The organism is Kitasatospora sp. NPDC051853, from assembly GCF_044452665.1.
GTDB lineage: Bacteria > Actinomycetota > Actinomycetes > Streptomycetales > Streptomycetaceae > Kitasatospora.
This window is the reverse complement of the sequence record NZ_JBITBY010000001.1, coordinates 1-112,738: the sequence shown is the minus strand read 5'-3', so window position 1 is coordinate 112,738 and position 112,738 is coordinate 1. Positions and strand designations below refer to the sequence as shown.

The window sequence follows — 112,738 nt, the reverse complement described above, 5'->3', positions numbered from 1 at the left end:
GGTCGGGCGGGCACGAGGGGTTGTCGCGGTGTCAGGAGTCGAGCGCGAGCTGGGGGCCGCCCAGCGGGAGCACTGGGAGCGGACCTACGGCGAGCACCCCGGTATGTACGGGCAGGAGCCGTCGGAGCCGGCCGTGCACGCGGCCGCGGTCTTCCGGGCGGCCGGGGCCGAGGTGGTGCTGGAGCTGGGTGCGGGGCACGGGCGTGACGCGCTGTACCTCGCCCGTGAGGGTTTCACCGTGCGGGCCACCGACTTCAGCCCCGTCGGGCTGACGCAGCTTCAGCAGGCGGCCGCCGCCCAGGGGACGGCGGAGCGGGTGAGCACGGCGGTGCAGGACGTCCGGGAGCCGCTGGCGTTCGCGGACGCCTCGGTGGACGCGGTGTTCGCCCACATGCTGCTGTGCATGGCGCTGTCCACCGAGGAGATCGGCGCCCTGGTGGCGGAGGTGCGCCGGGTGCTGCGGCCCGGCGGGGTCCTGGTCTACACCGTCCGGCACACCGGTGACGCCCACTACGGTGCGGGCATCGGGCACGGTGACGACATCTGGGAGCACGGCGGCTTCGCGGTCCACTACTTCTCCCGCGCCCTGGTCGACGCCCTCGCCGAGGGCTGGCACCTGGACGAGGTGCACGCCTTCGAGGAGGGCGGCCTGCCGCGGCGGCTGTGGCGCGTCACCCAGAGCCGGCCCCGGTGAGCGCCACCGAAGCGGCGGACATGGCGGTCAACGGCACCGGACTGCTGTGCGTGACCTTGCTGCTGAAGCTGCGCAACCGGATCGCTGGCCTCCCGGCGGGCACGCTGGTGCACGTCATCGCCACCGACCCGGCCGCGCCGCTGGACCTGCCCGCCTGGTGCCGCATGGTCGGCCACGAGTACCTCGGCCCGGTCCCTGGCGGGGCCGCACCCGTGTACGCGATCCGCCTCACCGCCGACGCGCGGCCCACCCGGCCGGGCGCCCCCTGGCACCCGGCCGACGACGGCTGATGCGCCGTCAGGCCGGTGTGCGCGAGCCGAGTGGGGCTGCCCGGGTCAGGGCAGCAGGAACTTCAGGCGGTCGTCGGCCATGCCGGGGGTGATCTCGATGATCTCAGCACTGACGACGTCCTCGGCGACGAACGGGTCGGCGGCCACCAGCTCCTCCAGGGCCTCCTTCGAGAGGCCGTGAGCGAGGACCGCGCCGCCCAGACCCGGCTGGATGCTGCCGACCAGCAGGAAGACACCCTCGTCCAGACCGCGCTTGATCCACTCCTGATGGCCGGTCAGGTACCGGGTGGCCTCGGCCTTGTTGGCGGAGAACCGGAGCAGGACCACGAACATGGTTTCTCTCTCATCTCTCGTAGGTGCGCAGCCACTCGCGCATCCGGTCGACCTCCCGCTGGATGAACTCCTCGTCGCGGAAGGCGTTGGCCAGCACGGCGACGCCCTGGCTGAAGGCGAGCACGTGCATGGCGAGTTGGTCGGCCTGCTCCGCGGGGGCGATGAGCGCGAACTGCTCGCGCAGCCACTCGCGGAACAGGGTGAACAGGCGCCCGGCCTGGCCGAGCATGGAGTGCTCCAGCTTGGCCAGCTCCGTGGTCAGGGTGCCCACCGGGCAGCCGTAGTCCTGGATGTCGGTGCGGTTGTCCAGCACGATCTCCACGTAGCGCAGGATGCGCCCCGCCGGGGTCGGCGCCTCGGACTCCCACTGCTCCAGCATCCGGCGGGTCTTGGCCAGGCGGGCGTCGATCACCGCGTCGAGGATCGCGTCCTTGGACTTGAAGTGGTAGTAGAAGTTGCCCCGTGACAGCCCCACTTCGCCGGCGATGTCGGTGAACGAGGTGTGCTCGAAGCCGTGGTGGTAGAAGAGCCTGTCGGCCGCCGCCACGATCTGCTCACGCGTCGCCCCAGCAGCCACCACGCACTCCCTCACCTCGTAGGACAGTCGACCTAGAGTCACAACCTAGGTCAGGTGTCCTACGTCGTCAAGGCGTTGACACCGCAGTCGGGGCGGACCTAGCGTGACGGCCCTCTAGGACACTCGTCCTACGATCCTGAAGCAGCCACGCTGGAGCCCCCGCATGTTCGTTGACCTGTTCGCGCCCTTCGACCTGGCCGGTCTGGCCCTCACCAACCGGATGGTGATGGCGCCGATGACCCGCAACCGCGCCGCCGAAGACGGGAGCGTGCCGCCGTTGATGGCCGAGCACTACCGCCAGCGGGCCACCGCGGGCCTGATCGTCGCCGAGTCCACCACCGTCTCACCCGAGGCCGTCGGCTACCCGTTCACCCCCGGCCTGCACGGCGAGGCCCACGTGCCCGGCTGGCGGCGCCTGACGGACGCGGTCCACGCCGAGGGCGGGCGGATCTTCGTCCAGCTGCAGCACTGCGGCCGCATCTCCCACCCGAGCCTGCTGGACGGGGAAACTCCCGTCGCCCCCTCGGCACTTCGGCCAGCGGGCCAGGCCGTCACCTACACCGGCCCGCAGGACTTCGTCACCCCCAGGGCCCTCGACAGCGGCGAACTTCCGGGCATCGTCGCGCAGTTCGCCGACGCCGCCGCGCTGGCGAAGGCGGCGGGCTTCGACGGCATCGAGGTCCACGCCGGCAACGGCTACCTGATCGACCAGTTCCTGCGCGACGGCACCAACCACCGCCACGACGCCTACGGCGGCAGCGTTGCCGACCGCATGCGCCTGCTGAACGAGGCCCTCGACGCCGTCACCGCCCACTGGCCCGCCTCGCGGGTGGGCGTGCGCCTGACGCCGGAGAACGGCTTCAACTCCATGGCCGACTCCGACCCGCAGACCCACTTCACCTACGTCCTCGGCCAGTTGAGCCACCGCGGCCTGGCCTACGCCCACGTCCTGGAAGGCGATATGACGGGCGGAAGCACCACCGTCGACTACCGCGCCCTGCGCGACGCCTACACCGGTACCTACATCGCCAACAACGGCTACGACCTCGCCCGCGCCCAGGAGGCACTGCGCACCGGGCACGCCGACCTGGTCGCGTTCGGCGCCCCGTTCATCGCCAACCCCGACCTGGTCCGCCGCTACCGCGACGACCTGCCGCTGGCCCAGGCCGATCCCGCCACCTTCTACGGTGGCGGCGCCACCGGCTACACCGACCACCCCTTCCACCCGGGCGACGACGACGCGGCCCCCGAGCGGACCGCACCGGCCGTGCCGTCAGCCCTCTGACCCATCCCGCGGGGGTCCACCGCACGGCGACCGGAGCCGGGAACGCCGCAGCCCGCGCACCGAGGGGAGCGGTGCGCGGGCGTCGGGCAAGTCCTCCGTGGGCGGGCGGGGATCCCGCCGGTGTGGTGCCGGGGTCAGCTGTCGGCGCGCACCACCGGCCAGTCGATGGCCACGTCGCCGGCCTTGTTGAGGTAGTTGGTGAAGACGTTCAGCGCGACGTGGGCGATCACCTCGGCGACCTCACCATCCGACAGGCCCGCCTCCTTGGCGGCCTTGACGTCGGCGTCCTCCACCCCGCCCTTGGTGCGCAGGACTGCGGCGGCGAAGGTGAGTGCGGCCTGGGCCTTGGTGTCGCCGGAGCGCCCGGCGCGGGCCTCGGTGGCCTCGTCGCCGTCGATCTTGGCGATGTTGGTGGCGATGTAGGTGTGGGCGGACAGGCAGTAGTCGCAGCCGTTCTCCTGGGCGGTGAGCAGGGCGATCCGCTCACCGATCGCCGCACCGAGGGAGCCGCTGCCCAGGGCGCCGGAGAAGCCGAGGTAGGCCTTGAGGACGGCGGGGCTGTTGACCATGGCCTTGGTCATGTTCGGGGTGACGCCGAGCGCCTTCTGGACGCCGGCCAGCAGCTCGGCGGCCTCGCCGGTGGCGGTCTCGGGCTGGATCAGGGGCAGACGGGACATGGCAGTGCCTTCCTGGGTTGTGGTGTGCTGGTGGGTGGTTGGCGTGGTGGCCGGCTTCCGGAAGCGGAAGAGGGACCGCAGGGTGGTGGTGCCGCCGCTGCTCACAGGTGGGGCTCCAGTTCGCCGAGCAGGGCCTGGGCGGGCATGGCGCCGAGCAGCTCGTGGACGACCTCGCCGCCCTTGAAGAGCTTCATCGCGGGGATGGCCCGGATGTCGAACTGCTTGGCGAGGTCGGGGTTCTCGTCCACGTTGACCTTGACCACCCGCAGGCGGTCGCCGTTCTCGGTGGCGATGCGGTCCAGGATCGGGCTGACCTGGCGGCAGGGCCCGCACCACTGGGCCCAGAAGTCCACCAGGACCGGCTTGTCGCTGCCCAGGACCTGCTCGGCGAAGGTGTCGCCGGTGACGTCGATGGCCATCTGGAGCTCCTCTCACACTCGGTTCTAACGCTTACGGGACCCATCAACCGTTAGGTGTCCGAGGGTGATTCCCGGTCCGCGAGAATTTCTCCAAGGTTTTTCCGGAGCAGTCCACTCCGCTTCTTCGGTGGAATGAACCGCCCCCGACCCGCGTTTGCGACCCACGGCCGGCACAGGCCGGCCACGGAACCCCAGGAGGGATTCGCATGAAGGTTCGCAATTCGCTGCGATCGTTGAAGAACAAGCCCGGCGCCCAGATCGTGCGCCGCCGGGGCAAGGTCTACGTCATCAACCGCAAGGACCCTCGTTTCAAGGGCCGCCAGGGCTGAGCCGCATCCGACGATTGACGACCGTACAGGCGCTCCGAGGGGCAGCAACGGGACGCCCGGGAAATGTGTCAGGTCATTCCCGGGCGCCCCGTTCGGCGCATTGACGTCAGAATTCTGTAATGACTCCGGGGCTGGTGGAAAGCGCGCCAGAGGTGTTGAGTCGTGTCCGTTCACCTGTTTTCTCATTCCCGGAGCACGTGATGCGAGGACGCATTCCCAAGCCGATCCTGGCCGTCCTGTCGCTCGCGCTCCTAGCCGTACTCGCAGGCGGCCTGATCACCTTCCAGCCGTGGAAGGCCTTCACCGACACCACCGTCGACGAGGCCCTTCCCACCGCACCGGCGGCACCCACCACCACCACTCCCGCCGCCACGCCCCCGGCCGGCCGCACCACGAACCCCTCGCCTCCGGCGTCCAGCGCCGCGTCGACGGACCTCGGGCGCGGGAGCTTCGTCTCGGGCGAGCACACCACCACTGGCCGAGCCCGGCTCATCCGCCTCGCCGACGGCAGCGCCGTCCTGCGCCTGGAGGACCTCGCCACCTCCGAGGGCCCCGACGTCAGGGTCTACCTCTCCACCCGCCCCGCCGCCGAGTCCAAGCTCGACAACCTCGGCCCCGACGCCGTCGAACTGAGCCGCCTCAAGGGCAACCTGGGCAACCAGAACTACGCCGTCCCCGCCGGCACCGACCTCACCCGCTTCCACAGCGCCGTCATCTGGTGCAAGCGGTTCTCCGTCGGCTTTGGCGCCGCCGACCTCACCACCACCGCCACTCAGGCGGACCTGGTGGGTATCGGACCCGCCATCGCAGTCGGCAGTGGGTACTGACGCGGAGCTGGTCATCGGCAGTTCCCGCACCACTGGGGTGCGCGACCTCAGGTGGTTCGACGGTGTCGCCCGGGCTTCTTCGGCACCGGTGCGACGGTCCCCCTCATCACGCCGTCGCCCTCGATCCTGTTGAGGATGCGCTGTGCGGTCGGGTAGTCGGGGGCTACCGCTTCGGGCAGCCACTGGTATCCGTCCCAGCCCAGGATCAGGCGGGGCTCGTCCGGGCTAAGGTGTGCGCCTCCTGCGCTCCCGTCCACGCGGACCACCTTCAGCTCCCCGGCCGGGCGGCGCTTGGCCGCCCACCTCGCGGCCCACTGCTCCAGCGGTTCGTCCTCGTGCACGTCGGCTGCCCTTCCGCTCTCCGGCCGCCTAGGCGGTGGCCAGCAGGTTGCCGGCCTCGATCGCGTCGGCCAGGAGGTGCTTGATCTGGGGCGGCAGCAGGTTGAGCGTCTTGATGGCGTCGGTGGTGAGCGGGACTTCTTCGAGGTGGTACTCGCCGCGGTCGTCGCGGTCGAACTCGGGGCCGGTGCGGGCGGCGAAGTTCCACTCGGTGACGCTGACGAGGTAGAAGTGCTCTGTCTCACCCTTGTCGTTGGTCAGCTCGGCGAACGGGCGGATGACCTCGCCGGTGCCGGCGATCTCCTCGCGGATCTCGCGCAGGAGCCCGTCTTCGAGGGTGGTGTCGGTGTCCTCGATGCCGCCGCCGATCAGGACCCAGTACGGGTCGGTGCCGGGGCGGACGCGCTTCATCACCAGGGTGGTGCCGGTCGGGGTAAGGAGGACGGCGCGCACGCGCTGCTTCATGGTGGTCTCCATCGTGGCTGGTGGGGCGGTCAGTTGGGCAGCCAGCCGCCGTCGATGTGCAACGACTGGGCGGTGGTGAAGGATGCGCTGGGGCTGGCGAAGTAGACGACCGCGGCGGCGACGTCCTCCGGCTGGCCCCGGCGGGGGACGCACTGCCGGGCGATCTGGTCCTGCGGCCGGGCGCGGTGGTGCACCGGGAGGTCGTTCTCGGCGTCGACCTGGATAGCTCCCGGTACGACAGTGTTCACCGTGATGCCGTGCGGGCCAAGTTCCCTGGCCAGCGAGGGGGTCAGGCCGAGCAGTCCGGCTTTGGCGGTGCTGTAGGCGGTCAGGCCGGGGCGGCCGATGCGGGCGTTGACGGAGGAGATGTTGATGATCCGGCCCCACTGGCGTTCGATCATCGCGGGGGTGACGGCCCGGCAGGTCCGCACGTGCGCGCTCAGGTTGATGTCGAGGATGCGAGCCCAGGCGTCCTCGTCGGTGTCCTGCCAGGCGATCCTGGGGTAGGCGCCGGCGTTGTTGACGAGGATGTCGACCGGGCCGACCTCGGAGGCGGCCTGGCTGACCAGCAGGGTGACGGCGGCGGGGTCGGTGAGGTCGGCGCTGACCTCGATGCCGTCGGATCCGGCGCGGCGCACGGCCTCCAGGACGGTGCGGGCCTGGTCGATCTGGGCGTGGTGGGCGATGACGACGGTGGCCCCGGCGGCGGCGAGGGCCCGGGTGGTGGCCGCGCCGATGCCGGTGGCCGCGCCGGTCACCAGGGCGGTTCGGCCTTGTAGCGGGCGGTGGGCGAGCGGGAGTTCGGGCAGGGTGAGGGTCACGGTCGCTCCACGGGGGTGAGGGCGGACAGCGGGTCGGTGTGGGTGAACTGGGCTTGGGCTGCTTGGAGTTCGGCGAGCTTGGCCAGCAGGAGGAGGAGTTCGGTGTCGCCGAGCAGGCTCGGCGGGATGACGCCGAGGAGCCGGGCGGTGAGGAAGGGCGTCAGCGTCTCCAGTTCGCGGCCGGGCGGCAGGCCGGCGGCGGAGCCGAGGTCGGTGCGCAGCCGGGCCAGGAGGCGGTGGAGGGCGGCCCGTCGGCCGGGGCCGGTGGGCCAGGTGTAGTGGAGGTCGAGGTGGCGGTGGCGGGTGGAGACTTCGGCGTGTTCGACGGTGGGGTGCGCGGCTGGGGGCAGGTGCAGGCGCAAGGTGCGGATGTAGGTGGTGCGTTGGTGGAGGGGGACGAGCCAGCCGCCGAGGGCGTGCAGGTACCAGAGGAGGGTGGCGATCTCGCCCGGGAGGGTGTTGCGGCCGGCGTGCTCGAAGTCCAGCCACACCGCGCCGGGCCCGGTCGCGGCGGTGGTGATGTTGGGTTCGGTGGGGTCGCCTTGGGTGAGGGCGGTGGTCCAGCGGCTGGCCGGGGCGAGGGAGGTGCGGGTGGTGCGGATCGCGGCGGGCACGTCCAGCGGCAGGCGGGTGCCGTTGGCGGTGATGGTCCAGTCGGTGAGCTCGCGCACCGGCGGGAGGGTGTCGGAGCCGGGGCTGAGGGTGAGGGTGGGGTCGAGCCACCAGGTGTCGATGCGGCCTGCGGGGCGGATGCGGTCCGCGTAGAGGCCGGGCACGCACTCGGCGAGGGCGGCGGTGCGCCCGCTGCCGGCCACGGCGGCGATCAGGTCGTCGCAGACCGCGTCGATCAGGGCGGTGACCGCGTCGACGGCGGCCGGGTCCTCGTCGACGAGGGTGATCAGGTCGCCCAGAAGGTGTCCGGCCCGGCCGGGGGCGAACACGTCCTCGTAGGCGAGGACATGGTGAGCCTTGTCGACGGGGGTGCGGCCGTAGAAGTGCGGGATCTGGAGGCGTCCGGCGAGCTGGCGCCACCCGAACTCCTCCGCCACGGCAGCTGCTTGGGGCATCCGCTTGCGGAACACCGGCCGCACGTCGGCGTTCACGCGGCCACCGCCGTGGCGGGCGGGAGGGTGGCCGTCCACTGGGCCAGCACCAGGGCGGCCAGCTCGCGCGCGGCGGCCTGGTCGTCGCGGGCCGCCGCGACCAGCTCGGGCCGGGCGCCGACGCGGGCCACCAGGTCCGACAGCGCCTCCTCGTCCCCGGCCCGCTCCACGCCGTCGAAGCGGGCCAGGATCTTGGCCAGCAGTGCGGTGATCTTGTAGAGGGCGCGCAGGTCCGGCGCGGGCTTGAGGAGCTGGCGGCGGATCTCGACCGCTGCCTGGACAGCGGCCTTGACGCTGGCGGTGACATCGTCGGCGAGCGGCGGCGCCGGGATGACCAGCCCGGCGCGCACCCACTGCGGCAGCAGGGCGCCCGAGCCGAGCAGGGTGAGAACGTGCAGCAGGCGGGAGGTGACCGTGCCCGCGAAGCACTCGGCCCTGCTGAGCACCGTGATGCCCAACTTCACCGCGCCGAGGGTCTGCTGAACCTCCGCCAGCGCGGCCCGCAGGTCCTGCGTGCGGTCGGGTTCGGCGATGACGAAGACGTCCAGGTCGGACCAGCCCTGCTGGTACTTGCCGCGGGCTCCGGAGCCGGTGACGGCGAGCAGGTCGATGACCGGCCTGGCGCCGCCGGTGGTGCGCTCCAGCAGGGCGGTGAGGAAGACCTCCAGCGCGAGCGGCAGGCCGAGGGTGTTCACCGGAGCGGTGGCCGGGGCGACGGCCGGCCAGGCGGCATCGAGGGCGAGCCGGTCCAACTGCCGCTCCAGCGCGAGCCTGGTCCCGTTGTTGGACACGATCAGGTCGGCGATCTCCCCGATCCGCCCGGCGCCCCGGGACTGCTTCACCTCGTCGCGGACCTCCACGTCGGCCGCCCCGGCGGTGCCGCGCCGCTTGCGCACCCCGGCGGTGGCCTCGACGTAGGCGACGGTCAGCTGGCCGCCGAGCATCCGGCGCAGCTCGGCGGTCACGTCGTACTCGTGGAGGGATTCGATGGTGAGGCGGGTGAGGTAGTGGTGGGCGGCGGCGTAGCGGTCGAGTCCGTCCAGGAGCAGTTCGGCGCGCACCACCGGGGGCAGGGCGTAGGGGTCGGTGATGCCAGCGTGGGCGGCGGCCTGCTCGATCAGGTAGCCGATCTTGAGGCGGTCGTGGCCGTGGCGGGTTCGCAGGTACTCCCCCATGGTGCTCTTGCCGCTCTCGGACAGGCCGCCGAGCGCGACGACGCCGAGGCCGGGCAGGCAGCCGGTGGGGATGGCCGGGGCGTGGGGGTGGAGGCGGCGGCGCAGTTCGTCCTGGACGGCGACGACCGGCCGCCCGGCGACGACGATCACCTCGGCGAAGCGGCCCGCGTCGGCGAGGCGGTGGATCTGGTGGTGCAGGTGCCGCTGGTAAGCGGCGTAGGTGTCGGTGATACTCGCTTCGTGGGACAGGCTCAGGCGGGTGCCGACCTCGGGGTCTTCGTCGTGCAGCAGCAGGACGCCCCGCTCCCCGGCTTCGGCCGCCTCCAGCTCTGCCGCGAACGGGGTGAGCAGCTGGCGGGCCCGGTGGGCCGCCCTGTTCGGGTCGAGCTGCTCGCGCACCGCGACCGTCGCCGCGAGCGACGCCTCCAGCATCGGCAGACCACGGTCCACCAGGCGCACGCCGGGCAGGGTGGCGGCGTGGCGGGAGCGGGCGAGGTAGGAGGAGGCGAGGACATCGGCGACCTCCTGCACCGGCGCGTCGTGCCACCACCAGGTGCCCATCCCCTGCGTCTTGATCCGCTCCCAGCGGTCGTCGTGCGCGTCCAGCGGACCCGCGTGGACTGCCAGCGCACCGAGGCGGCGGGCCAGGATGCCCAGCTGCTTGGTCTTGCCGGTGTTGTCCGCGCCGCTCACCGCGACGGTCACCACGTCGTCCACCACAACCTCCGCGCAGTCGTTCGATCACGCGGGCCGATCGGCCCGGAGGTGCGAGTACAACCGAACCTCCGTGCGGTGCAACAGGGTTCAGCCGTCATGGAGGGGTAATGGAACCCGCTCGTTTCGACCCGCCCGTCGCCCGGCTGGTGCTGAGATGGGGTCCGTGGACGCGCAGAGTTTCCAACACCCGATCACCGTCGCCCGGGCCTTGCGGGGCATGTCGATGACCGACCTGGCGGTGGCGATGAGAGCTGCCGCGCGCCGCCGCGACCGCCGGGCCGGCACCACCAAGCAGCAGGTCTACGCCTGGGAGCGGCCCACCGCCCGCCCCCCGAGCGAGTGGTCTCAGCTCTTGATGGCCGAAGCCCTCGGCGTCGACCCCGAACACGTCACCGCCCTGGGCTGGCCGTACTGGCTGCCCGGAACCGAGGCGCCGCTCCCCCTGGGCACAGGGGCCACGGTCGCCGCCCTCAGAGAGGCCCAACGCCGCGCCATGCTCAACCGCCGCACCCTGCTGGGCCTCGCGCCCGCCGCCCTGATCACCCTCTCCCAGCAGTGGGCCACCCTCGACCCCGCCCTCGCCGCCACGGCCACCGACGGACGCACCGTCGACCCGGAGTTCGCCGGCTGGCTGGAGACCAGCGTCCACCAGCTCACCTCCCTGGCCACCGCCGACCGCCAGCACACCGCTCCCCTGCTGGACTCCTACTACGACACCGTCGTGGGCCTGTTGGAGAGCGCCTCCTACAGCGAACAGACCGGCGTACGGCTCCAGTTGCTGGCCTCCTCCCTCGCGCAGACCATCGGCTGGCACAAGTTCGACCACGAGCACCACTCCGCTGCCGCCCGCTACTGGACCGCAGCCCTCCACGCCGCCCACCACGCCGGCGACACCGACCGCGGCGCAGGCATCCTCTCCGACCTCGCCTACCAGAGCATGTGGCTGGGCCACGGCGCACCCGCCATCCAAGTCCTCGACCACGCCCTGACCCGCACCGAGGACCCCACCGCCCGCTCCCTGCTGAACCTGCGCCGCGCCCGCGCCCTCGCCATGACCGGCGAGGCCCGAGCCTGCCGACGCGCCCTCGACGCCGCCGAACACGCCCTGAACGTAGCGACCACCGCGCCGCCCGCGTGGTGCTCGTGGATGAGCCCCGCAGACCTCGCCGTCGACTCCGGCCGCTGCCTGATCGACCTCAGCGAACCTGGCCCCGCCCACCGGCAGATCACCGAAGGCGTCACCCTGCTGCCCACCGCCCGCGACAAAACCCGGGCGGTGTTCCTCACCTACGAGGCCGAAAGCCTCCTTCGCCAAGGCGAGGTCGACCAAGGCGCGGCCACAGCACATCAGGCCCTGCTCCTCGCCCAGCACACCGGATCCACCCGCTGCATCCGCCAGATCAGCGATCTCGCGCCCGCGCTGAGCGGGCACCAGCACGTCGAAGGTGTTGGCCAGTTTCTTGACGCCGTGCGATCGGCGGCGTGATCCGGCACTCAGAGGCGGCGCGCATCGGCTATGTAGCTGATCGTCGGACGGCTTGATCGGCGAGGCGCATGTTGTGCGCCATCAGGTCCAGTCCAGCCGCGACATCCGCCCTGGTGACCTGCCACCAGCCGGCCCGGTCGTAGATCCACCAACTCGACTGGTACCAGGCGAAGTCGCTGATCGTCTCGCTGAGGTGGTGGGCCGTACCGTCAGCGAGGACCGCGTCCATCTCGGCGTGGCTGAGGTCGGCCTGCACCCCTACTTCGGAATTGATCATTACCTCCCCCTCACGGCCGGATGTTCGACTGGACAGCGGGGGCCTGTTGTACCGGGGGCGGTTGCAGAAGCGGAGCGGGCTGCACCTGCGGAGCCGGTGCGTTCACCCTAACTTCCGGGCTCGGCGCGGGATCGGTGCTGGGGCCGCGGGTGGTCACGTCGATGCCGGCGAAGTCACTCGCGAGCTTCGCCCGGATGTCCTCGGCCATGATCTCTCTGCCGAGTTCGACGGCCGCGCCGACGACGACGGCCGTGGCGGCGAGCCTGGCCAGGTAGTCGGGTCGTTCCTCCACCGTCACCTCGACCTTGACCTCGTAGCGCTCCGGGTCCTGCCGGTGCACCTCCCACTCGATCGTCAGCTGGTCGACCGGATCGCCGCGCTCGGCGACGACGACGATCGCCTCGTACACCTCTCTGCGCGGCCCCGCCTCGAACGCCTCGGCGTAGAGCCAGGTGCTCACCTCACGGACGTGTTCGGGGTGTTGGAGAAGGTCCGCGAGCACGGCGTCCTGGCGCTCAAGCCGAAGGTCGACCCGGACCTCGTGGCTGTGGGTCGGCTGGGTTCGCGGCTGGTACGGCTCGGGGGCGGGTTCGCTGAACTTGGCGCCCGGCTGGGGCTGTTCGAGCCGCTGAGCAAGCCGGTCGAGCGACGGTTGGGGTCCGCGCTCGCCCGCGGTGGTGCGGAGCCGGTCGAGGTGGAGCGCGAGGTCCCGCCGGACGGCCGCCTCTTGAACGAGTCGGGCGTAGCTCGCGATATTCCGGGGCTGCGGTGCCGCGTCGGCGAGCCGGCGGAGGTAGTCGGCGCCGACACCGCGGACGGCCGCCTTCTGGGCGATGAGGTCCGGCATCCGGGCGGCGGGCGTGGCAGGGTTGCTGGTCCGCGACTCGACCAGGGCAGCCAACAGGGCGCGGTTGGTGGGGTGGGCCATCCGATCCGGGGTCAAGTAGGCGATCTGGTCGAGCCGTTGGGGCTCACGCAGCGCCGCGCCGATGACGGCCTGCTCGGCTCGCAGCGCGAGGTCGGGGTTGGTCATCGGTTCGTCCTCGGCGTCGATCCGGTGGTGGCTTCTCGGTAGCGGCGGGCGGCGTCGTCGGCGGCGGCCATCCGGGCGGCAGCCTCATCAAGCCGTTCCAGCAGTTCCTCGTTGACGATGCGCAGCCAGTCGCCGCTCAACTCGATCGCCCACCAGGTGTCGGCGAATCGCACGTACTCGGGGATGCCGGGGCTGATCGGCGAGGCGAGACCGCGAGCGAGCGCATCGTCCATCTGGGGGGCGGTGAGGCGGTCGGGGCTGCCGGCTTCGGCGGTGTCCGCGTGGGTGGCGAGCAACCGGGCCGGGATTCCGGCCCAGGCGTCGGCTTCGGCCCAGCGCTTCTGGAGGTCAGGGGACTCTGCGGCCCGGATGTCGGGGCCGCGGTGCCCGGTTCGGCAGGCTGTGGCGTAGACGCCGGTCGCGTTGGCCACCACGGCGCGCAGCTCAGCATGCCAATAGCGCGATGCCTGGCCGACTTGATGGTCCGGGGCGGCTCCGTAGATCTCCTCCCGCCAGACCTTGAGCGCCCACAGCTCCTCGATCAACCCGGGGTGCTCGGCCCAGCACTGCGGGAGCCGCGATTCAACCGCCAGCTCGTAGCGGTCGTGGAGCCAGGTCACCCAGGCGCAGAGCCCGGCCCACGCTTCGACTCGCTCTGGCCCGGTCATGGTGTGCCACTCGACCAGGCGTGTGGGTGCGCCTGCCACGACGGCTGCGGAGCTGGCGCTCTTGACGGGGGCGTTGTCGGCGCGGCGGCGGCGGATCGGGCGTACCCGGGCATGCGGGCGGTGCTTGACCCGGCCGATCGGCGTGATCTCGTGGTCGGTCATGTCTGGTCCTGGAGCAGAGCGATCAGGGAGCGGGTGCGCTCGGGGTGGTCCAGCCGCCGGATCGGAGAGGTCGCCTTCCAGTCGGCCATCACCAGGCTCACAGCGGCGTCGAGCGCCTCGACCGATGTGCTCGGGGTGAGCAGCAGTCGACGAAGGTAGGCGGAGTGGTCCATCGTGTCGGCAACCAGCTGCGCCAGGCGCGGCGACAGCGCCTCGGTGCTTCTCTGGATGCGCTCCTCAATGGCCTCCGGCACGGCCGGCTCGGCGTCGGCGTGCAGTGTCAGCATTGCCTCGTAGATGCCGTACCGAACGTGGGCGGTGAACGTGTCCACCGGCACCCAGCCGCCGAGGTCGGCGAGTTCACGCGGGCGCTGGACCAGGTACGCGAGCACTAGGTCCTCCTGGTCGGCCCGAGTGGGGCGCCAGGTGCTCAGCGGGTGGAGGCGCCCGTCGGTCAGGGCCCGGTGGGCAGCCCAATCGTCGGTCGGCCACAGTGCGGGGACGGTCTCCTGGGAGCCGGGGCTGAACACCGACACCACGGGGGCACCGGTGTGGTCTTCTCCGGCGTGGTAGTACGCGCCGTCGATGCCGCGCACCGGTCCGCTCCAGCGGAGGGTGGAGTCAATCGAGGCTTCGGCTCGGCGGAGCAACCCCCGGTGGTGCCGCCAGTCAAATCGGGATTTCCAGCGGTGGTCGGCGTCTGCGCTCGGCTCGTGGTGACCTGTGCTCCAGGGGGGTCGGATCATCATGCGGCCACCTCGGTCGGGTCGAGTTCGCCGGCACGGTAGCGGCGTGCCCACTCGATGCTCTCCTCGTACGCCTTGCGGTCGGGGCCCTCGTAGTGGCGCTGCTGACGGACCTTGGCGACGGGGGTGGTGGCGTGGAGCACCAGGGCCTCGCGCTTCTCCTCGTCCAGAGTGCGGATCTCGTCCGGGGTGACGGCTTTCCGGTCCTGGAGGGTGGTCTGCATCGTGGTGCCGTGGCTGCCGCTCTGGTAGGTGGTCAGCGACTCCCGGAAGTCCCCTGCGAGCTTGCTGAACTCGTGGAGCTCGTCGCCGCCGAGACCACCGAGGGCAACCTTGACGGTGGAGCTGCCCCACAGCATCTCCGCTCCATCTCGCCCCCAAATCGACCTGGCCTGGGCCATGTTCTGGAGCACCGCGAGAACGTAGATCCCTGAACCGCCCGCGAAACTCATCAGATCGGGGAGGTTCGGCAACGGGGTCACGTTGGCGACCTCGTCCAGCAGCGCTCCCAACGGCGGGTCCAGTCGGCCGCCGGGTGAGCGGTCGGCGATCCGCTTGGCGGTGCTGAAGACCTCAGCGACGAACGCAGCGATCAGCGGCGCGAGCGCCTTCGAGTCCTCCTTGTCCACCAGCAGGTAGATCGTGCCGTTGGACCGCAGCCAGTCCTCGATGTTGATGCTGTTACCGGCCCTAGGAACGAAGGTGCGGCGCGCCAAGGGCGAGAACAACGGGGTGAGTGCGGTCTGGGCCGTGCTGAAGAGGTTCGCGCGGGTCTCACCGGGCTGCCGGTAGAGGGCATCGAGCATCTCTGCCACGCCGGGCTCGGCACGGGTGGACTCAGCGAGAAGGCGGATGGGCTCCTCGATGCTGGGGTTGAAGGCCCAGCGGAGGACATCGTCCATGCTGCGGCCGGTGATCTCCGCAGCGTGCAGCCAGGCGGCCAGCAGGCTCGTCGCGGTGGCACCGAAGAAGCCGGCCCCGGAGCTGTCGCTGGTCTCGCTCTTGCCGATCCGGACCATCAGGTCCGCCCGCTGCATGGCCTTCCCGAAGTCCTCGCAGCCCGAGGAGGGCGACCACTGCACCTGGTCCGGCCACTCGACCATGCCCGTCGGGGTCATCGCCAGCGCTGGGCCGAGGCGGCGGCGGATCAGCGCGGTCGCGTCGAGCACGTCGCCGCGGACGCTGGTGATCAGCAGCGGGCCTTGCCACGCCTTGATCCACGGGATGATCACCTGGCTCGTCTTGCCCTGCCGCGGAGCCGCGAGCATCAGCACGGACGACTCGACGCAGAGCCACAGCAGCATCCCGGCTGCGGTGCGGCCGATTTGCACGGCGACATCGGCCGGCTTGATCCGGCGTCCCCGGAGGGCGGGGCGGACGATCGGCCCGCGCTTGACGACCGCTGCGGCGGACATGGTCTTCGCCAGCTGCGCGGGGGAAGCGAAGCCGCGAACCTGGCGGGTCCGTCGGAGCCTGCGCAGGACGACCACACCCGCGGTGAGCATCGCGCAGGCGACGATGCCGGCCGCGACGGCGAAGCCGAGCGGGCCGGGCAGGTCGGGGCGGGCCTGCTCGGGCCAGGCGGCCTTCGGGTTGTCCAAGTGGTGCGGCACATGCTGGGCGATGGCGAAGGCGTCGCCGAACTCCGCGTCGGGCCAGGCGAGGTGCGTGATCAGCCCGGCGACCTGGCCGGTGGTCCATGTCCCGACAGTGACGGTGACCACCACGATGATCAGCAGGACGATCAGGTAGTCCGCCGGGCCGTCCAGGACTGGCCGCCGGGCGACGGTGGAGTTCGACGCGGTGGCCATCAGACGGCCATCTTCTCGTTTGTATAGTACAACTGACGCTCGATCGGGCTGAGGATGGTCTGCACCACGTGACTGGAGGTCCGGCCGATCTTCCAGATGGCACGGCCGATCTGCTCCCCGGACCAGCTGCCGATGTGTGCGCACTCCGTGTCGGTAAGGCCGATCGCGTCGCGCGTCATGGCGAGGGGTGCGGTGTCCTGCCTCAGGCAGATCCGCACGTCACAGGAGGCGATCAGGTTGCGCGCGATGCTGACCTCTTCGCTGCCCTGCGCGCCGACGGCCTCGAAGTCCGCCAACCGGTGTGTGCTGAGGACCTGGATGGTTCCCTGGGCACGGGAGAGCCGCAGGTCAGAGTCCAATTTGCGGATCATCGCGGGGACGCGCATCGCGCGCCACAGCTCGTCGCGGACGACCAGGCGGACGGGCCCGCCGGGCTCGTCGATCGCGGCCTGGCCCCAACTCGACACGCAGGCAAGGGTCATGGCCACGGTCTCGTCGCCGCGGCCGTCGATCCGGGAGAGGTCGACGGTCTGGATCGGCGCGTCGAAGTCGGGCCTCACGGTGGTGGGCCCGTCGAACAGACCGCTGAGGCTGCCGCGGACCATGTTGCCGAGCGCGTCGGCGGCCGGCCGGATCATCTCCCGCAGCTCGCTTACGTCAGCGCCACGGACCCGGAGTTCGTCCGCCATCTCGGGCAGCGGATCGCGTAGCAGGGCCCAGACCTGAGGGATCGTCGGATCCTGGAGGTGGCTGGCACCTGCGGCCTGGCCGGAGGAGTGCTGGATCGCCAGGGAGAGCGCGGCCTCCTCGGTAGGAGTCAGGTTGCGACCGAGCCGCATGACCAGCAGGGAGGAGAGAAGGGTGATCCGCCGACGGTGGACTTCGTCCAGGCGCTCTCGGAGCTCCTCCAGGTCGGAGGGCAGGTTGCTGCCGAGCGGACCGGCGTCCAGCGGGTTCAATCGGTTGCGCAGTCCCGGACCGAGTTCGACGGGTTCGACACCGAACGCCCTGGCCAAGGGGGCGTATTCGTTCTTGATGTCGCCCAGCACGAAGGTGCGCACGCCGTAGGCGGCGAGCCGTGTCGACAACACCTTGACGGTCGCGGACTTGCCTGCGCCCGGCACCCCGGTCACCAGCAGATTCGGGTTGGTGATCAGCCCGCGGTGCAGCCACTCGATCGGGTGGCAGGAGAAAGCGCCACCGGCCAGGCAGTCGACACCGATGTAGGCACCGGCCGGGGGCATCGACTGCCCGTACAGCCAGGGGTAGAGGCCCTGGACCTGGCCCGTACTGCCTCGGTAGACGGGGATGGAGGGCATCCGGGGGGCTCGGCCGGCGAAGGGGCGGGCCCACCCGCGCCGGGGGGCGACAGGCTCGCGGCGCGGCCTGGGCGTCTTCGCCTTCGGGGGCGTCGGCGCGGCCGGGGTGGGGCGGCCGAGCACGTCGGCCAGGTCGAGGACAGGGAGGTCTGCCTGCTGCTGCCGTCGGCGGATCATCAGGCCACTCGCTTCTTGGGCAGGCCCATGCCGACCGGGAGGGCACCGAGGGCGAAGCCAAGGTCCTGGGCCATCCACATCCGCTGAAGCTCGATCCGGCCGCTGTTGGCGTCGGCCTCCAGCGCGGCGCAGGCGTCTTCCAGATCGGCGTGGTTGGTCACGGTGACGGTGCAGTAGGCGGTGTAGCGGACCAGCCCGTGGCCGGCTGCGCGCTCGGCGTCCTGTGCCTCGGCCTGGCGGAGCGCCTGGCGCTCGTGCTCCGGCACGATCTGTCCGGTCTTGTGCCTCATGCTCACGGCGACCGAGCGCGCCGTCCGCTCCTGCATCACCTCGCGCTCGGCGGCCCTGGGGCTCCGAGGCTCGATGTGCATGTTGAAGCTCCGTCGGTACTGGCCTTCGCCCAGCAGCGGGGCGAGCGCGGTGGAGTAGATCTTGTTCTTGGGCCAGCTGCGGACGGCGTAGGTGACGCTCAGCGCGCCGTCGTGCTCGTAGCGGCCACGCCAGCTCTCGGCTGCGGAGGGGCCGGCCGCGATCGGGTCGACACCGGGTTCGACGGGCGCTTCGAGCCCGCGGACCATGGCGGCGGTCGCTGCGGCGCGGCGGTCGGCGAGCATGCGGCTGCTGTGTGGGTCGAACGCCACTCGCAGGACCTCCGCGAGCTCGCGCGGGCCCAGCCACGCCTCTACCTGGAGGTCAGCGGAGGCGATGCCGGACGTCAGGGCTCGCAGCTGGCGGACCAGGACGGTGGCGGCACCGCTGGTCCCGCCACCGGCGGCCTTGATGGGACCGGCGGCGCGGGCGGCGTCCATCGTGATCGCCAGATACGCCTCGCGCTGGCTGGTCGCCAGGGTGGCGGTGGACAGCAACGACCTGGTGATGTCCACCGCGACGTCGGGGGCCTGGTCCGAGACGTGGTCTTGGTGCCAGCGCTGGAGTGCGGCCCCGGACTCGGGGAGGAGCCGCTGGAGTGCCTGGATGCGGATGATGGGGCTGCCCTCGGTGCACAGGCTGTTGAGCAGCTCGCCCCAGCCGGCCACGCGCTGGTCGCGCCGGTGGGAGTCGATCAGGCCGATACCGGGGACACGGATCCGGGCCACGGCGGTGAAGCTGCGGTCGAGCTGGTGGTGGATGACCGCGATCGGGTCGCCGCTGCCCCCGTCAGCTTCGAGGATCGACAGCGGCGCGAGGATGCCCGGCAGGTCCATCGTCGGCTCGTCCGTGACCGCCGAGCGAGGCGAGAACGCCCCGCCGAGGAAACGGTTCTGCCCACGGAACTTGAGAATCTCGAAGGACACGGCAGAGACCGCCCATTCATCGACAGTCCGGCCGGCGATCCGGACGAACGCAAGCAGGAGAAGGACAAAGGCGACAGGCCAGGTCACGAGGCCCACGCGGACGTGCGAGATGGCGAACGGCCAGATACCGGCCAGCACGGCAGCGCCAAGCATGGCCGCTCGCTGGGTGCTCAGGCCGAACAGGAACGCCACGCGTTCCTCCTGCCAGCCGAAGTAGGTTCTCGCCGGGGCTTGTTGGGTGCTCACGACGCGTTGCCTCCTTCGGGCTGGTCTGCCGGGCCGGTTGACGGCTCACTGGCTGGTGCGGGGTCGGCCGGTTGTACGGCCGGGGGCCTGGACTGCTCCGGCCTGGGTTGCGGGGCAGGGGCCGGGGCCGGCTGCGGGGTGGCGGCCGGTGCCTGTGGTGCCGGGGGGCTGGTGTTGGCGGTCGGCCCGCTCACCGGCAGCGGGGCCGATGTGGCGCTGGTCGGCTTCGGCGCGGGGGCCGGGGCCTGCGCCGGGGCGGAGGCCGCGGGCTGGGGTGCGCCGGCCTGGGAGGTGCTGCTCCAGGAGGCCGCCGCGGGTCCGCTGAACGGTGATGTCGGCGGAGGCGCTGCCGGTGCTCCGGGGGTTGCTCCGCTCGGTGCCGGGCCTGCGGGCAACGGTGCGAACTCGATCGTGGGCGGGTCGCTGCGGCCGGACGCGACCGGCAGCTCGGGGGTGGCCTCGTGGAGGGCGTGCTGGTGGTCGGCCTGCTGAGCGGAGGGGGCTTCCGGCTCGGCCAGCGCAGTCCCCTGGTCGGTCTCCGAGACCGGCTGATCCTGGCGAGGGCCTGCCCCGGACTGGGCAGACGGGTACCGGTGGACGTACCCGGCGGGCTGGGCGGCGAAGGCGTTGGCGCCCGAGGCACCGGCGTGCCCGGCCATCTTCTCCATGCCTTGCGCGAGCGAGTTGACGGCCTGCTGAGCGAGCCGGACACCGGCACCGACAGCGCCGAGCTTCCCGGCGGCACCGCCGACAGCACCCGCTCCGCCGGCCCCTGCACCGGGCACACCGCCGCGGCTCTCGACCCCCGCCATCGTCCGGCTCGCCGTCTCCTGTCCGAAGGTGTCAGGAGTCGGCCCGCTGGCCGCACCACCTGCGGTGGCGAGTTGGCCTCCGGCGAATCCGAGCAGCGCGGCAAGCCCTGCTCCACCTCCGACCTGGACGCTGGCGAAGGTGAAGAACCTTGCGACCGCGGGCCAGGCAAGCGCGGCGAGCAGAAGGACCAGCATGCCGGACAGGGTGGTGGTGAGGTCCTGGCTGTCCCCCGCGAGGTTGAAGCCGAGAGAGAAGACCATCGCGATAACGACCTTCAGGAAGATCAGCTGGATGGTCATCCCGACCAGCTGCGACCACCAGCGCTTGGTGGAGTCGGAGATCTGGCCGACGGCGGCGATGGGCGAGGTGGCAATCAGGGCCATGATGGCGGCGCCGCGCAGCAGCATCTCGAACCACAGAACGATCGTCAGCAGGATGCCCAGCACCGCGAGGATGAGCAGCAGAGACGCACTCTGCCCGGGGTTCCAGGCGACGAGTTTGGAGAGCTTGTCGGAGAGCTGCTGTTGGCCGCCGATGGTGTTGTCAACGATGTAGCGGGTCATCTCGTCGGAGGCCAGCAGCGCGGTGGAGGCCAGCACGAGGGTCAGCAGGAAAGCCATAACCGCCTTGCCCAGTCCCACGGCTGCGGCTGCCAGGGGGCGGCCGTCGTGGGTGAAGACGGTGCGGATGACCTGGCCGATGACCAGGAGGCAGGCCACAGAGGCAGCGATGCCGAGCGAGATGGCGTAGACGGAGCGCACTCCGTTGGACGCAAGGTCGGGGCCAGGCATCGAGGCGAACGCGGCGGCGAAAGCTTTGAGCAGCTCGGTCATGGCGTCGGCGAAGCTTTTGCAGATCGACTCCCATGCGCCTACGGCGAGCTTGCTGACCGCCTCGCCGCCGACGCTGCCGATGACGCCGTCGGTGACACAGCCGACGGGGTCGGTCAGGCCGCAGGGCATGCCGGCCTCCTTGTGGTGTTCGTGCTGAGCATCGCTATCGCTCGCTCTATCGCTTGAATTCGTTCCAGCCCTTCGCCGATGCCTGGGGGCTGCCCGGCTCGGCGACGAGGGTGGTGTAGTCGGTGGTGGAGGTTCCGGTAGGGGCCGGGATGCGCCAGTCGCCGTCGGACCAGACCAGGTCAAGCGGGTAGACACCCATGCGGGTCTGCATCCCCGCCCCCGGGACCGCGGTGGAGTACGTCGCCAGGAGGAGAACCTGAATGCTGTCGGCCTTGACCGAGCGGACCTGGTACTCGACCGGGTTCAGGACGACGGAGGCGTTCGGGTCGATCTGGCCGGACTCCGCGAACCCCAGTGCCTTCCGGGTGGCGACCGGCCCCTTGGCGAAGGTGCCCGGCGCGTCAGCCCAGCTGTCGACGGCGACGACTCGCGCGATGGCAGCGGCCCGGTCAGGCTCAAGGGTCGAGCCCAGTTGCCTCCAGTACTCGACCGCCGCACTCACCGCGCCTACGCTGGAGTGGGGGTAGCCGATCGACACTCCGTTGACCAGCCGGGCTCCGCGAACCAGCTGGAGAGGCCCGTTTAGGGCCGGCTCACCGGACTGGTCGGAGGGCTCGACCGTGGTGACCGATCCCGGTGCCGGGATGGCGGCCGGAGGTGTGTACACCCGGGGTTCCTGGGGACCGTTGCCGGACTGGATCGCCACGCCAACAGCGAGGGCAGCCAGGAAGACCAAAACACCGACGATCAGGAGCGGCAGAACCCGGCGACGGCGCGGGCGGTCGAGGAACTGGTTCATCAGGCCGCGGCTCCGAAGACGGTGTTCACCACGGGGATCGCGCAGGCGGTCACGATTACGCCGCCGAGGCTCCAGACCAAGCTGCGCTTGCCCTTCTCCGCCGAGTCGGGCCGGTTGCTCAGGTGGCCGATGCCCATGAGCCCGCCGGACACGACGGCCGCCACGGCGCAGGCGATGAGGGCGCCCCACTTGGCGTAGGACAGAAGGAGGTCGGCGCCCTTGCTGCCGTTCGTCGGGTCGGCGGGCGCAGGGTTGCGGATGTCGGCCAGCATCTGAACGACGTGCACGGTGGTGGACATGGAGGCTCCCAAGAAGTGCGCGGACGTGCCAGCCGCGACGGCGCGCTGGCCACGAGAAGCCGCCCCGGAGCGGGGTGGCAGGAAGCCCGCCGGGTTCAGCACGAGCGTGCAAACCACCCTGGCTAATGGGCTGTAGGCAAACCATAAACGGAGGTCAACACGCCACGTCAACCATCTCTCCTGTGAGGAGTCACACGTCGACCACGCTCCGTATGACCTGGCGCAGATATGTCACGGTGCGCAACGATGATGGTCAATCCGAGAGGGAGTGCCACGGCCATGCCAGCGAAGAAGCGTCCGACGAAGGCGACACCGATCCCCCTTGAGAAAGAGCAAGGGCCCGGCAAGGGTCAGCTGGCCGAGCGGCTGGACCGGCTGTTCGCAACCGTCCACCCGGCCGGCGCGCGACCGTTCAGCAACCCGCAGGCGGCGGAAGGGATCAACGCGCGGGCCGGCCGCTCGGTCCTCAGCTCGGTCTACCTATGGCAGCTGCGCAGTGGCGAGCGGACGAACCCCAGCACGGAGGTCCTGGAAGCCATCGCGGACTGGTTCGGAGTGGACGCCGCGTATTTCAGCGACCCGGAGACCGCCGCTCGCACTGACGCCCAACTTCGGATCGCGGCAAGCCTCTCAAGTCCGGCCGTCCAAGAGCTCGTACTCGCGGCCTACGGCCTGTCCGACCGGGCCATCCGCGGGATCACGGAGATCACCAGGTCAGCCCGGGAGCTGGAGGGACTGCCGGTGGATCCCGCCATCGAATGACGCCCTGCCCACCGAATCATCACAATTACACACCATGCACACACGGGCGATGATGGTTCGCATACGCTGTTGCGGAGTCGGGGGGTGACCACATGACGACGCACCAGAATCAGTGCCTCCCCAGCCAGGGAGGCATTTTCATGAGCGCAGGCCACTGCGGAGGCCGGTTTGCCGTACATGCCACGGCGCGCCCTTGGCCGCTGACCGCCCCGGAGAAGGGTGCGCCGCCTGCGCCCGCCCCCCGGCAAGCGGGCGCGGCGCGAGTCCTCGCGACTGCCCTACCTGACCTGAGGCCGGCGGCGCTGGACCACCTCCTCGACTGGAAGTGACCCGGGGCGGCCGCCTCAGCGCGGTCTTCGCGTAGCGCTGGGTGGCGCTCCTCACGTTCACCAGAGCGGCTGATCAGTTTATGGTTCTTCGGAACTCCATTAACTGACAGCAGCAGGTCGTGACCTCCGCGGTCCGGCGGCGGTGAGGTGTGACCGTGAAGAAGCCCGTGACCGCGGCAGTAGCCGTACTGGTAGCGCCACTCGGCCTGGTGCTCGGCGTTGCGCTCGCCGGCGGAGCGGCATCGGCGACCACCCCAGCGCTCATGCCAGGCGGCGCCGGTGGCACCGGCGGGGGCCTGTGCTTCAAACCCGCCGCACCGGGCGAGGTCCTCGCCGACGGGGTGAAGCTGACCACTGAGCAGATCAACAACGCGAGCCTCATCCACCAGGTCGCGGTGCAGCTCCAACTCCCCGCCCAGGCTTCGGTGATCGCCATCGCGACAGCCATGCAAGAGAGCACGCTGGTCAACATCACGTTCGGGGACCGCGACTCACTCGGGCTGTTCCAGCAGCGTCCGAGCCAGGGGTGGGGGACGCCCGCTCAGATCATGGACCCGGTCTACTCCAGCAAGAAGTTCTACTCGGTACTCGTGACCGTCCCCTTGTGGGAGGCCCTGCCGGTGACGGTGGCAGCACAGCGGGTTCAGCGGAGCGGCTTCCCGGACGCCTACGCGAGGTGGGAGGCGATGGCCCGCCAACTCGTCACCGGTTTCGGCGGCAACGCAGCCAACTGCTCGACGGGTGACGGGAACGGCGGCGACGACGGAGCGACGACGGAGGGGCCCACCGACATGAACGGTTTCACTCTCCCGCCCGGCACTCCCGTCGCTGTGGTCAAGGCCATCCGGTTCGGACTTTCGAAGGTAGGCATGCCCTACCAATGGGGAGGCACCGGCAACCCCTCCTACGACTGCTCTGGCCTGATGCTCCGCGCCTACGAGGCAGGCGGGGTCAAGATCGACAGAACCACCTACGAGCAGGTTCTCAACGGGCGGCCGATCTACAACGCCTCCGACCTCAGGCCGGGCGACCTCATCTTCCTCAAAGGGACCGGCACCGTAGCCGCACCGGGTCACGTCGGCATGTACCTGGGCTCCGACCTGGTCCTGGACGCGCCCCGCACCGGCAAGAACCTCCAGGTCACCCGGTTCACCGGCGGTTACTGGGACTTGAAGGCCACGTCATTCCGCCGCATCGTCAGCTGACTGTCCCTGCTCCCTTCTACCCTTGTCGTCTCGGCTTCAGGCCGGGCCCGCCACTCTGAAGGAAGCCGATGGAACACCGACCCAGCTGGACCACAACCGCTCGAAAGCTCGACCAGCGGGTGCAGTTGGCTCGCGACGCCGCCGCTCGGATCGAAGCCGTCCTTCAACAACCGTCCGACGACAGTCCGGTGACCTTGAAGCGGCGTCAGGCGACAATCGCCTCTGCCGTAGCGTTGCGCAAGGCACACGAGGCCGCCGTGCTCAAGGCCGCCACCCTCCTGCTGCGGCGCCGAGCGGCCGGGCGCCCCGCACCGCGCCGGCTACCGCGTGGCGTGCTCCTGCCGGGCGGGGTCACTCCTCGCTGGTGGTGCGAGATCGTCAACCAGGGCGATACCGGTGTCTGGCGGCTGATCCCCGCTCCCGGGCCCGAGGAATTCGTGGGGCTCCCCGCCGACCACCGTCAGTGCTGAATGTGGCGGCGAAGGCCCGTCTGCTGCAAGCGAGCCTGCTCGGACACCGCAGCCAGGAGGACTGCTACGAGGTGTACGAGCCGACCGGTCAGCTCGGTCAGGGCGCACCGGTGAGGGCCACCAGCCGACTCGGCGCGAAGAGCGGCCGGAAGGTACAGAGCTGGTTCAACCCTGACCTGGGTATGCGGGTGAAGGCCGAAAGGCAAGACGAGTTCCAGCAGGCCAGCGCTGATCGGCACGCGGTCTGGGACAGGTCCCTGGCGTACGCATCCGCAGTCGCGGATCTCCTTCGTCGCACAGCTTGAACGACCTGCGTGCCTCCGCCGCTCAGGGGTCCAGAAGAGTCCGGCCGCTACACGGCGCGGGTGACCAACAGGCCGGTGGCCCTCACCAGTTACTGGTGAGGGCCACCGGCCTGTTGGTCACCCGCGCGCCAGGGTCCCCCTATCCGTGTCGGTCCAGACGGTGGTGTCGGGCTCCGCTCCGGCGCCCGGCCACTGCACCCGGACGCTGCCGGGGCGAATGTCGATGATCACGCCGCGCATGTACTGGCCTGAGCCGTCCCGGGTAGTGGAGAGCCAGTGCCGGCCGATCCAGGTGGAGGGCGGCTGCTCGGTGTAACGGTCGTGGGTGAAGCTCTGCATCGGGGTTCTCCTGCGGTAGTGGTGTCGGCCTGCGGGCCGTTGTGTGCTGGGTGAGCGCACCGTCAGGGCGGCCTGGGCGGCATCGGCGACCGCCCCTGAGCAGTCGGCCGGGGCCTGCGCACCCTCCACCGATCCATCAGCTGGATCACGGTGCCTCCCGGTTCCAGCCGCGGTGGTCGCGCACCCAGCCGGTCCTTGCCCAGAGGCGGACATCGGCGGGGCGGTAAGCCCGGACGCCGTCGGTCTCGGTGTACCTCGGCCCGAGCCCGAGCGAGCCGGCCTCGCGCAGATCCGCCGTCGACAGACCAAGGCGAGAGGCCGCCTCGTCCACCGACCACCAGGGGCGCCTCGGAGAGCAGTTGGTCATCACGCCTCCTCCGCCTTGGAGGAACGCTCTGCGAGCCAGCTCTGGACTTCGGCTGGGTCGTACCGGCGGTGACGGCCGACCTTGTAGCTCGTCGGGCCCGTCCCCTTCCAGTTCATCTGGTAGATCGTCTGCTTCGGCACACGCAGGTGGTCCGCCAGTTCCTGCAAGGTCCACATCCGGTCGGGCCGGCCTGTGCGGTCCGTGCACATCTGTACTCACATCCATCTTATTCGTCGTTTCGACAATTTTTCTTGTCGTTCGAACAACCGAGACGAGCATCCGACATGGCAGCGAGCATTGTCAATGCAACATCAAAACTTGTCGTTTCGACACGTCTCCTCCCGCGAACAGCGGTGATGTGACAGGCGCAGCGGTGACATGTCGAATCGACTCCCATGGCTCCGAGGCTGCTTGTCAATTGCACATCTGAGAGAGGTTGAGTACAGTTGCCGATACGACAAGCGAGGAGGGCAGATGTCCACCGACGACGGCCGGGCGCCGACCCTGTCGGTGAGCGATGCGGCAGCCATCCGGGTGCGCGACGCTCGCAAGAGGCGCGGGATGACCACCAAACAGCTCGCAGAGGCGTGTGCCCGAGTTGGCGGGGAACGCCTCACGGCGCCCGTTCTGGCGAACATCGAGACGGGTCGACGGCAGAACGGCGTCCGTCGACGCGAGCTGACCATCGACGAGTTGGTCATCGTCGCGGTGGCGCTAGACGTCTCGCCCCTGCACCTCATGGGGATGCCCGACGACGCCGAACCCGGCACGGCGATCCAGCTGACCTCTGAACTGGCAATCACGGACAGCGAGTTGCTCTTGGCCTGGCTCACTGGCCAGCGGGCCCTCCCGGACAGCGACTCTCGCCAGTTCTACGCGGCGACCGTCCAGCAGATGCCGGCCAGCACCGACCGGCAGGCTGCGGTGAACGAGCTGACGCGCTCGGTCCTGGAGAACAGGGCAGCCGAGCTGGTCCAGCAGTTCAACAGCGAGTTGCAGAACCAGCTCGGGCAGATCACCGCAGCGATCGACTCCGGCGCCAGCCCGGAGGAGCTCAAGGCGATGCTCAGGCCCCAAGCCGAGACTCCGACCGATCAGTAGGACACAGAGCACTACCTAGGCGAGCGGTGCAACCACACCGCCGAGTTCAGCGAACCCGAGGACGAGACCACCCGGTCCAACTCCCCCACGGGCAGAGAAGAGGAGGCTTAATGACATGCACCTATCATGAAATGGATCACCATGCTCCCCGCACGGATCGAGGACCGCGCTAAGCACGCGGACTACCAGAAGGCCCTTGCCCACGCACGGGCAGCTCGCTGCACACCGCCGAGCCGCTTCCGCATCCGCTGGCGCGATGAAGCAGGAACCCTCCACAGCCTGAGCGTGCCGAGCTGGCGCATTGCTCTGGACTTGCAAGCGGAGATCACCTGCGGCCAGGCACCGTTGACGCTCAGCAACCTGATCGACCACTGGTCAAACGGACTGGCGCCGGGCTACCCGCGCCCAAGTCGGAGGCCGCTCGACCTATACCTCCCACCTCGCCTTGGAGCCAAGGTCGCCTTCACGATCAGCCAGGCGGATATCGAACGGCTGGTAGCAGCACTTCATGCCGAAGGTCGCCTGAGCATCGCCGCGATCAATCGCATCCTCGCGACGCTCAAGCGCGTTCTGGAGTTCGGCGTCCGCCACAGATACCTTTCACACAACCCCGCGCTCGAAGTCCGTCCAATACCGCGTCCGGCACATCCAGGCCGTTCGCTTTAAATTCCTCCGCAAAACCTCGATCACCCCACCGGCGTCTTCGAGGACACACAGCACCGAATATTCGGCAACCCGAGCAGGCCTACGGGCCGCTAATTCTACGGGCAGATAAGAAGGAGACAGAGCCATGAACCGAATCACAATTAAGCTTGGTGAAAACGAATGTCTGAGCCTTACGACCGCTGGCACAAGTCGCGCCCGGCCACCGGGGAAAAGAAGTGCACAACTCACAACAAGGTGCCGTCGAGAAGCCACGGACAGGGCAAGCGCTGGCTAGCTCGCTGGCGGGACTACGACGGGAATCAGCTAAGCGAGAGCTTCGATAAGTACGACGACGCAAAAAAGCACCTAAGCAAGGTCGAGTCAAGCGTCAATGATGGAACCTATATCTCCAAGGAAAAGGGTGACACTCTTATTCAAAGCCTGGCGGAGCAATGGCTTGCCGATCTCATCTTTCGAAACCCTCGCACCGAACCGCACTACATAGCCCGTGTGCAGCGCTACATCATTGAGCCACTGGGCCACATAAAAGTCAAAGATCTCATCCCCTCGCGCATCGTGTCTTGGATCAAGAATCTGCTACTCTCCATCGGCGAGGCTTACGCGGGCTTGATCTACACTCATCTCAACTCCATTCTCACGATGGCAGTTGACGATGACCTAATCGCTAAGAACCCCTGCGCCTCGCGCTCGGTCCAGAGGGTCAAGCCTCGCCGCCAGCGAAAGGCGGCGAAGGATCTGCCCATCGACTGGGAAGCATCCGAGGGGATCAAGGAAAATCTCCCAGATCGATACAAGCCAACAGTCGACTGCGGCCGCGGTCTCGGGATGCGACAAGGCGAGATATTCGGCTTCAGTCCCGATGACGTCAACTGGCACCAGGAGGACAAGGTCGTCCATATTCGGCGTCAAATTGCGCACGATCGTGGCACCATGGTCTTCGCTCCACCAAAGGGCGGAAGCGACGACGACCCGAAGGATAGAATCGTCCCGCTCGGTGACGATCTGGCAAATATCCTCATTGAGCACACTCGCCAGTTTCCGCCCGTCGAAGTCACTCTCCCGTGGATCGAACGAAACGGCCCTCCCGTCACGGTCAAACTTATCTTCACATCCCGTGAAAACAAGCCGATGAACAAAAACTACATCAACTACCTCTGGAAAGCCGCACTTGAAGAAATCGGAATAATTCAGGCCATTAATGACAGGCCTGTCGGGCGTGGTCGGCGATGGGAAAAATGCCGCGACAAAATGATGCACGCACTGCGACACCTGTTCGCCTCAGAGGCTCTAAACGAAGGAGTCGACGTCTACACGCTGGCCGATCTCCTCGGCCACGAGGACCCGGCCTTCACTCTCCGTAGGTACGTCCACCGCGTTGCCCGGTCCCTCGACAAGGCCCGCGAAGCGATCAGCCGGCGCTACCGCGCCGTGCCCTAGTCGCGGAGGGGCCGCCATGTGCACTGGTTGTGAAATGGCCCTGTGCTGTGGGCTCGTCGGTTAGCGCCTGCAACCTGCTCTGGACCACTCGATTGACAGCACTACGGATGCTGCCGATCTCAGCTTTCCGCGACTTGGCCGCTTGGCTCGCTCGGCGTCATCAACCAACTCCTGACCGGCTTCTGACGGCCCGCCACCCGATCGGATCCCGTCAACGTGCGGCTCGCCCGGGGGCCGTCCTACGGTGCCGTGGGGGGCAGACCTACGAGAGGTGAAAAGTCCCATGGCAGCGAAGTTCGAGCTCTACACCGACGAGTCGGGTGTGCACCGGTTCCGTCTCAAGGCCAGCACGGGCGCGGTGATCATCACCAGCGACCCGTACGAGACGCAGGAACAGTGCCTGAAGAGCATCGAGTCGATCCGCAAGGCCGCGCCGTACGCGAAGGTCGCGGAGGCCACCGCGGCGGCACCGGCGTAGCCCGCCGCACGGAGGCCGGCCCACGGCGAGGTGGGCCGGCCTCCGGCGCGCGTGCGCGCTCACCCGCTCGTCCGTCAGTACACGCTGACGCCGTAGGCGGTGAGCGCCTCGGTGACGGGCTGGAAGAAGGTGGTGCCGCCGCCGCTGCAGTTGCCGGAGCCGCCGGAGGTGAGGCCGTGGGCGGTGTTGCCGGAGAAGAGGGCGCCGCCGCTGTCGCCGGGTTCGGCGCAGACGGTGGTCTTGATCAGGCCGCGGACGCTGCCCTCGGCGTAGTTGACGGTGGCGTTGAGGGCGGTGACCCGGCCGCTGTGCACCTTGGTGGTGCTGCCGCTGCGGGTGACCGTGGTGCCGACCGCGGGGGTGGAAGCGGCGGTGATCCGGCGGGTGGTGCCGTTGTAGAGGTCCACGCTGGAGGGCGGCACCGAGCCGTTGGTGTACTTGACGATGGCGAAGTCGTCTCCCGGGAAGCGGGAGTTGGTGGTGTCGCCGAGCTTGGTGGTGTGGCCGGAGGTGGTGTACCAGGACGGGGCGTCGTTGCCGCAGTGACCGGCCGTCAGGAAGTAGTACGTGGTGCCCTTGCGCACGTTGAAGCCGAGCGAGCAGCGGAAGCCGCCGCCGTAGATGGCGTCGCCTCCGGCCAGCTTGATGCTCATGGTCCCGGGCACCCGCTCGACCCGCACCGCCCCGCCGAGCCGCTCGGCCGCCCCGGTGACCCGGGCCAGCCGTTCCCCGCCCACGCTCTCGTCCACCGTGAGCACCACCTGGTTGCCCACCGGGTCGACCGCCCAGGCCGTCCCCGGCACGGTCGCCTGACGGTCCAACTCCGCTGTCATGGATGCCAGTTGGGCTCCGCTCCGGCCGACCATCCGGGGCAGCGCGCCGGTCGCCCTGACCTGCTGCGCGGCGGCCAGGTCGGTGACGTTGACCACCAGGCGGCCGGCGTCGTCCAGGTACGAACCGGCGGTGCGGCCCTCGCCCAGGCTCTGCTGGAGCCCCTCGGCGAGGGCGGCGGCCTGCTCGCCGGTGGGGGCCGGGCGGGCGGTGGCGGTGGTGGGTGCGGCGAGCGCGGCGGTGGTGGCCAGCAGGGCGGTCGCGGCGAGCAGCGCGGCGGGGCGGCGGTTCCTCATGGGTCTCTCCGTGGGGGCCTGAAGCGGGGGGAGGCGGTTCCTCCCCTCCACCATCCGACCGCCCCATGCACACGTCAATCCGGCCAGTCCTGCCAATCCCACCGTCAACTATCCTTAACTCCAGGGCAGTTGACCTCCACCGCCTACTCCCCCGACTCTGCTCCGTCCGGGTGCAGCGTGGTGACCCCGCCCCGGACCACCAGCACCTGGCCGTCCCGCAGCGTCCGGTGCGGCACGCCCGTCCGGCGGTACCCGGCGGCGACCCTCCCCAGCGCCTCGCTCTCCGGGTGCCCGGGCGAGTCCACGTGCGGCACCACCATGTAGTCCAGCACCCCCAGCCCGTCCCACCGCACCACGGCCCCCTCCCCGTACGCCACCGCCACGTCCCCCGGGTCGTCGCAGCCCTCCAGTCCCCGCAGACTCTCCGCGAGCACCGCCGGCCCGGCGCTGTACCCGGCGTAGACGAGCTCGTCCCGCCGCACCATCCCAGCCAGCACCGCGTCCGCCCCGCTGCGCGCCAACGCCTCCCGCAGCACGAAGACGTTCCCGCCCCTCACCCACACCACCGGATACCGCGCCAACTCCTCGGCCACGGCGCCGGGTTCAGCCCCGAACCACCCCCGCAGATCCACCTCCACCGGCGCCAGCCCCAACCCCGCCAACGCCGCGCACTCCCGCTCCACCCCGGCCCGGCGCACCTCCCCCGGCGCCGCGTCCATCGCGTTCGCGACCACCCCCACCGGACACCCCACCGCCGCCCGCCCGAGCAGCCCCGACAACTCCTCCGGCCTCTCACCGAGCCGGAACGAAGACAGATACAGTCGCATCCGGCCAGCCTATGACTCCTACGGTGGGCCAGGACGAGCGCCCATGGGTGAGCGAAGCGATGGCCTAGGCTGGGCACGGTAATGAAGAGTGCCGACTACCGCACGATCGCCCCGGAGGTGGCCGTGAGCGCAGAGATGGTCACCCCCGCGTGGATGCACGCGCAGATCACGGCGGAGCAGTACGACTCCTGGCCCGAGGAGCAGTGCGCGGGCATCGAGATCGTGGACGGGATGGTCGTCGTGAGCCCCAGCGCCTCCAAGCGCCACAACCGTCTGGCCCGCCTCCTGGCCAACGCACTGGACACGGCTGGTGGCTTCGACTGGAACGCCGACACCGACTTCGATGTCCGCCTCCAGGATGTTCCGCTCACCAACCGCCGACCGGACGTGGTCGTGTACCGGGCAGACACCCTCGACGTCTCGCCGACCAGGCCCGAACACGTCCTCCTCCTGGTCGAGGTGGTCTCCCCCGGATCCGAGACCACCGATCGCGTCGTCAAGCTCGACCAGTACGCCCGCGCAGGCATTCCCTTTTTCTGGAGGGTCGAGCAGGCTGCCACCGGCCTCCCGATCGTCTACACCTACGTCCTCGATCCGGCCGCCCGCTCGTACCGCGACGGCGAGGTCTTCACCGGCACGATCCGCACCGACGTCCCCTTCCCGCTCGAGGTCGCCCTCGGCTGACGGGCCGTCATCGCGCGGGAGCGCCGCCCGCCTCCGCCCGGCCGTCCGCACTCGCCCGGACTGCCGCGGCGTCGGCCCCGCGCGTGCGCAGGCAGACCCGCGACGGCACGGCATCCGCCGGAAGCTCCTTGACCTCAAGTGCACTTCAAGTTGAAGGATGGTGCGCAGCCGCCCCGCAAGGACGGGGGCCGTCGAGGAGTCGAGGAGGGGTGTCGTCATGGAGCAGCCGCAGATCACCGGGGTCGCCGCACCGCAGGAGGACGTGGACGCCATCGTCGGCTTGGTCGCCGCCGTCGAGAAGGCCCAGCAGGCCGCCTCGCCCGAGGACTTCCTGGTGCACTTCCGGCCGGACGCGATCTGGACCACCGCCCACGGGAAGCTGCTGGTCGGGCTGGAGGAGATCGCCGCGTTCACCCGCGCCGTGCTGCCGCCCACCGCCGAGGCCCCGGTCACCGCGAGCTACACCGTCGGGCACGTCCTCTTCGTCCGGCCGGACCTGGCCGCCGTGAAGGTCCGTCAGCGGCCGCTGTCCCGCGCCGACGGCCGCCACCTCGACGAGATCTTCCGCGGCCACCCGGACCCGGCCGCCCTCGCCCAGGAGCACCCCGAGGCCCGCCCCGGCAACCCGACCTACGTCCTGGCCAAGGACGGCGGGACCTGGCGCATCGCCGCCGCCCAGAACACCACCGTCCAGGACCCGGAGACCCTCGCCGCCCGCCCCGGAAACAGCTGACCCTCAGCCGGCGGACCGGGGGGCCAGTCCCTCCCACCCGCACCCGGCCGCCGAGGGCGGTACGACCGCCGCGGCCCGCGCCAGAGTGTCGACCCGGGCGGTCAGCAGGGCGTCGACGGCGTTCTCGGCACCGCGCAGGTCGACCCGCAGGTCGACCCGCAGGGCCTTGCGGGCGACCTCCACGCCGTTGTTGCCGACGGTGCCCTCCTCGATCTCGCGGTCGTAGGACACGATGTCGTTGTGCAGGCTGACGACGTCGACGAAGGCGTCCAGGGCGGAGCGCAGTTCGCGGTCCCGCAGCAGGTCGGGGTGGAGTCCGGTGCCCGCGTGCTCCATCAGCAGGGCGGTGAACTGCAGGCCGCCGAAGTCGCGGCGGGCGCCGAGGTACTCGATCAGGTCGGCGACCGCGTGGTCGACGTGCGCCCGCAGCGGTGTCCCTCGGTCAAAGATTCGGTCAAAAGTTGACCCAAACACATCATCAATGCATGAGAGGCCTGACGGGGCGCCATGCCGACGGACCGTCAGTCACCCTGCGACCACGCCGCCACCGGCAGCGAGAGGTAGATCCCGAAGTCCTCGAGGCCGGTGGCCTCGCCGATCGCCTCGTGGAGCGCGTCCACCCGCTCCTGGCGGTTGGCCGCTCTGCTGGGGAACCACTTCGACCTGATCTCGATCACCACGTCCAGACCGCTGCGGTCCAACGGCCCCAGCGGGCGGAACCGGATCTCCACGTCCCCGGGCTGGAGGTCACCGTCGTACGGCTCCTCGGGACACTCCACCGCCAGCGAGACCAAGTGGGGCAGGACCTCCGCCAGTTCGCGCAGCTGGGACTCGGGAACGGCGGGCGCGTGGGTCACGTCGACGAGCGGCATGCCCTCCACCCTAAACCGGAGCGCCGCAGCCGCCGAACGGCCCGCCAGACCACCACAGCCACCGAACGGACCGTCAGACCGCCACCGCGGCGCCCCCGAACGAGGCCCGGGCCCGTTCGAGGAAGCCTCCCGTCCCCGGTTCCCGCCGCCACGGCCCGAGCGCCGCCGTGATGTCGCGGACGTAGTCGGCCGCGCGGCTGGAGCGGACGCCCGCCAGAACGTCCAGGGCCTGGTGGCCGAGGGCCAGGCCGCGGTCGAGGTCGCGGGCCTGGAGGTGGGCGGTGGCGACCACCGCCAGGCGCAGGCCGACGGAGCGGGTGAAGGCGCCGGTGGGCATGGCGGCGGCCCGGTCGTTCCAGCTCAGGGCGGCGGCGGGGTTGCCCAGGTCGCGGTGGATCTCGGTGGCGTCGGCGGAGAGGCGGGCGGGGCCGTAGAAGTCGATCCAGGCCGGCTCTCCCGCGCCGCCGCCCGCCCGGGCCTGGTCGAGCAGGCGCTCGGAGGCGGCGAGGGCGGCGGAGGCGGCCCGCGCGTCTCCCTCCCGGGCGTGGGCGCGGGCCTCGATCAGCTTGGTGAAGGCCAGCACCCGCGGAGCCGAACGGCCCTTGGCCCGTTCGAAGGCGCCCTGGGTCATGTCCACCGCCTCGCCCGCGAAGCCGCGCAGCAGGGTCTGCATGGCCATGGTGGTGAGCACGTAGCAGCCGAGCTGGACGTCGCCGCCCGCCCGGGCGAGCCGCAGCGCCTGGATGAAGTGCCGTTGGGCGGCGTCGTGTTGGCCGGTGTCGAAGGCGGTCCACCCGGCCAACCGGGAGAGTTCGGCGGTGACGGAGAACAGCCGGCGGCCGATCCGGTCGTCGAAGGAGCCGTTCAGCAGCGGGACGGCGCGCTCCCGGAGGCAGGCGCTGACGGAGCCGGCGCGCCAACTCCCGCCGCCGTACTTGGAGTCCCAGCGCCGGGCCTCGTCGGCGGCCTCGCCCAGTTCGGCGAGGTCGGCGGCACCGACCCTGCCCCGTGCCGTGCTCCGCCCCCGGTGGGCGGCGTCCTCGTCGGCCGGGCTGACCAGCCAGCGGGTCACGGGGGTGGCGAAGGAGGAGACCGCGAAGCCGGTGCCGGTGAGGAAGTCGCGCCGGTTGACCGAGCTCCAGAAGGCGGTGGCCACCCGGACGGCCTCGGCCGGGTCGCGCGGGAAGTCCAGGCCCGCCGCCGCGTCCGGCTCCGGCCCGGCCTCCGCCATCCCGATCTCGGCCAACTCCACCGGCCTGCCCAGGCGTTCGCCGATCGCCCGGGCCAGCAGCGCGGGGACGGGCCACTCCGGCACCATGCCCCGGCGGCACCAGTTGGCGACCGAGGTGTGCGTGTAACGGGTGGTCAGCCCGGCCTCCGCGGCCAGCTGGTTGACCCGGTGGGCGAGCGCCTTGCGGCTGGCCCCGTCGCAGGCCTCGATCATCCGGGCCAGCGCCTCGTTCGGCGGCTTGGCCCTGCGCACGGTCGGTGCCACGGTCCGTCTCTCCCTTGCTCCGCCCCGCCGCACCCGGCACGGGGCTTGGTACGCCCGGCGGCTGATGCCGGATCACCGAGGTTAGGACCTCCGCGAGGCCCACGAGGTTCCCGCCCGCGCCGTGAGCCCCCGTGCGAGCCCCCCGCACCGGGCCCGGCGGCGGGCCGGACCGGGCGGCCCGCCAGGCCGGGCCGACCGACCGGGCCGAGGCGAGGTGCGAAGCGGGGTGCGAGGCGAGGTGCGAGCCGTGAGCCCGCCTGCGAGCCCTCCCGCGACGCCCGCGCGCCGGGTTGGCTGGGGACCGTCCAAGCCCCGACGGAAGGACCCACCCCCGTGAAGCTCACCGTGATCGGCTGCGGCCACCTCGGCGCCACCCACGCCGCCGCGATGGCCGAACTCGGCCACCAGGTGCTCGGCCTGGACCTCGACCCCGACAAGGTCACGGTCCTGAACTCCGGCCGCGCCCCGTTCCACGAGCCCGGCCTGGACGAGCTGCTGGCCCGTCACACCGCCTCCGGGCGGCTGCGGTTCACCACCGACCAGGACGAGGCCGCCGCCTTCGCCGAGCTGCACTTCCTCGGCATCGGCACCCCGCTCGGCCCGGACGGCGCCTACGACCTCCGCGCGCTGCACGCCGCCGTCCGCGGCCTCGCCGCCCGGCTGACCGGCCCGGCGGTGGTGGTCGGCAAGTCCACCGTCCCGGTCGGCACCGCCGCCGAACTGCTCGTGCTGCTCCAAAAGGCACCCTACGGGGCCGAGTTGTGCTGGAACCCGGAGTTCCTCCGCGAGTCCCGGGCGGTCGAGGACACCCTGCGGCCGGACCGGCTGGTGCTCGGCTTCGCGGAGCACGGCGGGCGGGCCGAGGCGCTGGTGCGCGAGGCCTACCAGGGGATCATCGGAGCCGGGACCCCGGTGGTGGTCACCGACCTGGCCACGGCCGAGCTCGCCAAGTCGGCGGCGAACGCCTTCCTGGCCACCAAGATCTCCTTCGTCAACGCGATGGCCGAGGTCTGCGAGGCCGCGGGCGCGGACGTCGAGGTGCTGACGGAGGCACTCGGGTACGACGCGCGGATCGGGCGGCGGGGCATGCGCGCCGGAGTGGGCTTCGGGGGCGGCTGCCTGCCCAAGGACCTGCTCGGATTCGCTGCGCGGGCAGGCGAGTTGGGCGCGGACTCGGCCGTCGGCCTGCTCCGCGAGGTCGGGGCGGTCAACGGCCGCCGCCGCGAGCGGACGGTCGCACTCGCCCGCGAACTCCTGGACGGCACCCTGGCCGGCCGCCGGATCACCGTCTGGGGCGCCGCCTTCAAACCCGGCACCGACGACATCCGCGACTCCCCCGCCCTCGCCGTCTCCGACGCCCTCCACCGCGCGGGCGCCACCGTCACCGTCACCGACCCCCGCGCCCTCGACAACGCCCGCAAGGCCCTCCCCCACCTCACCTACGCCGACGACCCCACCGAGGCCCTCACCGGCGCCGACCTCCTCCTCCACCTCACCGAGTGGCCCGAGTACACCCACCTCGACCCGGCCGCCCTCGCCCCGCACATGAGCACGAACGCGAACACGAGCACGCCGAAGGTGATCGACGGCCGCCACACCCTCGACCCCACCACCTGGCGCACCGCCGGCTGGACCTACCGCGCCCTCGGCCGCCCGTAGGCCGGCCCCGCCCCGCCCCGCCCGGTCAGCGTCCACGCCGCCGGACGGTCTCCTCCGCGCGGTCCAGCCAGGTCAGGTACCAGCCGCGGAAGTCGTCGGCGATCGGTTCGAACCCGCGGCCGGAGGGGCGCATGTCCGTGAAGAGGGTGCCCCGCCCGGGGCCGGTGACGGCCAGCCAGACGTAGTAGCCGCAGCCCTCGTGGCTCAGGCAGAGCGCACCGGCCTCCAGCGCGGCCTCCAGTTCATCCTCCTCCTCGGACCAGGCTCCGCGCGCCGCGCGGTACGCCTGCCCGTCGGGGAAGTCCCGCTCGTCGGGCTCCCGGGCGTCGTACTCGCGCTCCAGGCGGGCCCGCTCCTCCGCCGACAGGAACGGCCCCGCCAGGCCGGAGCCGTCGGTTCGGACCCCGCTGTCGTTCCAGTACCAGCCGGCCTCGTCCCGGCGGAGCGGGAAGAGGCCGTAGTACGGCCCCGCCCCGCCGCCCCCCACCTCCCGCAGGAAGCTCCGGTAGGACGGGGGCAGGGCAACACCGAAGTCCCGTTCGGCCTCGGCCAGTTGCTCCTCCGCCAGCGGCGGCTCCAACACGAAGCCGTGCCCGAACGGACCCTTCCCGGCCCCGAAGACCTCCTCGGCCCCGGCCGCCCCCCTGAGAGCCGACACCCGCTCCCGCACACCCTGCCACTCCATGTCCCGTCCCGTCCCCTCCCCGCGGCCCCCGGCGCCGCTCGCCGAAGCGGTCGCCGGGGCACCGGCCGGTCTCTCGTCGTCCTGAGTCGTCCCCAGTCGTCCTCAGTCGTCCTCATCCGGCGTTCCGTCAGCAGTGGCAGGACACGTCCAGCACCACGGACTCCGGGTCGAGGGCGTCCAGGTAGGCGTTGGCGTCCTGCAGGTAGCCGTCCTCGCGCTTGTCGATCCAACTCCCGTCGAGCCGCAGCAGCGCGTAGCCGGGCACCGCGTTGGCGCGGGCCAGGGCGAGGTTCCCGGCCCGGTCCTCGCCGAACCGGAACGGCCAACCGGACGGATCGTCACCACCGGCCGCCCACGCGTCGTGCCGCTCCCCGGCGAGCCGCTCGTGCGCGGCACGCAGCGCCTCGAAGTCCAGCAGTCCGCGCGGGCCGCCGTCGCAGCGGTTCGGCAGGCCGGCGAGGAGGTCACGGTGCCGGGGCACCTCGCCGTACTCGTACCTGGCCAGCAGCGGATCGCCGGCGGCGTCCGGCCGGTGCAGCAGACGCGGGCCCCCGATGCGCAGACCCAGGGCGTCCCACTCGCCCCTCGGGTTACAGGTGGAGAGGTGGTACCCGCGCCCGGCCTCGTCGACGTGGAGGTACCCGTCGTCGCCGGGGCCCTTCCCCGCCCAGGAGTTCATCACCTCGGCGATCTCCCTCCACCCGAGGTCCTCCCGGTCCGGCAGGGCGCCGCGCTCCTTGTTCACCCGCACCCAGTACACGCTGTCCGGATCCGCCGCCTCGTACTCCCGGTACTCGGGCACCTCGAGCTCGCTGTGGTACGGCGTCAGGGCCGCGACGACCGCCTCGTCGTAATGCTCGGGCGGCATCGACGGCAGGACGACCAGCATGTCGTACTTCGACATCAGACGTTCCTCTTCGTTCGGTGGACAGTCGCATCCTGTCGAACGGTGGCACGCCGCCGCACCCGGGTTTCGGGCCCGCCCGGACGGCGCAGGCGGGAGAACGTCCCGTCGGCCCCTAGGATCGGTTTCCGTACCGACCGTGAGGAACATCCCGTGGGCATCGAGATCGAACTGCACTCCAGTCGTCCCTCCAAGAAGTGGGACCCCTCACGGGAGACGCTCATCAAGGGCTCCTACCAGCACGGTGCAGCCCTGGCCGGAGCGCTGGGCCTGCTGAACGCGAAGGAACCCGGCAAGCTGCCCTGGGTCGACCCGTACGGCGACACGATGTTCAACGAGCAGGAGGCCGAGGCCGCGCTCACCGAGATCCCCGGACTGCTCCGGCGCGTGGCCGGCCCGGGGCAGGAGGCAGCCGTGCACGACCTCGCCGAGCTGCTCGCGCTCTGCGCCGCGACCCCCGGCAGCTACCTCTGGTTCATGGGCGACTGACCGGCACCGGCCCGCACCCCCGACACCCTGCCAGCACCGACGCCCCGGAGCTGACAGGGTGTCCGTGTCCCGGGTCCGGCAGCGGGCGGTAACCTCCCGGGACTACGTCGAGGCAAGGCAGGTCGCAGCGGTGAGCACCGTGAGTTCCGCCCCCAACGGTCCCGTGGTCAACGGGGGCGTGTCGTTCTGGTACTCGGCCCTCGGGCTGCCGGAGCAGCGGCCGCCGCTCGACGGCGACCGCACCGCGGACGTGTGCATCGTGGGCGGCGGCTACACCGGCCTCTGGACGGCGTACTACCTGAAGAAGGCCGAGCCGACGCTGCGGATCGTGCTGCTGGAGCGGCGGTTCTGCGGCTACGGCGCCTCGGGGCGCAACGGCGGGTGGCTGTACAACGGCTTCGCCGGCCGCGGCGCCTTCGCCCGCCGCTACGGCAGGCCCCGCGCGCAGGCGATGCAGCGAGCGATGGACCAGGCCGTCGACGAGGTGGTGACGGTGGCCGCCGCCGAGGGCATCGAGGCGGACATCGTCCGCGGCGGCGTGCTCGAAGTCGCCCGTACCCCGGCCCAGTTGGAGCGGTTGGCGGCCTTCGCCGAGGAGGAGCACGCCTTCGGCGGGACCGACCTCCGGGTGCTGACGGCCGGTGAGGCGGCCGCCCGGATCGGGGTGGACGGGGTCCTCGGCGGCACCTGGACGCCGCACGGCGCCCGCATCCAGCCGGCCAGGCTGGCCCGCGGGCTGGCCGCCGTGGTGGCCGGGCTCGGGGTGGAGATCCACGAGGGCACCCCGGTGACCGCGATCCACCCGGCGCGCGGCACCGCCGCGGCGAGCGCCGAGACCCCGTACGGCACCGTCCGGGCGACCCACGTGCTGCGCGCCACCGAGGGGTTCACCGCCGGGCTGCGCGGCGAGCGCCGCACCTGGCTGCCGATGAACTCGGCGATGATCGCCACCGAGCCGCTGCCGCCGGAGTTCTGGGCGGAGACCGGCTGGGAGGGGCGCGAGGTGCTGGGCGACTTCGCGCACGCCTACATGTACGCGCAGCGGACCGCCGACGACCGGATCGCGCTGGGCGGGCGCGGCGTGCCGTACCGCTTCGGCTCGCGGACCGACAGCGACGGGACCACCCAGCAGGAGACGGTGCGTCAGCTCCGCGAGGTGCTCGGCCGGTTCTTCCCGGCCGCCGCGGGGGCCCGGATCGACCACGCCTGGGCGGGGGTGCTGGGCGTGCCCCGGGACTGGTGCTCCACCGTCGAGCTGGACCGCCGCACCGGCCTCGGCTGGGCCGGTGGCTACGTCGGCTCGGGCGTGACCACCACCAACCTGGCCGGGCGCACCCTGCGCGACCTGGTGCTCGGCGAGCACACCGAGCTGACCTCGCTCCCCTGGGTCGGCCACTCGGTCCGCCGCTGGGAGCCGGAGCCGTTCCGCTGGCTGGGCGTGCACGGGATGTACGCCGCGTACCACGCGGCCGACCGCCAGGAGGCGGACGGCCGCGCCACCACCTCCCCGATCGCCCGCGTCGCCGACCGGATCGCCGGGCGGTGAACGCCGGGGGCTGAACGCCGGGGGCTGATCCTCCGTCAAGAACCCTTCCCCGGGCCGCCTCCGATCGTCCACGACCCGTCGTCTAGGCTGCCGAACGGAAGCAGACACGACGCCCCGAGGAGAGCGCCCGATGGACCCGCGCCCGGCCACCCCCGCCGACATCCCCGAACTGGTGCGGCTGCGCGCGGTCGCCTTGGCGGGCCTCGGTGTGGACCCCGGCCCGGCGGACGCCCCCTGGCGGGCCTCCGCCCACGACTGGTTCGCCGAGCGGCTCACCGGCCGGGACGACCTGCGCTGCCTGGTGGTCGGCGGGGCGCCGGGCGAGCCGCTGGCCGCGACGGGCCTGGCCTGGGTGACCCACCACCTGCCGTCCCCGCCCCGCCCGGACGGACGCCGGGGCTACGTCGACGGGATGGTCACCGACGTCACCGCCCGGGGCCACGGCCACGCCCGCCGGATCGTCGACGCGCTGACGGCCTGGCTCGGCTCGCTCGGGGTGCACTACGTGCAGCTGCACGCCAGCGCGGCGGGCGAACCGGTCTACCGGGCGGCCGGGTTCGTGGACGGCGCCTACCCCGGCATGGACCTCACCCTCGGCCCTTGAGCGACCGCGTCGACGGTCCCCGGCCCGGGTACGTGACCAAGGGGTGGCCGGGCATGACAATGGGCCCCTGCGCGAACGAGTGCCGGGAGGCCGGATGACCGAGTCGATCGCCGAGGCCCTGACGGGCCGTCGGGTGGAGCGGGTGCGCGGCGGCGGCCGGGTCAGGCTGGATCTGGACCGGGAGCTGACCGTGCTGGTGGACAGCGACTTCCGGCTGCGCACCCCCGGCGGGGTGGAGCACTTCTACCCGCACCTGGGCACCGACGTGGCCGGCGGCCTGGCCGAGCTGGCCGGGGCCCGGATCACCGGGACGGCGGTCACCCCGGCCGGGGGCCTGGAGCTGGCCTTCGACTGCGGACGCCGGCTCTCGGTGCCGGCCGACACGGTGCACCGCCCGTGGCAGGTGTCCGGCCCCTCCGGGCCGTTGTTCACCGCGGAGCCCGGCGGGTACCTTACGGGGTGACGGAGCGTCATCGCACGGGGGGAAGCACCACCATGTTCGGCATCATCAGACCGTGTCGCCACAGCCTGTCCGAATCGCTGCGCACGGAGTGGCTGGCGCACCTGTGCGGCCTCTGCCTGGCCCTGCGCGACGACCACGGGCAGCTGGCCAGGACCGCCACCAACTACGACGGGCTGGTGATATCCGTCCTGGTCGAGGCGCAGTCCACGGCCGGCCCGGACCGCCGCCAGGCCGGGCCCTGCCCGCTGCGCGGGATGCGCGGCGCCTCGGTGGCGAAGGGCGAGGGCGCCAGGCTCGCGGCGGCGGTCTCGCTGGCACTGGCCTCGGTGAAGGTCGAGGACCACGTGCTGGACGGTGACGGTGCGTTCGCCCGCCGGCCGGTGGCGGGGGCCGCCGGGGTGGTGGCCCGGCGCTGGGGGCGGCAGAGCGGGCGGACGGGCGAGGCGGTCGGCTTCGACACCGCGGTGCTGGTCCGGGCCGCCCGGCGGCAGGGCGAGTTGGAGCGCGCGGCCGGGCTGGGCAGCCCGGTGCTGGCCGTGACCGAGCCGACCGAGACCGCCACCGCCGAGGCGGTGGCGCACACCGCCGTACTGGCCGGGCGGCCGGGCAACGCGGCCGCGCTGCACGAGGTCGGCCGGCTGTTCGGCCGGCTGGCGCACCTGCTGGACGCGGCCGAGGACCAGGCGGAGGACGCCCGGACGGGGGCCTGGAACCCGCTGACCGCCACCGGCACCGACCGCGCGGAGGCCGAGCGGCTCTGCCGGGACGCCGTGCACGGCATCCAACTGGCCCTGAAGGAGGTCGAGTTCACCTCCCCGGCGCTGCCGCACCGGCTGCTGGTGCACGAGACCCGCCGCGCGGTCGACCGGGTCTTCACCCCCACCGCGCACTCCCACCCCCACCAGGCTCCGCCGCAGGCACCCGGGCAGCCGCCGCACACCCCCGAGCCGCCCCGCCCCAACCGCTCCCTCCCGGCCGCCTGCGCGATGTGGGCCTTCATGGCCTGCACCTGCCAGCTGCTCTGCTGCGAGCACGAGGACCCGTTCTCCGGGCAGCGCAAGGAGGGGGCCTGTGCCAACGCGGACTGCGGCAACTGCGACTGCAGCGGCTGCGGGGACTGCTGCAGCTGCTGCTCGGACGGGTGCTGCTGCGACGGGTGCGACGGCTGCGGCTGCGACTGCTGACACCCCGTCGGACGGGACGCGGGGCCCGCACCCCGACCGCTCAGGCGGGGCCCGCACCCACGAGCGCTCAGGCGGGGTGCGGGCCCGGCTGCGGGACCATCCGGTCCAGGCCCTTGCGGTCGTAGTACCGGGTCATCGCGAAGCCGAAGGCCAGCGCCACCACGAAGCCGATCGCGATCATGATCCAGCCCCGGGTCAGCCCGGCGTCCGCCCGGGCGTCGAAGTAGAGGATCGACCGGACCCCGGCGGCCAGTTGGCGCATCGGCTCGAAGACCGCGAGGAAGCGGTAGAAGCCGGGCACCGCCTCCAGCGGCACCGTCGCGCCGGAGGACGGCAGGGCCAGCGCGATGAAGACGAACATCGCGACCAGCTGCCCGATGCTGCCGAAGGCCGCGTTGATCGCCTGCACGCCCAGCCCGACCGACAGGCAGGCGCAGTAGGAGAAGAGCCAGAGCAGCACGCCGTGCGGGGCGTCCATGCCGAGGATCGCGACGGTGGCCACCATGACCAGACTGGTCGTCAGCACCGAGAGCCCGGCGGTCATCACCATCTTCAGCACCAGGGTCTGGGTGCGGCTGATCGGGACGGTCGGGCGGCGGGTGTGCCAGGGGCCGATCTCGGTGTCGGCGTAGCCGAGCGCGGTGTCCACGCCGCTGTGCACGATGTTGGCGCAGAGGAACCCGGCCAGCACCAGCAGCAGGGTGTAGTAGAAGGCGCTCAGGCCGAGCCCGGTACGGGCGCCGATCGGGTGGCCGACCTGGGTCCTCACCTCCACCGGGTCGGCGAGCAGCAGCCGGGTGGTGGCGTCCGCCCCGGCCAGTGCCGGGGAGGCGGTGAGCTGCTTGCCGACCGTCAGGGAGACCTGGTGGGCGGACTTCTGGGTGATCTGGGCGGCCAGCGAGGACCCGAGGCTGCCCATCCCGGGGTTGGTCAGCACGGTGAGGGCGGGCCGGACGGTGGCCTGGGCGGTGGTCAGTCCGGCCACGGTGGCCGTGAAGTCGGTGGGGACGACCAGGGCGCCGTAGACCTTGCCGGAGTCCAGCTGGTCCTGGGCCTGCGCCCGGTCGAGCACCTTCCAGTCCACCTGCCCGGCCGGGGTGCCGCCGGTGACGGCCGCGGTCACCTGGGTGCCGAGGTTGGCCGGCTGCCCGGGCAGCGGCGCCCCGGTGTCGGAGTTCACCAGCGCGATCGGCAGCCGGTCCAGGCTCTCCGAGGGGGTGAGGATGCCGCCCATGTAGAGCAGCGAGAGCACCAGCGTGACCAGCGCGCTGAGCACCCCGGGAGCGATCCAGAGCTTCCAGCGGCGCAGCACCCGCCCGGCGGTGGCCTGCGGTCCGGGGGCTTTCGGGGGGATCGCGCTGGACATTCCACTCCACGGGCTCGGGGGGCGACGGCCGCCGCTTCCCCTCGACCATAGGCCGCGGCCGGCGCCCGCCCGCGGCACGACACAGCCGCGCCCGGCCGGCCGGTGCACGGGGCACCGGCCGCCGGGCGCGGCCTGCCGGATCGGGGTCGGGTCAGAACTGGGCGCTGACGGTGACGCCGCTGAAGTCCGTGACGGCGTGGAGGCTGACGTAGCGGTAGCCGGCCGTCGGGTTGTTCACGGTGATGGACTGGGTGGTGCCGGCCTGGGTCGACGAGGCCGTGAAGGCGCTCGGCGAGGCCCAGGTGTCGGCGTTGTAGTACAGGGCCGCGGTGCCGGTGCCGCCGGAGGTGGTGACCTTCAGCGTGGTGGTGCCGGCCGGCAGGTAGAGGTACATGTAGTCCAGGTTGCCCTGGGTGCGGGCGCGGTCGGACCGGGAGCAGTTCCGGCCGAGCTCGTCCAGGCGGGTCTGGGTGCAGGCCGGCAGGGTGACCGGGCCGCCGTTGACCAGGGTGGTGACCGTGGTCGGGGTGGTGGCGGAGCGGCCGGTGTCGTCGGTGGTGGTCAGCGCGACGGTGTAGGAGCCGGCCACCGCGTAGGTGTGGCTGGGGTTGCGCTGCTCCGAGACCGGGGTGCCGTCGCCGAAGCTCCAGCTCCACTTGACGATCCGTCCGGTGCCGGTCTGCACCGAGCGGTCGGTCAGGCTGACGGTGGCGCCGTTCACGGTCTGGTCGAACAGCGCGGTCGGGCCGGGGGCGTAGCAGGCGCCGGCGGCGCAGGTGTTCAGCCAGGCGTCGAAGTCGGCGTCGTAGGAGGTGCCCAGGCCGTTGTAGAAGGCGTAGGCGCCCTGGTAGTCCGCGACCCGGAAGCGGTCGAGGATGGTCTTCACGTCGGCGGGGTGCTTCTCCAGCATGTAACGGACCGCCAGGTAGCCCCACGGGTAGACCCGGGTGGAGTCGGCGTTGCCGTAGGTGGTCTGGAAGAGCTCGCTGAGCTTGTAGGTGTGCTTGGCCGCCTGCGCCATCGCGTCGACGTCGGTCGCGCCGCGGTAGGCGTAGGAGACGTACTCGGCCAGGCCCTCGACCCACCAGATGGTCGGGACCGACATCTGGGTGGTGAAGTTGCCCTTCATGTCGTAGATCGCGTCGAGGTAGTGGGTGTACTCGTGGTTGAGGTTCCACACCCGCGCGGTGTCGTTGAGGTTCCACGACTTCTGGTACATGACGGTGCGGGCCTGGTTGTTCGGGTCCGTCGCGTCCATCACGGTCTGGCCGCCGTTGTCGGTGCCGTTGTTGAAGATCGGCCACGAGTAGGTGGTGTAGTCGGCCTTGTTGGCGAAGATGCCGAACACCACGGTCTTGGCGTACTGGTTCGGGATCGGGCCGCTGTCCTTGACCACGTCGTGCAGGAAGGCGTCCTGGCCGCGCAGGCTGGCGCAGACCGCGTCCAGCTCGGCGCGGGACAGCGCCTGGGCCTTGAGGATGCGGTTGTCGCAGGTCAGCTGGTTGGGCAGGACCTTGGCGGTCATCACGGCCGGCAGGTCGCAGGTGCCGTAGGTGCCGCAGTCACCGGGCCAGCTGACGCTGATCTGGTAGGCGGTCTTCACCCAGAGCGCGCCGTACGGGCCGGGGATCGGGGCGGCGTCGAGCACCCGCTTGACCTGCGGGCGGGCGACCGCCGCGATGGTGGCGTTGACGCCGGAGAGCTTGGCCAGGTTGTTGCCCGCGTTGGCGGTGATCCCGCCGTTGGTGCCGGCGAACAGGTCCCGGTGGTTGACGGCGAAGTCGCCGAGCGTGGTGAGCAGGCTGGTGTCCGCGGTCAGCGCGTTGGTGAACTGCGGGTTCCAGAAGCCGCGCCAGGTCGGGAAGCGCAGGATCGCGTTGACCGCGCCGGCCATCTTGGTGTTGGCCTCGTACGACTTGTCGAACGCGTTGAGGTAGCGCTTGTAGACGTCCAGGTAGCTGCCCTGGAGGTTGATGCTGTCGGTCAGGACCAGCGACTCGCGCAGGGTGTCGGCGTTGGCGTCGCTGACGTCGTTGGAGCGCGGGTTGGCGAAGTAGGCGTCCGCACCGGCCTTGACCGAGGTGGTCAGGTTGGTGTCGTAACTGCCCACCGTGGTCGAGAAGTTGGACTGCGCGTAGTAGCCGGCCCGGAGGAAGAGCACCAGCTGCAGGATGCTGTTGCCGTTGTTGCCCGCGTAGGCGGAGGCCTTCTCCTTGTACGCGGCGGCGACGGGCAGCATCTGGGACTGCTTGAAGACGCCCGGCGCGGTGGTGGCGTTGACGCCGTCGAAGAGCGTCGAGACGCACTCGGTGGTCGAGCCCTGGACGAAGGCGACCAGGTCGGCGCCGGTGCGCGAGCTGAAGTCGGCGGGGGTGCAGCTCGCGGCCGCGGCGGCCGCGGCCGCCGACCCGGCGGTCTTGCCGGCCACCTTGCCGGAGTGCTCCGGGGCCTTGGTGACGGCTCCGGTGCCCTTCAGCTCGACCGGCTGGCTGAGCACCTCGGGCGAGAGCGGGGCGGTCGACTCCTCGAAGCGCTCGGAGTCGGCGGACTCCGAGAACGCACCCGCGGGCTTGGGGGCCGCGGGGGCGGTGACGGCCGACGGCTTGCCGCCGACCGAGGTGGGGGCGGCGGTCGCGGCGGCGGGCATCAGGGTGCCCGCCGTGATACAGCCGGCCACCAGGCCTGCTGCGAGGGTGGGCAGGGGTATGCGCAGGCGCACGGCCAAGTCCTCTTCTTGTGGGGGTAACTCACGGGACGTCAGGCGGCAGATGGGGGAATTGGCATGCATCCTGCCACCCTTGGCGCCAGAGAACAATGTCACAGTTCATATGACATACCCGGGGCAGACCCTCGCCGGACACCCGCGTACGCTCCGGGTCACGACCGTGCTGACCAGGCACTCCTTACCGGGCGCCCGCCGAAACCGGCACGGACCACCACGCGGGCGGCGAAAACGCCCCGGGGCCGCGCCCCGCGTCCGGGCCGCCCGGGCCTGCGGGGCGCGCGCGGAATTCTCATCCGGGGCGGGCGCCGTCCGCGCGCAGCACGGCGCCCCGTGACCGGACCGGTCACGGGGCGCCGAGGGTGCGTCAGCGGTGCGTCAGGCGGGGACGGGTGCCACGGCCTCGATGGTGCGAACGGTCCGGGTGGACGGGGAGACCGTGACGCGGACCAGGGCGCCGGGGTGGACGGTGGCCCGGCGGGCCGGGAGGGCCCAGGCGGTGGTGCGCTCGGAGTCCCCGGTGTCCAGGGCCAGGAAGAGCGGGGCGTCCTCGTCCTTGCGGGGCTCCACCCGCAGCACCTCGCCGGTCAGGGTGAGCGGTGCGCCGCGCTCCCGGACCGCGAGCACCAGGTACCAGACCGTCAGGAGCGAGAAGACGGCGATCGCGATGCTCTCGCCGAGCAGCGGGCCCGGCGTCTCGAAGGCGTGCTCCATCCAGCCGTTGCCGCTCGCGAAGTTGCCGGGCATGGTCGCCAGGAAGGCGGCGAACAGCGTCCAGCGGCCGAACTTCTCGGCCACCGCGATCCCGGCCAGGGCGATCGCCACCCAGCCCAGCGTGAGCAGCAGGCCGGCCCGGCGCAGCGAGTGCTCCGCCTCCGGCCCGGTGACCGCCCACTCCGGGCGGCGCAGCGCCACGAACAGGACCAGGGCGACGGCCACCAGCGCGGTGGCGCCCGCGAGTTGGAGCAGCTTGCCGGTGCCGGCGCCGAAGCCGAGGTGCAGCCTCGGGTAGCGGATGCGCACCGGCCGCCAGGTGCCGCCGTAGGAGGACCAGACCCGGCGCCTGTCCCCGGAGTCGAAGCCGAGCAGCCGGGCCGCACCGCTGGTGACGCCGAGCGCGGTGCCGTAGCCGAGGTAGCGGTCCCAGACCGTGACGGCGGCGGGCGGCAGGTGGCCGAACTCCTCGTGGGCGCGCAGCCAGCCCTGCACCCCGGCCCAGTGGCCGGCCCGCTCCAGGCCGCGCGGGGTGGCCCGCTCGTGGCCGAGCACCCGGGTGAGCACCCAGCTGAGCGGGACCAGTGGGAGCAGCGCGGCCGCGATCACGCCGCGGATGCCGTGGTGGCCGGCCAGCCCGGCGCCCGCGAGGGCGGCCCCGGGGGTGCAGGCCAGCACGCCGAGCAGGCCGACCAGCACCGGGCCGAACCGGGGGCGGGAGATCCCGCGCACCCAGGCCTCGGTGACGATCTCCTTGCGCAGCGCGGCGTTCCAGGTCTTGGAGCGCTCCTCCGCCCGGAAGGCGATCGCGCCGATCGGGGCACCGGCGCCACCGGCCCGCTCGGCGGCGCGCAGCAGCACCCGCCGCTCGTACGGGGCGAGCCCCTCGGCCTCCTTGCCGGTCAGGTGGACGGTGGTCCGTGCCGGGTCGTCGCCGGGCTGGCGCAGTTCCAGGTGGCCCCGGGCGGCCAGGTCCAGCAGGGTGGCGGCGGCCGCGTTGTCCACGGAGCGCCAGTGGTTGGCCAACAGCGCGACCAGGGCGGGCGGTTCGGGGTCCTCGCCGAACTCCTGGGTGGCGGGCCCGGGTTGCACGGCACCGTTGCGGGTGGCGGCCAGCGCGGCGCCGAGCACCGCGAACCAGAGCACGGCCAGCCCGAGCGCGGCCCAGTAGAGCTGGGTCTCCAGGCTCACGCGAACCTCACCTCGGTGGGCGCGTCCACGGCCTGGCCGGCCTCGAAGTACTCGCGGTGGCCGTGGGCGCCGCCGATGCCCGCGACCAGGTTGGCCGGGAAGCTCTCCAGCGCGTTGTGGTAGCTCTGCACGGCGCTGTTGTAGAACTGCCGGGCGTAGGCGATCTTGTCCTCGGAGAGGGTCAGCTCCGCCTGCAGGTTGGCGAACTGACGGTCCGCCTTGAGCTGCGGGTAGCTCTCGCCGAGGGCCAGCAGCTTGCCCAGCGAGGCGGTCAGCACGTCCTCCGCCGCCGCCTGGCCGGCCACGGTGAGGCCGCCGCCGGTGGCCGCGCCGCGGGCCGCGATGACGGCCTCGAAGGTGGCGCGCTCGTGCGCGGCGTACCCGCGCGCGCCCTCCACCAGGTTCGGTATCAGCTCGTGACGGCGCTTCAGCTGGACGTCGATCTGCGCCCAGGACGCCTTGGTCTGGTTGCGCAGCCGGACCAGCCGGTTGTAGGTCCGGACCACCCACCACACGGGGAGCACCACCAGGACCAGGACCGCGACGAGCACGCCGATGAGGACACCCACGGTGTCGACCTCCATAGGGGAAGAGACCTCGCACTCCGTGGAGGTCGGGCAAAGATCCCATGGATATCACGCCGGGGACACCGGCCCGAAGGGGGTTTCCTCCGGGCCGGTGCGCGGTGCTACTTGAGCCCGCTGTCGAGCGCGTTGATCAGGGTGCCCGACGGGGTGTCACCCGTCATCTCCCAGATCATCGCGCCGAGCAGGTTCTTGTTCTTGATGTACGCGGCCTTCTTCCCGATCGACCAGGCGTCGTCGAAGGTCCACCACTGACCGCCCGCCCCGGTGTAGCCGTAGGTGGAGACCGACTGCTCGTCGTGCACCACGGTCATGTTCGGGAAGGTGGTGATCAGATTGTTGTAGCCGCGGGTACCGGCCTCCTCGGCGAACTGCCCCGGCGCGGCACCGGTGGCGGACTGCCACTCGCCCTTCACCCCGCCGTCGGTGACGCCCTGCCAGCCCCGGCCGTAGAACGGGAAGCCGATGGTGAGCTTGCGCGGGTTGACCCCGGCGTCCAGGTAGGCCTTCACCGCGGCGTCGGTGGAGAACTTCACCGGGTACGGGTCCTGGGCGTCGGCGTAGAGGTTGGCCTGGTGGCCGGCCCGGTTGGGCTCCCAGGAGTTGTCGCTGCCCGCGCCGTGGAAGTCGTAGCCCTGGACGTTGGCGATGTCCAGGTACTTGAAGATCTGCGACAGGTCCCAGCCCTGGTCGATCTTGGCCGGGTCGGCGGGGGTGAAGGCGGTGAGCAGCTTGTGCGAGCCGCCCAGCGCGTCCAGCTGCTTGCGGAACTCGGCCAGCAGCGCGGTGTTGTTGGCCTTGTCGTTGACGCTCCAGTGGTTGCCGGCGTGGCCGTCCGGCGAACCCGGCCACTCCCAGTCCAGGTCGATGCCGTCGAAGATCCCGGCCGCCACGCCCGGACCGCCGGCCCCGTTGTAGGCGGGCAGGTCACCCTTGATCCAGATGTCCAGGCAGGACTTGACGAACTTCTGCCGGGAGGCGTCGGTGGCCGCCACGTCGGAGAAGTACTTGGAGTAGGTCCAACCGCCCAGCGAGACCACGACCTTGAGGTGCGGGTACTTGGCCTTGAGCTTCTTCAGCTGGTTGAGGTTGCCGCGCAGCTTGCCCCAGCCGTCGTCCGCCACCCCGTCCACCGACTGGGCCGCGCTGAACGGGCGGCCGTAGTCGGCGTCCGCGTCGCCCGCGCCGGTGCCCTGGTCCGGGTCCTGCGGGTTGGCGGTGGTGCCCTTGGTGACGCCGGCCAGGCAGGTCAGGTTGACCGGGTCGATGTTCTCGAAGGCGTAGTTGATGACGTCGAGCTTGGCGGCCGAGCCGGAGGTGTCGAGGTTCTTGACGAAGTACTGGCGGCCGTAGATGCCCCACTGGGTGAAGTAGCCGACCCGGGTGTACTTGCCCGGCCCGGCCAGGTCACCGGTGGTGGCGGTGAGCGGGGCGGAGAGCGGGGAGGGGTTGTCCACCGCGTCCCGGGCCCGCACCGTGAAGGTGTAGGAGGTGGCCGGGGCCAGTGAACCCACCGTCGCCGTGGTGCCGGTGACGGTCTGGGTGACCGCGCCGTCCCGCAGGACGTCGTAGGAGACCACCCCGACGTTGTCGGTGGAGGCGTTCCAGGCCAGCGTGACGGCGGTCGAAGTCACCGTGGTGGCACGGAGGTTGGTGGGTGCGGTGGGCGGCACCGGGTCACTGGCCGGGTCGGTGGTGGTGAGCTGCACCGCCGGGCTCACCGGCCCGACGTTGCCCCGGGTGTCCTTGGCCCGGACGGTCAGGCTGTACGCGGTGGCGGGGGTGAGCCCGGTCGCGGTGCCCGAGGTGCCGGTCGAAGTCCCCACCACGGCAGTGCCGTTGAGGATCTCGTAGGAGGCGACGGGGTAGTCGCCGGGGGTGGCGGCGGCCCAGCTCAGCGCGGCCGACCTGGTGGTCAGCGCGGTGACCACCGGCTTGCCGGGGGCGCCCGGCGGCACGTCGGGGGTGCCGTCGCACTTGTCCCCGTTGACCGTGCAGCCGGTCGGGGTTCCGATCGGGCCGGTGGCCACGAACCAGAAGCTGTACGGCTCGGTGGTGGAGTTCGGCTGGACGGTGGCGTTGTAGTAGGCGTTCTTGGCGACCACGTGACGGCCGGTCACGGTGGCCTCGCCGTTGTAGCTGCCGCTGATGGTGACGCCGGCCGGGAGGTCGAACTCCAGGGTCCAGCCGGTGACGGCGGTGGTGGTGGCGTTGCGGACGACGAACGTGCCCTTCCACCAGGAGCCGTTGTCGGCCGTGGTGAAGGTGGCGGTCAGCCGTCCGGCCGCGTGCGCGGGTGGGGCCGCGAGCGTGGCGAGGAGGGCGACCGGGAGCAGCAACAGGGTGCTCAGCAGGGCGAGCAGCCTGCTCCTGAGATGGGTGGGCATGGTTCTCCTGTGGGTGTGGGGGATCCGTACAGGGGGTTGCAGAACCGTGCTTGCCGTCCGGTCGGGTGACGGCCGAATCGCGCTGGGCGATGTGAGGATGAATGTAGGAGGACTGGACCACAGCGTCAACAGGTCCATACCATTTGCGCGACGCCGTCAAGCCCCGGGGCGTGCACCGACCATGCCCCGGCCCCCCGTGTCCTGACGGACCGTCCGCTCGGTACCAACCATCCCCCACTGGAGGTACTCGTCTTGCGTACCCGTACCCGCCTGCTCTCCGCAGCAGGCGCCGGTCTCCTGGCGGCCGCGGCGGCACTCACCGCGCCGACCACCGCCCAGGCGGCCAACCTGCTGACCAACCCCGGCTTCGAGACCGGCACGCTCTCCGGCTGGTCCTGCACCGGCGGCCTCGGCTCGGTGGTCTCCACCCCCGTCCACGGCGGCGCCAAGGCGCTTGCCGGAGCGGTGAGTTCGAGCGACACCGCGAAGTGCACCCAGACCGTCGCGGTACAGCCCAACACCGCGTACACGCTGAGCGGCTGGGTCCGCGGCAGCTACGTCTACCTGGGCGTCACCGGCGGCACCTCCACCTGGACCCCGTCGGCCTCCGCCTACACCAAGCTCTCGGTCTCCTTCACCACCGGAGCGAGCCAGACCAGCGCCGAGATCTACCTCAACGGCTGGTACGGCCAGGGCACGTACTACGCCGACGACATCAGCCTGGACGGCCCCGGCGGCAGCAACGACACCCAGGCGCCGACCGCCCCCGGCACCCCGCTCTCCACCGGCAAGACCTCCTCCACGGTCTCGCTCAGCTGGGGCGCGGCCACCGACAACGTCGGCGTCACCGCCTACGACGTCTACCAGGGCACCACCCTGGCCACCAGCACGGCCGGCACCAGCGCCACCGTCTCCAACCTGAGCGCCAACACCGCATACACCTTCACCGTGAAGGCCCGCGACGCGGCCGGGAACACCTCCCCCGCCTCCGCCCCGGTGAGCGTCACCACCGACCCGGGCACCACCCCGCCGCCCGGCTTCAAGCAGGCCGCGCCGTACCTCTACAACGGCTGGGGCAACCCGCCGTCCCCGACCACGGTGATGAACGCGACCGGCATCAAGTGGTTCACCATGGCCTTCATCCTGGCCCAGAACGGCTGCAACCCGACCTGGGACAGCCAGCGGCCGCTGCTCGGCGGCGTGGACCAGACCGTCATCAACCAGATCCGGGCGGCCGGCGGCGACGTCGTCCCGTCCATCGGCGGCTGGAGCGGCAACAAGCTCGGCCCCAACTGCTCCACCCCCGAGGCCCTGGCCGGCGCCTACCAGAAGGTGATCGACGCCTACGGCCTCAAGGCGATCGACGTGGACATCGAGAACACCGACGAGTTCGAGAACGCCACCGTCCAGGACCGGGTCATCACCGCCCTGAAGATCGTCAAGAACAACAACCCCGGACTGCGGACCATCCTCACCTTCGGCACCGCCACCAGCGGCCCGACCTCCTGGGGCAACCGCCTGATCGAGCAGTCCAAGGCGCTGAACGCCAACATCGACGTCTTCACCATCATGCCGTTCGACTTCGGCGGCGGCGCCGACATGTACGGCAACACGATCAGCGCGGCCGAGGGCCTGAAGACCAAGCTCAAGTCCGTCTTCGGCTGGGACGACGCCACCGCCTACGCCCACCTCGGCATCAGCGGCATGAACGGCCTGAGCGACCAGCAGGAGCTCACCAGCACCGACACCTGGACCAAGATCCGCGACTGGTCCAACACCAAGCACATCGCCCGCCTGGCCTTCTGGTCGGTCAACCGGGACCGGCCGTGCCCCGGCGGCGGCGTGCAGGAGACCTGCTCCGGCACCACCCAGACCGACTGGCAGTACACCAAGATCACGGCCGGCTTCACCGGCTGATCTCCTCGTGACCGGGCCGCGCCTGCCGGAGCGTCAGAGCTCCAGCAGGCGCGGCTCCCGGTCCGCCACCGCGCCGACCACCGCGCCGCGCGCCCCGTCCTCCCAGTCCAGCAGGTGCAGCCCGTCCCAACTGCCGCGCAGCGGCGAGCCGTCCAGCGGCAGGGCGGAGAGGTCCACCCCGGCCAGGGTGTCCAGAGTGGCGCGGCCGACCTTGATCAGCGCCTCCTTGCGCACCCAGAGCCGCAGGAACGCCCGCTCCGGCTCCGCGTGCTCCTTCACCCGCGCCAACTCGGCCGGGGCCAGCACCCGTTCGGCCACCTCGGCGACCATCCCCCGGGACGGCTGCTCCACGTCCACCCCGACCGGGCCGAAGCCGGCCGCCGCGGCCACCACGCCCTTCCCGTGCGAGAGGCTCACCCGCACCTCGGGGTGCTCCGCCAGGTACGGCCGCCCGTGGCCCTCCTCCTCGCAGTCCGGACAGCGCTGAAGCAGCGTCAGGGCGGCGGCCTCCGTACCGAGCAGCCGCGCGGCGCACTCGCGCACCAGCACGTGGGCCGCGACGAAGTCCTCCCGGGTCGACTCGTGCCGGAACCGCGCCGCCCGGGCCCGCTCCACCTCGGTCAGCAGCCCCTCACCCGCACCGGCCCGTGCCAGCACCTCCGCACTGCCCGCGACCACCACCAGCGGCTCCACCGCACGCCTCCCTCACTCGATCCGCCCGAGCCTACCCTCCACCCGGCCGCCCCGGCCCGGCCCCGCCCACACCGACCTACCAGCCCGACCGGCCGGCCGACGGAAACCGACAGGACCTTCCGCCCTACAACCCGTCCGGCCCTCCCCCGTCCCGCCGACGGCGGTAGTGCCGGGCGACCCGGGCGCGGTTGCCGCAGGTGGCCGGCGAGCACCAGCGGCGCCGGGGGTTCACCGGCACGAACACCAGCCCGCAGTCCTCCGCGGCGCAGTCCCGCACGGCGGCCAGCACCTCCCCGCCGGTCAGCAACTCGGCCACCGCCTCGGCGAGTTCACCCGCCAACCGGGCCGAGGCCGGGCCGGTGCGGCGCAGCCGGTACACCGGGCCGGCCGGGCCGGGCCGCAGTTCTCCCACCAGGGGGGCCGCCAGCAGCCGGGCGTTCAGCGCGTCGAGCACCGCCCCCGGCACCGGCTCCCCCCGCCGGGCCCGCCCCACCGCGACCGCCGCCAGCTCCCGCACCTCCCGGACGGCGGCCAGCTCGGCCGGCCCGGTCACCGCCGGGACCTCCAACAGGCCACGGGCGTCCTGGAGTTCGAGCCAGCGCCGGAGCGCCGCCGGATCGGCGAGCCGGTCACCGTCCCGCGGGCGGGTGTTGAGCAGGTCCAGGGCGAGTGGTTCACCGATCAGCGGGTCAGCCATGTCACTAATGCTAAGTCACTCCCTTGACACATTAGAAGAGTGCGCGAGAAGCTAACGCCACCAACCCACAAGGAGGCATTAGACATGCTCGCCCGCGTCCGCCACCGCCACCTCGACGTCGACGGCCTGCGGCTCTTCTACCGGGAGAGCCTCCCCGCCGATCCCGACGCCCCGGTGATGCTCCTGCTGCACGGCTTCCCCTCCGCCTCGCACCAGTACCGCCGCCTGATCGACGCCCTCGGCACCCGCTACCGCCTGATCGCCCCGGACTACCCCGGCTTCGGCCACAGCGACGCCCCCGCACCGGCCTCCACCGGTGGCCCCTTCGCCTACACCTTCGACCACCTTGCCGAGGTCACCGAGCGTTTCGTCCAACTCCTCGGCCTGGACCGCTTCGTGCTCTACGCCTTCGACTTCGGCGCCCCCGTCGGCTTCCGCCTGGCGCTCCGTCAGCCCCACCGCATCGTCGGCCTGGTGGTGCAGAACGCCAACGCCTACACCGAGGGCCTCTCCCCCATGGCCCGCGACTTCATCGCCCTGCGCCCCGAACAGCCCGGAGCCGAGCAGACCGTCCGCGAGCTGCTCACCCTCCCGATGACCAGGGGCCAGTACGAGGGCGGCACCACCGACCCGGAGCTGGTCGCCCCCGAGGGCTGGACCCTCGACCAGCACTTCCTCGACCTGCCCGGCCGCACCCGGCCGCAGCTGGACCTCGCCTTCGACTACCACTCCAACGTCGCGCTCTACCCGGCCTGGCAGCAGTGGCTGCGCGAGCACACCCCGCCCACCCTGGTGCTCTGGGGCCGCAACGACGCCTTCTTCCCCGCCACCGGCGCCGAGGCCTACCTGCGCGACCTCCCCGACGCCGAGCTGCACCTCTTCGACACCGGCCACTTCGCCCTGGAGGACCACCTCCCGGAGATCGCCCCGCTGATCGCCGACTTCCTGGACCGCACCTGGAAGCCCTGACCACCCGTCAGGAGGACTCCAGCACCCGGCGGTAGACCACCGATCCCCGCACCTCGAAGCCCGCCCGCTCGTACAGCCGGTTCGCCGCCCCGCGCGACGGCCGCGAGGTCAGGTCCACCGTCCGCGCCCCGGCCTCCCCGGCCAGCCGGACGGCCTCGGCGGTCAGCGCCGCGCCCACCCCGTGCCCCCGGGCCCCGGCGTCCACCACCACGTCCTCGATCCGGGCCCGCAGCCCGCTCGGCAACGGCAGCAGCACCAGGGTCAACATCCCGACGATGCGCCCCTCCAGCCGGGCGAGCAGCACCGTGTTCGCCGAACAGGCCAGCAGCCCGGCCACCGTCTCCCGGTCCAACGGCCGAACGCTGCCGGAGAGTTGCGGCAGCAGGCGGGCGAAGGCCTCGACCAGCTCCCCGTCCGCCTCACCCGCGGGTCCCACCTGAACGCTCATGGCCGGACAGCCTAGCGCGGTGGCCGGAACGTTCGCCGGTCTGCCCGTCGGCAGGGCAAGGGCATGCGCTGGGGCGGTTGACTGCCGGCCGCCGTGGCCCATCCACTGCGAGGCCCGCAGGGCCGCGCCGGCAGAGGCGACATCGAGGTCGACCACGACGTCCTCACCCTCCCTACGGCCGCGCTCGGAGATCGCGAGACCGATGAACGCGAGCTCCGCGGCCCGATCCCGCGCGATGAACTCCTCGTGGGACTCGGCAGCGCGCCCGCCCTCCTCGTCACGCTCCCACGCGGCCACCGCGGCATCGGCCACGTCCTTGGGCAGCTGGACGGTGACGCGGCCGACCTGGGCCTCGACGTGCTCCCCGATCGCTGCCAACACCTTCGCGTCTTCCCGATACCGGACGTACTGCTCCTGATCCACCACGGGGCGAGGCTACCCAAGACCACTGGCCCTGTGCCCGCTGATCAACCCGGCTAACGTTTCCGGTCACAGCACCAGGCCGTAACAGGGGCCGCAACCGGTGCGGTTCCGCGGACACGGGAGCAGTGACAGTTGTTTGACGTGCAGGTCGTTCCGGGCAAGCTCAAGATCGACTCCCGCGATCCCGTCTTCGTCGACGGCCCGGTCTGGCTGACGCTGGGCGGCCGGGACTTCCCGGCCTCGGGGTGGACCGATGCGGTCCTCTCCGTGCTCGGCTCGATGGGGACTGCGGTCGCCGGGGCGCTCGACGGTGGAATGCATGACTTCTACTTCTTCGAGGGTTCGTACTTCGTCAAACTGATCCCGCTGCCGGATGTCCCCGGGGCACCGCGCCGGGTCAGGGTCGTCGCAGTGGATGACGGCAATGCCGGGGCTGTCGACGACGAGGACATGCCGGAAGGCGAAGTGCTGGCCGAAGCCGTCGTACTGCTGCGCGAGGTGGCCGAACGCCACAGCGCCGCACAGGAGTTGCTCCGCGCGTGGTTCGAGGCGCACGGAGAGGCCGAGCTCGCAGCAGTCCTGTCCCGGGGATACCGGTACGACGCCTCGGACCCGCGTTTCACCCACTGACCTGGACCACGAACCGACGCCTCCGACGTCGTCGGAGGGACCGTCCGAGGCATTCCGTCGGTTCACCGGTGCCATCTCGCCGACCCTGTGCGGTCACAACGCTGGTCCCGCAGGCCTCCCCCCTTTACGATCAACGCCCATGTCCGACACCACCTCGCCCGTACCCGTCCTCCGGGGCGCCGGCGGGGCCACCCTCCAAGCCAAGGACGACACCCTCGTGTTGAGCCGGCGGCGCAAGGAGAAGCGGTTCCCGCTCCAAGCCGTCCGCGAGGTCCGCGCGGAGGGCCGCGCCCTGACCGTGGAGCTCACGGCCCCGCCCGGTACGACCCCGGCCGTGTACCGGATCCGGGGCGTGAGCGCGACGGCGGCCACGGTGTTCGCGGACGCGATCACCGCGAGCCTGCCCGAGGAGCGGGAGCCCGACGGCACGTCCCTCGTCACCGAGGGCGCGACGGTGGAGTCCGAGGACGAGGCGTACCGGCGCAAGGTCAAGCTCGGGGCGTGGGCCGTCGGCCTCGTGACCGTCGGGGTGGCGGTGCCGATGGCGATCGTCGGATCGACGCTCGCCGCGGGCGCCTTCCTGCTGTTGACCCCCTTCAGCGTGGGGACCGCCGCATTCGGCACCTGGGTGATGAGGGTGCCCTACGACGAGTGGCGCCTGCCCCGGTACGGCATCACCGTCGAGGCGCGACGCAAGAGCCCCGGAAGCTACGACTACACCGACCTGCACGGCGTGGTCCGAGGCGCGGCCGTCAGCGGCAGCGCACCGACGATCATGGTCGCCTACGACCCGGAGAACCTCGGCCCCGTGGTCAGGGCGAAAACATGGATCGGCAAGGTGGGGACCACGCTCTTCTGCCTGGCGATCCTTCTCGTCGGCCTCGCCCTCGTCCTCCTGGACGTCTACGTCGCAGTCTTCGGCTTCCAGGACTGAGAACGCCCCGACAAACGCCCTCCACCGCAGTGACCACAACGACGACACCGACTCCGGCTTCGCCGGACGCAGCGTCAGCGGCGAGCCGGGCCCGGGTGGACTCCGATCCGCGGGCCGCCCTTCGCGGGGGCGAGGATGGCGTTGACAGCGTTGACGGCGTCGGCGTACAGGCAGCAGTCGACAGATGGGAGGACGACAACGCCCTGCCCGGCGCGCGCCCAATCTCGTGAAGACGTTGACTCCAGTAGGGCGGTGGCCGGGGCACCCTCTTGCCACGGTAGGAGTGTCTTCGTAGCCTCAATCTCGGCTGGTCACCGCCCTAACCGGAGGGCGGGGCGCCAAGGTCCCTCGGAAGGACAGTGAGTCTCATGGCTCTTTCTCGTGATGCCCGCAACTTCGCTGCGGAGATCCGCAACCACGACTGGTCGGATGCGCCCTGGCGCCTCGATCGCGCGGGCCACAGCCGGGCCGATGACACCAAGGCCGGCCCCGACGCCCTGACCGTCGAGCAGACCCGATTCGTGAAGACCAACGTCATGTGGGTCGTCGGCCAGGTACTCAGCAACCAGGACCCCAACTTCGACATCTACGAGTTCGCCGAAGCGTGTGGCCTCAAGACCACCACAGCGTCGGGGCGCAAGAACGGTGGCATCGCCGCCGGTATCCGCACCGACACGTACGGCCGAGCGCTGCGCCCCGGCACCTGGGACGTGGACCCCGACGAGGTCCTCACCACAGCGGCCAGCGACTTCTACCACCTGGCTGATTGCGAACACTTCCGGCGCGGGTGGCAGGGCACGCCCCTCCAGTGGTTCCCGATCGGTGCGGTGCCGCCGCGCTGGGCTCCGTGTGCCCACTGCTTCCCCGCCGGGCAGAGCTAACTCGCGCAACCGCCCGGTGCCGCTGTCCAGACGGACCGCAGCGACGCTGCGGGCGTACGCGGCGACCACCAGGCCGGAGAGCCTGCACAAGCCTGGGCTGGTGACACCGAACGCCCGGTGCCCCCGCTGACTGGTGGTCAGCGGGGCATCGGGCGTTCCGCCGCGTTCCGTCTATGGGCCCTCGATGCCGACGATGGTGCCGAACGGGTCGCGCAGCTGGGCGATCCGGCGGCCCGGCTCGATCGTCAGCGGGCCCCGGTGGTGCTCACAGCCAGCCGCCAGCAGCCGCTCCCGGACCTGGTCGACGTCGTCCACGCCCCAGTACACGACCGGACTGCCACCCCTCGGGTTGCGCTCGTCGTCAGCCAGGTGGAAGCCCAACTCGACCCCGGCGACCTCCACCCAGGCGTAGACGGCCCCGGTGTCGCTGACGTCCAACTTCACCGGCACGTCCAGGAACTCGCCCCACCAACGGGCCGACGCCTCCGGATCGAGCGCGAAGGTCATCACGGTGGTCACGCTCTTGAACACGGCATACCTCCAGGACGGGGGACGTCAGACGGAGACGCTCAGCACCCGGGCCGCCGACAGCGTCTCGGCACCGTGTTGATGCAGGTCACGGCTTCCCGGTCGGCCGACGCCCGCCCCCGGCGGAGGTCCACGGGCCGGCCGTGGACCTCCGCGCGGCCCGCTCGAGTGCCGCGCAGGCCCGGCCGTCGGTGCTGGCTTGAACGGGGTGCCCTTCGCCTCCGGCGCCACCCGCGGCCTGCCCGGCAGCGGGGTACGGTCCCGGGAGGCGCCTGATGGCCGGCCCGGGGCCGGGTCGGCCCATCGCGGCTCCTGGTGCAGGTGGTTCGGGAACGGCCGGGGCCGGTACCGGAACGGGGCGCGGGGGTCAGTCGGACGCCGCCGCCCAGGCCTCGGCCTCGGCCCGCTCGGCGAGCGGGAAGGTGCGGGTCCGCCCGGGGATCATCCAGCCGAAGGCGGTCGTCAGATGCGCCATCCACTCCAGGTCGGTGACCAGCGCGACCCGCTGCCAGGACCGCAGGTGCTCGGCCCCGAGCTTGAGGTCCTCCCACACCGCCCCGCCCGACATCCCGTCGAACTCGCGGACCACCAGCACACAGCGGATGCCGCCGGCCTCGGCCGCGGTGGTGAGTGCCGGGATCAGCACGTCCCGGTAGTCCTCGGCGGACAGCTTCCCTCCGATCTCGAACCCGATCACGCCTTCCGGCAGGGCACTCAGCTTCTCCACCACGGTCGGTACCTCACGTTCCGTCACATGCCGATGGGTCGGTGCTCACGCTACGAGCGGGGGCGGGGCGGTGCAGCCGGGGATACTGCGTCCGTGCGGGACGGCGTCGGCCGGCTGCCGTCAGGCGGACCGAACGGGCGGAGGGGGCACGATTGTTGAAGGCACAGTAGGTGGAGGGGCGATGCTGCAGCCGTGCTCGTAGAGCACGCGGCCGATCGGCTCGACGCCGCCGAAACGGTCCCGGTGCCCGTCGATGAACGCTACGAGCGCAGATAGTGGCCGGTCGAGTTCGGCCGCGAAGAACCTCGCCGCGGCCTTCAAGATGTCGTTGGCGCGCTTGAGTTCGGCGATCGCCTTCTTCATCGCCTTGATCTGCGCGGACTCCTCCGTGGTCGTGCCGGGGCACTGCCCGGAGTCAACCTGGTCGCGTCGTACCCGGTTGCGCAGGGTCTCGGCCGAGCCGATGCCCAGCCTCTCCGCGACGGTCCTCAGCACCGCACGACGGCGCAGCTCAGGTGGGCAGGAGGAAGAACGGACCGTGGCTCGAATGCTTACACGAAATCGAGTCTCCACCGACCCCAGCGCGGTTCACTTCTGGTCGGTGAGCCTGCGGACCCTGACCGGTTCCGCCATCTGTCCACCTTCTGAGCTGAACGTCTCGCGACATCCAACCGGCTGTCGGTTCGCCGGCGCCAACCCGGTGTACCTGTGCGGTCACAGCACCAGGCGATGCCCCTCGCCCGCCCCGCGCCCGCTGCTCGCCCGCCGCCCGTGCGCGGCCTCCGTCACCAGCGCCTCGGTGAACCACGGCAGGTCCCCCGGCCGACGGCTCGTCACCAGGACGCCGGGCCCCGCCCGGCAGACCCTGACCGGCTCGTCCACCCAGGTGGCACCCGCGTTGACCAGGTCGGTGCGCAGGCTCGGCCAGGAGGTGACGGTGCGCCCGTGCAGGACGTCGGCCTCCGCCAGCAGCCAGGGCGCGTGGCAGATCGCGGCCACCGGCCGGCCCCCGCGGACGAAGGCCCGGACCAGCTCCACCGCCGCCCTCTCGGTGCGCAGCCGGTCCGGGCAGGCCACCCCGCCCGGCAGCACCAGCAGCCCCCAGTCGTCCGGATCGGCCTCGGCGATCGTCCCGTCCACCACGACGTCGCCGACCCGCTCCAGGTGGCGGTACGTCTGCACCCGCCCCGGCCCGGGCGCCAGCAGTCCGGGCCGGCCGCCCGCCTCCGCCACCGCCTGCCAGGCCCCCGCCAGTTCGCGCTGGTCCACTCCGTCGGCCGCCAGGAAGGCGACCGGCATGCCGTGCAGCGTGACGTCCGGCCAGCCGTCCACCGCCGCCACCTCCTCCTGCCGCCCCGCACCACCCCGTGCACCGCTGCTGCCCCAACCGCCCCGGCCCTAACGTCCCGCCCGGCTCCAATTGCCCCCCGAGGTGTCGTCCCGCCGTACCCGGGTAGGCGCCGGTCCACCGACCGAGGGAGGCCGCCATGACCGTGCCCGTGCCCCCGAACCCGGACACCCACCCGCCGTTCCCCACCCCGCCCCACCCGGACCCCTTCCCCGGGCCGCCCCCCGAGCCCGGCCCGCGCCCGCCGCTGCCCGACCCGGACCCCGGACCGCCCCCGGCGCCCGAGCCGGCACCCGAACCGGCGCCCGACGCCGGCCCGCCTCCCCAGGAGTGAGCCCGGCAAGGTGCGTGAGTACGGAACGGACCTGACCCAGCACTCCCCCCGCGGGGCCGACACCCGTTAGCCTCCGTCAGTGCACAGAACAGCGAAGAAGCAGAACCGGATCCTCGCGGTCTGTCTGGCGGGCGGCTTCACCACCATGCTGGACAACTCCGTCCTCAACATCGCCGTCCCCGCGCTGCGCAGCTCCCTGGAGGCCTCGGCCACCCAGATCCAGTGGATCGTGGCCGGGTACTCGCTCGCCTTCGGCCTGGCGCTGATACCCGGCGGCCGGCTCGGCGACCTGCGCGGCCGCAAGCAGTTCTTCGTGGCCGGCATCGCCCTCTTCGTCGTGGCCGGCCTGTTCGCCGCGGCCGCCACCGACCCCTGGCTGCTGGTCGTCCTGCGGCTGCTCCAGGGCGCGGGCGCCGGCCTGGTCAACTCCCAGATGATCGGCACCCTGCAGGACGTCTTCACCGGACCGGCCCGCACCAGGGCGCTCGGGCTGTACCAGGTGACCTGCGCGGTGGCCATCGCCCTCGGCCCGCCGCTCGGCGGCGCCCTGATCGCGCTGGCCGGGCCCGAGTGGGGCTGGCGGCTGGCCTTCCTGATCAGCGCCCCGTCCGGACTGGCCACCCTGGTCCTGGCGGTCCGTCACCTCCCGCGCCCCGCCCCGCGCACCACCCCCGCCCCCGGCACCGCCCCCGGCGCCGCCCGCGGCCTGGCCTCGCTCGACCCGCTCGGCCTGCTGCTGACCGCCGCCATCACCGTCGCGGTGATGCTCCCGTTCGTCACTTCCGCCCCGCTCCCCGCCCAGCTGGGCCTCGGTGCCGCCGCGGTGGCGATGGCCGTGCTGCTGGCCCGGTGGCAGCGGCACTGCGTGGCGACGGGCCGTCAGCCGCTGATCCACCCCGCGCTGCCGCGCTCCGCGCCGTACACCCTGGGCACGCTCACCGCGATGGCCCAGTTCGGCGCCTCGCTGGCGGGCGGCCTGGTGCTGGTGATGTTCCTCCAGGACGGGCTGGGCCTCTCCCCGCTCGCGGCCGCCGCCGTCACCCTCCCCTCCGCCGTGGCGATGGCCGTGGTCTCCTCCTTCGCCTGGCGCGCCGTCCAGCGCTTCGGAGCGCACCTGGTGCCGCTCGGCCTCACCCTGGCACTGGCCGCCGTCCTGCTCAGCGGCCTCGCCGCGCTCTGGACCACGGGGCCCTGGCTGCCCGTGCTGCTCGGCCTCGGCCAGCTCTGCACCGGCGCCGCCGCCGGCCTGGTGGTCTCCCCGAACCAGGCCCAGGTGCTCCGGTACGCCCCCGCCGAGGCGGCCGGGGTGGCGGGCGGCATCCTCCAGATGTCCCAGCGGATCGCCGCCGCCGTGGGCATCTCGGCCATCTCCGGCATCTACCTCAACAGCTCCGCCGCCACCCCCGGCACCGCCTACTTCCAGGCCGCCCTGGCCTGCACCGCCGTCTTCGCGCTGGCCCTGCTGCTCTCGGTGCTGGCCAACCGCAGCACCCCGGACCAGCCGGCTCCGGCTCCGGCCCCGGCACCCCGCCCCGAGGTCCGGGAGGGCGCCGTCCAGGGCGACTGACCCGCCGCAGGTTCTCACTGACCCGCCGCAGGTGCTCGCTGACCCGCCGTCAGGCCGTGGCCAGCGCCACCCGGACCGCCTCGGCCACCGGCTCGGCCCCGGCGGTCAGCTCCAGGGTTCGGCCGATCGCCGCGTGGGCGTCCAGCAGCTCCACCAGCACCCGGGCCACGTCCTCCCGGGGGACGGGCGCCAGCGGCAGCGCGGGCACCGCGAGCCGGACGAAGCCGCTGCCCGGCTCGTCCAGCAGCGGGCCCGGGCGCAGCACGGTCCAGCCGATCCGACGGGCCCTCAGGTCCTCCTCGGCCGCGCCCTTGGCCCGCAGGTAGTCGGTGAACTCCTGCTCCATGCCCGGCGCCCCGGCCCGTTCGATGCCCATGGTGGAGATCATCAGGTAGCGCGGCACCCCGGCCCGTTCGGCCGCGTCGGCGAACAGCGCAGCGGCCGCCCGGTCCACGCTGTCCTTGCGGGCACTGCCGCTGTTCGGCCCGGCCCCGGCGGCGAAGACCACCGCGTCGGCCCCGCTCAGGCCGCCCGCGAGGTCCTCCGGCGAGACGGCCTCCAGGTCGCAGACCACCGGCCGGGCCCCGGCCGCCTTGAGGTCCGCGGACTGCGCGGCACTGCGGATCAGGCCGGTCACGGTGTCCCCGCGCGCCGACAGCAGCCGCTCCAGCTGGAGCGCGATCTTCCCGTGCCCACCGGCGATCACCACGTGCATGCCCCGACGCTAACCCGCCGCCCCCGGCGGCGCCCGCCCCCACGCCGAACGGGCGGTGCCCCGACCCCCTTCGAGGGGACGGGGCACCGCCCGGAGCCGACGCGGCCTCAGCTCACTCCGCTCACTCCACCGGCGCCTTGTCGCGCAGGATCCGCACGAACTCCCGCATCCAGCCCGGGTGGTCCGGCCACGCCCGGGCGGAGACCAGCTGGCCGTCGACCACGGCCTCGGCGTCCTCGTACACCGCACCGGCACCGGTCACGTCCAGCTCCAGCGCCGGGTACGCGGCGGTCCGACGGCCCGTCAGGGCGCCACCGGGCAGGGTGATCAGCGGGCCGTGGCAGATCTGCGCCACCGGCTTGTCGCCCTCGAAGAAGTGGGCCACGATCCGCTGCACCTGCGGGTCGTTGCGCAGGTACTCGGGGGCCCGGCCGCCGGGGATCACCAGGGCCACGTACTCGGCCGGGTCGACGTCCTCGAAGGCCACGTCGGCGGGCCAGGTGTAGCCGGCCTTCTCGGTGTAGGTGTCGAAGCCGGGCACGAAGTCGTGCACCACAAACTGCAGCGTCTTCTTCGACGGCGCGGCGACCACCACCTCGTAGCCCTCCTCGCGCAGCCGCTGGTACGGGTAGAGCACCTCCAGCGACTCCGCCGCGTCACCGGTGACGATCAGGACCTTCGCCGTCATTCCACGCCCCTCGCAGACCGGCCGCCCACCCGCGTGGACGGTCTGCCCACACCCTTTCGCGCCGGGCCGTCCGCAGGCAACGGACCCCGGTGATCACACCCGCCCCGTGCTCCCGCGCGCCCCCCATGCGCTCCCCTTGTGCGCCCCCTCCGCGACACCCGGGCGCCCCTCTCGCGCCACCCCCGCCCGGCCCGTACCGTCGGCAGCAGACCGACCGGAGGAGGGTCCATGCCGTACTCGCTGCCCATCGAGGCCGCCACCGTCCCCAACTTGCGCGACCTGGGCGGCATCCCGCTGGCGGGCGGACGCACCGTCAGACCCGGTCTGGTCCTGCGCTCCGGGCAGCTCGACCGCCTCGCCTCCGGGGCCGACCCGCTCTTCGACGCCCTCGGCGTCCGCACCGTGGTCGACCTGCGCACCGACCGCGAGCGCGACGCCCGCCCCGACCTCCTCCCGCCCGGCGGCCGCCTGGTGGTCGCCGACGTGCTCGCCGACCTGGTCAGCTCCGGCGCCGCCTCCAAGCTCGGCACCGTGACCTCCGACCCGATCGCCGCCAACCGCCTGCTCGGCGAGGGCCGCGCCGCCCGGGCCCTGATCTCCGACTACCGCTCCTTCGTGGCCGGCGCCTCCGGCCGCGCCGCCTACCGCACCCTGCTCACCGAACTCGCCACCCCCGCCAACGCCCCCGTCCTCTTCCACTGCACCGCCGGCAAGGACCGCACCGGCTGGGGCGCCACCCTGCTCCTCCTGCTGCTCGGCGCCGCCCCGGCCACCGTCGAGGCCGAGTACCTCGCCGTCAACCCGGCCGTCCGCGCCGCCTTCGCCCCCGTGATCGAGGCCTTCACCGCGGCCGGCGGCGACCCGCAGGTGACCGAGGAACTCCTCACCGTCCGCCCGGAGTACCTGGCCGCCGCCCTGGAGACCCTCACGGACGGCTGGGGCGACGCCGAGACCTACGCCCGCACCGCCCTCGACCTCAAGGACGAGACCCTCGACGCCCTGCGCGACAACCTCACCCACTGACGACCGGCCAACGAAGGTTCGTATACCGGCCATCCTCACCTCCCCCACTGGCGCATCCCGGCACCTCTCGACAGTCTGGCCGTGTCCACGACAGGACGCACTCGAACGACCGACGCGAGACGGAGAACGAGAAGCATGCGCAAGATCGCGATGACCCTGACGGCCCTGTCGCTCACCCTGGGAACGGGGCTCGCAGCGGCCCCCAGCGCCTCGGCGGCCACGCCCTGTCCGAGCGGAGCGGTCTGCATCCGCGAGACCGACGGCAGCATCCTGAACAAGAACATCTTCTACAGCTACGGCGCCCACAACCTGGACAACGTCACCGGCTACCGCGTGGTCGTCAACAACCAGACCGGCGGCGCGGGCTTCCAGGAGTGCAAGGGCTACAACGGCACCAACTGCTCCGCCGTCTACCGCTGGGTCGGCGAGTACTCCGCGATCGACTACACCCCGATCAACTCCCTGGTCCTCGTTCGCTGACGACCACGCCACCGGGGGCGCACACCGGAGAGCGGCCCACCCGCAACCAAGGCTCCGTCAGCCGGTTGCAGGTGGGCCGCTCCTTTGCGCCCCACACAGGAGAACAGCCCACCATCAGAGCCCCGCGCCGCCCCGCCACCACACCCCCGCCGCCCCGCACCGCCGTCTCCCGGTCGAGCTCCCGCTCCCGCAGACCGGCCAACTCCCGCCCGGCGGCCGCGTCGTCCCCCTCCGAACGCGCCCCGCAGCGTACGGTGGCCGCTCCCTGACGGAGCGTCAGCACGGGGCCGCGCCGGTTTGACCTTCTCGGCATTCCGGGGATACCTGTTCATGACAATTCCTTGTCAGACTCACACCGCCCGTTCACCCGCCCTTGTCCGGCGCTTGACCCTCCCGAGCACCCCGCGCTCCCCGTCCACCCCCAGCCGTCCACCCCACTGGACACCCCCTGGACACCCCCACTGGAGGTCCCGTGTCCGTCGAGCTGCACCAGCCCGTCTCGGCCCGGTCCGACTTCGGCGCCCGGCTGCGCCACTGGCGCCTGCTGCGCGGCCTCAGCCAGGCCGAACTCGGCCGCCGCCTGGGCTACGACGACTCGCACATCAGCCGGGTCGAGAACACCCGCCGTTGGCCGCCCGCCGGAATGGCCGAGCGGATAGACGAACTCCTCGACACCGAAGGCGAGTTGGCCGAACTCTGGCCCCAGGTCGAACGCGAACGACGCCGCCTCTCCCAGCACAGCCGCAGCCTGGCGGCCGGCCCCGGCCCGGACACCCTGGCCCAGCTGCTGACGACCTACCGCAGCGCCGCCCGCGCGGTCGGCGGCCACGCCCTGGTCGACGTCCTGGAGCACCACACCCGGCTGGCGGCCCGTCAGCAGCGCACCGCCCCCGCCGCCGAACGGGCCCGGCTCGGCGCCCTGGCCGCCCGCTACGCCGAACTGGCCGGCTGGGCCCGCTTCGACCGCCTGGAGTACGGACGGGCACTGGCCTGGTACGACTGCGGCCAGGAGTGGGCACTGGCCGCCGACGACCTGGCCGTGGCGGCCCTGCTGTCGGCCCGGCAGAGCGCGGTGCACTGGGCCTCCGGCCACGCGGCCGCCGCCCTCGGCGCGGCCAGGACCGCCGCCGCGCACGCGGCCCGGTCCGGCCGGGCGGTCGCCGAGGCCAGGGCCGCACTCGCCCAGGCCCGCGGCCACGCCCTGACCGGGGACCGCGCCGCCACCGAGGCCGCCCTGGAACGGGCCGCCGACCGCACCTCCGCCGCCCCCTCCGCCGAGGCCGGCACCCTGCTGCTGCTCACCCACGGCACCTGCCACCGCGACCTCGCCGTCCGCACCGGCCGCCGCACCCACGCCCGCATCGCCGTCGACGCCCTCGGCCAGGGCCTGACCCGCCTCCCCCCGGAACAGCAGCACTACCGCAGCCTGGTGACGGCCCGTCTGGCCGGCGCCCTCGCCTGGGCCGGGGACCCGGAAACCGCCGCCACCACCCTGGCCCGCGTCCCCGCCGCCCTCGGCCGGGTCGCCGAGGAACGCCGCCAGTCCGAACGCTGGCTCTCCCGCCACCACCACCTCTGACCCCTGGAGGCACGAGAACGTACGCGGTTCCACCCGGGGGCGCGAGGACGTACGAGGCCACCCCAGAGGCGCGAGGACGTACGTGGTTACACCGGGGGCGCGAGGAACTGCGCGAGTCGGAAGGCGGCCCACCTGCAACTGAGGGCACATCAGCCAGTTGCACGTGCTGCCGTTCCCCCGCGCCCCCGGCCTCACCTCCTCCCGACGCACTGACGGCCCCTCCGCCCGCAGTGGGCGAAGGGGCCGTCCTGAGCAACCGTCAGAGCGAGGCAGCAGCCGCCGTGATGGCCGAGGCGTAGGTGCTCACCTGGGTGTAGACACCCGGCTTGCCGGGCCGCGCGCAGCCCTCGCCCCAGCTGGTGATGCCCACCTGGATCCAGTTGTTGGCCGAGTCCCGGCGGAACATCGGGCCGCCCGAGTCGCCCTGGCAGGTGTCCACCCCGCCGCTGGCCAGGTTGCCCGCGCAGAGCGAGGCGGCCGTGACCAGGCCGGGGTACGCCGAGGCGCAGTTCGCGTCGCTGACGAACGGCACGTTGGCCTTGAGCAGGTAGCGCTGCTGCGCCCCGCCCTCGGTCGCCGCGCCCCAGCCGGCCACCGTGAAGGTGCCGCTGTCGTAGGCGGTGGTGGAGGCGATCGGCAGGGTGGTGACGGAGGCCGGCACCGCCGAGGCGAGCTTGATCAGCGCCCAGTCCTTGCCGTTCTCCGCGCCGGTGTAGCCGGGGGCCCGGTACACCTTGGTGGACTTGATCTTCACCGCGCTCGCGCTCTGCAGGTCCACCACGCCGACGGTGGCCGTGATGCTGGTGGTGTTGCCGCTGGCGCCGACGCAGTGCGCGGCGGTCAGCACGACCTGACGGGTGATCATGGCACCGCCGCAGCCCATCGACAGCCGCACCATGAACGGGAACTCGCCCTGCGCGGCCTTGGTGCCGCCGACCACGCTCGGGGTCACCTCCCCGGCCTGGGCGGGCAGCACCATGACACCGGTCGCCAGCAGGACACCGGCCGCGAGGGACGACCAACGGGCCAGTTGACGCTTCATCATCAGCCTCCGAAGTGGGGGTCGGGAGGGCCCCAGCTTCCTTGTCCGGACACGGTCAGCGGCAGGGGTGGGAGCCTGCCACCACCGACTGGCAGGACCACGGCCCGCGACCGCCGGGAGTCCGCGCCCACGCTGGCACAACCTCCGTGCCCGGAGGAGGATCGGCCCGTGGAGACCACGACGCCCGCCAGCCAGGGCCCCGGCCAGGACCCCGCCGACGGCCTGCGCCTGGGCACCGCCCGCGGCCGCTGGGTGCTGGCCGCCACCGCGCTCGGCTCCGGCATGGCGATGCTCGACGGCACCGTGGTGAACGTCGCCCTGCCGAGGATCGGCGCCGACCTCGGCGCCTCGATGGCAGCGCTCCAGTGGACGGTCAACGCCTACCTGCTCACCCTGGCGGGCCTGATCCTGCTCGGCGGCTCGCTCGGCGACCGCTACGGCCGCCGCCGGGTCTTCCTGATCGGCGTGGTCTGGTTCACCGCCGCCTCCGCGCTCTGCGCCTTCGCCCCGAACGTCGGCCTGCTGATCGCCGCCCGTGCCCTCCAGGGCATCGGCGGCGCCCTCCTGACGCCGGGTTCGCTGGCCATGCTCCAGGCCTCCTTCCACCCGGACGACCGCTCCGGCGCGGTCGGCGTCTGGTCGGGCCTCGGCGGGGTCGGCGCGGCGGCCGGGCCGTTCCTCGGCGGCTGGCTGGTGGACGGGCCCGGCTGGCGCTGGGTCTTCCTGCTCAACCTGCCGCTGGCCGCCGTGGTGCTCGCCGTGACGGTCCGTCACGTCCCGGAGACCAGGGACGAGTCCGCGAGCGGCCGCTTCGACGTCCCCGGTGCCGTGCTGGCCGCGCTCTCGCTGGCCGGGGTCACCTACGCGCTCACCGAGGCCGGCCGCGGCCCGTCCCTGCTCCTGGGTGCCGCCGGCGTGCTGCTGGGGGTGGCCTTCGTGCTGGTCGAACGGCGCAGCCCGGAGCCGATGATGCCGCTGTCGCTCTTCTCCTCCCGCCTGTTCTCCGCCGTCAACCTGGTCACGCTCTGCGTGTACGGCGCGTTCAGCGGGGTCTTCCTGCTGCTGATGGTGCAGTTGCAGACCGTCTCCGGCTTCACCCCGCTGACCGCCGGGCTGGCGCTGCTGCCGATCACCCTGCTGATGCTGGCCCTCTCCGGCCGGGCCGGGCGCTTCGGCCACCGGGTCGGGCCCCGGCTGCCGCTGGTCCTCGGACCGCTGCTCTGCGCGGGCGGGGTCCTGCTGCTGCTCCGGGTCGGCCCGGGCGCCTCGTACTGGACGGACGTGCTGCCCGCCGTCACCGTGCTCGGCTCGGGCATGACCCTGCTGGTCGCCCCGCTGACCGCCACCGTGCTGGCCGCCGTCGAGGTCCGCCGGGCGGGCATCGCCAGCGGCGTGAACAACGCGGCCGCCCGCGCGGCCGGCCTGCTGGCGGTGGCCGCCCTGCCCCCGCTGGCCGGACTGACCGGTGACGCCTACCTCGACCCGGCCCGGGTCGACCACGCCTTCGGCACCGCGATGTACGCCTGTGCCGGCCTGCTCCTGCTGGGCGCGCTGCTCTCGGCCCTGACCGTCCCGCGCTCGGCCCTGGAGCCGGAGCACGAGGTCGCCGAACCCACCTGCGAGTGGTACTGCGACGGCACCACCCCGCCGCTGGACTAGCGGCCGTCTGCTCGGTGGGGCCGGGCGATGCCACAGCCGACCCCACCGAGGAGACGGCCCCGGTCCCCGTCCGGATGACCCCCGTGCACCCGGGCGGGAGACCGGTCCACGACTCCCCGTGAGCCAGGGCCGATCCTCCCGCCGGACGGCGGCGCGGCGCATCCACCGGGGAGTTGATCCCCCGTCGGCCGTGTACACCCCCGGGTTGAGTTCCGTGCACGACCGACCGGGCCTCAGCCCGTGACCGCGCCCGGCACCACCAGCCGCGCCTCGTAGGCGGCGATCACCGCCTGGGCCCGGCTGCGCAGACCGAGCTTGGTCATCACCCGGTGCAGATGGGTCTTGACGGTGGCCTCGCTCACCACCAGACGGGCGGCGATCTCCTCGTTGGACAGGCCGCGCGCCACCCAGGTGAGCACCTCCCGCTCACGGCCCGTCAGCTGCCCCAGCTCCGGCCCCGCCCCGGGCGGCTCGGCCCGCGGCGCGAAGGCCTCCACCAGCCGCCTGGTCACCCCCGAGGCGAACAGCACGTCCCCGGCCGCGATGGTGGCGATCGCCGCCAGCAGCCGCTCCGGCGGGGTGTCCTTGAGCAGGAAACCGCTGGCCCCGGCGCGCAACGCGGCGTAGACGTACTCGTCCAGGTCGAAGGTGGTCAGCATGATCACGCACGGACGCTCGGCGGGCCCCGCCCCCGCGACGCCGGCCAGCAGCCGCTCGGTGGCGGTGATGCCGTTCATGCCCGGCATCCGGATGTCCATCAGCACCACCTCGGGCCGGTGCAGCGCGGCGGCGGCCAGCGCCTCCTCACCGTCGCCCGCCTCCCAGACCGGCCCGAAGCCGGGGGCCGCCCGCAGCAGCGCCGCCACCCCCGCCCGGACCAGGTACTGGTCGTCCACCACCAGGACGCTCGTCACCGCCCCACCTCCGCCACCCGCCGTCAACTCCCCTGCCCCGCGGACGGGTCCGGCCGGACCGGCAGCACGAGGCTCACCTCGAAGCCCCCGTCCCCGGTCTCCCCCGCCGACAGTTCGCCGCCACTGATCCTGGCCCGTTCCCGCAGCCCGATCAACCCGTGGCCCGCCGCTTCCCCCGCCCCGGCCCGGCGCTCCCCGTCCCCGGCGTTGCGCACCGTCACCCGCAGCCGCCCCGGCCCCTGCGCCACCACCACCTCGGTGGTGGCTCCCCGGGCGTGCCCGGCCACGTTGGCCAGGGCCTCCTGCACCGTCCGGTACGCGCACAGCTCCACCCCGGGCGACAGCGGCCCCGTCCGCCCCTCCTGCCGGTAGTCCACCCTGCCCCCGGCCCGCACCGCCCGCTCCACCAGCCCGGCGATCCCGGCCAGCCCCGGCAGCGCGTCCAACGGCGGCCCCGACGGGCTCCCGGCCGGGCCGTCCTGACCCTCCCTCAGCGCACCGGTCAGGTTCCGCAGCTCCGCCAGCACCTCGTGACTCACCCCCCGGATGACGTCCACCGCCTGCCGGGCAGCCGCCGGATCGGAGCCGAACACGTAGCCGGCCAGGCCCGCCTGCACCGAGATCACCGCCATGTGGTGCGCGATCAGGTCGTGCAGTTCACCGGCGATCCTGATCCGCTCGTCCACCACCGCCCGCCGCGCCCGGTCCTCCTGCTCCCGCGCCAACTGGGCCGTCAGCCGCCGCAGTTCCGCCTGCCGCTCGGCCGAACGGCGCAGCGCCCGGCCGATCAGCGCGGCCGCCGGCGGCGCCAGCACGGCCTGCGCGGCCACCGCCCCCGGCGCGAGGCCGCCCGCGATCCCGCTCTGCACCAGCACGGCCGTGCTGAGGGCCGTCGCCGGGGCGGCCGCCCGCCAGGACCGCAGCTCGCACACCACCAGCAGGGCCAGCAGGGCGCACCACCAGTTCACCGAGGGCTGGTAGCCGAGCGCGAGGTAGACCGAGTACCCGAGGTTGGACGCCACCACCGCCGCGAAGGGGTACCGGCCGCAGAAGGCCAGCGGAGCCGCGGTCCCGACGGTCAACAGGTACGCCCACAGGTCGAACGGGGGCCGGTACCCGCTCCCCACCACGCACCCGCCGGCCGCGAACGCCACCGCGGCCACCACCCCGAGCGCCCGCCGCCGCCCACCCACCGTCCGCCACCCCACCGCACGGAGGCTAACGGCCCCTCACCGCCCCGTCGTCAACCCCACGGTTGATCCGCCGGAACGTACGTGGTTGCACCAGGGGCGCGAGGAACTGCGCGCGGTGGAAAGGCAGCACCTGCAACCGGCCGACGGTGGGTCAGTTGCAGGTGCTGGCGTTCCCCAGCGCGCAGTTCCTCGCGCCCCAGCATCACCATGCACGCGGGTGCGACCTGCCGAAGGTCAGAGGATGTCCCCCGGCGCGTACTTGGCCGCGGCCGGGTACGCCGCGGCGACGGCCTCGATGCGGCGGACCAGCTCGGCGACCTGCGCGCCCGCCGCACCGGTGAACGACAGCCGGTCCGCGAGCAGCGCGTCCAGCCCGGCCCGGTCCAGCGGGATCCGCTCGTCCGCGGCCAGCTTGTCGAGCAGCGCGTTCTCCCGCGCCCCCTCCCGCATGGCCAGCGCCGAGGCGACCGCGTGCTCCTTGATGACCTCGTGCGCGGTCTCCCGGCCGACGCCCGCCCGCACCGCGCCCATCAGCACCTTGGTGGTGGCGAGGAACGGCAGGTACCGGTCCAGCTCGGCCTCGATCACGGCCGGGAAGGCGCCGAACTCGTCGAGCACCGTCAGGAAGGTCTCCAGCAGCCCGTCGAAGGCGAAGAACGCGTCCGGCAGGGCGACCCGCCGCACGACCGAGCAGGAGACGTCGCCCTCGTTCCACTGGTCGCCGCCGAGCTCGGCGGTCATCGAGGCGTAGCCGCGCAGGATCACCGCGAGGCCGTTGACGCGCTCGCACGACCGGGTGTTCATCTTGTGCGGCATCGCGGACGAGCCGACCTGGCCGGCCTTGAAGCCCTCGGTGACCAGCTCGTGGCCGGCCATCAGGCGGATGGTCTTGGCCAGGCTGGACGGGCCGGCGGCCAGCTGCACCAGGGCGGTGACCACCTCGAAGTCCAGCGAGCGCGGGTAGACCTGGCCGACGCTGGTGAAGACGTTCTCGAAGCCGAGGTGGGTGGCGACCCGCTGCTCCAGCTCGGCGAGCTTCTCGGCGTCGCCGCCGAGCAGGTCGAGCATGTCCTGGGCGGTGCCGACCGGGCCCTTGATCCCGCGCAGCGGGTAACGGGCGATCAGCTCCTCCAGCCGCGCGAAGGCGACCAGCAGCTCGTCGGCGATCGAGGCGAACCGCTTGCCGAGGGTGGTGGCCTGGGCGGCGACGTTGTGCGAACGGCCGGCCATGACCAGCTCGCCGTACTGGGCGGAGAGGGAGCCGAGGCGGACCAGGACGGCCACCGTGCGGTCCCGGACGTGCTCCAGGGACTGGCGGATCTGGAGCTGCTCGACGTTCTCGGTCAGGTCCCGCGAGGTCATGCCCTTGTGGATCTGCTCGTGCCCGGCGAGCTCGCTGAACTCCTCGATGCGGGCCTTCACGTCGTGGCGGGTGATCCGCTCACGGGCGGCGATCGAGCCGAGGTCGACCTGGTCGATGACGCGCTCGTAGTCGGCGACGGCGGTCTCGGGCACCTCGATGCCGAGGTCCTGCTGGGCCTTCAGGACGGCGAGCCACAGGTGGCGCTCGAGGACCACCTTGTGCTCGGGGGACCAGAGCTGGGCCAGGGTCGCCGAGGCGTACCGGGAGGCCAGGACATTGGGGATCTGGGGCTTCGCGCTCACGCTTCGCAAGCCTAACAGTCCAGGTCGGGACGGTTCGCAGCGGATCGCCCCGAGGACTTGACTACGCGCGTAGCTCCCTACTCACGCCGCCCCCGGCCCCTCGGCCCGGCCTCCCGTACGTCCCGTCAGAGGCCGGACTTGACCTTCACCATCTCCGTCCGCACGTGCTGGAGCAGCGCCCTGGTCGGGTCGTCCAGCCAGGCCGGCGGGGCGGCGATCCGGGCGTTCAGCTCCTGGATCCAGCCGATCCGGCGGTTCTTGTCGGCGTACTCGTCCGCCAGCGCGGTCGCGTGGACGTGCACGTTGGCGTAGTTGAGGCCGTTGAGCAGCGCGGTGGTCAGGGCGGCGTTGGTCGCGGCGGTGCCGACCGCCGCGCTGTTCGACTTCTCGGCCGGCGCCCAGTTGGTCAGGCCGCGCACGCCGTCCGGCTCCACCACCATGGTCAGCGCGTTGGCGAACTGCTTGCCGTGCGCGCCCGGCGTGGTCCACCGGGTGTGCCAGTCCTGGCCCGGGCCGGCGCCGTAGGCCTGGAAGTAGCCCAGGCGGGCGGCGTTGCCGGCCGCGTTCTCGGCGCTGCGCGCGTAGTTCTCCAGGGTCAGGTAGTCGGTGCCGTCGATCGCCACCACCCCGCCCCAGTGGAAGCCCCAGACCCGGCCGTTGATGGTCACCAGGTGGTCCAGCTGGCGGTTGTTCGCGTAGTCGAAGACCTGCTCCCCGGTCGGCAGGTGGGGGTGGACGGTGCCCAGCGAGGTGCTGTACAGCCCCTGGCCGACGGCGGTCGGGCGGGCGTGCTGGTTCAGGCCGATGGCCTGCAGGTCGGCCGCGATGGTGGGCGCGTGCAGCACCCCGCCGTTGGCCAGGGTGTGGATGTCCTCGCCGTAGTGCCGGGCGATCAGGTCCCGGGCGGCGTCCCGGGCGGGGGCGGCGGCGGGCAGATCGGCGACCGGCACGGCTCGCACCAGGTGGTTGGCCAGGTGGTACTCGCCGAACACCCCCCGCTCGGTGGCGGTGCTGCCCAGGAAGACCTTGCGGCCCAGCACCGGCTTGGGCTGGAGCACCGAGCCGATGACGTTCTGCACCACCACGTCGCAGTTCTCGGTCATGGTGACGTCGGCCCCGCTGGTGCGCAGGTTCAGGTTCGCCTGCCGCACCCGGACCAGCGTGGTGGCGGCCGGGGCGCCGGGCAGCGTGAAGGTCACCGTCCGGGTCGGCTCGGCGAAGAGCTGGAACTCCGACCCGGCCCGGGCCAGCGCCTTGTTCCACTGCGGCAGCAGCGCCGGGTCGGCGAAGAAGTACTTCGGCTGACGCCTGGTCAGGTCGGCCGACTCGATCGCGAACCGGCCGTTCTGCGAGACCGCCAGCCGGGTGCCGGCCGGGGCCGCCACCAGGTTGGGCGCACCGGCGCCGTTGCGGAAGCCGTAGCCGACGTACGCCGCCGCGTCGGCGGCGAACTCCTGTGCCTCCAGCGGGTGGCTGGTGGTGTACGTCGGCAGCACGGCGCCCGGGCCGGCCGGGTTGTAGAGCAGCATCGCGAGGACCCCCCGAGGTCGGTGCGGCCCACCCGCTCCGGGCGGGCCCGGGGCCGCCGGCTCCCCCGTCCGGCCCCGGGCCATTGGTAGCACCCGGGCGGCCGGTTACGGACGGGTTCCGGACGGCCGGAGGGGGCGCACGGAGGGGCGGCCGGGGGCAGCCCCGGGGAGCCGGCCCGGCGTCAGCCGGTGAGCAGCGGGAGCACCTGCCGGCAGAGCCCGTCCAGGGCGGTGCGCTGCTCGGGGCTGAGCGAGGCGAAGGCGCGGTGCGCCTTGGCCATGTCGCGCTGGACCTGGTCCAGCACCTCCAGGCCCTTGTCCGTGATGGTGACGATCTTGACCCGGCGGTCCCCGGCCGAGGCCTCCCGGTTGGCCAGCCCGAGGCCCTCCAGCCGGTCGACGATGCCGGTGACGTTGGAGGCGTCGCAGCCGAGGCGTCCGGCCAGCGCCCGCATCGGGACGGGCTCGCGCAGGGACTTGAGGGCCTTGGCCTGGGACGAGCTGAGCCCGTGCCGGGCGGCGGCGGCCGCGAAGTCCTGGAAGTAGGCGGTGCCGACGGCGGCGACCGCCTCCATCAGGTCCGCGGTGGAGGGAGGGGTGGTGGTGCCCATGTCGCAAGGGTACGCACAGTCGCTTGACATACTCCAGTTTCGAGCAGGTGAAGGAACTGTTCCGACTCCGGGGCGTCGGCGCACCGTCGGAGCCGTCAGAGCACCAGCTGCTCGAACAGCCTGCGCAGCTCCGCCTCCGGGTCGGCGGTCAGCCCGGTGTGCACGGGGCCGGGCTGCACCACGGCGCTGCGCGGCGCGGTCAGCCAGCGGAACCGCTGCCCGGGGCTGTCCCCCGCGGCCGGGCCGGCGGCGGTGCCGCCCTCGCAGACCGCCTCGAAGCCGTACAGCGCCCGCCGGACCCCGGCCACGTCGGCCACCGGGTCCAGGGCCAGCAGCCGGCCCTGGTCCAGATGGGTGCGGGCGGCCAGGTGGGAGCTGTGACGGCAGTACAGCATCACGCCGATGTTGACGAACTCCCCGCGCTCGACCCGGGGCACCGCCCGGATCACCGCGTACTCGTAGTCGTGCAGCTGCTCGGTCATCGCGGGGCCACCTCCGGGAGCCAGTCGCGCGGACCGGCCAGCCGGGCGGTCAGCTGGGCCAGGTACGCGGCGCGCACCTCGGCCGGGGAGTCGAAGCCGGGCTCGTCGGTCAGCCACTCCTCGGGGATCAGCGCCACCGCGCGCTCCACCGCCTCCTTCGCCGGCGGCGCCAACTCCTCGTCCGCGGCGGCCAGTTGGGGAGCGAACGCGCGCAGCGCGTGGTCCGAGGCGTCGTACGGGCGGGCCACCCAGGAGGCGGCCCCGGCCCAGTGGTGGTGGAAGATCAGGCTGGCCCCGTGGTCGATCAGCCGCAGGCCGCCGGTGGCGACCAGCAGGTTGGGGTTGCGCCAGGAGCGGTCCACGTTGCCGATCAGGGCGTCGAACCAGAGCACCCGCCCGGCCAGCTCCCGGTCCACCTCGAAGCAGAGCGGGTCGAAGTTGAGCGCGCCGCTGACGAAGGCCATCCCGAGGTTGACCCCGCCGCTGGCCCGCATCTGCTCCTGGATCTGCACCTCGGGCTCGCTGCGCGCCAGCACCGGATCGAGGTCGATCCGCACCAGCTCGGGCACCGGGAGCCCGAGGCCGCGCCCCAGCTCCCCCGCCAGCACCTCGGCCACCAGGGCCTTGCGCCCCTGCGCCGCACCGGACCACTTGAGCACGTAGAGCCGCCGGTCGTCGCCCTCGACCAGACCGGGCATCGACCCGCCCTCGCGCAGGGGCGTCACGTACCGGACCGCCGTCACCTCTTGAAGCACGCGATCACCCTAGTGCCTCGCCCGGTGGCAGCCCGTCAGCACCCGTGCAAGGGTGACGAACAGTTGTCCCGGCACGGCTCCGACCACACAGACAAGGACCGGACGATGGCACGACCTCGAATCCTGATCGTCGGCGGCGGTTTCGCCGGTCTGGAGTGCGCGCGCCGGCTGGAGCGCAAGCTCGCCCCCTCCGAGGCGGAGCTCACCCTGGTCACCCCGTTCAACTACCAGCTCTACCTGCCGCTGCTGCCGCACGTGGCCGCCGGGGTGCTCACCCCGCAGTCGGTGGCGATCTCGCTGCGCCGGACGCTGCGCCGCACCCACATCCTGCCCGGCGGGGCGATCGGCGTGGACCCGCGCTCCCGGGTCTGCGTGGTCCGCAAGATCACCGACGAGGTGGTGGCGGAGCAGTACGACTACCTGGTGCTGGCCCCCGGCAGCGTCACCCGCACCTTCGACATCCCGGGCCTGACCGACTACGCGCGCGGCATGAAGACGCTGGCCGAGGCGACCTACGTGCGCGACCACGTGATCGCCCAGCTGGACCTGGCCTCGGCCACCCTGGACCAGCACGAGCGCGAGTCCCGGCTGCAGTTCGTGGTGGTCGGCGGCGGCTACGCGGGCACCGAGACGGCGGCCTGCCTCCAGCGGCTGACCACCGCGGCCAGCAAGCGCTACCCCCGGCTGGACCCGCGGCTGATCAAGTGGCACCTGATCGACATCGCCCCGAAGCTGATGCCCGAGCTCGGCGACAAGCTCGGCACCAGCGCGATGGAGGTGCTCCGGGACCGCGGCGTGGACGTCTCGCTCGGCGTCTCGGTGGCCGAGGTGGGCGCCGAGTCGGTGAAGTTCACCGACGGGCGGGTGCTGCCCTGCCGCACCCTGATCTGGACGGCCGGCGTGGCCGCCAGCCCGCTGATCGGCACCCTGGACGCCGAGACGGTCCGCGGCCGGGTGGCGGTCACCGCCGAGATGCGGGTGCCGCAGTTCGAGAACGTCTTCGCGCTCGGCGACGCGGCGGCCGTGCCGGACCTGGCCAAGGGCGACGGCGCGGTCTGCCCGCCGACCGCCCAGCACTCCGCCCGGCAGGGCAAGAAGGTGGCCGACAACCTGGTCGCCTCGCTGCGCAACCAGCCGCTGGAGCCGTATTACCACAAGGACCTCGGCCTGGTGGTGGACCTCGGCGGCAAGGACGCCGTCTCCAAGCCGGTGGGCGTCGAACTCCGGGGCGTCCCGGCCCAGTTGGTGGCCCGCGGCTACCACATGATGGCGATGCGGACCAACGCCGCGAAGTTCCGGGTCGGCGCCAACTGGCTGCTCAACGCGACCGCCGGGGACGACTTCGTCCGCACCGGCTTCCTGGCCCGCCAGCCCGCCCGGCTGCGCGACTTCGAGTACACCGACGCCTACCTGACGAAGGACCAGGTCCGCGAGCACGCCCAGGCCCTGCTGGCCAAGGGCTGACCCGAGGAGACGGTACCGAGCCCCGACGGAGCCCCCGCGCCGCACGCGCGGGGGCTCCGTCGCGTTCTCAACGGGCCGTCAGGTACATCCCGTTGGTGTCCTGCCCGGCGGTGTTGCGGCAGTACTGGTCACCGCTCTTCGCCCAGACCAGGGTGAGGCAGCGGCCCAGCGCCAGCTGGCCGTAGTAGTTCGGGTGCATGGACTCCCGGGTGTCCCCCTGCGAGGCCGACAGGCCGGCGTCCACGAAGCGCGCCCACTCGCTGGTGGTGGCGCTCGGCGCGGAGGTGGAGCTCGCCTGCCTGGTCGCCTTGGAGCAGACCTCGCGGCCGGCCAGCATGTCCCGCAGGTCCAGGAACTGCACGCCCTTGGCCTTGGCCACCTTGGCCAGCTCGTCGGAGATCTGCGGCACCAGCGAGGAGCGCGCCCAGTCGGCGTCCCCGTTCCAGAACGGGCAGCCGCCGGTGTCGGCCCGGCTCCAGCCGCTCTCGGAGTAGCGCATGTCGGCGCCGCGCGGGATCGGCGAGGGGTAGGACTGCAGCACGATCCGGTACGAGGAGGAGGCGTACCCGGCGGCGCTCATCACCGCGCGGATCTCGTCGATCGACTTGCCCACCCCGGCCATCGCGGCCGGCATCCGGGAGTCGACCTCCACCTGCTGGTCGTCGTGGCAGTACGAGTACCAGATCAGGTAGTCCTTGACGCAGGTCTCGATCACGTCGGCGAAGCCGAGGTCGTTGCCCCCGACCGAGAGCGTGATCAGCTTGACGTCGTTGGCGGCCGCCACCGCGGCCAGCTGGTCGGCCTGCGGGGCCTCGCCCTTGTACGCCTGGCCGCCGTTGCTCGCGCGGAAGACGTTCTGCGTGGTGGCGCCCGAGCAGGCCAGGTTGATCTGGGTCTGCGCGATGCCGGTGGCGCTGCGCACCTCGGCCGAGTCGGAGCGGTCGCAGCCGTTGGCGTAGCTGCTCCCGTACGCCCGGGTGGGGTCGTAGGCGCTCCCGGTCCAGGCCCGGTCGGTGCCGGAGCGGCTCCCCGAGGTGGTGACGCTGTTGCCCTTCCAGCGCCCGGCCTCGCCGGAGATGTAGCTGTCCCCCATCGAGACGGAGGCGGTGGGGCCGGTGGCCGCCTGCGCGGGGGTGGTGAGGGCCAGCAGCGGGAGGGTGAGGGTGGCTGCTGCCAACAGACGCACGGCGGTTCTGATGCTTCGACAGTTTTCGAGCACGGCGAAACTCCTGCGGACGGCCTCCCGGGTGTGGGGTGGGGAGGCTCTGGTGAGGGTGTACCGCCGGCCGGTGGCGCGATGAATGTGACATGCGCATCGTTGTTACCGCTAGGTATCCGACAGGAGTTTCTTGGACGACCTTCACCAGGTGACGGACCGGCTACCCAGGGTCCGTCACCTGCGCCTCTCCCGCCGCGGCCTCACACCAGCCGCGACCCGGCCCGCCCGGGCAGCAGCACCGCCGCCAGGTCCGCCGCCAGCGCCGGGGCCTCCGCCTCGGGCAGTGCCGCGACGGTGAAGCGGACGGCCGGCGGTGACTGGATCCGGTACCGGGCGCCGGGCGCGGCCACCCAGCCGCGCTGGGACATCGCGGCGATCGCCCCGGCCTCCTCGGGGACGGGCACCCAGACGTTCAGCCCGCTCGCCCCGTGCGCGGCGATGCCGTGGGCGGCCAGCGCGGCCAGCAGGGCGTCACGGCGGCCCTGGTAGACCTCGGCCACCCCGGCGGCCGCGCCGGAGCGCCAGAGCTCGGCCACGGTGCGCTGGAGCAGCAGCGAGACCCAGCCCGAGTCCAGCCGCTGGCGGCCCAGCACCCGGCCCACCGTCCCCTCGTCGCCCATCACCAGCGAGAGCCGCAGGTCGGGCCCGTAGGCCTTGGCCGCCGAGCGGACCACCGCCCAGGCCTCGGTCACCCCGGCCAGCGACTGGTGGGCCTGGGTGACGATGCCGTGCCCGTGGTCGTCGGCGATCACCAGCACGTCGGGGTGGCGGGCCAGCACCTCGCGCAGCGCGGCGGCCCGCTGCGGGGTGAGCGCGGCTCCGGTCGGGTTCTGCGCCCGGACGGTGACCACCACGGCCCGGGCCCCGGCGGCCAGGGCGGCGGCCAGCGAGTCCGGCAGCGGGCCCTCGTCGTCCAGCCGGAAGGGGGCCGGGCGCAGCCCGAGGGCGGGCAGCTGGTCGATCAGGCTGCCCCAGCCCGGGTCCTCGATGGCCACCGGATCGCCGGGCCGCAGACGGGAGGCGAGGATCCGTCCGATCGCGTCCAGGGCGCCGGCGCAGACCGCGAGCGAGCCGTCCGGCACCCCGTCGGCCAGGAAGCCGGCCCGGGCCAGGGCGAGCAGCGCCGGGTCGGCCACCGGGTGCCCGTAGAGGGTGGGGGCGGCGTCGGCGGCGGCCGCGGCCACCGCGAGGGCGGGGGCCAGCGGGGGCAGCAGGGCCGGGTCCGGGTTCCCGGCCGCCAGGTCGCGGGCGCCGGGCGGCACCGGGACGGCGATCTGGTCGCGCGGGGTGGTGACGGGGCGGGGCAGCACCCGGCTGCCCTTGCGCCCGGCGGTCTCGATCACGCCCCGGTCGCGCAGCAGGCGGTAGGCGGCGGCCACCGTGTTGGGGTTGACGCCGAGCTCCACGGCCAGGTCGCGCAGCGCCGGGAGGGCCGAACCGGGCGGCAACTGCCCGTCGTTGACGGCCCGTTCGACGTCGGCGGCGATTTCGCTGGCACGCCGTCCCTTGATCGTATAGTCTCCTAGCACAAAACGAATTATGCACTAGTACATTGAGGTTGTCATGTCGGACGCGCCCACGTACACCCGGAACGCCCGCACCACCCCGACCCGCTACCGCGACCGCGCCACCTGGGAGCAGGAAGCCATCCACGCGATCCTGGACGCCGCCTGGGTCTGCCACCTCGGCTTCGTGGTGGACGGCGCGCCCGTCGTACTGCCCACCATCTTCGCCCGGGTCGGCGACCGCCTGTACGTGCACGGCTCCACCGGCAGCCGCCCGATGCGCGGCGCCTCCGGCGAGCAGGGCATGCCGGTCTGCGTCACCGTCACGCACGTGGACGGCCTGGTGCTCACCAAGTCCGCCTTCAACCACTCCGTCAACTTCCGCTCCGTGGTGGCCCACGGCACCGCCCAGCAGGTCACCGACCCGGAGGAGCTGGCCGTCGCGCTGGACGCCCTGGTGGACCACGCCGTCCCCGGCCGCTCCGGCGAGACCCGCCGGGCCAACCCCAAGGAGCTGGCCAAGACCGCGGTGCTCCGGCTGGTCCTGGACGAGGTCTCGGCCAAGACCCGGGCGGACGGCGCGGACGACGACGAGGCCGACCTCGACCTCCCGTACTGGGCCGGCGTGATACCCGTCGCCCCCGTCTACGGCACCCCCGAGCCGCACCCCTCCACCACCGTCCCGCTCCCGGAGAACCTCCGGGCGCTCACCTCCTGAGGGGCCGTCATGCTGATCAGGTCCTGGGACCGCGGCGAGGAGCGGGAGTGGCGCGAGTGGCTGGCGGCGGGCCGTGACTTCGGCCTGCTGGCCGCCAACGGACCCGACGGCCGCGGCCCCGTCCTGGTGCCGACGCACTTCCTGCTGGACGGCGACACCATCCTGCTCCACCTGGCCAAGCCCAACCCGTTCTGGTCCGCGGTCGCCGCCGACCCGAAGGTCACCCTGGCCGTCACCGACGACCACGCCTACGCCGCCGGGCAGTGGCGGGCCGCCCCGCACGTGCCGACCAGCTACTACGCCTCGGTGCACTTCTCCTGCACCGCCGAGGCGGTGGACGACGCGGCGGGCAAGGCGGAGATCCTCAACCGCCAGCTGGCCCACTTCGAACCGGACTGGCCCGGCGGCGCGGTGACGGCCGGTCAGCAGCCGTACGGGGGCCAGCTCTCCGGCCTGCGCGGGCTGCGGCTGGCCATCGACCGGGTGGACGCCAAGTTCAAGTACGACGACAAGAAGCCCGCCGCCGAACAGGCCGCCGTGGCCCCGCACCTGACCGGCCGCGACGCGGGCGCCCGGGAGCAACTGCTGCGCCGCAACGCCCGGCGCAGCGGGGGCTGCCCGGTCTGACCCGCGCCCCGAGAGGCCGGACGAGTGGTGACAGAAGGCGACATTCCATCAGATCAGCCGCAGAACATGCGATGTGACGCACCGGCTGATGGAATGGAGGGCGATTCCTGTCCGTTCCGTCCGGCCCCGGGAGCGCGCCCTGTCCACCATCCCTGAGACCAGACCGTCCGGTGACGCCCACCTCGGTCACGTGGTCTTCATCTCGGCGGCCGCCGCGATGGGCGGTTTTCTCTTCGGCTACGACAGCGCCGTCATCAACGGCGCGGTGACGGGCATCCAGAAGCACTTCGAGGTCGGCAACGGCGAGACCGCCTTCGTGGTCGCCATCGCCCTGCTCGGCTCGGCCGCGGGCGCCGTCATCGCCGGCCGGCTGGCCGACCACCTGGGCCGCATCCGCACCATGCTGCTGGCCTCGGTGCTCTTCGCGATCAGCGGCGTCGGCTCGATGTTCCCGCCCAACATCGAGATGCTCGGCCTCTGGCGGGTGGTCGGCGGCATCGCCATCGGCATCGCCTCGGTGATCGCCCCCACCTACATCGCCGAGGTCGCCCCCACCGCCTACCGGGGCCGGCTGGCCTCCTTCCAGCAGCTGGCCATCGTGCTCGGCATCACCGTCTCCCAGCTCGCCAACTGGGCGCTCAACGAGGCCGCCGGCGGCGAGTCCACCGGCCACCTCGGCGGCGTCCAGGCCTGGCAGTGGATGCTCGGCGTCGAGGCCGTCCCGGCCGTCGTCTACGGCCTGATGGCCCTCGCCATCCCCGAGTCCCCGCGCTTCCTGATCGCCGACCGGCGGGAGGACCAGGCCCGCAAGGTCCTGCTCGAGGTCGAGGGCCCCGACGTGGACCTGGACGCCCGGATCGCCGAGATCCGCTCCGTCCTCGACACCTCCCACAAGCCGCGCCTGAAGGACCTGCTGGGCGGCCGCTTCGGCCTGCTGCCGATCGTCTGGGTCGGCATCGGGGCCTCGGTCTTCCAGCAGTTCGTCGGCATCAACGTGATCTTCTACTACTCCTCCTTCCTCTGGCAGTCGGTGGGCATCGACGAGTCCAACTCGCTGCTGATCTCGCTCTCCACCTCGATCGTCAACGTGGTCGGCACCGTCATCGCCATCGCCCTGGTCGACCGGATCGGCCGCAAGCCGCTCGCCCTGGCCGGCTCGGCCGGCATGGCCGCCGCCCTCGCCACCGCCGCCTGGGCCTTCTCCTACCGGCACGGCACCGGCGACACCGCCACCCTCGACGACACCCACGCCACCGTGGCGCTGGTCGCCGCCCACGTCTTCGTGCTCTGCTTCGCCTTCTCCTGGGGTGTGGTGGTCTGGGTCCTGCTCGGCGAGATGTTCCCCAACCGGATCCGGGCCCTGGCCCTCTCGGTGGCCGCCTCCGCCCAGTGGATCGCCAACTGGGCGATCACCGTCACCTTCCCGAACCTCTCCGACTGGAACCTCTCCGCCACGTACGTCATCTACGCGGCCTTCGCCCTGCTCTCGATCCCCTTCGTGGCGTTCTGCATCAAGGAGACCAAGGGCAAGGCACTGGAGGAGATGGGCTGAGTGGACGTCACCCTGCCCGCCGCCGGGTTCGGCCCCGGCGTGCTGCTGCTCCCCGAACCCGGCACCGACCCCGCCGAGTCGGTCGACCGCCTCCTCGCCGAGGGCTTCGCGGTCCTCACCGGCCCGGCCGACCCCGGCTTCACGGACGACCGCCTGGTCGGCGACGCCATCGGCGTCGTCGGCCTCGGCCCCGGCGGCGCCCAGGCCCTCGAACTGGCCACCGCCCTCGGCGACCGCGTCGCCGCCGTGGTCGCCTGCTACGGCCTCCCCGCCGACCCGGGCTTCTCCTACCTCGGCCTCACCGCCCACGTCCTGGGCCACTTCGCCGAATCGGACCCCACCGTCCCGCTCGCCGCCGTCGACGAGGCCGCCATCCGCCTCGGCGAAGCCACCGACGTCCGCCCGGAAATGCACTTCTACCCGACCACCCACGGCTTCATGACGGACCACCAGGACGACCTCCAGTCCACCGTCGCCTGGCAACGCACCCTCACCTTCCTCTGGGCCCACCTCGGTTGACACGCGCCCCCGGGGCCGAAGGCCCCGGGGGCGCGAGGAACTGCGCGAATCGGAAGGCGGCCCAGTATGAGGTCGGGGCAGACGAGCCAGTTGCACGTACTGCCGTTCCCCAGCACGCAGTTCCCCCGCGCCCCTGCGGGGCCCACCCCGAAGCAACCAATAACCGCGTGACACCCGCCCGCGGAGCGGCCATAGTCGCCCGGTGAAGAGCCATCGTTTCGCCTGGGCGAGCCGCAACTACCGCGTCCAGACCGCCGCCACCGTGATCGCCGGCCTCGGGAACGCCGGGGCCCCGATCGCCACCGCCTTCGCCGTCCTGGACCTCGGCGGCGGGGCCACGGCCGTCGGCCTGGTGACGGGTGCCCACCTCGCGTCCATGGTGGTCTTCCTCCTGCTCGGCGGAGCGCTGGCCGACCGCCTCCCCCGCCACCACGTGATGGTCGGCGCCAACCTCTTCAACGCCGCCTCCCAGGCGCTCCTCGCCGTCCTCGTCCTCACCGGCACCGCGCAGCTCTGGCAGCTGATCGCCCTCTCCGCCGCCGGCGGCGCCGGCCAGGCGTTCTACGCCCCCGCCTCCGAGGGCATGATCATGGAGTCGGTGGCCAAGGAGCACGCCGCCCGCGCCTTCGCCCTCTTCCGGATGGCCCTGAACGGCAGTCAGATCGCCGGCGCGGCCCTCGGCGGCGTGCTGGTCACCGCGATCGGCCCCGGCTGGGTGCTGGCCGTGGACGCGGCCGGCTTCACCCTCGCCGCCGCGCTCCGCCTGTTCCTCGACCTCGAAGCGCCGACCACCCCCGCCGAGGAGACCGGCATGGTGCAGGCCCTGCGCGAGGGCTGGCGCGAGTTCTCCTCCCGCCGCTGGCTCTGGGCGGTGGTGCTCCAGTTCTCCCTGGTCGGCGCCTGCCTCGGCGCGGTCGAGTCCGTCTACGGCCCGGTCATCGCCAAGGAGCGCCTCGGCGGGGCGGACGCCTGGGGCCTCGCCCTCGCCGCGTTCTCCGCCGGGCTGTTCCTCTCCGGCTTCCTGATGGTCCGTTGGCAGCCGGCCCGCATCCTGCTCGCGGGCAACACCGGCGTCCTCCTGTTCGCCGCCCCCGCCTACGCCCTGGTGCTGGAGGCGCCGCTGCCGCTGCTGTGCGCCGCGATGTTCACCAGCGGCCTGGGCGTCACCGTCTTCGGCGTCAACTGGATGATCGCCCTCCAGCAGGAGATCCCGGCCGAGCTGTTCTCCCGGGTCTCCGCCTACGACTACTTCGGCTCGATCGCCCTCGCCCCGGTCGGCACCGCCCTGGCCGGGCCGGTCGCCTCGCTGCTCGGCATGCGCAACGCGCTCTGGCTCTGCGCCGTCGCGATGACCGTCCTCGCCCTCGCTGTGCTCGCCGAGTCCCAGGTGCGCACCCTCCGCCGCAAGGCCCTCGCCCCCACCCCCGCGGAAGCCGAAGCGGAAGCGGAACAACCGGCCGTCACTTCCCCCTGACTCCGCGCAACCGTCCCCCGGTCTCGTTCGTCCGACCATGTGACAGGAGTCACCTGGGGGAGCCAACTTGCCGAAGCCACTGCTGTTCCTGGACGTCGACGGCGTCCTCAACCCCGTCTGCCCGCACCCGGACGCGGACTTCGACACCCACACGCTGTTCGGCTACGCCGTGCTGCTCTCCGCCCGCCACGGCGACTGGCTGCGCGAGCTCTCGCGGACGTACGAACTCTGCTGGGCCACCACCTGGGAGGACCACGCCAACGAGCACATCGCCCCCGCGCTCGGCCTCCCCCAGCTCCCGGTGGTGCACTTCTCCGGGTACGTGGCGCAGCCCGACGACCCCCGGGTGCCGGTGCTCGACCTGATAGCGGCCCACAAGTGGGCCCCGCTGCTGCGCTACGCCGCCGGCCGCCCGTTCGCCTGGATCGACGACGTGATCCCGGGCTCGCTGACCCGCCGCTCCGCGCTGCGCCGGGACAGGCTGCTGCTGCGGATCGACCCGGGCCAGGGCCTGGAGCGCCACCACGTCGACCGCCTGCTGCGCCGCCCGCCCTCCGCCGGCCTGCTCGGCAGCTGCGCCTGACCTCCCGTCAGCCGCCGGTCGGCAGCCAGCTCACGTGCCCGGCCAGCAGCGCGTACCCGACGAAGGCCACCGTGTCGATCAGCGCGTGCGCGACCACCAGCGGCATCACCCGGCCCCACCGCCGGTACAGCAGGCAGAAGACCACGCCCATCACGATGTTGCCGACCAGCCCGCCGACGCCCTGGTACAGGTGGTACGAGCCGCGCAGCAGCGAGCTGGTGAGCACCATCGCCGGCCAGCCCCACCCCAACTGCCCGGTGCGGCGCAGCAGGAAGCCCAGCACGATCACCTCCTCGGCGATCGAGTTCTCCCAGGCGGAGGCGATCAGCACCGGCACCCGCCACCACACCTCCGGCAGCCCGGACGGGGCGACGGTGAGGTTGAAGCCGGCCGCCTGGGAGGTCAGGTAGAGCAGCAGGCCGGAGCCGCCGATCGCGGCGGCCACGGCCGTGCCGCGTCCGAAGTCCCGCAGCTTCTCCCGCAGGTCGAAGCCGAGCACCCGCAGCGAGACGCCCTCGCGCACCAGCAGGTAGCCGACCAGCACCACCGGCATCAGGCCGCGCAGGATGTAGTAGAGCTGCCAGGCCAGGTCCAGCCAGGGGCGGCCGGGGGCGCGCGAGCCGTTCAGGGTGGCGACCTGCTTGCCCAGTTCGGCCGGCTCGGTGAGGGAGCCCACGAAGCTGATCAGCGCGCCGAGTCCGCTCATCCCGAAGGAGAGGCCGAGCACCACCAGCAGCTCGATCCCGAGCAGGCGCCGGGAGGTCCCGGCGGCCTCGGGCGGGGTGGACACCGCAGTCACCATGACTCCCACGAGGAACGACCGACCCGGCCGAGCGGCCGGGTCGATCATCCTCGCACACGCTCCTGGGAGCGGGTTAGCCCTTGATCGGCGCCCGGTCCAGGCGGACGTGGTCCACCGCCCAGAACCAGTTGTTGCCGGCGTCGTACATCCGGAACTTCAGGGTCACCGACCCCGCCCCCGCCGGGACGGCGAACTGCCGCGCCACGAAGCTGTTCTGCACGTCCTTGCCGGCGTTGTCGTTCCCGGTCGCGTCCGAGCTGTAGTGGACCAGCCGGACCTCCTGCCCGGTGTCGAACACTGCCGTCACCGCCGCCTTCTGCGGGGCCTCCTGCCGGTAGTGCGAGTCGAAGCCCAGGTGCAGGGTGGTGACGCCGGCCGGGATCGCCACCGCCGGGGAGACCAGGGTGGAGTCGAACTTCCCCTTGGCCGAGGGCGCGCCGGTGTCGTCCCAGTCGTCCGGGTCGGCGACGGCCAGCACGCCCAGGCCCCGGGTGAAGTTGCCCCGGTCCTGCCCGGCCGGGTTGGACCAGGCCCGCTTGGTGTGGAAGGTCCAGCCCTGCAGCCGCGCCGTGCCCTGCGGCATGCCGGGGGCGTTCACCACCGACCAGCCCTTCGGCGCCTGCGCCGTCCAGCCGGAGACCGCGCCGAGCGGGGCCAGCAGCGGGGCCAGCTCCTCGAAGTCCTGGTCCAGCAGGTGACCGGTCATCACCGGGGCGGTGCGGGCGGCCAGTTCCCCGTCGGCCAGCACGAAGCGCTGGCCGGAGCGGGCCCGGGCGGTGACCAGCAGGCGGTGCGCGGCGCCGTCCGGCAGCACGGCGGGCGGCAGCACCTCCCACTCGGCGGTGGCGGTGGCGCCCTCGGCCAGCGCGGCCGGGGCGGCGGTCACCTCGCGGACGGTCCAGCCCGGCGGGACCACCGGGCGGGCCTCCAGTCCGGACAGCGCCGAGGCGGCGGTGAACTTCGCCGTCACCCGGGCCGGGCGGCCCGGCAGCACGATCGCCTCGTCGATGGTGGCCGAGGCCGCGCCCAGCGCCACGTCCAGGACGAGCGCGTCCACCAGGCCCATCGCCGGGTCGGTCACCCCCTGCTCCTGCCCGGGCATCCGCCCGGCGTAGCGCCGGCGGAACGTCAGGTCGCCCTGCACGCCCACCGCCACGTCGTACCAGCCCTCGCGGCCGACCTTGACCCGCACCGGACGGGTGTCCTGCCCGGTGATCCGGACCTCCTGGACTCCGCCGCCGTACGCCAGGTCGCCGATCAGGAAGGTCTGCGGGCTCTTCGACCGGTTGATCAGGTGGAACTCCAGCACCCGCTCGGCGCCGGACTCCTCGAACAGCTCGACCTCGTACTGCGCGGCCGCGTCGCCGCGCAGGTGCCAGAGCGCGCCGTTGGGGCCGTGCACCCGCAGGTCGTAGCCCTCGGGGCCGACCGGCCAGCTGTCGGAGAGCTTCCCCTTGGCGCCCACCGTGTAGTGCCGGGGCGCCACGCCGGGCGCCGGGTAGGCGGCGAACACCGCGCCCTGCTTGCCGTGGTTGGCCAGATCGAGCGTCAGCCGGCCGTCCCGCACCCTCGGCTTCAGCTTGAGGTTGTACGGGGTCGGCCGGGCAGTGCGGGTGCCGGTCTGCTGACGGGGCGTCCGCTGCGGGCTGGGCACGGTCGGGGCCGGGAGCTTGCCGGTGTCGGTCACCTTCTTGCGGTTGCCGCTGGTGTCCGGCAGCTGCGGCCAGACCGGGTCCTCGCCGGAGAAGTCGAAGACCGAGGTCAGGTCACCGGTGACCGCCCGCCGCCAGAGGCTGATGTTGGGCTCGGCCACGCCGAAGCGCTTCTCCAGGAAGCGCAGCACCGAGGTGTGGTCGTAGACGGTGGAGTCCACCACTCCGCCGCGGGTCCAGGGCGAGACCACCACCATCGGCACCCGCACGCCCAGGCCCATCGGGTAGGGGCCGGACTCCAGCTTCTCCCCCGCGGGCAGCTGGTCGGCCCAGGCCAGCGAGCCGTCCGCGGCCCTCACCCGGTACCGGCCGTCCTGGCCGACCACCCGGTGGTAGGTCGAACCGCCCTTGCTCACCCGCACCACCACCTCGCCGTCCACCGGCACGGTGGAGGCGCCGCGCCCGGCGGCCAGCGGCGGCACCGGGGGCAGCAGGTGGTCGAAGAAGCCGCCGTGCTCGTCGTAGTTGAGGATGAAGACGGTCTTGGCCCAGACCTCGGGCTTGGTGGCCAGCGCGGAGAGCAGACGGGCCGTCAGGTGCTCGCCGTTCGGCGGCGCGTAGTTGGCGTGCTCGGAGAGCGCGGCGGGGGCGACCAGCCAGGAGACCTGCGGCAGCTTGTCGGCCTGCACGTCGGCGGTGAACGCCTCGACCAGCGCGTCGCCCATCGCGAACGGGTCGCCCTTCTTCGCCGGGTCGCCGACCATCTTCATGCCGCGCTCGTACAGCGGCTCACCGGGCTTGGCCTGCTGGAACGGCGCGAACCAGGCCAGCGCGTTGTCGTCGTAGTTGTCCAGCGCCTGGTAGGTCCGCCAGCTGACCCCGGCCGCCTCCAGCCGCTCGGCGTAGGTGGTCCACTCGTAGCCGCCAGGGATCTCGGTGTTGTCCGTCACCGGCACGTCCCGGACGGTGCCGCCGCTGGTGCCGGTCATGAAGTGGTCGCGGTTGGTGTTGGTGTTGCACTGCACCGAGGCGAAGTAGTGGTCGCAGGTGGTGAAGACCGAGGCGATGGCCGAGTAAAACGGCATGTCGGCGGGCTCGTAGTAGCCCTGGCCCAGCCAGCCGGAGGAGCGGCGGGAGACCGCGCCGTCGGCCAGGCCATCGTTCCACACCTTCATCGAGTCGACGAAGCCGAAGGCCGGGGCACCCTGCTGGTAGGCGTTGGTGTGCGCGGCGTTCATCGGGAACGGCGCCAGGTACCCCTCCTTCCGGGAGGCGTCCGGCTGGTGCAGCACCGAGCGGCCGTTCACCCCGCGCACGGCGGCCCGGTCCCCGAAGCCGCGCACCCCGGGCAGGGTGCCGAAGTAGTGGTCGAACGCCCGGTTCTCCTGCATCAGCACCACCACGTGCTGGATGTCCGCCAGCTTCCCCGGCTTGGCGGGGGCGGCCAGCGCCTCCCGGACGCTGAGCGGCAGGGCGGACAGGACCGCGGCCGCGGCCGCGCCTCCGAGCAGGGTGCGGCGCGAGACTTCGGGACTCATCAGGGGGTGCTCCTCGTTCGGCTCCCGGCCGCGTTCCGGCCCGGACCCGCCCATGTCTAAGCGGCCGAGGTGTACACACAACAATGATCACGTGACGGGCCGGTGAGGCCGAGTTGTCCAGACAAGCTGACGGCCCGTCACGGCACCGACCGGTCTAGCCCACCGGCCAGGTGTGGACCGGCTCACCGGTGCGCGAGTGCTCCATGTAACGGCGCGTCATGGCGGCGATGGCCGAGCCCCGGTCCATCCCGTAGTGGTCCCGCAGCCGGTGCACGGTGGCCGCCTGCCAGGCCGCGCCGTTGGTCCTGCGCAGGCAGCGCTGCTCGATGATGCCGAGGTAGCGGTCCCGGTCCCCCGGCTCCACGCCCCAGTCGTCCAGGCCCTGACGGGCCATCGGGAGCAGCTCGTTCAGCACCAGCTCGGTGGCGGCCACCGGCACGGTGCCCCGGGCTCCGCGCCCGGACTTCGGCCACTGCAGCACCGTGTCGATGCCGTACCGGGCGGCGGTGTGGAAGTTCTCGTCCGCCTGCTCGAAGGCCAGCCGGGTCCAGACCGGCTTCGGCTGCTCGGCCAGCACCCGGACCAGCCCGTAGTAGAAGGCCGCGTTGGCCAGGGTGTCCACCACCGTCGGCCCGGCCGGCAGGCAGCGGTTCTCCACCCGCAGGTGCGGCACGCCGTCGGCGACGTCGTAGACCGGCCGGTTCCACCGGTAGATGGTGCCGTTGTGCAGCCGCATCTCGGCCAGCTTGGGGATGCCGCCGGAGGCCAGCACCTTGACCGGGTCCTCGTCGTCGCAGATCGGCAGCAGCGCCGGGAAGTACTTCTGGTTCTCCTCGAAGAGCTCCAGCGCGGAGTTCACCCAGCGCTCCCCGAACCAGGTGATGGGGCGCACGCCCTGCGCCTTGAGCTCCGCCGAACGGGTGTCACAGGCCTGCTGGAAGAGCACCGGCCTGGTCTCCCGCCAGAGCTCCCGGCCGAACAGGAAGGGCGAGTTGGCACCGAGCGCCAGCTGCACCGAGGAGATCGCCTGGGCCGCGTTCCACACCGAGGCGAACCGCTCCGGGGTCACCTGGAGGTGCAGCTGCAGCGAGGTGGCGGCGGCCTCGGCCACCATCGAGACCGACTCCACGCTGAGCCGCTCCACCCCCTCGATGTCCAGGGCGATGTCCTCGCCCCGGGCGGCCAGTATCTGGTCGCTGAGCAGGGTGTACCGGTCGTTGTGCGACATCGCCTCCAGCCCGGTGTGGTCCAGGTCCAGGGTCGGCAGGATCCCGACCATGACGATCCGGGCGCCCACCTCCTCGGCCTTGCGGTCCGCGTACCGCAGCCCGGTGTCGATCTCCTCGCGCAGCTCGTCCAGCACGTGGCCGGTGAGGCGGCGGGGCGCGATGTTCACCTCGATGTTGAACTGGCCCAGCTCGGTCTGGAAGTCCCCCGAGGCGATCGAGGAGAGCACCTGCTCGTTCCGCATCACCGGACGCCCCAGGTCGTCGGCCAGGTTGAGCTCGATCTCCAGGCCCACCATGGCCCTCGGACGGTCGAACCGGCCCTCGCGCAGCATCCGCTCCAACGCGTCCAGACAGGACTGGAGCTTGCGCCGGTACAACTGCCGGTCGGACAGTTCCGCGCGCGTCGCGACGACCTTCTCGCCCATGGGTGCCCCTCCACCTAGCCGAACGGTCCCTGCATCATGCCCAGCCCGAAGATCCCTAGCCTCCTGCTCGAACGCGGTTGGCCGACAAGACTCCTGACGACACGTCAGCCATTCCCCTACTTGCCGACAGGCACTGAATGTGATAGGAAAGTCACCCTGTGCATCCGTTCGAGCAGGATTCGCACAGTCCCCGCCCGGCACCCGCCGCCCCCGAAGGACCTTCGAGCGGCAGGCCCGCGCCCGCAAGCGACCATGCCCAACCGGACACGGCCCGGGTCCCCGACCCACCAGCCGGTATGCCGCACTCGCACGCCGTTTCCAGCACGGAGAGGCGACCCACCATGACCCTGCAGACCCCCCAGCCACCGCCGGGCGCCCTGAGCGCCGTCCTCGGCGCGCTCGACTGCGAGTCGGCGCTCGGCCCGCTCGCCGCCCTCCCCCTCGCCTTCGCCACCGGCGACGGCGAGGGGGAGGCGGGCGAGCGGCTGCACCCGACGCACCCGCTCGCGGTGCACGTCCTCGACGAGCCCGGCGCCCCCCTGGCCGGCGCCCGCCGGACGGGCTGGCGGTTCCTGATCGAAGCCGGCGTCGGCGGCCCCGTGGCCGCCGCCGAAGTCACCGAGACGGCCGAACAGCTCCACGTCTTCTCGCACTTCACCGCCGGCCCCTACCTGGACTCCACCCTGCGCGCCCTGCGCCAGGCCCACCAGATCGCCATCTCCGCCCGCACCCGGCACCACCCCCGGCTGCTCTCCATCCCCGGCCACTACGCCACCGCCCTCTGGCTCCACCACCCCGACCCGGGGCCCGCGGTGGACCTCCTCATCCCCCTCGCCCCGGCCCCGCTCGGCATCACCGCCCACCGCGTCTACCCCGCCGGCGAACTGCTCGCCCTCCTCGCCCGCCCCCTCGCACCCGCCGGGCGCTCCTGACGCCCACTCACCCGAAAGGGCCACTGCCGCATGACCTTCCGGTCGGGCGGCAGTGGCCCTTTTTCCATCTGAACGGGTGATCCCTGGGCACCGCTTGTGGCGCATGTCACGAAATCGCTGCGAGAAGGGCTCGGGATGACGACACTGGGAACCGACGCGGGGGGCCGTCAGTCCTACCCGTCGGAGCACCGGTTCACACCTGGACCGGTCAGGGGAATCTGAAGCGAGGGTACGACGATGTGCCAGCACCAGCCTGAGTGTCCGTCCGCACTGTCCACCGACCGCGAGGCCGCCGTCCCGATGGCCTTCCACCCCGACCAGGGCTGGAGCCTCCTGTGCAACGGCGTCCTCCTCTTCGAGGACACCGGCGAACTCCTCCCCGACGGCCGCATCATCGCCCCCCGCCGCCCGCTCGTGTCCGCCTAACGCCCGGCAGGGCAAGCGAAAAGGGGCGCGAGACCCCTCTCGATCTGCGGCTCCGCCGCGCGGGCGCGCAAGCCCTCGCCACCGACCAGCGGCAGGGCAAGTGAACAGGGGCGCGAGGAACTGCGCGCTTCGGGAGGCGGCCCACCTGCAACTGACCCACCATCAGCCAGTTGCAGGTGCTGCCGTTCCACCCTCGCGCAGTTCCCCGCGCCCCCGGGTCGGCCGCTTTCGCGGCCCTGCCTCAGCTGCCGTACTCGTCCAGCGGCGGGCAGGAGCAGACCAGGTTCCGGTCCCCGTACGCACCGTCGATGCGGCTCACCGGCGGCCAGTACTTGTCCGCCGGGTTGACGCCCGCCGGGAAGACCGCCTCCTGGCGGGTGTAGCCGTGCTCCCACTCACCGGCCAGCGTCGCCGCGGTGTGCGGAGCGTTCCGCAGCGGGTTGTCCTCCGCCGCCCACTCGCCGGAACCGACCTTCTCGATCTCGCCGCGGATCGCGATCATCGCGTCGCAGAAGCGGTCGATCTCGCCCAGGTCCTCCGACTCGGTCGGCTCGATCATCAGCGTCCCGGCGACCGGGAACGACATGGTCGGCGCGTGGAAGCCGTAGTCGATCAGGCGCTTGGCGATGTCGTCCACCGTCACGCCCGTCTCCTTGCTGAGCGGACGCAGGTCGATGATGCACTCGTGCGCGACCAGCCCGCCCGGGCCGGTGTAGAGCACCGGGAAGTGCGGGGCGAGCCGCTTGGCGATGTAGTTGGCGTTCAGCACCGCGACCTGGGTGGCGCGCTTGAGGCCCTCGCCGCCCATCAGCCGGACGTACGACCAGGAGATCGGCAGGATCGCGGCCGAGCCCCACGGGGCGGCCGAGATCGGACCGACACCCGTCGCCGGGCCGGCCTCCGCCTGGAGCGGGTGGTTCGGCAGGTACGGGGCCAGGTGCGAGCGGACCGCGACCGGGCCGACGCCCGGGCCGCCGCCGCCGTGCGGGATGCAGAAGGTCTTGTGCAGGTTCAGGTGCGAGACGTCCGCGCCGAACTTGCCCGGCTTGGCCAGGCCGACCAGCGCGTTGAGGTTGGCGCCGTCGACGTACACCTGGCCGCCGGCCTCGTGCACGGCCGCGCAGATCTCGGTGATCTCGGTCTCGTACACGCCGTGGGTCGACGGGTAGGTGACCATCAGCACCGACAGCTGGTCGCGGTGCTGCTCGATCTTGGCCTTCAGGTCGGCGACGTCCACGTCACCGTCCGGCAGGGTCTTCACCACGACGACCCGCATGCCCGCCATGACCGCCGACGCGGCGTTGGTGCCGTGCGCCGACGAGGGGATCAGACACACGTCGCGCTCGACGTCGCCGTTCGCCCGGTGGTACGCGCGCACCGCCAGCAGACCGGCCAGCTCGCCCTGCGAACCGGCGTTCGGCTGGATCGACACGGCGTCGTAGCCGGTGACCTCCACCAGCTGCTGCTCCAGGCCGCGGATCAGCGTGAGGAAGCCCTCGGCCTGGTCGACCGGCGCGAAGGGGTGCAGCTGGCCGAACTCGGGCCAGGTGACCGGCTCCATCTCGGTGGTGGCGTTGAGCTTCATGGTGCAGGAGCCCAGCGGGATCATGCCGCGGTCCAGCGCGTAGTCCCGGTCCGAGAGGCGGCGCAGGTAGCGCAGCATCGCGGTCTCCGAGCGGTGGCTGTGGAAGACCGGGTGGGTGAGGTACTCGTCCTCGCGCAGCAGCGCGGCGGGCAGCGCGTCGGCGGTCTCGGTGACCTCGGCGGTGACGCCGAAGGCGGACCAGACGGCGGCCAGGTGCTCGCGGGTGGTGGTCTCGTCGCAGGAGATCGAGAGGGTGTCCTCGTCCGCCTGGTAGAGGTTCACGCCGTTCGCCCGCGCGGCGGCGGCGATCTCGGCGGCCTTGCCCGGCACCTTCGCCGTGACGGTGTCGAAGAACTGACCGCTGGTCAGCTCCACGCCGCCGGCGCGCAGGCCCTCGGCCAGCGCGGCCGCGTAGCGGTGGGTGCGGCGGGCGATCTCGGCCAGGCCGTCCGGGCCGTGGTAGACCGCGTACATGGAGGCCATGACGGCCAGCAGCACCTGGGCGGTGCAGATGTTGGAGGTGGCCTTCTCGCGGCGGATGTGCTGCTCGCGGGTCTGCAGGGCCAGGCGGTAGGCGCGGTTGCCGTCGGCGTCGACCGAGACGCCGACCAGGCGGCCGGGCAGGTTGCGGGCGTACGCGGCCTTGACGGCCAGGTAGCCGGCGTGCGGGCCGCCGAAGCCCATCGGCACGCCGAAGCGCTGCGAGGTGCCGCAGGCGATGTCGGCGCCGAGCGAGCCCGGGGACTTCAGCAGGGTGAGGGCCAGCAGGTCGGCGGCGACCGCGACGACCGCGCCGAGGCCGTGGGCCTGCTCGATCACCGGGGCGAGGTCGCGGACCTCACCGGTGGCGCCGGGGTACTGGAGCAGCACGCCGAAGACGCCGCGCTCGGCGATCTCGGCCGGGATGCCGGCCGAGAGGTCGGCGACGACCACCTCGACACCGGTCGGCTCGGCGCGGGTCTCGATCACCGCGATGGTCTGCGGCAGGGTGTCCGCGTCGACCAGGAAGACGCCGCCCTTGACCTTGGTGACGCGGCGGGCCAGCGCCATCGCCTCGGCGGCGGCGGTGCCCTCGTCGAGCAGCGAGGAGCCGGAGGTGTCCAGGCCGGTCAGGTCCGCGACCAGGGTCTGGAAGTTGAGCAGCGCCTCCAGGCGGCCCTGCGAGATCTCCGGCTGGTACGGGGTGTAGGCGGTGTACCAGGCCGGGTTCTCCAGCACGTTGCGCAGGATCACCGGCGGGGTGAAGGTGCCGTAGTACCCGAGGCCGATCATCGGCTGGAGGACGGTGTTGCGTCCGGCCAGCTCGCGCAGCTCGGCGAGCACCTGGGCCTCGCTCCGGCCGGCGGGGAGGCCGAGGGCGGTCAGGCTCTTGATCGCGTCCGGCACCGCGGCGTCGGACAGCTCGTCCAGCGAGCCGTAGCCGACGTGCGCCAGCATCTTCTCCTGGGCGGCGGCGTCGGGGCCGATGTGACGGTTCTCGAACGGGCTCGCGAGTTCGAGCTCGGTGAGGGTCGGCTTGGCGTTCATGGGGGTCGAGGCCTCCTGGTCACGGACCGGCGGGGGTACGCACGCCGTCGGCCATCGCCGCCGTGGGACAGCGGGGGCCTCGAACGCACGAACCCGTCAGGCCTCCCCCTCTGTCATCTGTACCTGAGAGCTTCGCCCGCACGTAGCAGCCCGCGGCCGCCCGTCGGCTTGCACCGTCGGTGAGGGTGGGGTCCGCCGGCTCCCTCGCCGTCGGTCCTGCCCTGCTTTCCAGAGTGACCTACCCCGCACGGTACGGATGCCTGAGAGATTCCGGGGAGGGTTTGCTCCTTCGGCGCCCTTCTCCGCCGGGGCGGAGGGGACTCTCCCGAGCGGGCTCGGCAGTCGCGCCCAGGGTACCAGCGGTCGCGTCGCAGATCACGGGCGCCCCCGGCGCGCTCCGGCCGCTCACGACGCGCCCTCGAACGGCCCATCTCCCTCCCCAACGGCGGCGTTCGAATGGCCGACGTCCGATTGATGGCTTTTCGTGTGAAGTGCGGCCGGGCAGCTCTGCCGACCGCCCCCTGACGGAGTGTCACAGGGGCTTTCGTACCTCTCCTCTGGAGGACAGCGTGCAGACCGACATCGACCCGCGAGACCTGATCGGGCACAAGGCGGTCGACCGGAACGGTGACAAGATCGGCACCGTCGACGAGGTCTACCTCGACGACGCGACCGGCGAACCCGAGTGGGCGGCCGTCCGCACCGGGATCTTCGGCCGGGACGCGTTCGTCCCGCTGACCACCAGTGAGTTCTCCGGCGAGGAGCTCCGGGTCCCCTACGACAAGTCCCTGATCAAGGACTCCCCCGACTTCGGCGTCGGCCAGCACCTCTCCCCCGCGCAGGAGCTCCAGCTCTACCGCTACTACGGCCTGGACACCGGCACGCCCGTCGCCGCCCCGGTGGCGGCCGCCGCCGTCGCCACCAACGGCACGGACACCGCCAAGGACCTCGACTTCGGCACCATCGGCACCACCAGCAAGGAAAGCAGCAGCGTGAACGCGACCACCACCGCCCCGACCATGACGGCCGCTCCGATGGCCTTCACCGCCACCACCGAGATGCCCGTCGCCGCCCCGGTCACCACCACCAAGCCGGCCGAGTCCGCCACCCCCGTCCCCACCTCCACCACCCCCACCGTCCCCGGCAACGCGCCCAGCGGCCCGGTGGAGATCACCTGCCGCGAGGAGCGCCTGGACGTCACCACCGAGTGGCACGTGCTGGGCACCGCGAAACTGCGCAAGTACGTCACCTCCGAGGCGGTGGAACGCAAGGTCCCGGTGGTCAAGGAACGGGTCCGGGTCGAACGGGTCCCGGTCACCGAGGCCGAGCGGGCCGCCCTCAGCGAGCAGGAGATCGCCGAGGCCGTCGAGGAGGTGACCCTCCGGGAGGAACGCCCGGTGGTCCGCAAGTACCTCGCCCCCATCGAACGCGTCCGCCTGGTCGTCGAGCGCTACACCGAGGAGGCCGTCATCCACGACGAACTCCGCCGCGAACAGGTCGAGATCCACGACGACACCACCGCCGCCCCGGACGCTCCCGCCACTCCCCCGCCCCCGCAGAACACCGGCCGCCCCGAGCCCCTGCGCCCGTCCTGACGGACCCTCACACCGAAGCCGCCCCTCCGGGGGCGGCTTCGGCGTTCGCTGCTTCGGTGTGCGCTGCTTCACTTTGCCAAAGCTTCACCAGAGAATATTTGACACAGTGAAGTATCTCCCGTCATGGTTACTTCAGTCCCTTGACTTTCAACTGAAGGAAGCTTCCGTGAGGCCGAGCAGCACGCGCGTGCTCCCCGCCCTGGTGCTGGCGATGCTGGCATTCAGCGTGGTGCAGACCGCCGTCGTCCCGATCCTGCCCTCGCTGGCGCGCGAACTGGACGTCTCCGGTTCCAGCATCACCTGGCTCATGACGGCCAACCTGCTGTCCGCCGCCGTCCTGACCCCGCTGCTCGGCCGCTTCGGCGACCTCCGCGGCCGCAAGCCGATGCTGCTGGTCTCCCTCGGCGGCCTGGTGGCCGGCTCCGCGCTGGCGGTCGGCACCCACTCGTTCACCTGGCTCGTGGTCGCCCGCGTGCTCCAGGGCGCCGGCGGCGGCGTGCTGCCGCTGGCGATCAGCATCGTCCGTGACGAGCTCCCCAAGGAGAAGGTCACCGGCGGCGTCGCGGCCATCTCCGCCTCGATGGGCGTCGGCTCGGGCCTCGGCCTGGTCGCCACCGGCCTGCTGCTGGAGCACTGGGACTACAAGTCCATCTTCTGGATGGGCCTCGGCTTCGGCCTGCTCGCCGTCGCCCTGGTCGCCCTGCGCGTCCCGACCGACCCGGTGGTCGACAAGAACGGCGGCGCCGACCCGCTCGGCGCGCTCACCCTGGCCGGCTGGCTCTCCGCCCTGCTGATCGCGGTCTCCCAGGGCAACACCTGGGGCTGGACCTCCAACCGCACCCTGGGCCTGTTCGCCGTCGCCGCCGTGGTCGCCCTGGCCTGGGGGATCATCGAGGTCAAGGTCAAGCACCCGCTGGTGGACATGAAGATGATGGCCCGTCCGGCCGTCGCCTTCACCAACATCTCCGGCCTGCTGATCGGCTTCGGCATGTACGGCTCGTTCATGGTGATCAGCAACTTCGCCCAGACCCCGGAGAAGCTGGCCCACTACGGCTTCACCGCCAGCGTGCTGCACGCCGGCGTCATGCTGCTGCCCTCCGCGGTCGGCTCGATGGTCGCCGCCCCGGTCGGCGCGCTGCTGATCGCCCGCCGCGGCCCCCGCCTGCCGCTGGTGCTCGGTGGCGTGCTCGGCTCCGCCGCCATGGTCTACCTGGCGCTGCGTCACTCCGCCGAGGGCGACATCTACTTCGCCTCCGCCGTCTTCGGCCTCGGCGTCGGCCTCGCCTACGCGGCGATGCCCGCCTACATCAACGGCGCCGTCCCGGCCGAGCAGTCCGGCATCGCCAACGGCATGAACGCGGTGCTGCGCACCGTCGGCGGCGCCGTCGGCACCGCCGTGATGGCCGCGATCCTGACCGGCGACACCATGAAGCTGCCGATCCCGGTCCAGCTGCCCACCCTGGACGCGTACAAGCACGCGTTCTGGGTCGCCGCCGCCGTCTGCCTGGTGGCCGCCGTCGTCCCGTTCGCGATCCGCCGGATCAAGGAGACCCCCGCTCCGGTCGAGGCGACCGCCTCGCCCGAGCTGGTGAAGACCGACGCCTGACGAGGCGTCACCACCGGGCGTGCTCAGGGACGGGTCACGCCCGGTGGGCTCCGGCCGCCGCCGGTACGCGAGGGCATCGCGCCCGGACGAGCGGCCGCAGGATGAATGGCCCCCGCACCACTGGACACGGTGCGGGGGCCGTCGTCATTCCCCGCTCCCGTCCTCCGGCTCCGGCTCCGGCTCCGGCTCCGGCTCCGGCTCCGGCCGCACCATCCCCGGCCGCAGCGGCAGCGGCCCCGAGGGCTCCAGCTCCGGGTCACCCACCGCGAAGGTCCGCACCCGGCCCACCTCGCCCTGCGGCGTCTCGAAGCGCACCGTCACCCGCCCGACCCCACTGCCCTGCACCCAGCCGGGCCCCAGCCGGGCGTGCGTCACGTCCTGCCCGGGCCGCCACTGCCGGGCCACCGCCGCCGGCACCACCGGCTCCGCGGCCGGCTCCTGCTCCGGTGCGTCGGCGGCCTCGGCCTCCTGCTCCTCCCGCTCGGCCTGCGCGAACAGGTCCTCCTGGGTGAAGTCGGCCAGCTGCGCCACCCCGACCCCGAGCAGCCGCACCCCGCCGGTGATGTCGACCTGCTGGGCCAGCCGCCGGGCCGTCTCGGCGATCACCACCGGGTCGTCCGTCGGGGAGCGCAGCGTCTCGGAGCGGGTGATGGTGGAGAAGTCGAAGCGCCGCACCTTGAGCACCACCGTCCGCCCCGAGCGCCCGGCGGCGTGCAGGCGGCGGACGCAACGGACCGTCAGTTCGTCGATCTCGCGCAGCACCCGGCCGCGGTCGGCCAGGTCCACCTCGAAGGTGTCCTCGACCGAGACGGACTTGGCGTCCCGGTCCGGCACCACCGGCCGCTCGTCCAGGCCCAGCGCCATCTGGTGCACCCCGGCCCCGTGCGCCCGGCCGAGCAGCTGCACCAGCTCACCCTCCCCGGCCTCCGCCAGGTCCGCCACCGTGGTCAGCCCGGCCCGGCGCAGCACCTGCTCGGTGGCGGGGCCGATCCCGGGCAGCGCCCGCACCGACATGGTGGAGAGCACCGCCCGCTCCCGGCCGACGCCGATCAGCACCAGCCCGTCCGGCTTGGCCTGCTCCGAGGCGATCTTGGCCATCAGCTTGGAGCCGGCCACCCCGACCGAGCCGGTCAGGCCCGTGCGCTCCGCGATGTCGGCCCGCAGGTCGGTGGCGATGGCCACGGCCATCTCCGCCCCGGCCGCCGGGCCGGCCCCGGCCAGCGCGGGCCCGTACGGCCCGGCCTCCAGGTCCACGAAGGCCTCGTCCACGCTGAGCGGCTCGACCAGCGGGGAGAGCTCCCGCAGCAGGCCCATCACCACCTCGCTGACCTGCCGGTAGGCGTCGTAGCGCCCGCTCAGGAAGGCCGCGTTGGGGCAGAGCCGGCGGGCCTGGGCCATCGGCATCGCCGAGTGCACGCCGAACTTCCGGGCCTCGTACGAGGCGGTGGAGACCACGCCCCGGACCCCGAGGCCGCCGACGATGACCGGCTTCCCGCGCAGGCTCGGCTTGGCCGCCTGCTCCACCGCGGCGAAGAAGGCGTCCATGTCGAGGTGGAGAATGCTCGGCACCGACCGCACCCGCCGATCATCCCGCACACCACCGACAGAACCGGTCAGCGGGGAGCGGCCAGGGCGGCCCCGATGCCGTGCTCCTTGTCGCCCCAGAAGGTCGGGTCCGGCTCGAAGACGGCGTCGAAGGCCGCCTTGGCCGCGCCGGGGATCTCCCGCAGGCCGCCGTAGTACCAGGTGGCGTTCGGGTCCTCGTCCACGCCGACGGCGTAGGAGTCGATGCCGGCGGCCTGACAGAGCGCCAGCACCCGCCGGGCGTGGAAGGTCTGACTGACCAGCACCGCGCGGTCCACCAGGAAGATGTGCTTGGCCCGGGTGCAGGAGTCCCAGGTGTCGAAGCCCGCGTAGTCCTCGACCACCTTCCCGGCCGGCACGCCGTGCTCGACCAGGTAGGCCTTCATCGCGGTGGCCTCGTCGTACTCGGTGCGGCTGTTGTCCCCGGTGACCAGCACCGCCTGGATCTTCTCCTGCCGGTACAGCTCCACCGCCGCGTCCAGCCGGTGCGCCAGGTACGGGGAGGGCTTCCCCTCGAAGAGCCCGGCCCCGAAGACCACGCCCACCGGCGCCGCCGGGGCCCCGGCCACCGTGCCGACCCGGTCCCCCGCCGCCAGCCAGAGCCAGCTCATCGGCACCAGGGCGACCGTGCTCGCCACCACCAGGGCCTGGAACCACCGCCGTTGGGTGGCCCGGCTCCGCAGCAGCCGGGCCACTGCCGCCCGGCCGTGCAGCGCCCCTCGGCGCACCGTCCGTCCTGCCCGTCGTACCGCTCGCACTCGCGTTCTCCCCTTGTCGTCCGCGGGGAGTGACGCCGGGTCAGCCCGCCCGGTTGCGCCGCTGCGCCAGCTCGTCGCCCGGGTCGTAGCCGATCACCGTCTCGCCGGTGTCGGTCCGCTCGGCGTGCAGCCGCCCGAGCGTGCCCTCCAGCTCCTGCCGGACCGCGCCGACCGCGATGCCGAACATGCCCTGACCGCCCTTCAGCAGGTCGACCACCTGCTGCGGCGAGGTGCACTCGTACACCGTGGCGCCGTCGGACATCAGGGTCAGCCCGGCCAGGTCGGCCTCGTCCACGCTCTGCAGGTGGCCGACCGCGATCCGGATGTTCTGCAGCGAGACACCGGTGTCCAGCAGCCGCTTGACGATCTTCAGCAGCAGGATGTCCCGGAAGCTGTAGAGCCGCTGCGAGTTGGCCGGGTAGGCCGTCCGCACGCTCGGCTCCAGCAGGCCCGTGCGGGCCCAGTAGTCCAGCTGGCGGTACGTGATGCCGGCCGCCGCGCAGGCCGTCGGGCCGCGGTAGCCGATCAGCGCCGAGGTCGGCGCCAGCCGCTCGATGGCCGGCTGGCCCGGCTGCACCGCGGGGAAGCGCGCGAACCGCGGCAGCTCCGCCCCGGCCTCCAAGCCCTCCGGGGACCGCTCCAGCACCGTGCGCGCGGAGCGCGGGACGTGCACGGAGCACTGGCCGGTGCCGTCCGCCCCGTCGCCAGAGCCGCTCATGCCTACCTCCGTCCGCTCCGTCGTGATGGGCCGTCATTTCCGGCGGCACGTGCCACCGGGGCCACAACTGACGGTAGGCAGTCGCCCAGGACCCGTCAACGATCGCCACGCCGGGGCACCGGGACCATGTCACCCGGCCGAGTGGTTTTTCGTGCCCCTAGTGTGGGTATGCGGATGCACTTTGGCAAAAGCCGATTTGCGCGACGGTCCGACCGGGGGTTACTGACCCCCGGTCAGGCGGTGGTCACTGCTGGCCACCGAAGTCCTCCGGCGAGACCTGGTCCAGGAACTCGCGGAACTTCTCGACCTCGTCCTCCTGCTCGTCCGGGATCGCGATGCCCGCCTCGGCGAGCACCTCCTCGGCGCCGAAGATCGGCGTCCCGGTGCGCAGCGCCAGCGCTATCGCGTCGGACGGCCGGGCACTCACCTCGACCCCGCCGGAGAACACCAGGTCGGCGTAGAAGACGCCGTCCCGCAGATCGCTGATCCGGACCTCCGTGAGGTCCTGTCCGAGCGCCTCCAGCACGTCCTTGAACAGGTCGTGGGTCAGCGGCCGGACCGGCGTCATCCCCTGCTGGGCGAACGCGATCGCGGTGGCCTCGCCAGGCCCGATCCAGATCGGCAGGTACCGATCTCCCCCGACCTCCCGAAGCAGCACGATCGGCTGGTTGGAAGGCATCTCCACCCGGACACCCACGACGTCGAGCTCATTCACACTGGCAACCCTATGGCCCCGGTCCCGGATATGAAAGCGCAGCCGGTCAACGGTGCCCGGACGAACGGACAACGTTCACTGCGGGCGCGCCTACGGCCGGGCCCGCAGCCCCGCCTGCACCATCGCCGCGTGCAGACGCACCGAGAGGGTGGCCAGCTCCCGCGCGGTCGCCTCGGCGTGCGCCCGGGTCTGCGGATTGCGGTGCCGGCGCAGCGGCGCGACCACCTGCTCCACCAGCGCCACCTCGCGGTCGGCCGCCGCCTTCATCGCCCGCAGGTGCCGCGGCTCCAGCCCGAACCGGCCCAACTCGCCCACCAGCCGGGCGACCTGGAGCGCCTCGCCGTCGTAGCCGCCGTTCGGCCCCGGGGCGATCAGCCCGTAGGACTCCCACTCCGCCAGCTCCCCCTCGCCCGCCTCGGCGGCCGCCAGCAGCTCGGCCCGGCCGAGCCGGACGCCCCCGCCGGCCGGCACCGCCACCAGCTCGCGGTCGGCCTCCTCCAGCGGGCCCGGCCGGCTGTCCGGCCCGGGGAGGGCCGGTGGCGCCTCCCCGCGCTCGATCGCGTCCAGGTGCTCGCGGATCACCCGCAGCGGCAGGTAGTGGTCGCGCTGCATCCGCAGCACGTACGCCAGCCGCTCCAGGTCGGCGGAGCTGAACTTGCGGTAGCCCGAGGGCGTCCGCTGCGGCTCCACCAGCCCCTCCGCCTCCAGGAAGCGGATCTTCGAGATGGTGACCTCGGGGAAGTCGTCCCGCAGGAACGCCAGCACCGCACCGATGCTGAGCAGTTCGTCGCCGCGCCGCCTGGCCTCGCCCGCTCGGCGCGAACCCGGAACGGGCGAGGACTCGGTGGTGGAAGGGGTGGTCACACGGGCTCCTGCCGACGTCGGATCCAGTCCCCCCGGACTACGGCCTTGCGGTCTCAGTACCCCCGGTGCTGGCTGGCGAAGAAGACCAGGCGGTACTTGCCGATCTGCACCTCGTCGCCGTTGCCCAGCTGGACCTCGTCGATCCGCTCCCGGTTGACGTAGGTGCCGTTCAGGCTGCCCACGTCGGCGACGCTGAAGCCGCCCGGACGGCGCCGGAACTCCACGTGCCGCCGGGAGACCGTGACGTCGTCCAGGAAGATGTCGCCCTCGGGGTGACGGCCCGCCGTGGTGACGTCCTTGTCCAGCAGGAAGCGGCTGCCCGAGTTCGGGCCGCGCTGCACGATCAGCAGCGCCGAGTGCGGCGGCAGCGAGTCGATCGCGGCCAGCACGTCGGCGTTCAGCGCCGGGGTGGCGCCGGTGCCGGTCGTGGTGTTGGGGTCGTAGGACTCCAGGCCGTGGATCGAGATCGTCGAGGTGACCTCGGCCGAGTGCTCCGGAGCGCCGCCACGCAGCTGGTTGCCGCAGTTGGAGCAGAAGCGCGCCGTGGCGGGGTTCTGGTTCCCGCAACGGGGACACGGGCTCGGACCACCAGCCATGTTCACAGCCTCCTGGAGGTCCACACCCGGCAGGGTCTGACCGGCGTAGGGGTCATTCTGGGCGAACCCTCCACCAGAGGTTGAGGGTCCAGACTGGAAACCTATGCGCGGAGCACCGGCCTGATCAACCGACGCGCCGTAACCCGCCGGATTCTGCCCGCCGTCCCGGAACAGCGGACGCTCGGCGTACTCCGCCGACTCCGGCGAGGGACGCATCCCCGGCACCGAGGACTCCTCCGCACGGTGGCGGGCGGTCGGCTGCTCGACCGCCGCAGCGCGGTTCTTGTTGCGGCCGAACAGCTTCGAGAACAGACTCACGGGCGAATCCCCTTGCGTGTGACAGACCCGCCCGCGGGGCAGGGTGTGCGGTTCGGACAGGCGGCCGGCCGCAGTGACGGCCGGAATCGGACGGGCGCTCGGCCCCAGTCTCCCCGACCGGGATGCCCACGCCCGCACCGGGGGCGGTGCGGAACTGACGGACCGTAGGTCGGTCGGGCCGTCACTTCGCCGCCGGCTTGGCGTACTGAGGGACCGTCGGAGCGGCCAGCGCGTCGACCACGACCTTCTGCTCCTGGGTGATGGTGGCGCGCGCCTTCTGCTTCTCCAGGCTGCGCACCACGCCGCCCGGGATGTTCAGGGCGGGCGTCAGATCCTGCGGGTTCCCCACCACGGTGAACCGGTACGGAGTGGACAGGTTCTTGCCGTCCACCTGCACGCGGTCCTCACCGCTGTCGGTGAAGTAGCTCCCGGCCACCACTCGCACGTCGTTGATCTGAATCGCCTCCGCCCCTGCGGCTCGGAGTTCCTGCAGGGTGTCCAGCAGCATATCGGCCTTCACCTGCCGCTGGGGATCGTCGATCGTCAGCACGATCCCCGGGCCGGTCGCGCGGACCGTACCCGCCAGCACCCCGAGCTCCGTCGCCTTCTTCCTGGTCTGCTCCTGGGCCTCCTTGGCCTGGTTGGAGCTGTTCTCCAACTGCGCCAGGGACTGCTCCAGCTGCGTCTTCTCCTGCTGGAGACGCTGCTGACGGCTGTCCAGTTCGTCGAGGATGCGGACCAGGTCCTCCTGCCGCGCACCGCGCAGCTGGCTGTGGTCGTTGGTCGAACGCACCTGCACCGCCAGCGCGAAACCCAGCACCAACAGCAGCGTGGCCACCACGAGCTGACCCCGCGACAGACGCGGCGGCCAGAGCGCCGTACGCAGCCGCCGGCGCGGCGTGTTCTCGTCCGCCACCGGCTCGGCCCCGGGCTCCGGAACGACCACGGGTCCCGGTACGACCACCACCGGCTCCGGCTCCGACTCCGGCTCGGAAGCGACCACGGGCTCCGCCTCCGGCACCGCCACGGGCTCCGGTTCGGAGACGCTCTCCGGCCCGGGCGTGTCGGGCTGCTCCGGCTCCTCCGGGGAGGGCTCCGGCCTCTTCTTCTCCTCCTCAGCCACGGCTCCTCCTCTCAGGCCCGGAACACGTGCCGGCGGATCGCCGCGGCGTTGGAGAAGATCCGGATGCCGAGCACGACCACCACACCGGTGGAGAGCTGCGAGCCCACCCCCAGCTGGTCGCCCAGGTACACGATCAGCGCGGCCACCACCACGTTGGAGAGGAAGGAGACCACGAAGACCTTGTCGTCGAAGATCCCGTCCAGCATCGCCCGGACGCCGCCGAACACCGCGTCCAGCGCCGCCACCACCGCGATCGGCAGGTACGGCACCACGGCGTCGGGCACCTCGGGCTGCACGATCAGACCGGCGATCACGCCGATCACGAGACCCAGCACGGCAATCACGGGGTAGCTGCTCCTGAGGTGTCGGGCTGCGCGTACCGCAGCGTGATGCCGAGCGCGCCCGGCACCGTCAGCTTCTTCTGCACGGTGAGCGTGGACTTGATGCCGTAACTGTCCTGAATGATCTTCAGGTACCGCCCGGCCTCGCCGTCCTGGAAGGACTGGCCGAACTTGGCGCCGTCGCCGATCGCCAGCACGGTGTACGGCGGCACCAGCGGCCGGTTGTCGACCAGTACCGCGTCACCGGCCGCCCGGATCGCGGAGAGCTCGGTGAGCCGCTGGCCGTTGATCGAGACGGCCTCCGCCCCGGCCCGCCAGACGCCGTTGACGACCAGTTGGAGGTCGCGGTCGCGCAGCCGGCCGGTGTTGGAGAAACCGTCGGCCTGGCGCGGGTCGGAGACGCTGCCCCCGGCACCGGTGCCCGAGGCGTCCTCCAGCACCAGCTTGAACCCCGGGCCGACCACCTCGGCGGTACCCGCCCGGGCGGCCAGCTCGGCCAGGGCCGAGCCGCCGTCGCTCTGCAGCGCCTGGCCCTGGGCCTTCTCCACCTTGCCGCGCAGCTCCTGGATCTGCTGCTGCATGTGGTCGGCCGAGCCGGTGGCGTCCTGCACCCGCTGCACCAGGGCGTTCCGCTCGCGGGCCAGGGTCGGCGCCGCCTGCTGGGTGTTCACCGCCCCGACGGTCACCACGGTGGTGGCCAGCGCCAGGCCGAGGGCCAGCACCAGCTTGCCCTTCACGGCGGTCGGCATCCGGCTCGGGCCCGCGCCCTCGCGGGCCTTGGCGGCCTCGGCGTAGCCCTCGTCCAGCCCGTGGTCCATCACGCTGGTCAGCAGGGACATCGAGGCGTCAGGGCGCGCGTAGCGTCCGTCCCGGTCGTTCGGCCTCGGCGATGCTGGCATGCGAGACATCGTCCCATGTCGCCGACCGGGTGAACGCACACCCCCCGCCGTGAACTGCCCGATCGGTCACCCGATCGTGACCGGAACGTCCCGGGGCGGGCGGTTCGCACCGCCCGCCCCGGTCCTTCCGCCCCGCCTACCTCCCCGCGCCGTCCACCACGGCCGCCCACTCGTCGAGCAGCTGCTGCGTCGCCGCGTCGTCCGGGCCCTCCGCCCACAGGTGGGTGACGGCCTCGGCCGGGTCCGGCAGCACCAGCGTCCAGCGCCCGTCCGCCTCCACCACCCGCACGCCGTCGGTGGTGTCCAGCCGCCGGTTGCCGGCCGCCTCCACCACCGAACGCATCACCATGCCCTTGGCCGCCCACGGCGTGGCGATGTCCCGCCGCTGGATGTGCGCCTGCGGGATCCGCGCGTCGATCTGACTCAGTGTCAACTGGGTCCGCGCCACCAGGCCCACCAGCCGCACGAAGGCCGCGGCCCCGTCCAGCACCCCGCTGAACTCCGGCACCACGAAACCGCCGCGCCCGTCCCCGCCGAAGATCGTCGAATCCGCCGCGGCCGCCTTGGCCAGGTCGTCCGGCGAGGTGGTCGTCCAGATCACCTGGGTGCCGTGGTACGCCGCCACCTGCTCGGCGATCCGGGTGGTGGTCACCGGCAGCGCCACCTGCCCGCTGCGCCGCTCGGCCGCGACCAGGTCGAGCAGGACCAGCAGCGCCCGGTCGTCCTCGATCACCCGCCCCAGCTCGTCCACGAAGGAGACCCGCTCGCCGACCGGGTCGAACCGCACCCCGAACGCCGCCCGCGAGGAGGAGACCAGCTCCCCCAGCCTGGCCAGCCCGGCCCGCCGCTCCTCCACGTCCTCCGTCGGCCGCGCCTCGTCCAGGCCGCCGCTGACGGTGAGCGCCTCCACCCCGAGCCGCCCCAGGATCGACGGCAACACCAGCCCGGCACTGCCGTGCGCGGCGTCCACCACCACCTTCAGCCCGGCCTCCCGCACCCCACGGGTGTCCACCGCCCGCAGCAGGTTCCCCGCGTACGAGTCGAAGACGCTCGCCGGGTGCTGCAGGTCCCCGATCTCCCCCGGGAAGGCCCGTCGGTACTCCTGGCGCGCGTACACCCGGTCGAGCTTGCGCTGCCCGGCCTGCGACAGGTCGGCCCCGCGCTCGTCGAAGAACAGGATGTCCAGCGAGTCCGGCACCCCGGGCGAGGTCCGCAGGAAGATCCCGCCCGCACCGCCGCGGGCGGTGTGCTGCCGGGCCACCGGCATCGGCACGTTCTCCAGGTCGCGCACGTCGATCGCGCTGGTCTGGAGGGCAGAGATCATCGCCCGTTTGAGTGCCCGGGCACCGCGCGAGTGGTCACGCGCGATGGTGACGGTGGCGCCCTTCTTCAAGGTGGTGGCGTACGCCCCGGCCAGCCGGACCGCCAGCTCCGGGGTGATCTCCACGTTCAGGATCCCGGAGACACCACGCACCCCGAAGAGGTGCTCCTGCCCCCGGGACTCCCAGATCACCGAGGTGTTGACGAAGGCACCGGCCTCCACCGTCTTGAACGGGTAGACCCGGACGTTGCCCGAGATGATCGACTCCTCGCCGATCAGGCACTCGTCCCCGATCACCGCCCCGTCCTCGATCCGGGCCGCCCGCATCACATCGGTGTTCTTGCCCACCACGCAGCCGCGCAGGTTGGACTGCGGCCCCACGTACACGTTGTCGTGGATCACCGCCTTGTGCAGGAAGGCCCCGCGCTTCACGACCACGTTGGAGCCCAGCACCGTGTGCTCCCGCAGCTCCACCCCGGCCTCGACCTTGGCGTAGTCCCCGATGTACAGCGGCCCGCGCAGCACCGCCTCCGGGTCCACCTCGGCCCCCTCGGCGATCCACACCCCGGGAGAGATCTCGAAGCCGTCCAGCTCGACCTCGACCTTCCCCTCCAGGACGTCCGCCTGCGCCTTGCCGTAGCTCTCGTGGGTGCCCACGTCCTCCCAGTAGCCCTCGGCGACGTAGCCGTAGACCGGCTTGCCCTCCTTGAGCAACTGCGGGAAGACGTCGCTCGACCAGTCCACCACCTCGCCGGCCGCGACGTAGTCGAAGACCTCCGGCTCCATGACGTAGATCCCGGTGTTCACGGTGTCCGAGAAGACCTGCCCCCAGGTCGGCTTCTCCAGGAACCGCTCGACCCGGCCCTCCTCGTCGGTGATGGTGATCCCGAATTCCAGGGGGTTCGGCACCCGGGTCAGACAGACCGTCACCAGAGCGCCCTTGCTCCGGTGGAACTCGATCAGGTCCGTGAGGTTGAAGTCGGTCAGCGCGTCACCGGAGATCACCAGGAACGAATCGTCCCGTAGCGCGTCCTCCGCGTTCTTCACGCTTCCCGCCGTGCCGAGCGGGATCTCCTCATTGGCATAGGTGAGGTGCATACCCAGTTCTTCACCGTCCCCGAAGTAGTTCTTCACCAGGGAGGCGAGGAACTGCACGGTGACGACTGTGTCCGAGAGGCCGTGCCGCTTGAGCAGCCTCAGTACGTGCTCCATGATCGGGCGGTTCGCCACCGGCAGCAGTGGTTTGGGCATGCTCGAGGTCATCGGGCGAAGGCGAGTTCCCTCGCCCCCTGCCATCACAACGGCTTTCATTCGGGTGCGTCCTCCTTCGCGGCGCTGGAAAACCCCTGCACGGGCTTCCATCAAACCGTTCCGCAGGCATCTCTACCCGTTGAGTCTCCCCCGACGCACCGGAGGGGCGTGGGACTCGTCTCGTCCCACGCCCCTCCGGCGCACCGCACTTCTTCTCGATCAGGCCGCGACGGCCCGATCCGCCTTCACCAGCTGCCGCACCTGAATGGCGTACAGCACGCCGGCCCACCAGTAGAGGACCGTGCCCCACCAGATGAACGCCCAACTCACCACCGCGGCCGGATCCGCCAGCCAGCTGTCACCGTCGCCCAGGAGCAGAAGCGGAAAGGCGTACATCAGATTGAACGTCGCCGCCTTCCCCAGGAAGCTCACCTGGAGCGGCCCGTACCCGTGCTTGCTCAACACCGGCAACAGCGCCCCCAGGAACACCTCCCGCGCCAGGAGGATCGCCGTGACCCACCAGGGCAGGATCTCCCGCCAGGTCAGCCCCACCAGGGTCGACAGCACGTACAGCCGGTCCGCGGCCGGGTCGAGGATCTGCCCGAGCCGGCTGATCTGCCCCCACCGCCGCGCGAGCTTCCCGTCCAGGTAGTCGCTGATCCCGCTCAGCATCAGGACGGCGATCGCCCAGCCGTCGTTCTTCGGCCCTCCGAACACCGGCCAGAGAATCAGCCACAGGAAGATCGGAACGCCCACCAGCCGGCCCATGCTCAGCAGGTTGGGAATGGTGAGGACGCGGTCGGTCTGGACGCGCGTCTCCTGGACCTCCACGAGGGGGCCTCCCTGTACGGTACGAAAACGGTGCGGACTGACCATACAACAGAGAAGCCCCCCATCCTGAGGATGAGGGGCTTCTCTTGAATGATTGTTCGGCGGCGTCCTACTCTCCCACAGGGTCCCCCCTGCAGTACCATCGGCGCTGTGAGGCTTAGCTTCCGGGTT

Annotated in this window: 110 protein-coding genes, 1 rRNA gene and 1 riboswitch; of the genes, 42 read left to right on the top strand and 69 right to left on the bottom strand. The window is 72.2% G+C overall.

The features are described from left to right. Window positions 1-28 precede the first annotated feature (28 nt). The gene (locus ACIA8O_RS00555) at window positions 29-694 is read left to right on the top strand and encodes a methyltransferase domain-containing protein (RefSeq protein ID WP_396291278.1); all 666 of its coding nucleotides are present in this window, start codon (window positions 29-31) and stop codon (window positions 692-694) included. Then, window positions 691-984, top strand: a complete 294-nt coding sequence (locus ACIA8O_RS00550; protein ID WP_396291277.1) for a sulfurtransferase TusA family protein — start codon at window positions 691-693, stop codon at window positions 982-984. The genes ACIA8O_RS00555 and ACIA8O_RS00550 overlap by 4 nt, the downstream gene beginning before the upstream one ends. Window positions 985-1,029: 45 nt before the next feature. Here ACIA8O_RS00550 and ACIA8O_RS00545 read toward each other — a convergent pair whose 3' ends face one another. Both ACIA8O_RS00545 and ACIA8O_RS00540 read right to left on the bottom strand, forming a co-directional pair. Further along, window positions 1,030-1,317: a YciI family protein gene (locus ACIA8O_RS00545; protein WP_396291276.1), complete on the bottom strand. Its 288-nt coding sequence runs from the start codon at window positions 1,315-1,317 to the stop codon at window positions 1,030-1,032. 10 nt (window positions 1,318-1,327) lie between these two features. Beyond that, a complete protein-coding gene (locus tag ACIA8O_RS00540) occupies window positions 1,328-1,894 on the bottom strand; it encodes a TetR/AcrR family transcriptional regulator (protein ID WP_396291275.1) in 567 nt (188 codons plus the stop codon). A 163-nt stretch (window positions 1,895-2,057) separates the two neighbouring features. Here ACIA8O_RS00540 and ACIA8O_RS00535 point away from each other — a divergent pair, with 163 nt between their 5' ends. Then, window positions 2,058-3,179 (top strand): alkene reductase, encoded by a 1,122-nt coding sequence (locus tag ACIA8O_RS00535; RefSeq protein WP_396291274.1) that lies wholly within the window; start codon window positions 2,058-2,060, stop codon window positions 3,177-3,179. Between the two features lie 134 nt (window positions 3,180-3,313). On the opposite strand, the gene ACIA8O_RS00530 is transcribed toward ACIA8O_RS00535, so the two are convergent. Then, on the bottom strand, window positions 3,314-3,856 hold the full coding sequence (locus tag ACIA8O_RS00530; protein WP_396291273.1) for a carboxymuconolactone decarboxylase family protein: 543 nt from the start codon (window positions 3,854-3,856) through the stop codon (window positions 3,314-3,316). 101 nt (window positions 3,857-3,957) lie between these two features. Beyond that, window positions 3,958-4,275, bottom strand: coding sequence for a thioredoxin (gene trxA, locus ACIA8O_RS00525; RefSeq protein ID WP_396291272.1), 318 nt, complete (start codon window positions 4,273-4,275; stop codon window positions 3,958-3,960). 206 nt (window positions 4,276-4,481) lie between these two features. Between trxA and ykgO the strand changes: the two genes are divergently transcribed. Continuing rightward, a complete protein-coding gene (ykgO, locus tag ACIA8O_RS00520; protein ID WP_396291271.1) occupies window positions 4,482-4,604 on the top strand; it encodes a type B 50S ribosomal protein L36 in 123 nt (40 codons plus the stop codon). Between the two features lie 200 nt (window positions 4,605-4,804). Beyond that, on the top strand, window positions 4,805-5,431 hold the full coding sequence (locus ACIA8O_RS00515; RefSeq protein ID WP_396291270.1) for a DM13 domain-containing protein: 627 nt from the start codon (window positions 4,805-4,807) through the stop codon (window positions 5,429-5,431). A 47-nt stretch (window positions 5,432-5,478) separates the two neighbouring features. Here the strand turns inward: ACIA8O_RS00515 and ACIA8O_RS00510 are convergent, their stop codons facing one another. Genes ACIA8O_RS00510 through ACIA8O_RS00490 form a run of 5 tightly spaced genes read right to left on the bottom strand, consistent with a single transcriptional unit; the run spans window position 5,479 to window position 10,051 of the window. Continuing rightward, a complete protein-coding gene (locus tag ACIA8O_RS00510) occupies window positions 5,479-5,772 on the bottom strand; it encodes a DUF6087 family protein (RefSeq protein ID WP_396291269.1) in 294 nt (97 codons plus the stop codon). Window positions 5,773-5,800: 28 nt separating this feature from the next. Further along, a complete protein-coding gene (locus ACIA8O_RS00505) occupies window positions 5,801-6,235 on the bottom strand; it encodes an NUDIX domain-containing protein (RefSeq protein WP_396291268.1) in 435 nt (144 codons plus the stop codon). A gap of 29 nt (window positions 6,236-6,264) precedes the next feature. Beyond that, window positions 6,265-7,056, bottom strand: coding sequence for an SDR family NAD(P)-dependent oxidoreductase (locus ACIA8O_RS00500; protein ID WP_396291267.1), 792 nt, complete (start codon window positions 7,054-7,056; stop codon window positions 6,265-6,267). Continuing rightward, window positions 7,053-8,159: a hypothetical protein gene (locus ACIA8O_RS00495; protein ID WP_396291266.1), complete on the bottom strand. Its 1,107-nt coding sequence runs from the start codon at window positions 8,157-8,159 to the stop codon at window positions 7,053-7,055. The genes ACIA8O_RS00500 and ACIA8O_RS00495 overlap by 4 nt, the downstream gene beginning before the upstream one ends. Further along, window positions 8,156-10,051, bottom strand: a complete 1,896-nt coding sequence (locus ACIA8O_RS00490) for a nucleotidyltransferase domain-containing protein (RefSeq protein ID WP_396291265.1) — start codon at window positions 10,049-10,051, stop codon at window positions 8,156-8,158. Before ACIA8O_RS00490 ends, ACIA8O_RS00495 begins: the two co-directional genes overlap by 4 nt. A gap of 163 nt (window positions 10,052-10,214) precedes the next feature. On the opposite strand from ACIA8O_RS00490, the gene ACIA8O_RS00485 reads away from it, so the two are divergent. Then, a complete protein-coding gene (locus ACIA8O_RS00485; protein ID WP_396291264.1) occupies window positions 10,215-11,537 on the top strand; it encodes an XRE family transcriptional regulator in 1,323 nt (440 codons plus the stop codon). A gap of 28 nt (window positions 11,538-11,565) precedes the next feature. Here ACIA8O_RS00485 and ACIA8O_RS00480 read toward each other — a convergent pair whose 3' ends face one another. The 10 genes from ACIA8O_RS00480 to ACIA8O_RS00435 all read right to left on the bottom strand — a co-directional run bounded on the left by ACIA8O_RS00480 (window position 11,566) and on the right by ACIA8O_RS00435 (window position 22,144). Next, the gene (locus tag ACIA8O_RS00480; RefSeq protein WP_396291263.1) at window positions 11,566-11,814 is read right to left on the bottom strand and encodes a hypothetical protein; all 249 of its coding nucleotides are present in this window, start codon (window positions 11,812-11,814) and stop codon (window positions 11,566-11,568) included. 10 nt (window positions 11,815-11,824) lie between these two features. Continuing rightward, a complete protein-coding gene (locus ACIA8O_RS00475; RefSeq protein WP_396291262.1) occupies window positions 11,825-12,847 on the bottom strand; it encodes a DnaB-like helicase N-terminal domain-containing protein in 1,023 nt (340 codons plus the stop codon). Beyond that, window positions 12,844-13,677, bottom strand: a complete 834-nt coding sequence (locus ACIA8O_RS00470) for a hypothetical protein (RefSeq protein ID WP_396291261.1) — start codon at window positions 13,675-13,677, stop codon at window positions 12,844-12,846. Before ACIA8O_RS00470 ends, ACIA8O_RS00475 begins: the two co-directional genes overlap by 4 nt. Continuing rightward, window positions 13,674-14,273, bottom strand: a complete 600-nt coding sequence (locus ACIA8O_RS00465) for a DnaB-like helicase N-terminal domain-containing protein (protein ID WP_396291260.1) — start codon at window positions 14,271-14,273, stop codon at window positions 13,674-13,676. Before ACIA8O_RS00465 ends, ACIA8O_RS00470 begins: the two co-directional genes overlap by 4 nt. 149 nt (window positions 14,274-14,422) lie before the next feature. Further along, window positions 14,423-16,234 carry a type IV secretory system conjugative DNA transfer family protein gene (locus ACIA8O_RS00460; protein ID WP_396291259.1) on the bottom strand — a complete coding sequence of 604 codons (1,812 nt, stop codon included), beginning with the start codon at window positions 16,232-16,234 and terminating at the stop codon, window positions 14,423-14,425. Next, on the bottom strand, window positions 16,234-17,730 hold the full coding sequence (locus ACIA8O_RS00455; RefSeq protein WP_396291258.1) for a VirB4 family type IV secretion system protein: 1,497 nt from the start codon (window positions 17,728-17,730) through the stop codon (window positions 16,234-16,236). Before ACIA8O_RS00455 ends, ACIA8O_RS00460 begins: the two co-directional genes overlap by 1 nt. Further along, window positions 17,730-19,271, bottom strand: coding sequence for an SCO6880 family protein (locus ACIA8O_RS00450; protein WP_396291257.1), 1,542 nt, complete (start codon window positions 19,269-19,271; stop codon window positions 17,730-17,732). Before ACIA8O_RS00450 ends, ACIA8O_RS00455 begins: the two co-directional genes overlap by 1 nt. Beyond that, on the bottom strand, window positions 19,268-21,046 hold the full coding sequence (locus ACIA8O_RS00445) for a conjugal transfer protein TrbL family protein (RefSeq protein WP_396291256.1): 1,779 nt from the start codon (window positions 21,044-21,046) through the stop codon (window positions 19,268-19,270). Before ACIA8O_RS00445 ends, ACIA8O_RS00450 begins: the two co-directional genes overlap by 4 nt. Before the next feature lie 46 nt (window positions 21,047-21,092). After that, window positions 21,093-21,845 carry a hypothetical protein gene (locus ACIA8O_RS00440; RefSeq protein WP_396291255.1) on the bottom strand — a complete coding sequence of 251 codons (753 nt, stop codon included), beginning with the start codon at window positions 21,843-21,845 and terminating at the stop codon, window positions 21,093-21,095. After that, the gene (locus tag ACIA8O_RS00435; RefSeq protein ID WP_396291254.1) at window positions 21,845-22,144 is read right to left on the bottom strand and encodes a hypothetical protein; all 300 of its coding nucleotides are present in this window, start codon (window positions 22,142-22,144) and stop codon (window positions 21,845-21,847) included. The genes ACIA8O_RS00440 and ACIA8O_RS00435 overlap by 1 nt, the downstream gene beginning before the upstream one ends. A gap of 279 nt (window positions 22,145-22,423) precedes the next feature. Between ACIA8O_RS00435 and ACIA8O_RS00430 the strand changes: the two genes are divergently transcribed. From ACIA8O_RS00430 to ACIA8O_RS00420, 3 genes are all read left to right on the top strand, one after another. After that, complete coding sequence (locus tag ACIA8O_RS00430; protein ID WP_396291253.1) at window positions 22,424-22,906, top strand: XRE family transcriptional regulator; 483 nt, start codon at window positions 22,424-22,426, stop codon at window positions 22,904-22,906. Between the two features lie 484 nt (window positions 22,907-23,390). Then, window positions 23,391-24,440: a C40 family peptidase gene (locus ACIA8O_RS00425; protein WP_396291252.1), complete on the top strand. Its 1,050-nt coding sequence runs from the start codon at window positions 23,391-23,393 to the stop codon at window positions 24,438-24,440. A gap of 68 nt (window positions 24,441-24,508) precedes the next feature. Further along, window positions 24,509-24,910 carry a hypothetical protein gene (locus tag ACIA8O_RS00420; protein ID WP_396291251.1) on the top strand — a complete coding sequence of 134 codons (402 nt, stop codon included), beginning with the start codon at window positions 24,509-24,511 and terminating at the stop codon, window positions 24,908-24,910. Between the two features lie 422 nt (window positions 24,911-25,332). On the opposite strand, the gene ACIA8O_RS00415 is transcribed toward ACIA8O_RS00420, so the two are convergent. The 3 genes from ACIA8O_RS00415 to ACIA8O_RS00405 form a co-directional block, all read right to left on the bottom strand. After that, window positions 25,333-25,554 carry a hypothetical protein gene (locus tag ACIA8O_RS00415; RefSeq protein WP_396291250.1) on the bottom strand — a complete coding sequence of 74 codons (222 nt, stop codon included), beginning with the start codon at window positions 25,552-25,554 and terminating at the stop codon, window positions 25,333-25,335. 145 nt (window positions 25,555-25,699) lie between these two features. Continuing rightward, a complete protein-coding gene (locus tag ACIA8O_RS00410; RefSeq protein ID WP_396291249.1) occupies window positions 25,700-25,921 on the bottom strand; it encodes a hypothetical protein in 222 nt (73 codons plus the stop codon). Next, window positions 25,921-26,130 carry a helix-turn-helix transcriptional regulator gene (locus ACIA8O_RS00405; RefSeq protein ID WP_396291248.1) on the bottom strand — a complete coding sequence of 70 codons (210 nt, stop codon included), beginning with the start codon at window positions 26,128-26,130 and terminating at the stop codon, window positions 25,921-25,923. Before ACIA8O_RS00405 ends, ACIA8O_RS00410 begins: the two co-directional genes overlap by 1 nt. A gap of 265 nt (window positions 26,131-26,395) precedes the next feature. Between ACIA8O_RS00405 and ACIA8O_RS00400 the strand changes: the two genes are divergently transcribed. The 4 genes from ACIA8O_RS00400 to ACIA8O_RS00385 all read left to right on the top strand — a co-directional run bounded on the left by ACIA8O_RS00400 (window position 26,396) and on the right by ACIA8O_RS00385 (window position 29,603). Further along, window positions 26,396-27,022, top strand: coding sequence for a helix-turn-helix domain-containing protein (locus tag ACIA8O_RS00400; RefSeq protein WP_396291247.1), 627 nt, complete (start codon window positions 26,396-26,398; stop codon window positions 27,020-27,022). Between the two features lie 126 nt (window positions 27,023-27,148). Then, window positions 27,149-27,688, top strand: a complete 540-nt coding sequence (locus ACIA8O_RS00395) for a hypothetical protein (protein ID WP_396291246.1) — start codon at window positions 27,149-27,151, stop codon at window positions 27,686-27,688. Window positions 27,689-27,847: 159 nt separating this feature from the next. Then, window positions 27,848-29,125, top strand: a complete 1,278-nt coding sequence (locus ACIA8O_RS00390) for a tyrosine-type recombinase/integrase (protein ID WP_396291245.1) — start codon at window positions 27,848-27,850, stop codon at window positions 29,123-29,125. A 283-nt stretch (window positions 29,126-29,408) separates the two neighbouring features. Next, window positions 29,409-29,603, top strand: coding sequence for a YegP family protein (locus ACIA8O_RS00385; protein WP_396291244.1), 195 nt, complete (start codon window positions 29,409-29,411; stop codon window positions 29,601-29,603). A 74-nt stretch (window positions 29,604-29,677) separates the two neighbouring features. Here ACIA8O_RS00385 and ACIA8O_RS00380 read toward each other — a convergent pair whose 3' ends face one another. Further along, complete coding sequence (locus tag ACIA8O_RS00380) at window positions 29,678-30,730, bottom strand: S1 family peptidase (protein ID WP_396291243.1); 1,053 nt, start codon at window positions 30,728-30,730, stop codon at window positions 29,678-29,680. A gap of 143 nt (window positions 30,731-30,873) precedes the next feature. Beyond that, window positions 30,874-31,557 carry a Type 1 glutamine amidotransferase-like domain-containing protein gene (locus ACIA8O_RS00375; protein ID WP_396291242.1) on the bottom strand — a complete coding sequence of 228 codons (684 nt, stop codon included), beginning with the start codon at window positions 31,555-31,557 and terminating at the stop codon, window positions 30,874-30,876. A gap of 123 nt (window positions 31,558-31,680) precedes the next feature. Here ACIA8O_RS00375 and ACIA8O_RS00370 point away from each other — a divergent pair, with 123 nt between their 5' ends. Then, the gene (locus tag ACIA8O_RS00370; RefSeq protein ID WP_396292097.1) at window positions 31,681-32,241 is read left to right on the top strand and encodes a Uma2 family endonuclease; all 561 of its coding nucleotides are present in this window, start codon (window positions 31,681-31,683) and stop codon (window positions 32,239-32,241) included. 217 nt (window positions 32,242-32,458) lie between these two features. After that, window positions 32,459-32,974: an SgcJ/EcaC family oxidoreductase gene (locus ACIA8O_RS00365; RefSeq protein ID WP_396291241.1), complete on the top strand. Its 516-nt coding sequence runs from the start codon at window positions 32,459-32,461 to the stop codon at window positions 32,972-32,974. 3 nt (window positions 32,975-32,977) lie between these two features. Here ACIA8O_RS00365 and ACIA8O_RS00360 read toward each other — a convergent pair whose 3' ends face one another. The 3 genes from ACIA8O_RS00360 to ACIA8O_RS00350 all read right to left on the bottom strand — a co-directional run bounded on the left by ACIA8O_RS00360 (window position 32,978) and on the right by ACIA8O_RS00350 (window position 35,341). Next, window positions 32,978-33,448 carry a hypothetical protein gene (locus ACIA8O_RS00360; protein ID WP_396291240.1) on the bottom strand — a complete coding sequence of 157 codons (471 nt, stop codon included), beginning with the start codon at window positions 33,446-33,448 and terminating at the stop codon, window positions 32,978-32,980. A gap of 47 nt (window positions 33,449-33,495) precedes the next feature. Beyond that, the gene (locus ACIA8O_RS00355; RefSeq protein ID WP_396291239.1) at window positions 33,496-33,846 is read right to left on the bottom strand and encodes a hypothetical protein; all 351 of its coding nucleotides are present in this window, start codon (window positions 33,844-33,846) and stop codon (window positions 33,496-33,498) included. Between the two features lie 73 nt (window positions 33,847-33,919). Then, the gene (locus ACIA8O_RS00350; RefSeq protein WP_396291238.1) at window positions 33,920-35,341 is read right to left on the bottom strand and encodes a sporulation protein; all 1,422 of its coding nucleotides are present in this window, start codon (window positions 35,339-35,341) and stop codon (window positions 33,920-33,922) included. Window positions 35,342-35,674: 333 nt separating this feature from the next. Between ACIA8O_RS00350 and ACIA8O_RS00345 the strand changes: the two genes are divergently transcribed. Then, window positions 35,675-37,000 (top strand): UDP-glucose dehydrogenase family protein, encoded by a 1,326-nt coding sequence (locus ACIA8O_RS00345; RefSeq protein ID WP_396291237.1) that lies wholly within the window; start codon window positions 35,675-35,677, stop codon window positions 36,998-37,000. A 25-nt stretch (window positions 37,001-37,025) separates the two neighbouring features. Here ACIA8O_RS00345 and ACIA8O_RS00340 read toward each other — a convergent pair whose 3' ends face one another. Both ACIA8O_RS00340 and ACIA8O_RS00335 read right to left on the bottom strand, forming a co-directional pair. Beyond that, complete coding sequence (locus tag ACIA8O_RS00340; RefSeq protein ID WP_396291236.1) at window positions 37,026-37,658, bottom strand: SMI1/KNR4 family protein; 633 nt, start codon at window positions 37,656-37,658, stop codon at window positions 37,026-37,028. A gap of 154 nt (window positions 37,659-37,812) precedes the next feature. Continuing rightward, window positions 37,813-38,589, bottom strand: coding sequence for a hypothetical protein (locus ACIA8O_RS00335; protein ID WP_396291235.1), 777 nt, complete (start codon window positions 38,587-38,589; stop codon window positions 37,813-37,815). Between the two features lie 153 nt (window positions 38,590-38,742). Here ACIA8O_RS00335 and ACIA8O_RS00330 point away from each other — a divergent pair, with 153 nt between their 5' ends. The 5 genes from ACIA8O_RS00330 (at window position 38,743) to ACIA8O_RS00310 (ending at window position 42,875) form a co-directional block, all read left to right on the top strand. Further along, on the top strand, window positions 38,743-39,078 hold the full coding sequence (locus ACIA8O_RS00330; RefSeq protein ID WP_396291234.1) for a hypothetical protein: 336 nt from the start codon (window positions 38,743-38,745) through the stop codon (window positions 39,076-39,078). Between the two features lie 139 nt (window positions 39,079-39,217). Beyond that, window positions 39,218-40,624, top strand: coding sequence for an NAD(P)/FAD-dependent oxidoreductase (locus ACIA8O_RS00325; protein WP_396292096.1), 1,407 nt, complete (start codon window positions 39,218-39,220; stop codon window positions 40,622-40,624). A gap of 130 nt (window positions 40,625-40,754) precedes the next feature. Next, entirely contained in the window at window positions 40,755-41,228 is a 474-nt protein-coding gene (locus tag ACIA8O_RS00320; RefSeq protein ID WP_396291233.1) for a GNAT family N-acetyltransferase, read from the top strand. Window positions 41,229-41,322: 94 nt separating this feature from the next. Further along, on the top strand, window positions 41,323-41,691 hold the full coding sequence (locus ACIA8O_RS00315; protein ID WP_396291232.1) for a DUF6188 family protein: 369 nt from the start codon (window positions 41,323-41,325) through the stop codon (window positions 41,689-41,691). Window positions 41,692-41,723: 32 nt separating this feature from the next. Continuing rightward, window positions 41,724-42,875: a DUF5685 family protein gene (locus ACIA8O_RS00310; protein WP_396291231.1), complete on the top strand. Its 1,152-nt coding sequence runs from the start codon at window positions 41,724-41,726 to the stop codon at window positions 42,873-42,875. A gap of 67 nt (window positions 42,876-42,942) precedes the next feature. On the opposite strand, the gene ACIA8O_RS00305 is transcribed toward ACIA8O_RS00310, so the two are convergent. From ACIA8O_RS00305 to ACIA8O_RS00285, 5 genes are all read right to left on the bottom strand, one after another. Then, complete coding sequence (locus ACIA8O_RS00305) at window positions 42,943-44,241, bottom strand: YhgE/Pip domain-containing protein (protein ID WP_396291230.1); 1,299 nt, start codon at window positions 44,239-44,241, stop codon at window positions 42,943-42,945. A 151-nt stretch (window positions 44,242-44,392) separates the two neighbouring features. Continuing rightward, window positions 44,393-46,960: a collagenase gene (locus ACIA8O_RS00300; RefSeq protein ID WP_396291229.1), complete on the bottom strand. Its 2,568-nt coding sequence runs from the start codon at window positions 46,958-46,960 to the stop codon at window positions 44,393-44,395. 381 nt (window positions 46,961-47,341) lie between these two features. Further along, on the bottom strand, window positions 47,342-48,868 hold the full coding sequence (locus ACIA8O_RS00295) for a DUF2207 family protein (protein WP_396291228.1): 1,527 nt from the start codon (window positions 48,866-48,868) through the stop codon (window positions 47,342-47,344). Continuing rightward, the gene (locus ACIA8O_RS00290; protein WP_396291227.1) at window positions 48,865-49,437 is read right to left on the bottom strand and encodes a LemA family protein; all 573 of its coding nucleotides are present in this window, start codon (window positions 49,435-49,437) and stop codon (window positions 48,865-48,867) included. The genes ACIA8O_RS00295 and ACIA8O_RS00290 overlap by 4 nt, the downstream gene beginning before the upstream one ends. Before the next feature lie 119 nt (window positions 49,438-49,556). Further along, on the bottom strand, window positions 49,557-51,839 hold the full coding sequence (locus tag ACIA8O_RS00285; RefSeq protein ID WP_396291226.1) for a glycosyl hydrolase family 18 protein: 2,283 nt from the start codon (window positions 51,837-51,839) through the stop codon (window positions 49,557-49,559). Window positions 51,840-52,091: 252 nt separating this feature from the next. On the opposite strand from ACIA8O_RS00285, the gene ACIA8O_RS00280 reads away from it, so the two are divergent. Then, window positions 52,092-53,756 (top strand): carbohydrate binding domain-containing protein, encoded by a 1,665-nt coding sequence (locus ACIA8O_RS00280; protein ID WP_396291225.1) that lies wholly within the window; start codon window positions 52,092-52,094, stop codon window positions 53,754-53,756. 33 nt (window positions 53,757-53,789) lie between these two features. Here ACIA8O_RS00280 and ACIA8O_RS00275 read toward each other — a convergent pair whose 3' ends face one another. Together ACIA8O_RS00275 and ACIA8O_RS00270 are read right to left on the bottom strand one after the other, a co-directional pair. Next, window positions 53,790-54,449 (bottom strand): 4'-phosphopantetheinyl transferase family protein, encoded by a 660-nt coding sequence (locus ACIA8O_RS00275; RefSeq protein ID WP_396291224.1) that lies wholly within the window; start codon window positions 54,447-54,449, stop codon window positions 53,790-53,792. Window positions 54,450-54,573: 124 nt separating this feature from the next. Continuing rightward, complete coding sequence (locus tag ACIA8O_RS00270; RefSeq protein WP_396291223.1) at window positions 54,574-55,146, bottom strand: CGNR zinc finger domain-containing protein; 573 nt, start codon at window positions 55,144-55,146, stop codon at window positions 54,574-54,576. An 84-nt stretch (window positions 55,147-55,230) separates the two neighbouring features. Here ACIA8O_RS00270 and ACIA8O_RS00265 point away from each other — a divergent pair, with 84 nt between their 5' ends. Next, window positions 55,231-56,115, top strand: a complete 885-nt coding sequence (locus ACIA8O_RS00265) for an alpha/beta fold hydrolase (RefSeq protein WP_396291222.1) — start codon at window positions 55,231-55,233, stop codon at window positions 56,113-56,115. Window positions 56,116-56,122: 7 nt separating this feature from the next. On the opposite strand, the gene ACIA8O_RS00260 is transcribed toward ACIA8O_RS00265, so the two are convergent. Continuing rightward, window positions 56,123-56,989, bottom strand: coding sequence for a GNAT family N-acetyltransferase (locus ACIA8O_RS00260; RefSeq protein WP_396291221.1), 867 nt, complete (start codon window positions 56,987-56,989; stop codon window positions 56,123-56,125). 129 nt (window positions 56,990-57,118) lie between these two features. On the opposite strand from ACIA8O_RS00260, the gene ACIA8O_RS00255 reads away from it, so the two are divergent. From ACIA8O_RS00255 to ACIA8O_RS00245, 3 genes are all read left to right on the top strand, one after another. Further along, on the top strand, window positions 57,119-57,616 hold the full coding sequence (locus ACIA8O_RS00255) for a hypothetical protein (protein ID WP_396291220.1): 498 nt from the start codon (window positions 57,119-57,121) through the stop codon (window positions 57,614-57,616). A 139-nt stretch (window positions 57,617-57,755) separates the two neighbouring features. Next, window positions 57,756-58,550, top strand: coding sequence for a hypothetical protein (locus ACIA8O_RS00250; RefSeq protein WP_396291219.1), 795 nt, complete (start codon window positions 57,756-57,758; stop codon window positions 58,548-58,550). Between the two features lie 368 nt (window positions 58,551-58,918). After that, window positions 58,919-59,431, top strand: coding sequence for a hypothetical protein (locus tag ACIA8O_RS00245; RefSeq protein ID WP_396291218.1), 513 nt, complete (start codon window positions 58,919-58,921; stop codon window positions 59,429-59,431). Between the two features lie 171 nt (window positions 59,432-59,602). Here ACIA8O_RS00245 and ACIA8O_RS00240 read toward each other — a convergent pair whose 3' ends face one another. From ACIA8O_RS00240 to ACIA8O_RS00225, 4 genes are all read right to left on the bottom strand, one after another. Then, complete coding sequence (locus ACIA8O_RS00240; protein WP_396291217.1) at window positions 59,603-59,962, bottom strand: VOC family protein; 360 nt, start codon at window positions 59,960-59,962, stop codon at window positions 59,603-59,605. Window positions 59,963-60,326: 364 nt separating this feature from the next. Then, entirely contained in the window at window positions 60,327-60,713 is a 387-nt protein-coding gene (locus ACIA8O_RS00235) for an STAS/SEC14 domain-containing protein (RefSeq protein WP_396291216.1), read from the bottom strand. 93 nt (window positions 60,714-60,806) lie between these two features. After that, complete coding sequence (locus ACIA8O_RS00230; protein ID WP_396291215.1) at window positions 60,807-61,181, bottom strand: hypothetical protein; 375 nt, start codon at window positions 61,179-61,181, stop codon at window positions 60,807-60,809. A gap of 219 nt (window positions 61,182-61,400) precedes the next feature. Beyond that, the gene (locus tag ACIA8O_RS00225; protein WP_396292095.1) at window positions 61,401-61,985 is read right to left on the bottom strand and encodes a type 1 glutamine amidotransferase domain-containing protein; all 585 of its coding nucleotides are present in this window, start codon (window positions 61,983-61,985) and stop codon (window positions 61,401-61,403) included. Window positions 61,986-62,447: 462 nt separating this feature from the next. On the opposite strand from ACIA8O_RS00225, the gene ACIA8O_RS00220 reads away from it, so the two are divergent. Continuing rightward, window positions 62,448-63,935: an MFS transporter gene (locus ACIA8O_RS00220; protein WP_396291214.1), complete on the top strand. Its 1,488-nt coding sequence runs from the start codon at window positions 62,448-62,450 to the stop codon at window positions 63,933-63,935. Window positions 63,936-63,984: 49 nt separating this feature from the next. Here the strand turns inward: ACIA8O_RS00220 and ACIA8O_RS00215 are convergent, their stop codons facing one another. Together ACIA8O_RS00215 and ACIA8O_RS00210 are read right to left on the bottom strand one after the other, a co-directional pair. Beyond that, window positions 63,985-64,650, bottom strand: coding sequence for an SDR family oxidoreductase (locus tag ACIA8O_RS00215; protein ID WP_396291213.1), 666 nt, complete (start codon window positions 64,648-64,650; stop codon window positions 63,985-63,987). A 121-nt stretch (window positions 64,651-64,771) separates the two neighbouring features. After that, window positions 64,772-65,338, bottom strand: coding sequence for a DJ-1/PfpI family protein (locus tag ACIA8O_RS00210; RefSeq protein WP_396291212.1), 567 nt, complete (start codon window positions 65,336-65,338; stop codon window positions 64,772-64,774). 228 nt (window positions 65,339-65,566) lie between these two features. On the opposite strand from ACIA8O_RS00210, the gene ACIA8O_RS00205 reads away from it, so the two are divergent. From ACIA8O_RS00205 to ACIA8O_RS00195, 3 genes are all read left to right on the top strand, one after another. Further along, on the top strand, window positions 65,567-66,361 hold the full coding sequence (locus tag ACIA8O_RS00205) for a tyrosine-protein phosphatase (protein ID WP_396291211.1): 795 nt from the start codon (window positions 65,567-65,569) through the stop codon (window positions 66,359-66,361). Window positions 66,362-66,496: 135 nt separating this feature from the next. Continuing rightward, window positions 66,497-66,841 carry a hypothetical protein gene (locus ACIA8O_RS00200; protein ID WP_396291210.1) on the top strand — a complete coding sequence of 115 codons (345 nt, stop codon included), beginning with the start codon at window positions 66,497-66,499 and terminating at the stop codon, window positions 66,839-66,841. Between the two features lie 472 nt (window positions 66,842-67,313). After that, a complete protein-coding gene (locus ACIA8O_RS00195) occupies window positions 67,314-68,420 on the top strand; it encodes a helix-turn-helix domain-containing protein (RefSeq protein WP_396291209.1) in 1,107 nt (368 codons plus the stop codon). Between the two features lie 259 nt (window positions 68,421-68,679). Here the strand turns inward: ACIA8O_RS00195 and ACIA8O_RS00190 are convergent, their stop codons facing one another. After that, entirely contained in the window at window positions 68,680-69,462 is a 783-nt protein-coding gene (locus tag ACIA8O_RS00190) for a S1 family peptidase (protein WP_396291208.1), read from the bottom strand. A 168-nt stretch (window positions 69,463-69,630) separates the two neighbouring features. Between ACIA8O_RS00190 and ACIA8O_RS00185 the strand changes: the two genes are divergently transcribed. Continuing rightward, window positions 69,631-71,121, top strand: a complete 1,491-nt coding sequence (locus ACIA8O_RS00185) for an MFS transporter (RefSeq protein WP_396291207.1) — start codon at window positions 69,631-69,633, stop codon at window positions 71,119-71,121. Window positions 71,122-71,354: 233 nt separating this feature from the next. On the opposite strand, the gene ACIA8O_RS00180 is transcribed toward ACIA8O_RS00185, so the two are convergent. From ACIA8O_RS00180 to ACIA8O_RS00150, 7 genes are all read right to left on the bottom strand, one after another. Then, window positions 71,355-72,035 carry a response regulator gene (locus tag ACIA8O_RS00180; RefSeq protein ID WP_396291206.1) on the bottom strand — a complete coding sequence of 227 codons (681 nt, stop codon included), beginning with the start codon at window positions 72,033-72,035 and terminating at the stop codon, window positions 71,355-71,357. A gap of 23 nt (window positions 72,036-72,058) precedes the next feature. Continuing rightward, window positions 72,059-73,243 (bottom strand): sensor histidine kinase, encoded by a 1,185-nt coding sequence (locus tag ACIA8O_RS00175; RefSeq protein ID WP_396291205.1) that lies wholly within the window; start codon window positions 73,241-73,243, stop codon window positions 72,059-72,061. A 219-nt stretch (window positions 73,244-73,462) separates the two neighbouring features. Then, entirely contained in the window at window positions 73,463-74,902 is a 1,440-nt protein-coding gene (gene purB, locus ACIA8O_RS00170) for an adenylosuccinate lyase (protein ID WP_396291204.1), read from the bottom strand. A gap of 116 nt (window positions 74,903-75,018) precedes the next feature. Next, on the bottom strand, window positions 75,019-76,422 hold the full coding sequence (locus tag ACIA8O_RS00165) for a hypothetical protein (protein WP_396291203.1): 1,404 nt from the start codon (window positions 76,420-76,422) through the stop codon (window positions 75,019-75,021). A gap of 182 nt (window positions 76,423-76,604) precedes the next feature. After that, window positions 76,605-77,033 (bottom strand): MarR family winged helix-turn-helix transcriptional regulator, encoded by a 429-nt coding sequence (locus ACIA8O_RS00160; protein ID WP_396291202.1) that lies wholly within the window; start codon window positions 77,031-77,033, stop codon window positions 76,605-76,607. A gap of 95 nt (window positions 77,034-77,128) precedes the next feature. Next, the gene (locus ACIA8O_RS00155; protein ID WP_396291201.1) at window positions 77,129-77,515 is read right to left on the bottom strand and encodes a DUF3037 domain-containing protein; all 387 of its coding nucleotides are present in this window, start codon (window positions 77,513-77,515) and stop codon (window positions 77,129-77,131) included. Continuing rightward, window positions 77,512-78,270, bottom strand: coding sequence for a HipA family kinase (locus ACIA8O_RS00150; RefSeq protein WP_396291200.1), 759 nt, complete (start codon window positions 78,268-78,270; stop codon window positions 77,512-77,514). The genes ACIA8O_RS00155 and ACIA8O_RS00150 overlap by 4 nt, the downstream gene beginning before the upstream one ends. A 105-nt stretch (window positions 78,271-78,375) precedes the next feature. Here ACIA8O_RS00150 and ACIA8O_RS00145 point away from each other — a divergent pair, with 105 nt between their 5' ends. Then, window positions 78,376-79,734 (top strand): NAD(P)/FAD-dependent oxidoreductase, encoded by a 1,359-nt coding sequence (locus tag ACIA8O_RS00145; protein ID WP_396291199.1) that lies wholly within the window; start codon window positions 78,376-78,378, stop codon window positions 79,732-79,734. A gap of 67 nt (window positions 79,735-79,801) precedes the next feature. On the opposite strand, the gene ACIA8O_RS00140 is transcribed toward ACIA8O_RS00145, so the two are convergent. Further along, window positions 79,802-80,920: a GDSL-type esterase/lipase family protein gene (locus ACIA8O_RS00140; RefSeq protein ID WP_396291198.1), complete on the bottom strand. Its 1,119-nt coding sequence runs from the start codon at window positions 80,918-80,920 to the stop codon at window positions 79,802-79,804. A gap of 233 nt (window positions 80,921-81,153) precedes the next feature. Next, entirely contained in the window at window positions 81,154-82,482 is a 1,329-nt protein-coding gene (locus ACIA8O_RS00135; protein WP_396291197.1) for an aminotransferase class I/II-fold pyridoxal phosphate-dependent enzyme, read from the bottom strand. A gap of 34 nt (window positions 82,483-82,516) precedes the next feature. Between ACIA8O_RS00135 and ACIA8O_RS00130 the strand changes: the two genes are divergently transcribed. The 6 genes from ACIA8O_RS00130 to ACIA8O_RS00105 all read left to right on the top strand — a co-directional run bounded on the left by ACIA8O_RS00130 (window position 82,517) and on the right by ACIA8O_RS00105 (window position 87,931). Beyond that, a complete protein-coding gene (locus ACIA8O_RS00130; protein WP_396291196.1) occupies window positions 82,517-83,176 on the top strand; it encodes a pyridoxamine 5'-phosphate oxidase family protein in 660 nt (219 codons plus the stop codon). A 9-nt stretch (window positions 83,177-83,185) separates the two neighbouring features. After that, the gene (locus tag ACIA8O_RS00125; RefSeq protein WP_396291195.1) at window positions 83,186-83,803 is read left to right on the top strand and encodes an FMN-binding negative transcriptional regulator; all 618 of its coding nucleotides are present in this window, start codon (window positions 83,186-83,188) and stop codon (window positions 83,801-83,803) included. 88 nt (window positions 83,804-83,891) lie between these two features. Next, window positions 83,892-85,355 (top strand): sugar porter family MFS transporter, encoded by a 1,464-nt coding sequence (locus ACIA8O_RS00120; RefSeq protein WP_396291194.1) that lies wholly within the window; start codon window positions 83,892-83,894, stop codon window positions 85,353-85,355. Beyond that, window positions 85,356-85,874, top strand: coding sequence for a dienelactone hydrolase family protein (locus ACIA8O_RS00115; protein WP_396291193.1), 519 nt, complete (start codon window positions 85,356-85,358; stop codon window positions 85,872-85,874). Window positions 85,875-86,076: 202 nt separating this feature from the next. After that, entirely contained in the window at window positions 86,077-87,348 is a 1,272-nt protein-coding gene (locus ACIA8O_RS00110; protein WP_396291192.1) for an MFS transporter, read from the top strand. Between the two features lie 67 nt (window positions 87,349-87,415). Continuing rightward, entirely contained in the window at window positions 87,416-87,931 is a 516-nt protein-coding gene (locus ACIA8O_RS00105; RefSeq protein WP_396291191.1) for an HAD domain-containing protein, read from the top strand. A 7-nt stretch (window positions 87,932-87,938) separates the two neighbouring features. Here ACIA8O_RS00105 and ACIA8O_RS00100 read toward each other — a convergent pair whose 3' ends face one another. The 3 genes from ACIA8O_RS00100 to ACIA8O_RS00090 all read right to left on the bottom strand — a co-directional run bounded on the left by ACIA8O_RS00100 (window position 87,939) and on the right by ACIA8O_RS00090 (window position 93,577). Further along, window positions 87,939-88,733 (bottom strand): CPBP family intramembrane glutamic endopeptidase, encoded by a 795-nt coding sequence (locus ACIA8O_RS00100; protein WP_396291190.1) that lies wholly within the window; start codon window positions 88,731-88,733, stop codon window positions 87,939-87,941. 73 nt (window positions 88,734-88,806) lie between these two features. After that, window positions 88,807-91,923, bottom strand: a complete 3,117-nt coding sequence (locus ACIA8O_RS00095; RefSeq protein WP_396291189.1) for a phosphocholine-specific phospholipase C — start codon at window positions 91,921-91,923, stop codon at window positions 88,807-88,809. 154 nt (window positions 91,924-92,077) lie between these two features. Further along, window positions 92,078-93,577, bottom strand: coding sequence for a glutamate--cysteine ligase (locus ACIA8O_RS00090; protein WP_396291188.1), 1,500 nt, complete (start codon window positions 93,575-93,577; stop codon window positions 92,078-92,080). A 341-nt stretch (window positions 93,578-93,918) separates the two neighbouring features. Here ACIA8O_RS00090 and ACIA8O_RS00085 point away from each other — a divergent pair, with 341 nt between their 5' ends. Beyond that, window positions 93,919-94,509 carry a hypothetical protein gene (locus ACIA8O_RS00085; RefSeq protein WP_396291187.1) on the top strand — a complete coding sequence of 197 codons (591 nt, stop codon included), beginning with the start codon at window positions 93,919-93,921 and terminating at the stop codon, window positions 94,507-94,509. Between the two features lie 237 nt (window positions 94,510-94,746). Further along, a complete protein-coding gene (locus ACIA8O_RS00080; RefSeq protein WP_396291186.1) occupies window positions 94,747-94,935 on the top strand; it encodes a DUF5999 family protein in 189 nt (62 codons plus the stop codon). Between the two features lie 241 nt (window positions 94,936-95,176). Here the strand turns inward: ACIA8O_RS00080 and gcvP are convergent, their stop codons facing one another. Beyond that, window positions 95,177-98,047, bottom strand: a complete 2,871-nt coding sequence (gcvP, locus tag ACIA8O_RS00075; protein WP_396291185.1) for an aminomethyl-transferring glycine dehydrogenase — start codon at window positions 98,045-98,047, stop codon at window positions 95,177-95,179. 238 nt (window positions 98,048-98,285) lie between these two features. After that, window positions 98,286-98,385, bottom strand: a riboswitch (glycine riboswitch). 231 nt (window positions 98,386-98,616) lie between these two features. On the opposite strand from gcvP, the gene ACIA8O_RS00070 reads away from it, so the two are divergent. Both ACIA8O_RS00070 and ACIA8O_RS00065 read left to right on the top strand, forming a co-directional pair. Further along, the gene (locus ACIA8O_RS00070; RefSeq protein WP_396291184.1) at window positions 98,617-99,642 is read left to right on the top strand and encodes a PRC and DUF2382 domain-containing protein; all 1,026 of its coding nucleotides are present in this window, start codon (window positions 98,617-98,619) and stop codon (window positions 99,640-99,642) included. Window positions 99,643-99,808: 166 nt separating this feature from the next. Next, entirely contained in the window at window positions 99,809-101,248 is a 1,440-nt protein-coding gene (locus tag ACIA8O_RS00065) for an MFS transporter (RefSeq protein WP_396291183.1), read from the top strand. A 144-nt stretch (window positions 101,249-101,392) separates the two neighbouring features. Here ACIA8O_RS00065 and ACIA8O_RS00060 read toward each other — a convergent pair whose 3' ends face one another. The 12 genes from ACIA8O_RS00060 to rrf all read right to left on the bottom strand — a co-directional run. After that, window positions 101,393-102,826, bottom strand: a complete 1,434-nt coding sequence (locus tag ACIA8O_RS00060) for a DNA polymerase IV (RefSeq protein ID WP_396291182.1) — start codon at window positions 102,824-102,826, stop codon at window positions 101,393-101,395. Window positions 102,827-102,861: 35 nt separating this feature from the next. Beyond that, the gene (locus ACIA8O_RS00055) at window positions 102,862-103,560 is read right to left on the bottom strand and encodes a vancomycin high temperature exclusion protein (protein ID WP_396291181.1); all 699 of its coding nucleotides are present in this window, start codon (window positions 103,558-103,560) and stop codon (window positions 102,862-102,864) included. Window positions 103,561-103,630: 70 nt separating this feature from the next. Beyond that, the gene (locus ACIA8O_RS00050) at window positions 103,631-104,308 is read right to left on the bottom strand and encodes a MerR family transcriptional regulator (RefSeq protein ID WP_396291180.1); all 678 of its coding nucleotides are present in this window, start codon (window positions 104,306-104,308) and stop codon (window positions 103,631-103,633) included. A 244-nt stretch (window positions 104,309-104,552) separates the two neighbouring features. Next, entirely contained in the window at window positions 104,553-105,023 is a 471-nt protein-coding gene (locus tag ACIA8O_RS00045; protein WP_380148371.1) for a bifunctional nuclease family protein, read from the bottom strand. 90 nt (window positions 105,024-105,113) lie between these two features. Continuing rightward, window positions 105,114-105,806, bottom strand: a complete 693-nt coding sequence (locus ACIA8O_RS00040) for a MerR family transcriptional regulator (protein WP_396292094.1) — start codon at window positions 105,804-105,806, stop codon at window positions 105,114-105,116. A gap of 134 nt (window positions 105,807-105,940) precedes the next feature. After that, window positions 105,941-106,801: an FHA domain-containing protein gene (locus ACIA8O_RS00035; RefSeq protein ID WP_396291179.1), complete on the bottom strand. Its 861-nt coding sequence runs from the start codon at window positions 106,799-106,801 to the stop codon at window positions 105,941-105,943. A 181-nt stretch (window positions 106,802-106,982) separates the two neighbouring features. Continuing rightward, on the bottom strand, window positions 106,983-107,924 hold the full coding sequence (locus ACIA8O_RS00030) for a DUF881 domain-containing protein (protein WP_396291178.1): 942 nt from the start codon (window positions 107,922-107,924) through the stop codon (window positions 106,983-106,985). 11 nt (window positions 107,925-107,935) lie between these two features. Further along, window positions 107,936-108,268, bottom strand: coding sequence for a small basic family protein (locus ACIA8O_RS00025; RefSeq protein WP_380148365.1), 333 nt, complete (start codon window positions 108,266-108,268; stop codon window positions 107,936-107,938). Continuing rightward, a complete protein-coding gene (locus tag ACIA8O_RS00020) occupies window positions 108,265-109,164 on the bottom strand; it encodes a DUF881 domain-containing protein (RefSeq protein ID WP_396291177.1) in 900 nt (299 codons plus the stop codon). The genes ACIA8O_RS00025 and ACIA8O_RS00020 overlap by 4 nt, the downstream gene beginning before the upstream one ends. Before the next feature lie 136 nt (window positions 109,165-109,300). Then, complete coding sequence (locus tag ACIA8O_RS00015) at window positions 109,301-111,796, bottom strand: sugar phosphate nucleotidyltransferase (protein WP_396291176.1); 2,496 nt, start codon at window positions 111,794-111,796, stop codon at window positions 109,301-109,303. Between the two features lie 159 nt (window positions 111,797-111,955). Continuing rightward, window positions 111,956-112,567, bottom strand: coding sequence for a CDP-alcohol phosphatidyltransferase family protein (locus tag ACIA8O_RS00010; RefSeq protein WP_396291175.1), 612 nt, complete (start codon window positions 112,565-112,567; stop codon window positions 111,956-111,958). Window positions 112,568-112,663: 96 nt separating this feature from the next. After that, window positions 112,664-112,738, bottom strand: a 5S ribosomal RNA gene (gene rrf, locus ACIA8O_RS00005); the annotation flags it as partial.

Bases quoted from the DNA above. Each gene is read 5' to 3' on its own strand.
- ACIA8O_RS00545 (WP_396291276.1), bottom strand. From the start codon at position 1,317: ATGTTCGTGGTCCTGCTCCGGTTCTCCGCCAACAAGGCCGAGGCCACC.
- ACIA8O_RS00535 (WP_396291274.1), top strand. From the start codon at position 2,058: ATGTTCGTTGACCTGTTCGCGCCCTTCGACCTGGCCGGTCTGGCCCTC.
- ACIA8O_RS00530 (WP_396291273.1), bottom strand. From the start codon at position 3,856: ATGTCCCGTCTGCCCCTGATCCAGCCCGAGACCGCCACCGGCGAGGCC.
- trxA (WP_396291272.1), bottom strand. From the start codon at position 4,275: ATGGCCATCGACGTCACCGGCGACACCTTCGCCGAGCAGGTCCTGGGC.
- ykgO (WP_396291271.1), top strand. From the start codon at position 4,482: ATGAAGGTTCGCAATTCGCTGCGATCGTTGAAGAACAAGCCCGGCGCC.
- ACIA8O_RS00515 (WP_396291270.1), top strand. From the start codon at position 4,805: ATGCGAGGACGCATTCCCAAGCCGATCCTGGCCGTCCTGTCGCTCGCG.
- ACIA8O_RS00505 (WP_396291268.1), bottom strand. From the start codon at position 6,235: ATGAAGCAGCGCGTGCGCGCCGTCCTCCTTACCCCGACCGGCACCACC.
- ACIA8O_RS00480 (WP_396291263.1), bottom strand. From the start codon at position 11,814: ATGATCAATTCCGAAGTAGGGGTGCAGGCCGACCTCAGCCACGCCGAG.
- ACIA8O_RS00475 (WP_396291262.1), bottom strand. From the start codon at position 12,847: ATGACCAACCCCGACCTCGCGCTGCGAGCCGAGCAGGCCGTCATCGGC.
- ACIA8O_RS00470 (WP_396291261.1), bottom strand. From the start codon at position 13,677: ATGACCGACCACGAGATCACGCCGATCGGCCGGGTCAAGCACCGCCCG.
- ACIA8O_RS00460 (WP_396291259.1), bottom strand. From the start codon at position 16,234: ATGGCCACCGCGTCGAACTCCACCGTCGCCCGGCGGCCAGTCCTGGAC.
- ACIA8O_RS00455 (WP_396291258.1), bottom strand. From the start codon at position 17,730: ATGATCCGCCGACGGCAGCAGCAGGCAGACCTCCCTGTCCTCGACCTG.
- ACIA8O_RS00445 (WP_396291256.1), bottom strand. From the start codon at position 21,046: ATGCCCTGCGGCCTGACCGACCCCGTCGGCTGTGTCACCGACGGCGTC.
- ACIA8O_RS00440 (WP_396291255.1), bottom strand. From the start codon at position 21,845: ATGAACCAGTTCCTCGACCGCCCGCGCCGTCGCCGGGTTCTGCCGCTC.
- ACIA8O_RS00435 (WP_396291254.1), bottom strand. From the start codon at position 22,144: ATGTCCACCACCGTGCACGTCGTTCAGATGCTGGCCGACATCCGCAAC.
- ACIA8O_RS00430 (WP_396291253.1), top strand. From the start codon at position 22,424: ATGCCAGCGAAGAAGCGTCCGACGAAGGCGACACCGATCCCCCTTGAG.
- ACIA8O_RS00420 (WP_396291251.1), top strand. From the start codon at position 24,509: ATGGAACACCGACCCAGCTGGACCACAACCGCTCGAAAGCTCGACCAG.
- ACIA8O_RS00415 (WP_396291250.1), bottom strand. From the start codon at position 25,554: ATGCAGAGCTTCACCCACGACCGTTACACCGAGCAGCCGCCCTCCACC.
- ACIA8O_RS00410 (WP_396291249.1), bottom strand. From the start codon at position 25,921: ATGACCAACTGCTCTCCGAGGCGCCCCTGGTGGTCGGTGGACGAGGCG.
- ACIA8O_RS00405 (WP_396291248.1), bottom strand. From the start codon at position 26,130: ATGTGCACGGACCGCACAGGCCGGCCCGACCGGATGTGGACCTTGCAG.
- ACIA8O_RS00400 (WP_396291247.1), top strand. From the start codon at position 26,396: ATGTCCACCGACGACGGCCGGGCGCCGACCCTGTCGGTGAGCGATGCG.
- ACIA8O_RS00395 (WP_396291246.1), top strand. From the start codon at position 27,149: ATGAAATGGATCACCATGCTCCCCGCACGGATCGAGGACCGCGCTAAG.
- ACIA8O_RS00390 (WP_396291245.1), top strand. From the start codon at position 27,848: ATGTCTGAGCCTTACGACCGCTGGCACAAGTCGCGCCCGGCCACCGGG.
- ACIA8O_RS00385 (WP_396291244.1), top strand. From the start codon at position 29,409: ATGGCAGCGAAGTTCGAGCTCTACACCGACGAGTCGGGTGTGCACCGG.
- ACIA8O_RS00380 (WP_396291243.1), bottom strand. From the start codon at position 30,730: ATGAGGAACCGCCGCCCCGCCGCGCTGCTCGCCGCGACCGCCCTGCTG.
- ACIA8O_RS00375 (WP_396291242.1), bottom strand. From the start codon at position 31,557: ATGCGACTGTATCTGTCTTCGTTCCGGCTCGGTGAGAGGCCGGAGGAG.
- ACIA8O_RS00365 (WP_396291241.1), top strand. From the start codon at position 32,459: ATGGAGCAGCCGCAGATCACCGGGGTCGCCGCACCGCAGGAGGACGTG.
- ACIA8O_RS00355 (WP_396291239.1), bottom strand. From the start codon at position 33,846: ATGCCGCTCGTCGACGTGACCCACGCGCCCGCCGTTCCCGAGTCCCAG.
- ACIA8O_RS00335 (WP_396291235.1), bottom strand. From the start codon at position 38,589: ATGTCGAAGTACGACATGCTGGTCGTCCTGCCGTCGATGCCGCCCGAG.
- ACIA8O_RS00320 (WP_396291233.1), top strand. From the start codon at position 40,755: ATGGACCCGCGCCCGGCCACCCCCGCCGACATCCCCGAACTGGTGCGG.
- ACIA8O_RS00315 (WP_396291232.1), top strand. From the start codon at position 41,323: ATGACCGAGTCGATCGCCGAGGCCCTGACGGGCCGTCGGGTGGAGCGG.
- ACIA8O_RS00310 (WP_396291231.1), top strand. From the start codon at position 41,724: ATGTTCGGCATCATCAGACCGTGTCGCCACAGCCTGTCCGAATCGCTG.
- ACIA8O_RS00305 (WP_396291230.1), bottom strand. From the start codon at position 44,241: ATGTCCAGCGCGATCCCCCCGAAAGCCCCCGGACCGCAGGCCACCGCC.
- ACIA8O_RS00285 (WP_396291226.1), bottom strand. From the start codon at position 51,839: ATGCCCACCCATCTCAGGAGCAGGCTGCTCGCCCTGCTGAGCACCCTG.
- ACIA8O_RS00270 (WP_396291223.1), bottom strand. From the start codon at position 55,146: ATGGCTGACCCGCTGATCGGTGAACCACTCGCCCTGGACCTGCTCAAC.
- ACIA8O_RS00265 (WP_396291222.1), top strand. From the start codon at position 55,231: ATGCTCGCCCGCGTCCGCCACCGCCACCTCGACGTCGACGGCCTGCGG.
- ACIA8O_RS00250 (WP_396291219.1), top strand. From the start codon at position 57,756: ATGTCCGACACCACCTCGCCCGTACCCGTCCTCCGGGGCGCCGGCGGG.
- ACIA8O_RS00245 (WP_396291218.1), top strand. From the start codon at position 58,919: ATGGCTCTTTCTCGTGATGCCCGCAACTTCGCTGCGGAGATCCGCAAC.
- ACIA8O_RS00225 (WP_396292095.1), bottom strand. From the start codon at position 61,985: ATGCCGGTCGCCTTCCTGGCGGCCGACGGAGTGGACCAGCGCGAACTG.
- ACIA8O_RS00215 (WP_396291213.1), bottom strand. From the start codon at position 64,650: ATGCACGTGGTGATCGCCGGTGGGCACGGGAAGATCGCGCTCCAGCTG.
- ACIA8O_RS00210 (WP_396291212.1), bottom strand. From the start codon at position 65,338: ATGACGGCGAAGGTCCTGATCGTCACCGGTGACGCGGCGGAGTCGCTG.
- ACIA8O_RS00205 (WP_396291211.1), top strand. From the start codon at position 65,567: ATGCCGTACTCGCTGCCCATCGAGGCCGCCACCGTCCCCAACTTGCGC.
- ACIA8O_RS00200 (WP_396291210.1), top strand. From the start codon at position 66,497: ATGCGCAAGATCGCGATGACCCTGACGGCCCTGTCGCTCACCCTGGGA.
- ACIA8O_RS00190 (WP_396291208.1), bottom strand. From the start codon at position 69,462: ATGAAGCGTCAACTGGCCCGTTGGTCGTCCCTCGCGGCCGGTGTCCTG.
- ACIA8O_RS00165 (WP_396291203.1), bottom strand. From the start codon at position 76,422: ATGCTGCTCTACAACCCGGCCGGCCCGGGCGCCGTGCTGCCGACGTAC.
- ACIA8O_RS00160 (WP_396291202.1), bottom strand. From the start codon at position 77,033: ATGGGCACCACCACCCCTCCCTCCACCGCGGACCTGATGGAGGCGGTC.
- ACIA8O_RS00155 (WP_396291201.1), bottom strand. From the start codon at position 77,515: ATGACCGAGCAGCTGCACGACTACGAGTACGCGGTGATCCGGGCGGTG.
- ACIA8O_RS00145 (WP_396291199.1), top strand. From the start codon at position 78,376: ATGGCACGACCTCGAATCCTGATCGTCGGCGGCGGTTTCGCCGGTCTG.
- ACIA8O_RS00130 (WP_396291196.1), top strand. From the start codon at position 82,517: ATGTCGGACGCGCCCACGTACACCCGGAACGCCCGCACCACCCCGACC.
- ACIA8O_RS00125 (WP_396291195.1), top strand. From the start codon at position 83,186: ATGCTGATCAGGTCCTGGGACCGCGGCGAGGAGCGGGAGTGGCGCGAG.
- ACIA8O_RS00120 (WP_396291194.1), top strand. From the start codon at position 83,892: ATGGAATGGAGGGCGATTCCTGTCCGTTCCGTCCGGCCCCGGGAGCGC.
- ACIA8O_RS00100 (WP_396291190.1), bottom strand. From the start codon at position 88,733: ATGGTGACTGCGGTGTCCACCCCGCCCGAGGCCGCCGGGACCTCCCGG.
- ACIA8O_RS00095 (WP_396291189.1), bottom strand. From the start codon at position 91,923: ATGAGTCCCGAAGTCTCGCGCCGCACCCTGCTCGGAGGCGCGGCCGCG.
- ACIA8O_RS00090 (WP_396291188.1), bottom strand. From the start codon at position 93,577: ATGGGCGAGAAGGTCGTCGCGACGCGCGCGGAACTGTCCGACCGGCAG.
- ACIA8O_RS00085 (WP_396291187.1), top strand. From the start codon at position 93,919: ATGACCCTGCAGACCCCCCAGCCACCGCCGGGCGCCCTGAGCGCCGTC.
- ACIA8O_RS00080 (WP_396291186.1), top strand. From the start codon at position 94,747: ATGTGCCAGCACCAGCCTGAGTGTCCGTCCGCACTGTCCACCGACCGC.
- gcvP (WP_396291185.1), bottom strand. From the start codon at position 98,047: ATGAACGCCAAGCCGACCCTCACCGAGCTCGAACTCGCGAGCCCGTTC.
- ACIA8O_RS00050 (WP_396291180.1), bottom strand. From the start codon at position 104,308: ATGAGCGGCTCTGGCGACGGGGCGGACGGCACCGGCCAGTGCTCCGTG.
- ACIA8O_RS00020 (WP_396291177.1), bottom strand. From the start codon at position 109,164: ATGCCAGCATCGCCGAGGCCGAACGACCGGGACGGACGCTACGCGCGC.
- ACIA8O_RS00015 (WP_396291176.1), bottom strand. From the start codon at position 111,796: ATGAAAGCCGTTGTGATGGCAGGGGGCGAGGGAACTCGCCTTCGCCCG.